At 70.5% G+C, this 115,343-nt stretch carries 99 protein-coding genes, 1 tRNA gene and 2 pseudogenes (2 of these 102 running past the window's edge); 45 read left to right on the top strand and 57 right to left on the bottom strand.

Translation table 11 applies throughout. The features are described 5' to 3' along the window. Positions 1–1,579, bottom strand: the 5' portion of a protein-coding gene (gene polA, locus C4B68_RS30255; protein WP_099506587.1) for a DNA polymerase I. Its footprint begins 1,148 nt before the window's first position; only the first 1,579 of its 2,727 coding nucleotides appear in the window; it begins with the start codon at positions 1,577–1,579; its stop codon lies off the left edge, out of view. 241 nt (positions 1,580–1,820) lie between these two features. Here polA and C4B68_RS30250 point away from each other — a divergent pair, with 241 nt between their 5' ends. The 8 genes from C4B68_RS30250 (at position 1,821) to C4B68_RS30215 (ending at position 11,769) form a co-directional block, all read left to right on the top strand. After that, positions 1,821–4,112: an FdhF/YdeP family oxidoreductase gene (locus tag C4B68_RS30250; protein ID WP_099506586.1), complete on the top strand. Its 2,292-nt coding sequence runs from the start codon at positions 1,821–1,823 to the stop codon at positions 4,110–4,112. A 78-nt stretch (positions 4,113–4,190) separates the two neighbouring features. Beyond that, positions 4,191–4,652, top strand: coding sequence for a PaaI family thioesterase (locus C4B68_RS30245; RefSeq protein ID WP_099506585.1), 462 nt, complete (start codon positions 4,191–4,193; stop codon positions 4,650–4,652). Between the two features lie 166 nt (positions 4,653–4,818). Beyond that, positions 4,819–5,481 carry a hypothetical protein gene (locus C4B68_RS30240; protein WP_099506584.1) on the top strand — a complete coding sequence of 221 codons (663 nt, stop codon included), beginning with the start codon at positions 4,819–4,821 and terminating at the stop codon, positions 5,479–5,481. Positions 5,482–5,879: 398 nt separating this feature from the next. After that, positions 5,880–7,100: a branched-chain amino acid ABC transporter substrate-binding protein gene (locus C4B68_RS30235; RefSeq protein WP_180289404.1), complete on the top strand. Its 1,221-nt coding sequence runs from the start codon at positions 5,880–5,882 to the stop codon at positions 7,098–7,100. A gap of 301 nt (positions 7,101–7,401) precedes the next feature. Further along, on the top strand, positions 7,402–8,334 hold the full coding sequence (locus tag C4B68_RS30230) for a branched-chain amino acid ABC transporter permease (RefSeq protein WP_099506582.1): 933 nt from the start codon (positions 7,402–7,404) through the stop codon (positions 8,332–8,334). 5 nt (positions 8,335–8,339) lie between these two features. Continuing rightward, complete coding sequence (locus C4B68_RS30225; RefSeq protein WP_099506592.1) at positions 8,340–10,109, top strand: branched-chain amino acid ABC transporter permease; 1,770 nt, start codon at positions 8,340–8,342, stop codon at positions 10,107–10,109. 5 nt (positions 10,110–10,114) lie between these two features. Next, complete coding sequence (locus C4B68_RS30220) at positions 10,115–11,056, top strand: ABC transporter ATP-binding protein (protein WP_240634527.1); 942 nt, start codon at positions 10,115–10,117, stop codon at positions 11,054–11,056. After that, a complete protein-coding gene (locus C4B68_RS30215; RefSeq protein WP_099506580.1) occupies positions 11,053–11,769 on the top strand; it encodes an ABC transporter ATP-binding protein in 717 nt (238 codons plus the stop codon). The genes C4B68_RS30220 and C4B68_RS30215 overlap by 4 nt, the downstream gene beginning before the upstream one ends. Positions 11,770–11,858: 89 nt before the next feature. On the opposite strand, the gene C4B68_RS30210 is transcribed toward C4B68_RS30215, so the two are convergent. Further along, the gene (locus C4B68_RS30210) at positions 11,859–12,515 is read right to left on the bottom strand and encodes an ANTAR domain-containing response regulator (RefSeq protein WP_099506579.1); all 657 of its coding nucleotides are present in this window, start codon (positions 12,513–12,515) and stop codon (positions 11,859–11,861) included. A 103-nt stretch (positions 12,516–12,618) separates the two neighbouring features. On the opposite strand from C4B68_RS30210, the gene C4B68_RS30205 reads away from it, so the two are divergent. Both C4B68_RS30205 and C4B68_RS30200 read left to right on the top strand, forming a co-directional pair. After that, positions 12,619–12,704, top strand: a tRNA-Leu gene (locus tag C4B68_RS30205). 87 nt (positions 12,705–12,791) lie between these two features. Next, positions 12,792–13,172, top strand: a pseudogene (locus C4B68_RS30200) (helix-turn-helix domain-containing protein); the annotation flags it as partial. A 10-nt stretch (positions 13,173–13,182) separates the two neighbouring features. On the opposite strand, the gene pyk reads toward C4B68_RS30200, so the two are convergent. The 4 genes from pyk to C4B68_RS30180 all read right to left on the bottom strand — a co-directional run bounded on the left by pyk (position 13,183) and on the right by C4B68_RS30180 (position 18,400). Then, positions 13,183–14,619, bottom strand: a complete 1,437-nt coding sequence (gene pyk / locus C4B68_RS30195) for a pyruvate kinase (RefSeq protein WP_099506578.1) — start codon at positions 14,617–14,619, stop codon at positions 13,183–13,185. A gap of 128 nt (positions 14,620–14,747) precedes the next feature. Next, a complete protein-coding gene (locus tag C4B68_RS30190; protein ID WP_099506577.1) occupies positions 14,748–15,497 on the bottom strand; it encodes an SIMPL domain-containing protein in 750 nt (249 codons plus the stop codon). A gap of 75 nt (positions 15,498–15,572) precedes the next feature. Continuing rightward, positions 15,573–17,003 (bottom strand): lysine N(6)-hydroxylase/L-ornithine N(5)-oxygenase family protein, encoded by a 1,431-nt coding sequence (locus tag C4B68_RS30185; RefSeq protein ID WP_099506576.1) that lies wholly within the window; start codon positions 17,001–17,003, stop codon positions 15,573–15,575. Then, the gene (locus C4B68_RS30180; protein ID WP_099506575.1) at positions 17,000–18,400 is read right to left on the bottom strand and encodes a pyridoxal phosphate-dependent decarboxylase family protein; all 1,401 of its coding nucleotides are present in this window, start codon (positions 18,398–18,400) and stop codon (positions 17,000–17,002) included. Before C4B68_RS30180 ends, C4B68_RS30185 begins: the two co-directional genes overlap by 4 nt. A gap of 239 nt (positions 18,401–18,639) precedes the next feature. On the opposite strand from C4B68_RS30180, the gene C4B68_RS30175 reads away from it, so the two are divergent. Beyond that, positions 18,640–19,860, top strand: a complete 1,221-nt coding sequence (locus C4B68_RS30175; RefSeq protein ID WP_104880071.1) for an IS110 family RNA-guided transposase — start codon at positions 18,640–18,642, stop codon at positions 19,858–19,860. 272 nt (positions 19,861–20,132) lie between these two features. On the opposite strand, the gene pepN is transcribed toward C4B68_RS30175, so the two are convergent. The 3 genes from pepN to C4B68_RS30160 form a co-directional block, all read right to left on the bottom strand. After that, positions 20,133–22,625 carry an aminopeptidase N gene (gene pepN, locus C4B68_RS30170; protein ID WP_099501126.1) on the bottom strand — a complete coding sequence of 831 codons (2,493 nt, stop codon included), beginning with the start codon at positions 22,623–22,625 and terminating at the stop codon, positions 20,133–20,135. 149 nt (positions 22,626–22,774) lie between these two features. Then, on the bottom strand, positions 22,775–23,119 hold the full coding sequence (locus C4B68_RS30165; RefSeq protein WP_099501124.1) for a chorismate mutase: 345 nt from the start codon (positions 23,117–23,119) through the stop codon (positions 22,775–22,777). 192 nt (positions 23,120–23,311) lie between these two features. Beyond that, a complete protein-coding gene (locus C4B68_RS30160; protein WP_240634526.1) occupies positions 23,312–24,064 on the bottom strand; it encodes a S1 family peptidase in 753 nt (250 codons plus the stop codon). A gap of 284 nt (positions 24,065–24,348) precedes the next feature. Here C4B68_RS30160 and C4B68_RS30155 point away from each other — a divergent pair, with 284 nt between their 5' ends. Further along, positions 24,349–25,245 (top strand): hypothetical protein, encoded by an 897-nt coding sequence (locus tag C4B68_RS30155; protein WP_099501120.1) that lies wholly within the window; start codon positions 24,349–24,351, stop codon positions 25,243–25,245. A 134-nt stretch (positions 25,246–25,379) separates the two neighbouring features. On the opposite strand, the gene C4B68_RS30150 is transcribed toward C4B68_RS30155, so the two are convergent. Both C4B68_RS30150 and C4B68_RS30145 read right to left on the bottom strand, forming a co-directional pair. Continuing rightward, on the bottom strand, positions 25,380–26,297 hold the full coding sequence (locus tag C4B68_RS30150; RefSeq protein ID WP_099501119.1) for an SDR family oxidoreductase: 918 nt from the start codon (positions 26,295–26,297) through the stop codon (positions 25,380–25,382). A gap of 19 nt (positions 26,298–26,316) precedes the next feature. Next, positions 26,317–27,099 carry an SDR family oxidoreductase gene (locus C4B68_RS30145; RefSeq protein WP_099501117.1) on the bottom strand — a complete coding sequence of 261 codons (783 nt, stop codon included), beginning with the start codon at positions 27,097–27,099 and terminating at the stop codon, positions 26,317–26,319. Positions 27,100–27,182: 83 nt separating this feature from the next. On the opposite strand from C4B68_RS30145, the gene C4B68_RS30140 reads away from it, so the two are divergent. The 5 genes from C4B68_RS30140 to C4B68_RS30120 all read left to right on the top strand — a co-directional run bounded on the left by C4B68_RS30140 (position 27,183) and on the right by C4B68_RS30120 (position 31,450). Then, entirely contained in the window at positions 27,183–28,010 is an 828-nt protein-coding gene (locus tag C4B68_RS30140; RefSeq protein WP_099501115.1) for an enoyl-CoA hydratase family protein, read from the top strand. Next, positions 28,007–28,873: a CoA transferase subunit A gene (locus tag C4B68_RS30135; RefSeq protein ID WP_099501114.1), complete on the top strand. Its 867-nt coding sequence runs from the start codon at positions 28,007–28,009 to the stop codon at positions 28,871–28,873. Before C4B68_RS30140 ends, C4B68_RS30135 begins: the two co-directional genes overlap by 4 nt. A 143-nt stretch (positions 28,874–29,016) precedes the next feature. Further along, a complete protein-coding gene (locus tag C4B68_RS30130) occupies positions 29,017–29,739 on the top strand; it encodes a CoA-transferase subunit beta (protein ID WP_240634757.1) in 723 nt (240 codons plus the stop codon). Beyond that, positions 29,739–30,812: an NAD(P)H-dependent flavin oxidoreductase gene (locus C4B68_RS30125; RefSeq protein WP_099501111.1), complete on the top strand. Its 1,074-nt coding sequence runs from the start codon at positions 29,739–29,741 to the stop codon at positions 30,810–30,812. Before C4B68_RS30130 ends, C4B68_RS30125 begins: the two co-directional genes overlap by 1 nt. Beyond that, the gene (locus C4B68_RS30120) at positions 30,809–31,450 is read left to right on the top strand and encodes an SIMPL domain-containing protein (RefSeq protein WP_099501109.1); all 642 of its coding nucleotides are present in this window, start codon (positions 30,809–30,811) and stop codon (positions 31,448–31,450) included. The genes C4B68_RS30125 and C4B68_RS30120 overlap by 4 nt, the downstream gene beginning before the upstream one ends. Before the next feature lie 70 nt (positions 31,451–31,520). Here the strand turns inward: C4B68_RS30120 and C4B68_RS30115 are convergent, their stop codons facing one another. The 3 genes from C4B68_RS30115 to C4B68_RS30105 all read right to left on the bottom strand — a co-directional run bounded on the left by C4B68_RS30115 (position 31,521) and on the right by C4B68_RS30105 (position 34,261). After that, entirely contained in the window at positions 31,521–32,678 is a 1,158-nt protein-coding gene (locus C4B68_RS30115) for an acetyl-CoA C-acetyltransferase (RefSeq protein ID WP_099501107.1), read from the bottom strand. 35 nt (positions 32,679–32,713) lie between these two features. Next, the gene (locus C4B68_RS30110) at positions 32,714–33,325 is read right to left on the bottom strand and encodes a TetR/AcrR family transcriptional regulator (RefSeq protein WP_099501106.1); all 612 of its coding nucleotides are present in this window, start codon (positions 33,323–33,325) and stop codon (positions 32,714–32,716) included. Between the two features lie 144 nt (positions 33,326–33,469). Further along, positions 33,470–34,261, bottom strand: coding sequence for an SDR family oxidoreductase (locus tag C4B68_RS30105; RefSeq protein ID WP_099501104.1), 792 nt, complete (start codon positions 34,259–34,261; stop codon positions 33,470–33,472). A gap of 72 nt (positions 34,262–34,333) precedes the next feature. On the opposite strand from C4B68_RS30105, the gene C4B68_RS30100 reads away from it, so the two are divergent. The 7 genes from C4B68_RS30100 to C4B68_RS30070 all read left to right on the top strand — a co-directional run bounded on the left by C4B68_RS30100 (position 34,334) and on the right by C4B68_RS30070 (position 44,619). Then, positions 34,334–35,479, top strand: a complete 1,146-nt coding sequence (locus C4B68_RS30100) for an acyl-CoA dehydrogenase family protein (protein ID WP_099501103.1) — start codon at positions 34,334–34,336, stop codon at positions 35,477–35,479. Then, positions 35,479–36,477 (top strand): acyl-CoA dehydrogenase family protein, encoded by a 999-nt coding sequence (locus tag C4B68_RS30095; protein WP_099501101.1) that lies wholly within the window; start codon positions 35,479–35,481, stop codon positions 36,475–36,477. The genes C4B68_RS30100 and C4B68_RS30095 overlap by 1 nt, the downstream gene beginning before the upstream one ends. A gap of 277 nt (positions 36,478–36,754) precedes the next feature. Next, entirely contained in the window at positions 36,755–37,675 is a 921-nt protein-coding gene (locus tag C4B68_RS30090) for a rhomboid family intramembrane serine protease (protein WP_099501099.1), read from the top strand. Between the two features lie 20 nt (positions 37,676–37,695). Continuing rightward, positions 37,696–38,547 (top strand): chitosanase, encoded by an 852-nt coding sequence (locus C4B68_RS30085; RefSeq protein WP_099501098.1) that lies wholly within the window; start codon positions 37,696–37,698, stop codon positions 38,545–38,547. Positions 38,548–38,626: 79 nt separating this feature from the next. Then, positions 38,627–43,837, top strand: a complete 5,211-nt coding sequence (locus C4B68_RS30080; RefSeq protein WP_167459193.1) for an HD domain-containing protein — start codon at positions 38,627–38,629, stop codon at positions 43,835–43,837. Beyond that, positions 43,834–44,163, top strand: a complete 330-nt coding sequence (locus C4B68_RS30075) for a hypothetical protein (RefSeq protein ID WP_099501095.1) — start codon at positions 43,834–43,836, stop codon at positions 44,161–44,163. The genes C4B68_RS30080 and C4B68_RS30075 overlap by 4 nt, the downstream gene beginning before the upstream one ends. Positions 44,164–44,172: 9 nt before the next feature. Further along, the gene (locus C4B68_RS30070) at positions 44,173–44,619 is read left to right on the top strand and encodes a hypothetical protein (protein WP_099501093.1); all 447 of its coding nucleotides are present in this window, start codon (positions 44,173–44,175) and stop codon (positions 44,617–44,619) included. Between the two features lie 102 nt (positions 44,620–44,721). Here C4B68_RS30070 and C4B68_RS30065 read toward each other — a convergent pair whose 3' ends face one another. From C4B68_RS30065 to C4B68_RS30055, 3 genes are all read right to left on the bottom strand, one after another. Then, positions 44,722–46,182: a glutamate synthase subunit beta gene (locus C4B68_RS30065; protein WP_099501092.1), complete on the bottom strand. Its 1,461-nt coding sequence runs from the start codon at positions 46,180–46,182 to the stop codon at positions 44,722–44,724. Then, positions 46,175–50,773, bottom strand: a complete 4,599-nt coding sequence (gene gltB, locus C4B68_RS30060; protein WP_180289224.1) for a glutamate synthase large subunit — start codon at positions 50,771–50,773, stop codon at positions 46,175–46,177. Before gltB ends, C4B68_RS30065 begins: the two co-directional genes overlap by 8 nt. Positions 50,774–51,140: 367 nt before the next feature. Next, positions 51,141–51,872, bottom strand: coding sequence for a VIT1/CCC1 transporter family protein (locus C4B68_RS30055; RefSeq protein ID WP_099501089.1), 732 nt, complete (start codon positions 51,870–51,872; stop codon positions 51,141–51,143). A gap of 474 nt (positions 51,873–52,346) precedes the next feature. Here C4B68_RS30055 and C4B68_RS30045 point away from each other — a divergent pair, with 474 nt between their 5' ends. From C4B68_RS30045 to C4B68_RS30015, 7 genes are all read left to right on the top strand, one after another. Beyond that, positions 52,347–53,555, top strand: coding sequence for an ADP-ribosylglycohydrolase family protein (locus tag C4B68_RS30045; RefSeq protein ID WP_240634525.1), 1,209 nt, complete (start codon positions 52,347–52,349; stop codon positions 53,553–53,555). 491 nt (positions 53,556–54,046) lie between these two features. Beyond that, on the top strand, positions 54,047–55,294 hold the full coding sequence (locus C4B68_RS30040; RefSeq protein WP_373682211.1) for an ADP-ribosylglycohydrolase family protein: 1,248 nt from the start codon (positions 54,047–54,049) through the stop codon (positions 55,292–55,294). 7 nt (positions 55,295–55,301) lie between these two features. Beyond that, positions 55,302–56,462, top strand: a complete 1,161-nt coding sequence (locus C4B68_RS30035) for an ADP-ribosylglycohydrolase family protein (protein WP_099501088.1) — start codon at positions 55,302–55,304, stop codon at positions 56,460–56,462. Then, positions 56,459–57,928: an ADP-ribosylglycohydrolase family protein gene (locus C4B68_RS30030; RefSeq protein WP_099501086.1), complete on the top strand. Its 1,470-nt coding sequence runs from the start codon at positions 56,459–56,461 to the stop codon at positions 57,926–57,928. The genes C4B68_RS30035 and C4B68_RS30030 overlap by 4 nt, the downstream gene beginning before the upstream one ends. Further along, complete coding sequence (rbsK, locus tag C4B68_RS30025; protein ID WP_099501084.1) at positions 57,925–58,818, top strand: ribokinase; 894 nt, start codon at positions 57,925–57,927, stop codon at positions 58,816–58,818. Before C4B68_RS30030 ends, rbsK begins: the two co-directional genes overlap by 4 nt. Beyond that, positions 58,815–60,017, top strand: coding sequence for a CaiB/BaiF CoA transferase family protein (locus tag C4B68_RS30020; RefSeq protein ID WP_099501198.1), 1,203 nt, complete (start codon positions 58,815–58,817; stop codon positions 60,015–60,017). Before rbsK ends, C4B68_RS30020 begins: the two co-directional genes overlap by 4 nt. Next, positions 60,014–60,850 (top strand): HpcH/HpaI aldolase/citrate lyase family protein, encoded by an 837-nt coding sequence (locus C4B68_RS30015; RefSeq protein WP_099501082.1) that lies wholly within the window; start codon positions 60,014–60,016, stop codon positions 60,848–60,850. The genes C4B68_RS30020 and C4B68_RS30015 overlap by 4 nt, the downstream gene beginning before the upstream one ends. Positions 60,851–61,084: 234 nt before the next feature. On the opposite strand, the gene lgt is transcribed toward C4B68_RS30015, so the two are convergent. The 11 genes from lgt to hisI form a co-directional block, all read right to left on the bottom strand. Then, positions 61,085–62,050 carry a prolipoprotein diacylglyceryl transferase gene (gene lgt / locus C4B68_RS30010; RefSeq protein WP_099501080.1) on the bottom strand — a complete coding sequence of 322 codons (966 nt, stop codon included), beginning with the start codon at positions 62,048–62,050 and terminating at the stop codon, positions 61,085–61,087. Positions 62,051–62,168: 118 nt separating this feature from the next. Further along, a complete protein-coding gene (locus tag C4B68_RS30005) occupies positions 62,169–62,945 on the bottom strand; it encodes a DsbA family protein (protein WP_099501078.1) in 777 nt (258 codons plus the stop codon). A gap of 152 nt (positions 62,946–63,097) precedes the next feature. Beyond that, complete coding sequence (gene trpA, locus C4B68_RS30000; protein WP_099501077.1) at positions 63,098–63,913, bottom strand: tryptophan synthase subunit alpha; 816 nt, start codon at positions 63,911–63,913, stop codon at positions 63,098–63,100. Further along, positions 63,910–65,220 (bottom strand): tryptophan synthase subunit beta, encoded by a 1,311-nt coding sequence (trpB, locus tag C4B68_RS29995; RefSeq protein ID WP_099501076.1) that lies wholly within the window; start codon positions 65,218–65,220, stop codon positions 63,910–63,912. Before trpB ends, trpA begins: the two co-directional genes overlap by 4 nt. A gap of 370 nt (positions 65,221–65,590) precedes the next feature. Next, positions 65,591–65,824 carry a tryptophan biosynthesis modulator TrpM gene (gene trpM / locus C4B68_RS44860; RefSeq protein ID WP_373682207.1) on the bottom strand — a complete coding sequence of 78 codons (234 nt, stop codon included), beginning with the start codon at positions 65,822–65,824 and terminating at the stop codon, positions 65,591–65,593. A gap of 286 nt (positions 65,825–66,110) precedes the next feature. Then, positions 66,111–66,920, bottom strand: a complete 810-nt coding sequence (gene trpC, locus C4B68_RS29985) for an indole-3-glycerol phosphate synthase TrpC (RefSeq protein ID WP_099501074.1) — start codon at positions 66,918–66,920, stop codon at positions 66,111–66,113. A 164-nt stretch (positions 66,921–67,084) separates the two neighbouring features. Then, on the bottom strand, positions 67,085–67,552 hold the full coding sequence (locus C4B68_RS29980) for a DUF2752 domain-containing protein (protein ID WP_099501073.1): 468 nt from the start codon (positions 67,550–67,552) through the stop codon (positions 67,085–67,087). Between the two features lie 101 nt (positions 67,553–67,653). After that, positions 67,654–67,893 carry an HGxxPAAW family protein gene (locus tag C4B68_RS29975; RefSeq protein WP_099501072.1) on the bottom strand — a complete coding sequence of 80 codons (240 nt, stop codon included), beginning with the start codon at positions 67,891–67,893 and terminating at the stop codon, positions 67,654–67,656. 161 nt (positions 67,894–68,054) lie between these two features. Beyond that, complete coding sequence (locus tag C4B68_RS29970; protein WP_099501071.1) at positions 68,055–68,708, bottom strand: TIGR02234 family membrane protein; 654 nt, start codon at positions 68,706–68,708, stop codon at positions 68,055–68,057. A 113-nt stretch (positions 68,709–68,821) separates the two neighbouring features. Next, positions 68,822–70,300 (bottom strand): anthranilate synthase component I, encoded by a 1,479-nt coding sequence (locus C4B68_RS29965; RefSeq protein WP_099501070.1) that lies wholly within the window; start codon positions 70,298–70,300, stop codon positions 68,822–68,824. 11 nt (positions 70,301–70,311) lie between these two features. Next, the gene (gene hisI / locus C4B68_RS29960) at positions 70,312–70,755 is read right to left on the bottom strand and encodes a phosphoribosyl-AMP cyclohydrolase (RefSeq protein WP_240634524.1); all 444 of its coding nucleotides are present in this window, start codon (positions 70,753–70,755) and stop codon (positions 70,312–70,314) included. A gap of 150 nt (positions 70,756–70,905) precedes the next feature. Between hisI and C4B68_RS29955 the strand changes: the two genes are divergently transcribed. Together C4B68_RS29955 and C4B68_RS44460 are read left to right on the top strand one after the other, a co-directional pair. Continuing rightward, complete coding sequence (locus C4B68_RS29955; protein WP_099501068.1) at positions 70,906–71,541, top strand: TIGR03085 family metal-binding protein; 636 nt, start codon at positions 70,906–70,908, stop codon at positions 71,539–71,541. Positions 71,542–71,551: 10 nt separating this feature from the next. Continuing rightward, a pseudogene (locus tag C4B68_RS44460) lies at positions 71,552–71,731 on the top strand (VOC family protein); the annotation flags it as partial. Between the two features lie 12 nt (positions 71,732–71,743). Here the strand turns inward: C4B68_RS44460 and hisF are convergent. From hisF to hisD, 8 genes are read right to left on the bottom strand one after another with little or no spacing between them, the layout of a single operon-like run. Then, positions 71,744–72,499 carry an imidazole glycerol phosphate synthase subunit HisF gene (gene hisF / locus C4B68_RS29945; protein WP_099501067.1) on the bottom strand — a complete coding sequence of 252 codons (756 nt, stop codon included), beginning with the start codon at positions 72,497–72,499 and terminating at the stop codon, positions 71,744–71,746. Then, positions 72,496–72,909: a RidA family protein gene (locus C4B68_RS29940; RefSeq protein ID WP_099501065.1), complete on the bottom strand. Its 414-nt coding sequence runs from the start codon at positions 72,907–72,909 to the stop codon at positions 72,496–72,498. The genes hisF and C4B68_RS29940 overlap by 4 nt, the downstream gene beginning before the upstream one ends. After that, positions 72,906–73,631: a bifunctional 1-(5-phosphoribosyl)-5-((5-phosphoribosylamino)methylideneamino)imidazole-4-carboxamide isomerase/phosphoribosylanthranilate isomerase PriA gene (gene priA, locus C4B68_RS29935; RefSeq protein ID WP_099501063.1), complete on the bottom strand. Its 726-nt coding sequence runs from the start codon at positions 73,629–73,631 to the stop codon at positions 72,906–72,908. Before priA ends, C4B68_RS29940 begins: the two co-directional genes overlap by 4 nt. Next, positions 73,628–74,275 carry an imidazole glycerol phosphate synthase subunit HisH gene (hisH, locus tag C4B68_RS29930; protein ID WP_099501195.1) on the bottom strand — a complete coding sequence of 216 codons (648 nt, stop codon included), beginning with the start codon at positions 74,273–74,275 and terminating at the stop codon, positions 73,628–73,630. Before hisH ends, priA begins: the two co-directional genes overlap by 4 nt. Further along, positions 74,266–74,430: a hypothetical protein gene (locus C4B68_RS42150; RefSeq protein WP_167459192.1), complete on the bottom strand. Its 165-nt coding sequence runs from the start codon at positions 74,428–74,430 to the stop codon at positions 74,266–74,268. The genes hisH and C4B68_RS42150 overlap by 10 nt, the downstream gene beginning before the upstream one ends. Further along, entirely contained in the window at positions 74,427–75,020 is a 594-nt protein-coding gene (hisB, locus tag C4B68_RS29925) for an imidazoleglycerol-phosphate dehydratase HisB (protein ID WP_030318918.1), read from the bottom strand. Before hisB ends, C4B68_RS42150 begins: the two co-directional genes overlap by 4 nt. After that, positions 75,017–76,123 (bottom strand): histidinol-phosphate transaminase, encoded by a 1,107-nt coding sequence (locus C4B68_RS29920; protein WP_099501061.1) that lies wholly within the window; start codon positions 76,121–76,123, stop codon positions 75,017–75,019. The genes hisB and C4B68_RS29920 overlap by 4 nt, the downstream gene beginning before the upstream one ends. Further along, a complete protein-coding gene (gene hisD / locus C4B68_RS29915; protein WP_099501059.1) occupies positions 76,120–77,472 on the bottom strand; it encodes a histidinol dehydrogenase in 1,353 nt (450 codons plus the stop codon). Before hisD ends, C4B68_RS29920 begins: the two co-directional genes overlap by 4 nt. Positions 77,473–77,646: 174 nt before the next feature. On the opposite strand from hisD, the gene C4B68_RS29910 reads away from it, so the two are divergent. From C4B68_RS29910 to ybaK, 4 genes are all read left to right on the top strand, one after another. Further along, positions 77,647–79,227, top strand: a complete 1,581-nt coding sequence (locus C4B68_RS29910) for an oxidoreductase (protein WP_099501058.1) — start codon at positions 77,647–77,649, stop codon at positions 79,225–79,227. A 134-nt stretch (positions 79,228–79,361) separates the two neighbouring features. Next, the gene (locus tag C4B68_RS29905; protein WP_099501193.1) at positions 79,362–80,456 is read left to right on the top strand and encodes a hypothetical protein; all 1,095 of its coding nucleotides are present in this window, start codon (positions 79,362–79,364) and stop codon (positions 80,454–80,456) included. A gap of 11 nt (positions 80,457–80,467) precedes the next feature. Continuing rightward, positions 80,468–81,208 carry an LON peptidase substrate-binding domain-containing protein gene (locus C4B68_RS29900; protein WP_099501192.1) on the top strand — a complete coding sequence of 247 codons (741 nt, stop codon included), beginning with the start codon at positions 80,468–80,470 and terminating at the stop codon, positions 81,206–81,208. Positions 81,209–81,285: 77 nt separating this feature from the next. Then, positions 81,286–81,786 (top strand): Cys-tRNA(Pro) deacylase, encoded by a 501-nt coding sequence (gene ybaK, locus C4B68_RS29895; RefSeq protein WP_099501056.1) that lies wholly within the window; start codon positions 81,286–81,288, stop codon positions 81,784–81,786. A gap of 238 nt (positions 81,787–82,024) precedes the next feature. On the opposite strand, the gene C4B68_RS29890 is transcribed toward ybaK, so the two are convergent. The 4 genes from C4B68_RS29890 to C4B68_RS29870 all read right to left on the bottom strand — a co-directional run bounded on the left by C4B68_RS29890 (position 82,025) and on the right by C4B68_RS29870 (position 86,346). Next, positions 82,025–82,714 carry an AAA family ATPase gene (locus C4B68_RS29890; RefSeq protein WP_099501054.1) on the bottom strand — a complete coding sequence of 230 codons (690 nt, stop codon included), beginning with the start codon at positions 82,712–82,714 and terminating at the stop codon, positions 82,025–82,027. A 34-nt stretch (positions 82,715–82,748) separates the two neighbouring features. Beyond that, positions 82,749–83,570, bottom strand: a complete 822-nt coding sequence (locus tag C4B68_RS29885) for an ABC transporter permease (RefSeq protein ID WP_099501052.1) — start codon at positions 83,568–83,570, stop codon at positions 82,749–82,751. A 304-nt stretch (positions 83,571–83,874) separates the two neighbouring features. After that, positions 83,875–84,846: an ABC transporter ATP-binding protein gene (locus C4B68_RS29875; RefSeq protein ID WP_099501051.1), complete on the bottom strand. Its 972-nt coding sequence runs from the start codon at positions 84,844–84,846 to the stop codon at positions 83,875–83,877. Between the two features lie 282 nt (positions 84,847–85,128). Further along, entirely contained in the window at positions 85,129–86,346 is a 1,218-nt protein-coding gene (locus C4B68_RS29870) for an NYN domain-containing protein (protein WP_099501190.1), read from the bottom strand. 238 nt (positions 86,347–86,584) lie between these two features. Here C4B68_RS29870 and C4B68_RS29865 point away from each other — a divergent pair, with 238 nt between their 5' ends. After that, positions 86,585–86,764, top strand: coding sequence for a hypothetical protein (locus C4B68_RS29865; RefSeq protein WP_099501049.1), 180 nt, complete (start codon positions 86,585–86,587; stop codon positions 86,762–86,764). A 216-nt stretch (positions 86,765–86,980) separates the two neighbouring features. Here the strand turns inward: C4B68_RS29865 and dnaE are convergent, their stop codons facing one another. Beyond that, positions 86,981–90,520, bottom strand: coding sequence for a DNA polymerase III subunit alpha (gene dnaE, locus C4B68_RS29860; RefSeq protein ID WP_099501047.1), 3,540 nt, complete (start codon positions 90,518–90,520; stop codon positions 86,981–86,983). A 367-nt stretch (positions 90,521–90,887) separates the two neighbouring features. Between dnaE and C4B68_RS29850 the strand changes: the two genes are divergently transcribed. From C4B68_RS29850 to C4B68_RS29835, 4 genes are all read left to right on the top strand, one after another. After that, the gene (locus tag C4B68_RS29850; protein ID WP_099501046.1) at positions 90,888–92,216 is read left to right on the top strand and encodes a DUF2252 domain-containing protein; all 1,329 of its coding nucleotides are present in this window, start codon (positions 90,888–90,890) and stop codon (positions 92,214–92,216) included. Positions 92,217–92,319: 103 nt separating this feature from the next. Then, positions 92,320–93,006, top strand: coding sequence for a hypothetical protein (locus C4B68_RS29845; RefSeq protein WP_099501044.1), 687 nt, complete (start codon positions 92,320–92,322; stop codon positions 93,004–93,006). A gap of 140 nt (positions 93,007–93,146) precedes the next feature. Further along, positions 93,147–93,989 carry a thioredoxin domain-containing protein gene (locus tag C4B68_RS29840; RefSeq protein WP_099501042.1) on the top strand — a complete coding sequence of 281 codons (843 nt, stop codon included), beginning with the start codon at positions 93,147–93,149 and terminating at the stop codon, positions 93,987–93,989. A gap of 162 nt (positions 93,990–94,151) precedes the next feature. Further along, positions 94,152–95,822, top strand: a complete 1,671-nt coding sequence (locus tag C4B68_RS29835; protein WP_099501040.1) for an alkaline phosphatase D family protein — start codon at positions 94,152–94,154, stop codon at positions 95,820–95,822. 79 nt (positions 95,823–95,901) lie between these two features. Here C4B68_RS29835 and C4B68_RS29830 read toward each other — a convergent pair whose 3' ends face one another. Next, a complete protein-coding gene (locus C4B68_RS29830; protein ID WP_099501188.1) occupies positions 95,902–96,477 on the bottom strand; it encodes a dienelactone hydrolase family protein in 576 nt (191 codons plus the stop codon). A gap of 98 nt (positions 96,478–96,575) precedes the next feature. On the opposite strand from C4B68_RS29830, the gene C4B68_RS29825 reads away from it, so the two are divergent. Continuing rightward, positions 96,576–97,733 (top strand): mechanosensitive ion channel family protein, encoded by a 1,158-nt coding sequence (locus C4B68_RS29825; protein WP_099501039.1) that lies wholly within the window; start codon positions 96,576–96,578, stop codon positions 97,731–97,733. 116 nt (positions 97,734–97,849) lie between these two features. On the opposite strand, the gene C4B68_RS29820 is transcribed toward C4B68_RS29825, so the two are convergent. From C4B68_RS29820 to C4B68_RS44855, 6 genes are all read right to left on the bottom strand, one after another. Next, positions 97,850–98,590, bottom strand: coding sequence for an SDR family NAD(P)-dependent oxidoreductase (locus tag C4B68_RS29820; protein ID WP_099501038.1), 741 nt, complete (start codon positions 98,588–98,590; stop codon positions 97,850–97,852). 83 nt (positions 98,591–98,673) lie between these two features. Beyond that, positions 98,674–100,260, bottom strand: coding sequence for a Na+/H+ antiporter (locus C4B68_RS29815; RefSeq protein ID WP_099501037.1), 1,587 nt, complete (start codon positions 100,258–100,260; stop codon positions 98,674–98,676). 116 nt (positions 100,261–100,376) lie between these two features. After that, on the bottom strand, positions 100,377–100,868 hold the full coding sequence (locus C4B68_RS29810) for a GNAT family N-acetyltransferase (protein WP_373682210.1): 492 nt from the start codon (positions 100,866–100,868) through the stop codon (positions 100,377–100,379). A gap of 14 nt (positions 100,869–100,882) precedes the next feature. Then, positions 100,883–101,827: an RluA family pseudouridine synthase gene (locus tag C4B68_RS29805; protein WP_099501035.1), complete on the bottom strand. Its 945-nt coding sequence runs from the start codon at positions 101,825–101,827 to the stop codon at positions 100,883–100,885. An 87-nt stretch (positions 101,828–101,914) separates the two neighbouring features. Then, on the bottom strand, positions 101,915–102,607 hold the full coding sequence (gene lspA, locus C4B68_RS29800) for a signal peptidase II (RefSeq protein WP_099501033.1): 693 nt from the start codon (positions 102,605–102,607) through the stop codon (positions 101,915–101,917). 92 nt (positions 102,608–102,699) lie between these two features. After that, positions 102,700–103,305, bottom strand: a complete 606-nt coding sequence (locus tag C4B68_RS44855; RefSeq protein ID WP_373682206.1) for a TraR/DksA family transcriptional regulator — start codon at positions 103,303–103,305, stop codon at positions 102,700–102,702. Here C4B68_RS44855 and C4B68_RS44850 point away from each other — a divergent pair. Continuing rightward, positions 103,298–103,948 (top strand): hypothetical protein, encoded by a 651-nt coding sequence (locus tag C4B68_RS44850; RefSeq protein ID WP_373682205.1) that lies wholly within the window; start codon positions 103,298–103,300, stop codon positions 103,946–103,948. The two genes, C4B68_RS44855 and C4B68_RS44850, sit on opposite strands and share 8 nt — an antisense overlap. 470 nt (positions 103,949–104,418) lie before the next feature. Continuing rightward, the gene (gene ileS / locus C4B68_RS29790) at positions 104,419–107,556 is read left to right on the top strand and encodes an isoleucine--tRNA ligase (protein WP_099501030.1); all 3,138 of its coding nucleotides are present in this window, start codon (positions 104,419–104,421) and stop codon (positions 107,554–107,556) included. A gap of 301 nt (positions 107,557–107,857) precedes the next feature. Here the strand turns inward: ileS and C4B68_RS29785 are convergent, their stop codons facing one another. The 9 genes from C4B68_RS29785 to ftsW form a co-directional block, all read right to left on the bottom strand. Further along, complete coding sequence (locus C4B68_RS29785; RefSeq protein WP_167459191.1) at positions 107,858–109,033, bottom strand: DivIVA domain-containing protein; 1,176 nt, start codon at positions 109,031–109,033, stop codon at positions 107,858–107,860. A gap of 55 nt (positions 109,034–109,088) precedes the next feature. Beyond that, entirely contained in the window at positions 109,089–109,373 is a 285-nt protein-coding gene (locus tag C4B68_RS29780; protein WP_028803186.1) for a YggT family protein, read from the bottom strand. Between the two features lie 51 nt (positions 109,374–109,424). Next, positions 109,425–110,066: a cell division protein SepF gene (locus tag C4B68_RS29775; RefSeq protein WP_099501182.1), complete on the bottom strand. Its 642-nt coding sequence runs from the start codon at positions 110,064–110,066 to the stop codon at positions 109,425–109,427. 129 nt (positions 110,067–110,195) lie between these two features. Beyond that, the gene (locus C4B68_RS29770) at positions 110,196–110,915 is read right to left on the bottom strand and encodes a YggS family pyridoxal phosphate-dependent enzyme (RefSeq protein WP_099501028.1); all 720 of its coding nucleotides are present in this window, start codon (positions 110,913–110,915) and stop codon (positions 110,196–110,198) included. 6 nt (positions 110,916–110,921) lie between these two features. Continuing rightward, positions 110,922–111,650, bottom strand: coding sequence for a peptidoglycan editing factor PgeF (gene pgeF, locus C4B68_RS29765; protein ID WP_099501026.1), 729 nt, complete (start codon positions 111,648–111,650; stop codon positions 110,922–110,924). Then, positions 111,647–112,843 carry a cell division protein FtsZ gene (gene ftsZ / locus C4B68_RS29760; RefSeq protein WP_099501024.1) on the bottom strand — a complete coding sequence of 399 codons (1,197 nt, stop codon included), beginning with the start codon at positions 112,841–112,843 and terminating at the stop codon, positions 111,647–111,649. The genes pgeF and ftsZ overlap by 4 nt, the downstream gene beginning before the upstream one ends. Before the next feature lie 276 nt (positions 112,844–113,119). After that, positions 113,120–113,905 (bottom strand): cell division protein FtsQ/DivIB, encoded by a 786-nt coding sequence (locus tag C4B68_RS29755; protein WP_099501022.1) that lies wholly within the window; start codon positions 113,903–113,905, stop codon positions 113,120–113,122. Between the two features lie 179 nt (positions 113,906–114,084). Further along, the gene (murG, locus tag C4B68_RS29750; protein WP_099501020.1) at positions 114,085–115,176 is read right to left on the bottom strand and encodes an undecaprenyldiphospho-muramoylpentapeptide beta-N-acetylglucosaminyltransferase; all 1,092 of its coding nucleotides are present in this window, start codon (positions 115,174–115,176) and stop codon (positions 114,085–114,087) included. A gap of 6 nt (positions 115,177–115,182) precedes the next feature. Continuing rightward, a protein-coding gene (ftsW, locus tag C4B68_RS29745) for a putative lipid II flippase FtsW (protein WP_099501018.1) crosses the window boundary here: on the bottom strand, positions 115,183–115,343 show its 3' end. The gene runs 1,204 nt beyond the window's last position; the window shows 161 of its 1,365 coding nt (coding positions 1,205–1,365); its start codon lies beyond the right edge, outside the window; the stop codon is at positions 115,183–115,185.

Raw genomic sequence — 115,343 nt, 5'->3', positions numbered from 1 at the left:
CCGCCGCGATGCCGTGCCGCTCCATGCGGGCCAGCAGAGCGGACGTGGGCAGCTCCATGTCGCGCAGCAGATCGGCCGCGCCGACCTCCTGGAGCTTTTCGCCGAACGCCTCGCCCAGGTCGAGGACCGTACGGGCCTGCGTCATCAGCGCCTCGGCCTCGGCCTGGTCGTCCGTGCCGAAGGCGAGCTGGCCGTCGGCCGCGGCGGCCGGCCCCAGCTCCCGGCCGAGGTACTCCAGGGACAGCGCGTCCAGCGCGAACGAGCGACGCCCCGGCTTGACCAGGTAGGCGGCGAGCGCGGTGTCCATGGACACGCCCTCGATGGACCAGCCGTGCTCGGCGAAGACCCGCATCGCGCCCTTGGCGTTGTGCATGACCTTGGGCTTCTCGGGGTCGGCCAGCCACGCCGCGAACGCGTTCTCATCGGCCTCGTCCAGCTGCGACGGGTCGAACCAGGCGGCCGCTCCGCCCGCGGCGGCGAGCGCGACCTCGGCCACCGCGCCCGCCCCGAGCGCCCACGCGTCGACCGTGGCCACGCCGAGGACCTCCTTGCCGTGCTCGGCGAGCCACGGCTTCAGCTCGCCCGCGCCCAGCACCGAGGCGTCGAGCTCCACACCCTCGGCGACCGGCTGCGCCTCCTCGGCCTCCTCGGCCCCCGGATCGACGGCGAGGAGCCGCTCACGCAGCGACGGGTTGCGGATCTCCAGGGTGTCCAGGACCATCGCCACGGACTTGCGGTCGTACGCGGCGCGCTCCAGGTCGGCGACCGTCCTGGGCAGCTCGACGTCCGTGACCATCTCCGTGAGACGGCGGTTGAGCTTCACCGACTCCAGGTGGTCGCGCAGGTTCTGCCCGGCCTTGCCCTTGACCTCGTCGGCGCGCTCGACCAGCTCCGCGAACGAACCGAACTGGTTGATCCACTTCGTGGCCGTCTTCTCACCGACACCGGGGATGCCCGGCAGGTTGTCGGACGGGTCGCCGCGCAGCGCCGCGAAGTCGGGGTACTGCGCCGGCGTCAGCCCGTACTTCTCGAAGACCTTCTCCGGGGTGAAGCGCGTCAGCTCCGAGACGCCCTTCGTGGGATACAGCACCGTCGTGTGCTCGGACACCAGCTGGAAGGAGTCACGGTCGCCGGTGACGATCAGCACCTCGAAGCCCTCGGCCTCGGCCTGCGTGGCGAGCGTCGCGATGATGTCGTCGGCCTCGAAGCCGTCGACCGCGAACCGCTGGGCGTGCATCGCGTCGAGGAGCTCGCCGATCAGCTCGACCTGCCCCTTGAACTCGTCCGGGGTCTTCGACCTGTTCGCCTTGTACTCGGTGAACTCCTCCGAGCGCCACGTCTTGCGCGAGACGTCGAACGCCACCGCGAAGTGCGTGGGCGCCTCGTCGCGCAGCGTGTTCGCCAGCATCGACGCGAAACCATAGATCGCGTTCGTCGGCTGGCCGGTCGCGGTCGTGAAATTCTCCGCGGGCAGCGCGAAGAACGCGCGGTACGCCAGCGAGTGCCCGTCCATGAGCATGAGGCGCGGACGGCCCGTACCTGCGGTCTTCTCGGTCTTCTTCGATGCTGTTTCTGCCACGCCCCCGATCCTGCCACGGCCCACTGACATCGAGAGCCCTCCGGCCCAGCACAAGCCCTCCCGTCCGCCCACCCCAAGCCCCGCACAAGCCCTCCCGTCCGCCCCAACGGTCGCCGGCAGGAGCCCTCCGGCCCGCCACCGGCGTTGTCAGCACCGCGTGCAAGGATCGAAGACGTACGAGCGGACACACAGCGCGTACGAGCAGACACACAACGACGTGGGCACGTGAAGGGGTTCAGCGATGGCCAGCAAGCCGCCGAAAAGCGATCCGGTTCAGGACGCGCCGCACGTCGCCGAGCCGAAGCGCGCCGCCGCCGGACTGCCCGCCATCGCCCACACCCTGCGCGTCGCACAGCGGCAGATGGGAGTGCGCCGCACCGCGCTGACCCTGCTGCGTGTCAACCAGAAGGACGGCTTCGACTGCCCGGGCTGCGCCTGGCCCGAGCCGGATCACCGGCACCCGGCGGAGTTCTGTGAGAACGGCGCGAAGGCGGTCTCCGAGGAGGCCACCCTGCGCCGGGTCACCCCGGACTTCTTCGCCGCACACCCCGTGAGCGACCTCGCCACCCGCAGCGGCTACTGGCTCGGCCAGCAGGGCCGCATCACCCACCCCATGTATCTGGCGGAGGGCGCCGGCCACTACGAGCCGGTCACCTGGGAGCGCGCCTTCGACATCGTCGCCGAGGAGCTCGCCGCACTCGGCTCCCCCGACGAGGCCCTCTTCTACACCTCGGGCCGCACCAGCAACGAGGCCGCCTTCCTCTACCAGCTGTTCGCCCGCGAGCTCGGCACGAACAACCTGCCCGACTGCTCGAACATGTGCCACGAGTCGTCCGGCTCCGCCCTCTCCGAGACCATCGGCATCGGCAAGGGCAGCGTCCTCCTCGACGACCTCTACCAAGCCGACCTGATCATCGTGGCCGGACAGAATCCCGGCACCAACCACCCGCGGATGCTCTCCGCCCTGGAGAAGGCCAAGGCCAACGGCGCGAAGATCATCACGGTCAACCCGCTGCCCGAAGCGGGCATGGAGCGCTTCAAGAACCCGCAGACCCCCCGGGGCGTGCTCAAGGGCGCCGCCCTCACCGACCTGTTCCTGCAGATCCGCCTCGGCGGCGACCAGGCCCTCTTCCGCCTCCTCAACAAGCTGATCCTTCAGACGGAGGGCGCGGTCGACGAGGAGTTCATCCGCGCGCACACCCACGGATACGAGGAGTTCGCGGCCGCTGCCCGCACCGCCGACTGGGACGAGACCCTCACCGCGACCGGCCTCACCCGCGAGAAGATCGACGAGGCCCTGCGGATGATCCTCGCCTCGCAGCGCACCATCGTGTGCTGGGCGATGGGCCTCACCCAGCACAAGCACGCCGTGCCGACCATCCGCGAAGTCGTCAACTTCCTTCTGCTGCGCGGCAACATCGGCCGCCCCGGCGCCGGCGTATGCCCGGTGCGCGGTCACTCGAACGTGCAAGGCGACCGCACGATGGGCATCTTCGAACGGCCCGCCCCCGCCTTCCTGGACGCCCTGGAGCAGGAGTTCGGCTTCGCCCCGCCCCGCAAGCACGGCTACGACGTCGTACGGGCCATCCGCGCCCTGCGCGACGGCGAGGCGAAGGTCTTCTTCGCGATGGGCGGCAACTTCGTGTCCGCCTCCCCCGACACCGAGGTCACCGAGGCGGCCATGCGCCGCGCCCGCCTCACCGTGCACGTGTCGACGAAACTGAACCGCTCGCACACGATCACGGGCGCGCGTGCCCTGATCCTGCCCACCCTCGGCCGCACCGAGCGCGACCTGCAGGGCAGCGGCCTGCAGTTCGTGACCGTCGAGGACTCCATGGGCATGGTGCACGCCTCACGCGGCCGCCTGGAGCCCGCGAGCACCCACCTGCTGTCCGAGCCCGCCATCGTCTGCCGCCTCGCCCGCCGCGTCCTCGGCGAGGGGTCCCGCACGCCCTGGGAGGAGTTCGAGAAGGACTACGCGACCATCCGCGACCGCATCGCGCGCGTGATCCCCGGCTTCGACGACTTCAACGCGCGCGTGACCGGTTCCGCCGGCCGCCCCGGAGGCTTCACGCTCCCGCACGCCCCGCGCGACGAGCGCCGCTTCCCCACGGCCACCGGCAAAGCCAACTTCACGGCCGCACCGGTCGAGTACCCGCAGCTCCCCGAGGGCCGCCTGCTGCTGCAGACCCTGCGCTCCCACGACCAGTACAACACCACCATCTACGGCCTGGACGACCGCTACCGCGGCATCAAGAACGGCCGCCGCGTCGTCCTCGTGCACCCCGACAACGCGCACCAGCTGAACCTCGCGGACGGCTCGTACGTCGACCTGGTCAGCGAATGGCAGGACGGCACCGAGCGGCGCGCGCCCGGCTTCCGCGTCGTGCACTACCCGACCGCCCGGGACTGCGCCGCCGCCTACTACCCGGAGACCAACGTCCTCGTCCCCCTGGACGCGACCGCCGACACCAGCAACACCCCCACCAGCAAGTCCGTCGTCGTACGTCTGGAACAATCCGCGACCGACTGAGCGTTTGCTCAGTCAGAGAGATCCACACCACGAAGTGATCGACGACCAGACGATCCACGACGAACGGAGTCGGGCCCCATGGGCGAGCAGCACACCGTGAAGTTTCCGCAAGAGGTCATCGACGAGTACGCGGCCCTCGGCGTCGACCTGCCCGCCCTGTTCTCCGCGGGCCACCTCGGCACCCGTATGGGCGTCCAGATCATGGAGGCCTCCGCGGACCGCGTCGTCGCCACCATGCCCGTCGAGGGCAACACCCAGCCCTACGGTCTCCTCCACGGAGGCGCCTCCGCCGTCCTCGCCGAGACCATCGGCTCCGTCGGCGCGATGCTCCACGGCGGCAGCACCAAGATCGCCGTCGGCGTCGACCTGAACTGCACCCATCACCGCGGAGTCCGCTCCGGCCTCGTCACCGGCGTCGCCACCCCCGTACACCGCGGCCGCACCTCAGCGACGTACGAGATCGTCATCACCGACGAGAACGACAAGCGCGTCTGCAGCGCTCGCCTCACCTGCGTCCTCAAGGACGCACCCGCGAGCTGACACCCCGCGACCTGACACCCCACGACCCGAAACCGCGAGCTGACACCCCACGACCTGACACCCGCAACGCACGTCACACCCCTCGGCCGCCGGCCCCACACGGCGGCCAACTCCCCAGCCCCCACCCCCCATTGGCAAAGCCCCACCCCCCGGCATAGCGTGAAGCATGACCGGCATCGGGCCCGTCGAGCCGTACCACCCCGATGACACCGACGGCCCCCACCAGAACGCACCGACCGACCTGCTGTGGTCGAAATCCTCACCCGCCACCGCCCGTTGGGCCGCCCTCCCTCGCTCCCGCCGCCGCATCGCCCAGGCCCTGATCGTCGCCGCGGCCGCCACCGCCGCCTTCTTCGCGCTTCGCCCCGCACCGGCGACCCAGGCCACCCCGAACCCCTACCCCTGGCCCGCCGGCGTCACCACCCTCCACTACCAGGGCCGAGCACCCACCCCCCTGACCTACCGATTCACGGTCGACGTCGCCCGCGGCAGCCCCGTCACCATCCACCAAATCGGCGCAGGACTCCCCACGCTGCGCGCCACCACCACACCCCCGCTGCCACTGACAGTGAAGACCGGATCGCCCCGCCTCATCACCGTCAGCATCTCCGTATACAAGTGCGCCGACCTGCCGCCCGCCCTCGAACTCCCCCACCTCGACCTGCTGTTCAGCAACAAGAACTCACAGCAACAGCAAAGCTTCGTCTTCGGCGGCACCTACCCGCACCACCTGTGGACCGACCTGCGCGCCCACTGCTTCCCCCACCAGGGCTCTCCCGCACCCACCTCCCCCGCCCGGGACCCCTGGCGCGACCTCACACGAAGGTAACAGTCCGTTACCTCTGGCGTAATAAAGCAATGTTCACGCCACGGCACCCCCGCGCCGCAACCGGCACAACGCCCCGCCCCCACCGCCGTCATGGCCGAAAACCCCTCCACCCCATGAACCGGAACAGGGCGTTCTCACGATGCGAACACGCAGTCACCCCAGGACGGTCTTCCGAAATCCTCCGCTCCTCAAGCCCGCGCAACGCCAGGACACCCACCGCATAACAAGAGCGTCACAGCCTTCCCCGCGCTCCTCCCCACTCCCCTTACCTGCGCTTATAGTCACGGCCAGTCACCGCGCCGCCGGGCGCGTCTGCTGCACTGCCTGTTTCACCCAGTACGGCCCGGCGAGACACACGGCCCTCACCATGAGGGACCGCGCCAGGGAGAGGATTCAACGTGCGACACCGTTCTTTGGTCATACTCACCTCCGTGCTCACCACGGGAGCACTCACGCTGACCGCCTGCGGATCGCGCGATGAGGGCGGGGACAGCGAGAGCAGCAAGAAGACCGAAATCATCATCGGCGTCGACGCGCCGCTGACCGGTCAGAACTCCGCCACGGGCCTCGGCATCCAGGGCGGCGTCCAGATCGCCGTCGACGACGCCAACAAGAACAACACCGTCCCCGGCGTGACCTTCAAGGTCCTCGCTCTCGACGACAAGGCCATCCCGGCCAGCGGCCAGCAGAACGCCACCCAGCTCGTCCAGAACGAGAAGGTCCTCGGCGTCGTCGGCCCGCTCAACTCCGGCGTCGCCACCCAGATGCAGCAGGTCTTCGCCACCGCCAACCTGGTCGAGATCTCGCCGTCCAACACGGCGCCCGAGCTCACCCAGGGCAAGAACTGGCAGACATCGAAGACGCGCCCCTTCAAGACGTACTTCCGCACCGCCACCACCGACGCCCTCCAGGGCGGCTTCGCGGCCGACTACGCCTACAACACGCTCAAGAAGCGCAAGGTCTTCGTCGTCGACGACAAGCAGACCTACGGCGCCGGCCTCGCCAAGCTCTTCAAGGCCGGCTTCACCAAGGCCGGCGGCAAGGTCGCCGGCGAAGACCACGTCAACACCGGCGACACCGACTTCTCCGCCCTCGTCACCAAGATCAAGAACTCCAAGGCCGACCTCGTCTACTACGGCGGCCAGTACGACGAGTCCGAGAAGCTCACCAAGCAGCTCAAGGACGGCGGAGCCAAGATCCCGCTCTTCGGCGGTGACGGCATGTTCACCCCGACCTACATCGAGACCGCCGGCAAGACCTCCGAAGGCGACCTCGTCACCTCCGTCGGCCAGCCCGTCGACTCCCTGCCCTCCGCCGCCGACTTCATCAAGAAGTACAAGGCCTCCGGCCTCAAGGGCGACTACGGCACCTACGGCGGCTACTCCTACGACGCCGCCACCGCCATCATCAAGGCCATCGGCAACGTCGTGAAGGACGGCAAGGTCCCCGACGACGCCCGCGCCCAGATCGTCGCCGAAGTCCAGAACACCAAGTTCGACGGCATCGCAGGACCCGTCTCCTTCGACGAATACGGCGACACCACCAACAAGCAGCTCACCGTCTACCAGGTCGTCAAGGGCGAGTGGAAGGCCGTCAAGAGCGGCACGTTCAACGGCTAAGCCCTTCACGCCGCGGGGCCTGTCCGGCGGATCAGGCCGACTCCAGGCCACGGTGCCTGACAGGCACAGGTGAGCGGGGTCTGGTGCGTGCAGCTGCAAGGCGGAGGAGGGAGTCGACGCGGAGCGTCGGCGACCAACGACAACGCCGCAGATGTGCGTGCCAGACCCCGCGGCCCCGGTCTGATCCGCTGGACAGGCCCCCAGCACCACCCCAGGGCCGCGCGGCCAAGACCACACGTCACCGCGCGGCCCGCTTCATACGCCCTGCTCAACACTCTCCCCACCACATGGAGGCCATGCGGTGAACACCCTGCCGCAGCAGCTGGCCAACGGGCTGTTCCTCGGCTCGATGTACGGGCTGATCGCCATCGGCTACACGATGGTGTACGGCATCGTCCAGCTCATCAACTTCGCCCACGGCGAGATCTTCATGACCGGCGGCTTCGGCGCACTCACGGTCTACTTCTACGTCCTGCCCGACGGCACATCCATGTGGATAGCCCTCCCAGCGATGCTCATAGGCGGCGGACTCGTCGCCGTCCTCATCGCCGTCGGGGCCGAACGCTTCGCCTACCGACCACTACGCGGAGCACCACGCCTCGCCCCCCTCATCACCGCCATCGGTCTCTCCCTCGCACTCCAGCAGATCGTCTTCAACGCGTACCCGGACGCCAAGACCGACCGCAACTTCCCGCAACTGGACTTCGGCCCCTGGCACCTCGGCTCCATCAGCATCAGCAGCGGCTCCGTCTTCGTCATCATCGCCGCCCCCCTCTGCATGGCAGCCCTCGCCCTCTTCGTCAGCTTCTCCCGCACCGGCCGCGCCATGCAGGCCACCGCACAGGACCCGGACACCGCCCAGCTCATGGGCATCGACACCAACCGCATCATCGTGATCGCCTTCGCGATCGGCGGCCTCTTCGCCGCCATCGCCGCCGTCGCCTACGGCCTGCGCTACGGACAGATCAAATACGACATGGGCTTCCAGATGGGCCTCAAAGCCTTCACCGCAGCCGTACTCGGCGGTATCGGCAACATCTACGGCGCCATGATCGGCGGCCTCGTCCTCGGCCTCGCCGAAACCATGGCCACCAGCTACATCGACGGCATCCCCGGCATGCAGCAGCTCGGCGGCGGCGGCTGGGCCTCCGTCTGGGCCTTCGTCCTCCTCATCCTCGTACTGCTGTTCAGACCACAAGGCCTGGTCGGCGAACGCGTCGCGGACAGGGCGTGAGCACCATGGCAACCACCGAAACCACCAACGCCCGCGGCCTCATCGCACTCCCGCAGACCGCCGCCCGCGCCCTCATCGCCATCGGCGCCATCGCCACCATCGCCAGCACCTTCATGGCCTGGACCTACTCGTCCGACTTCCCCGGGGACCTCACCTACTACGGCTCCCCGGCCGGACTCCAGACCCTCGACCTCGTCGCCGGCGCCCTCACCCTTCTCTACGCCCTCACCCTCTTCAACATCCGCGGCCTCGGCTGGCTCAACCCCGCAGGCGCCACCCAGCCCGTCGTCCTCGCCGCCGCCTCCGCGTTCGCCGTCAGCTGGTTCAGCGCCATCGCCATCGCCGTCGACCTCAAGGGCCTCATCGCCCTCGACCCCGGCGCCTACATCGCCGCCGTCGGCTCGCTGACCGCCCTCATCGGCGCCCTCGCACTCCCCAAGCCCGGCGACACCTTCAAGGACTACGTCACCAAGCCGGACACCATCCCCCCGGCCGCCAAACTCCCCGCCTGGGGCGAACGCCTCGTCATCACCGCCGCCACCGCCACCGCCCTCATCGTCTTCACCTACGGCATCGGCGTCGACCCCGAAGCAAGCGAAACGTTCCTCGGCTACCTCCTCCTCGTCGTCTTCGGCGCCTGGGCCCTGCTCACCGCCGGACTCTTCGACCGCTTCGCCCAACTCAACGCCCGCCACAAGGGATTCGCCACCTCCATGGCATTCCTCGCCGCGGCCATCTTCCCCTTCGTCGAAAACGACGAACACAACGCCAACCTCGGCGTCAACATCCTCGTCGTCGCCACCGTCGCCCTCGGCCTCAACATCGTCGTCGGCCTCACCGGACTCCTCGACCTCGGATACGTCGCCTTCCTCGGCGTCGGCGCCTACGCCGCAGCCCTCGTCTCCGGCTCCGAGTTCTCCCGCTTCTCCGGCGTCCAATTCCCCTTCTGGGCCGCCATGCTCACCGGCATGGCCGCATCGCTCGTCTTCGGCGTCCTCATCGGCGCCCCAACCCTGCGACTGCGCGGCGACTACCTCGCCATCGTCACCCTCGGCTTCGGAGAAATCTTCCGCATCGCCGTCAACAACATGGACGGCTCCTCCGGGCCCAACATCACCAACGGCCCCAACGGCATCTCCATGATCCCCGACCTCAACATCTTCGGGTTCAACTTCGGAAGCAGCCACGACGTCGGCGGCGGAATCACCCTCGGCCGATTCGCGAACTACTTCCTCCTGATGCTGCTCATCACCGCGCTCGTCGTGATCGTCTTCAACCGCGCCGCCGACTCCCGCATCGGCCGCTCCTGGATCGCCATCCGCGAAGACGAAACCGCCGCCACCGCCATGGGCATCAACGGCTTCCGCGTCAAACTCATCGCCTTCGCGCTGGGTGCCTCACTGGCAGGCCTCGCCGGAACCGTCAGCGCCCACGTCGGCTACAGCGTCAACCCGGCCCCGTACCAGTTCGCCGGCTCCGTGCCCCCGAACTCCGCCTTCCTGCTCGCCGCCGTCGTCCTCGGCGGCATGGGCACCGTCAACGGACCCATCCTCGGCGCCACCCTGCTCTACCTCCTCCCCGAGAAGCTCAGCTTCCTCAAGGAGTACCAGCTCCTCGCCTTCGGCATCGCACTCGTCATCCTCATGCGCTTCCGCCCCGAAGGCATCATCGCCAACCGCCGCCGCCAACTCGAATTCCACGAGACCGGCCAACTCGACATCCCCGAACAAGGCCTGCCCGACACCACCGTCGGCGTCACCAAGGCAGGGGCGTGACCCACATGACCACCACCACGGCCACCACCCCCGTCCTCGAAGCCACCGGCGTCACCATGCGCTTCGGCGGCCTCACCGCCGTACGCAGCGTCGACCTCACCGTCAACACCGGGGAGATCGTCGGCCTCATCGGCCCCAACGGCGCGGGCAAGACCACCTTCTTCAACTGCCTCACCGGCCTGTACATCCCCACCGAGGGCAAGGTCGCCTACAAAGGCACCGTCCTGCCGCCCAAACCACACCTGGTCACCAGCGCAGGCATCGCCCGCACCTTCCAGAACATCCGCCTCTTCTCCAACATGACCGTCCTCGAAAACGTGCTCGTCGGCCGCCACACCCGCACCAAGGAAGGCCTCTGGTCCGCCCTCCTTCGCGGCCCCGGCTTCCGCAAAGCCGAAGCGGCCTCCCGCGAACGCGCCATGGAACTGCTGGAGTTCATCGGCCTCGACCACAAGGCCGACCACCTCTCCCGCAACCTCCCCTACGGCGAACAGCGCAAGCTCGAAATCGCCCGCGCCATGGCCAGCGAACCGGGACTGCTCCTGCTCGACGAGCCCACCGCCGGCATGAACCCCCAAGAAACACGGGCAACCGAAGAGTTGGTCTTCGCCATCCGCGACAGGGGCATCGCCGTCCTCGTCATCGAGCACGACATGCGCTTCATCTTCAACCTCTCGGACCGCGTCGCCTGCCTCGTCCAGGGCGAAAAGCTCGTCGAGGGAACGTCGGAAGTCGTCCAGGGCGACGAACGCGTCATCGCCGCGTACCTCGGCGAACCGTTCGAAGGCGCCCCCGGCGCCGAGGAAGTCGCCGAAGTCGAAGCCGCGGAGGCGGCAGAGGCAGCGGCGACGGACGCCGCAGAGGCCTCGGACGCCGCCGAGTCCTCCGACGCGTCCGACGCCGACGACGCGCAGAGCAGCACCCGCAAGGAAGGAAACGCCCAGTGACCGCACTGCTGGAGGTCGAAGACCTCAAGGTCGCCTACGGCAAGATCGAAGCCGTCAAGGGCATCTCCTTCACCGTCGAAGCAGGCCAGATCGTCACCCTCATCGGCACCAACGGCGCCGGCAAGACGACCACCCTGCGCACCCTGTCCGGACTCCTCAAGCCCAACAGCGGCCGCATCCTCTTCGACGGACAACCACTCAGCGGCGTCCCCGCCCACAAAATCGTCGCCCTCGGCCTCGCCCACTCCCCCGAGGGACGCCACATCTTCCCCCGGCTCACCATCGCCGAAAACCTCCAACTCGGAGCCTTCCTGCGCACCGACAAGGCAGGCATCGAGAAGGACATCCAGCGCGCCTACGACCTCTTCCCCATCCTGGGCGAACGCCGTAAGCAAGCCGCCGGAACCCTCTCCGGCGGCGAACAGCAGATGCTGGCCATGGGCCGCGCCCTCATGTCCCAGCCCAAGCTGCTCATGCTCGACGAACCCTCCATGGGCCTCTCGCCGATCATGATGCAGAAGATCATGTCCACCATCACCGAGCTCAAAGCCTCCGGCACGACCATCCTCCTCGTCGAGCAGAACGCCCAAGCCGCGCTCTCCCTCGCCGACCAAGGACACGTCATGGAGGTCGGCAACATCGTCCTCTCCGGCACCGGACAGGACCTCCTGCACGACGAATCCGTACGGAAGGCCTACCTCGGCGAGGACTAGGCCCCCGTGGCCGAACGGCCGCACGGTCACACGAAGAGGCCCGCACCCCTCGCCGGGGTGCGGGCCTCTCGCCGATCTTGGGGCCGGGACTAGCCCTTCGAGGACTTCTTCTCCTGAGCGTCCTGAATGACCGCCTCAGCAACCTGCTGCATCGACATACGACGGTCCATCGACGTCTTCTGAATCCACCGGAAGGCAGCCGGCTCAGTCAGCCCGTACTCCGTCTGAAGCACCGACTTCGCACGGTCCACCAGCTTCCGCGTCTCCAACCGCTGCGAGAGATCCGCGATCTCCTTCTCCAGCGCCTTCAGCTCCGTGAACCGCGACACCGCCATCTCGATCGCCGGTACGACGTCACTCTTGCTGAACGGCTTCACCAGGTACGCCATCGCACCCGCGTCACGCGCACGCTCCACCAGGTCGCGCTGCGAGAACGCGGTCAGCATGAGCACCGGAGCGATGGACTCCTCGGCGATCTTCTCCGCCGCCGAGATCCCATCCAGCTTCGGCATCTTCACGTCAAGGATCACGAGGTCCGGCTTGTGCTCCCGGGCCAGCTCGACGGCCTCCTCACCGTCACCCGCCTCACCGACGACGGAGTAGCCCTCCTCCTCCAGCATCTCTTTGAGGTCGAGACGAATCAGCGCCTCGTCCTCAGCGATGACAACACGGGTCGTCAGCGGAGGCACGTGCGCCTTGTCGTCGTCGGGCGCGTCTACGGGCTGGGGCGACTCGGGGGCGGTCACGGGGGCTCCTCATTACGGGCCGGGCATGTACTGCTGCTCCAGAGCCTACCTAGCTGCAGCGAGCTGCGGTGACCCGGTATGCTTCCGAGCAGCTACACGACCAGCCCGGTTGGTGGAACAGGCGAGACACGCGGCGCTCAAACCGCCGTGCCCTTTTTGGGCGTGTGGGTTCGAATCCCACACCGGGCACCTTTGAACCAGAAGCGGATGTCCACGTTCTCGTGAACATCCGCTTTTTGCTGCACACGGTCACGATCAGTGACACAGAGTGGCCGCATGATCTTTCACGGAACTGAGGTTCGACAGCAGGCGCTCACGCTGCTGCGCGGCGGCGCGAGGAACGCGGATATGGCGCGGACGTTCAACGTCCCGCTCGGCACGGTCGGCTACTGGAAGCACATGGACCGAGCGAAACGTGGCGAGTGCCCAGGAAAGCACGACCCGAAGTGTCCCCAGTGTGACGGACGAGAGCTGGACGAGCCCGCATACAGCTACCTGCTCGGCCTGTATTTAGGGGATGGCCACATCAGCCGCTACTCCGAGCACCGCGTGCCCAACCTCATGATCACCTGCGCCGAATCGTGGCCTGGCCTCATGGACGACTGTGAGCAAGCGATGCGCGCGGTCTTCCCCGACAACTCCGTCTGCCGCGTCCGCTGGCCCCGGCCTACATAGGGCTGTCGTCCTCCCCGATGTGGTGCACGCGTACGAGGTTCGTCGAGCCGGAGACTCCGGGCGGTGAGCCCGCCGTGATCACCACGATGTCGCCCTTCTGGCAGCGGCCGTACTTGAGGAGGAGTTCGTCGACCTGCTGGACCATGGCGTCGGTGGAGTCGACGTGGGGGCCGAGGAAGGTTTCGACGCCCCAGGTCAGGTTCAGCTGGGAGCGGGTTTCCGGGGTCGGGGTGAAGGCCAGGAGCGGGATCGGGGAGCGGTAGCGGGACAGGCGGCGGACGGTGTCGCCCGACTGGGTGAAGGCGACGAGGAATTTGGCGCCCAGGAAGTCGCCCATCTCGGCCGCTGCGCGGGCTACGGCGCCGCCCTGGGTGCGGGGCTTGTTGCGTTCGGTCAGGGGCGGGAGGCCGTTGGTGAGGATGTCTTCCTCGGCCGCTTCGACGATGCGGGCCATGGTCTTGACCGTCTCGACGGGGTACTTGCCTACGCTGGTCTCGCCCGACAGCATCACGGCGTCCGTGCCGTCGATCACCGCGTTCGCGACGTCCGATGCCTCCGCGCGGGTGGGGCGGGAGTTGTCGATCATCGAGTCGAGCATTTGGGTGGCGACGATGACGGGCTTGGCGTTGCGTTTGGCGAGTTTGATGGCGCGCTTTTGGACGATGGGGACTTGTTCCAGTGGCATTTCTACGCCGAGGTCGCCGCGGGCGACCATGATGCCGTCGAAGGCGGCGACGATGTCGTCGATGTTGTCGACGGCTTGGGGTTTTTCGACTTTGGCGATGACGGGGAGGCGGCGGCCTTCTTCGTCCATGATGCGGTGGACGTCGGCGATGTCGCGTCCGTTTCGGACGAAGGAGAGTGCGATGACGTCGAAGCCCATGCGCAGGGCCCAGCGGAGGTCTGCTTCGTCTTTGTCGGAGAGTGCGGGGACGGAGACGGCGACTCCGGGGAGGTTGAGTCCTTTGTGGTCGGAGACCATGCCGCCTTCGATGACGACGGTGTGGACGCGGGGGCCGTCGACGTCGGTGACTTCGAGGCAGACTTTGCCGTCGTCGACGAGGATGCGTTCGCCTTTGGTGACGTCGGCTGCGAGGCCTGCGTGGGTGGTTCCGCAGGTGTGGCGGTCGCCTTCGGCGCCTTCTTCGACGGTGATGGTGAAGGTGTCTCCGCGTTCAAGGAGTACGGGGCCTTCGGTGAAGCGGCCGAGTCGGATCTTCGGGCCTTGAAGGTCGGCGAGGATGCCGACGCTGTGGCCGGTCTCGTCGGAGGCCTTGCGTACGCGCTGGTAGCGCTCCTCGTGTTCGGCGTAGGTGCCGTGGCTGAGGTTGAAGCGGGCTACGTCCATTCCGGCTTCGACCAGGGCGTTGATCTGGTCGTACGAGTCGGTGGCGGGGCCCAGTGTGCAGACGATCTTTGCTCGGCGCATGGTTTGAGCCTAGGCCTTACCGGCGGGTAGAGAATTGGTCGTGCATGTCTACTCAACAACCTTTGCGTGAAGGGTTATTGACAAGTGTTGAATTGTGCGTATGGCTGCTCTGATGAGCGTGGAATTATCTACAGCCGGGGTGGTGCCATGGTGAATCGGGCGTTGACTTGGGCGTAGACGTGTTGGCGTTGGGGTTCGAGGTCGAGGGGTGCGGCTTCGTCGGGGGCGGCTTCGGCGTAGGCCATGGAGCGCATGGCGCGGCCGGTGGCGGCGGGGTAGGGCTGGGGGTTTTCGGCGCCGATGTCGGCGAGTTCGACGAGGGCTGTGAGGGTGGTGCCGAGGGCTTCGGCGTATTCGCGGGCGCGTTGGACGGCTTCGTGGACGGCTTGTTGGCGGGCTTGGCGGTGGGAGGGTGAGTCGGGGCGGAGTGCCCACCAGGGGCCGTCGACTCGGGTGAGTTCCATGTCGGCGAGTCGTGTGGTGAGTTCGCCGAGTGCGGTGAAGTCGGTGAGTTCGGCGGTGATGTGGACGCGGCCGTGGTAGGCGCGGATGCGTTCGCCGTGGCCGTGTTTGGTGAGTTCGGGGCTGATGGAGAAGGCGCCGGTTTCGACGTGTTCGACGGCGTCGCCGTAGGTTTTCACCAGGTCCAGGGCGGCTGCGTTGCGGCGGGTGAGGTCGGTGAGGGCGTCTCGTCTGTTGGTTCCGCGGGCGGTGACGGTGATGCCGATGCGGGCGATTTCGGGGTCGACTTCGAGGTGGGCTTCGCCGCAGACGGCGATGCGGGGTGCTTCAGGGGTGCCGTACGGGACGGCGGGGTGGGGTCCCTCGGCGCTTGAGTGGGCGCTCGTACCGGCGGTGGTATCTGAGGTGGAGGCCATACGTTCCACTCTGTCACCGGGAGCGCCGGTTGGGGTGCCCGCGGGGCAGCCGTCGGCGGGGTTCGGAGGGGTTCTTTACCGTTCCTCGATGAGGGGTGTGAGGGTGTGGGCGGTGTGGCGTGCGGGTGGGATGGGTGGGTGGGGTTCGAGTCCGAAGGTGGTGAAGGCGGTTCGGTGTGGGAGGGGGTAGGGGTCTTTGCCGGTGAGGGCGTTGAGGATGGTGGCGCTGCGCCAGGCGGCGAGGCCGAGGTCGGGGGCGCCGACGCCGTGGGTGTGGAGTTCGGCGTTCTGTACGTAGACGTTGCAGCCGGTGCCGGTGACGGTGGGGTCGAGGATCATGCGGAACTGGTCGTCGATGCGTGGGCGGTCGCTGCTGTCGCGGCGTAGGTGGGGGTCGAGTCCGGCGAGGATGCGGTCGAGGGGGCGTTCGCGGTAGCCGGTGGCGAGGATGACGGCGTCGGTGGTGAGGCGGGTGCGGGCGCCTTGTTGGGTGTGTTCGAGGTGGAGTTCGACTTTGGTGGTGGCGACGCGTCCGGCGGTGCGGACGGTGACGGCGGGGGTGAGGACGGCGTCGGGCCAGCCGCCGTGGAGGGTGCGGCGGTAGAGCTCGTCGTGGATGGCGGCGATGGTGTCGGCGTCGATGCCTTTGTGGAGTTGCCATTGGGCGGCGACGAGGCGGTCGCGGACGGGTTCGGTGAGGGCGTGGAAGTAGTGGGTGTAGTCGGGGGTGAAGTGTTCGAGGCCGAGTTTGGAGTACTCCATGGGGGCGAACGCTTCGGTGCGGGCGAGCCAGTGGATTTTTTCGTGTCCGGTGGGGCGGTTGCGCAGGAGGTCGAGGAAGACTTCGGCGCCTGATTGTCCGGCGCCGATGACGGTGATGTGGTCGGCGGTGAGGAGTTGTTCGCGGTGCTGGAGGTAGTCGGCGGCGTGGATGACGGGCACGCCGGGGGCTTCGACGAGGGGTTTGAGGGGTTCGGGGATGTTGGGTTCGGTGCCGACGCCGAGGACGATGTTGCGGGTGTAGGTGCGGCTGAGGGCTTCGGCTTGGCCTTCGGTGTCGAGTTGGGTGAAGTCGACTTCGAACAGGGTGCGTTCGGGGTTCCAGCGGGCGGCGTCGACTTGGTGGGCGAAGTGGAGTCCGGGGAGGTTGTCGGCGACCCAGCGGCAGTAGGCGTCGTATTCGGCGCGTTGGATGTGGAAGCGCTCGGCGAAGTAGAAGGGGAAGAGGCGTTCGCGGGCTTTGAGGTAGTTGAGGAAGGACCAGGGGTTGGCGGGGTCGGCGAGGGTGACCAGGTCGGCGAGGAAGGGGACTTGGAGGGTGGCGCCGTCGATGAGGAGGCCGGGGTGCCAGTCGAAGCCGGGGCGTTGTTCGTAGAAGACGGTGTCGAGTTCGGTGAGGGGGTGGGCGAGGGCGGCGAGGGAGAGGTTGAAGGGGCCGATGCCGATGCCCACCAGGTCGCGGGGTGCTTCGGCGGCGGGGCGTGGGGGGTGGGGCGTCGGGATCATGCGGGTGTGTGTCCTTCCACCAGTTTCAGGAGGGTGGCGAGGTCGCCGGGGCGGGTGTGGGGGTTGAGGAGGGTGGCTTTGAGCCAGAGGCGGCCGTCGAGTGTGGCGCGGCCGAGGACGGCGCGGCCTTGGTTGAGGAGGGTGCGGCGTACGGCGGCGACGGTGTCGTCGGTGGCCCCGGCGGGCCGGAAGAGGACGGTGCTGATGGCGGGCCGGTCGTAGAGCTCGAAGCGGGGGTGGCCGGCTATGAGGTCGGCCAGTTCCTGGGCGTGGTCGCAGACTTGGTCGACGAGTGCGCCGATGCCTTGTCTGCCGAGGGTTTTGAGGGTGGCGGCGATTTTGAGGATGTCGGGGCGCCGGGTGGTGCGCAGGGAGCGGCCGAGGAGGTCGGGGAGGCCTGCTTCGGTGTCGTCGTCGGCGTTGAGGTAGTCGGCGTGGTGGTGGATTACGGCGAGGTTGTTTGTGTCGCGTACGGCGAGGAGTCCGGCGGCGATGGGCTGCCAGCCGAGTTTGTGCAGGTCGAGGGTGACGGTGTGGGCGCGGTCGAGTCCGTGGAGTCGGTCGCGGTGGCGGTCGCTGAAGAGGAGGCCTCCGCCGTAGGCGGCGTCGATGTGGAGGCGGGCGCCGTGGGCTTCGCAGAGGTCGGCGATGTCGGGGAGTGGGTCGATGAGTCCGGCGTCGGTGGTGCCTGCGGTGGCGGCTACGAGGAGGGATCCGCGCGGGCCGTGCCCGCGGCGGAGCCGCTGGTCGGCACAGCGGGTGAGGGCTTCGTCGAGGGCGGCGGGGTCCAGGGTGCCGGCGGGGGCGGGGACGACGACGGGGTCGGGGAGGCCGAGCAGCCAGGTGGCGCGGTGCAGGGAGTGGTGGGCGCTCGCGCCGCAGACGAGTTGTGGGCTGCTGTGGGCTTCTCGGGCGAGGAGGAGGGCGAGGAGGTTGGATTCGGTGCCGCCGGTGGTGATCAGGGCGTCGCCTTGGTCACCATCGGCGTATACCTCGCGGGCGAGGGCGCGGGTGACGAGTGTTTCCAGTTCGGAGGCGGCGGGGGCTTGGTCCCAGGAGTCGAGGGAGGGGTTGAGGGCGGAGGCGGCGAGGTCGGCGGCGGTGGCGACGGCGAGGGGTGGGCAGTGCAAGTGGGCGGCGCACAGGGGGTCGGCTGGGTCGGCGGAGCCTTCGGCGAGGGTGCGTACGACGAGTCGTAGGGCGTTCTCGTCTCCGTGCGGGGGCAGTACGTCGCCGATGGCGTCCTGTACCTGCCGGGCCACGGTTTCGGGTCCGCCGGCGGGGAGGGGTCCGTGGCGTGCCGCGGTGCCTTCGCGGAGGGCGTCGAGGACGGTGTCGAGCAGGGGCCGCAGTGCGTCGGGGCCTTCGGGGCCTGAGGCGAGGGGCGGCGTGCTCATTAGAGGACCATCCCTTCTGCAGCCCTCACGAGTAGGGTTGTGACCTCTCGGTCCCGGTGGGTGCATGGCCAAGTGTGCGAGCCGTTCGACGCCCAGCATGAGTTCCGCCAGCCCTGCCGGGCCGAGGCCGTCTGATCGGCTTCAGGGACACGCCCCGCTGAGGGCCGATTAATGAGCTCCCGGCAGACGACCTCACCACCGGGCAGGTGCTCCTCGAACCGCCTTGGAGTACGACGCACGTGTTCATCGGATGGGACTGGGCGACTGAGACCCATGACGTGACGGTCATGGACGCCACCGGCAAGCGCATCGATCGGTGGGAACTCGCCCATACCGAAGAAGGGTTCACCAAGACCCTGGCCCGGCTGCGCAAGCACGGAGCCCCGGCGGATCTGCCCGTGGCCATCAAGACCAGCCGCGGCCTGGCCGTCGACAGACTGCTCGCCGCCGGCCACCCCGTCGTGCCGGTCCACCCCAACGCCTTCAACGCGATGCGGGCACGCTGGGGTGCCTCCAAGGCCAAGACGGACGCCGGCGACAGCATGAAACTCGCCGACTACCTGCGCACCGACGGGCATCTCCTGCCCCGGCTGGAGCCCACTGAGCAGGCTACCTTGGACCTGCAGGCACTCACCCGGCAGCGGGCCGACCACATCGAAGCCAAGGTCGCCGCTGTCAACCAGCTCGCCTCGCTGCTGGACGAGCACTGGCCCGGCGGCAAGGCCGTCTTCGCCGACCTCGACAGCGACATCGCCATGGCTTTCCTGGAGCGTTACCCCACCCCCACCAAAGCGGCCAAGCTCACCGCTGGACGCCTCGAAGCGTGGTGCAAACGCCGCGGCTACTCCGGCAAGAAGCCCGGCAGTGTCCTCATCGAACGCCTGCGCTCGGCCCCGAAGGCCGCGTCCCGCCTGAGCGATGCCGTCGCCGAACAACTCGTCCGCGTCCAAATCCAGCTCGTGCAGGGCATACGCGCGACCATCCGCACGCTGGACAAGGCCATCACCGAGGCCACCGGGACGCATCCCTACGCGCCATTGTTCGCCACCATGCCGCGCATCGGCAAGGTCAGCCTCGGCCAGGTCATCGGGGAGATCGGCCCGATCCTGGAACGCGCCCAGAGCTGCGAACAGCTCATCGCCGAGGCCGGCGTCGTCCCCGTCACCCGCGCCTCGGGCAAGTCCCGCACGGTCGCCTTCCGCTTCGCGACCAACCGCAGGGCCCGCGTCGCGCTGACCACCTTCGTCGACAACAGCCGCCACGGCAGCGCTTGGGCCGCCAAGATCTACAACGACGCCAGAGCCCGCAAGAAGCGACACCCCCACGCCATCCGCATCCTGGCCCGTGCCTGGCTGCGCGTGATGTGGGCCTGCTGGCGCGACGGAACCTGCTACGACCCCGCCATCCACCAAGCCAACGACAAGATCAACGCACCCGCCGACGAGCCTCTGGCGGCATAGAGGTTGACTCAGGAAACTCATGAGTGGTCCTCCGGTGGGCGCGCGGCAGGTGGTTCAAGCCTGTACGCGTTTCGGGTCGGCGCACCCGTGGGGGACAACGATCCGACCCGAAAGGGGTACTGCTGTACGGAGGGAATGTGGGTTTTTCGCCCTCTCCGCCCCGTCCGCCCCGTCCGCCCCCAAGGAAAATCAGCCCCTCCGGCGTTTGAGGAGCGGGGTCTGGGGCGGAGCCCCAGGTACGGGACGGGTAGGGGCGGAGGGGGCGAAAAAACCTAGGCCTCCCGGACCCGCAGGGCGCGGCCCAGGTCGTCGAGCTGGTCGGCGAGTTTGCGGCGGAGGGCGGGGATGGGCTCGGCGTCGCGGAGGCAGGTCTCGCCGAGGTCGAGGGTTGAGGGGGCGACGGCGTACGCGGGGAAGGCCCAGCGTCCGGCGGCTTCGGCGATGGCGGGCCCGCGCCGGGCGGCGACGGCCACGGCGTCTGCCCAGTAGCGCTCGACGTACTCCCGTACGAGGTCGGCCTGTTCGGGCTGCCAGAAGCCTTGGGCGGTGGCGGTGAAGAGGTAGTTGGAGAGGTCGTCGCTCTCGAACATGTCGTGCCAGGCGCGGCGCTTGGCGTCCGGGTCGGGCAGGGCGGCGCGGCAGCGGGCGGCGCCTTCCTGGCCGGTGGCGCTGGGGTCCTGGACGAGTTCGGCGTCGATGACGGCGTCGTCGACGGCGCCGAGGACGGCGAGGCGGCCGAGGATGCGCCAGCGCAGTTCGGGGTCGAGTTCGGGGCCGCCGGGGACGGTGCCTTCGGAGAACCAGGCGCTGATGGTGTCGGGGTGGGCGGCGACGTCGATGTAGTGGCGTACGGCGGTGAGGCGCAGGCCGGGGTGGGAGCCGTCCTCGGTGCGGCGGATGAGGTCGCGGCACAGGTCGGTGAGGGTGGCGAGGGCGGTGGGCCGGTCTTCGGGGGCGAGGTAGCGGTCGGCGATGTGGGCGGTGGCGAAGGACAGGACGCCTTGGACGAGGGCGAGGTCGGTTTCGCGTGGGAGGTGGGTGCGGGCGGCGTGGATGTAGGTCATGGCGGGGAGTTCGCCGTCGCGTACGGCGTCGCGCAGGGCGTTCCAGATGACGGCGCGGGTGAGCGGGTCGGGCAGGCCGGAGAGTGCCGCGCGGACGGTTTCGAAGGATGCGGGGTCGAAGCGGACCTTGGCGTAGGTGAGGTCGCCGTCGTTGAGGAGGAGCAGGGCGGGGCGGCGGCCGGGGCCGAGGTCGATGGGGTCGGCGTGCGGTACGTCGAGTTCGAGGCGGTCGCGCAGGACGAGGTGGCCGTCGTCGCCGGGGACGGTGTCGTAGGTGCCGACGGCGATGCGGTGCGGGCGGCTGCCGTCGCGTTCGACGGTGAGGTGCCCGTGGCCGTCGGTCTCGGCGATGGTGGGCTTGAGGGTGTCGACGCCGGTGGTGCGCAGCCAGGCGTCGGCCCAGGCGTGGACGTCGCGTTCGGTGGCTGCGGCGAGGGAGTCGATGAAGTCGGCGAGGGTGGCGTTGGCGAACTTGTGGCGGGCGAAGTGGGTGTTGATGCCGGTGAGGAAGTCTTTTTCGCCGAGCCAGGTGACGAGTTGGCGCAGGGCGGAGGCGCCCTTGGCGTAGGAGATGCCGTCGAAGTTGAGCATGGCGGACGCGGTGTCGGGGACGGCGTCCGGGTCGGGGGCGACGGGGTGGGTGGAGGGGCGCTGGTCGGCGTCGTAGCCCCAGGATTTGCGGGCGACGCCGAAGTCGGTCCAGGTGTCGGTGAAGCGGGTGGCTTCGGTGAGGGTCTGGTAGCCCATGTATTCGGCGAAGGACTCGTTGAGCCAGATGTCGTCCCACCAGCGCAGGGTGACGAGGTCGCCGAACCACATGTGGGCCATTTCGTGGGCGATGACCATGGCGCGGGTCTGCCGCTCGGTGTCGGTGACGGCGGAGCGGTAGATGAATTCGTCGCGGAAGGTGACGAGTCCGGGGTTTTCCATGGCGCCGGCGTTGAATTCGGGGACGAACGCCTGGTCGTAGGAGTCGAAGGGGTAGGGCTCGTCGAACTTCTCGTGGTAGCGGTCGAAGCAGGCGCGGGTGACGTCGAGGATTTCGTCGGCGTCGGCTTCCATGTGGGGGGCCAGGGAGCGGCGGCAGTGGATGCCGAAGGGCAGGCCGCGGTGTTCGGTGCGTACGGAGTGCCAGGGGCCGGCGGCGATGGCGACGAGGTAGGTCGAGATCAGCGGGGTGGGGGCGGCCTTCCAGCGGCCTTCGCCGAGGTGTTCGGTGATGCCGTTGGCGAGGACGGTCCAGCCGTCGGGGGCGGTGACGGTCAGGTCGAAGACGGCCTTCAGGTCGGGCTGGTCGAAGGCGGTGAAGACGCGCTGGACGTCTTCCATGAAGAGCTGGGTGTAGAGGTAGGTCTCGCCGTCGGTGGGGTCGGTGAAGCGGTGCATGCCCTCGCCGGTGCGGGAGTAGCGCATGGCGGCGTCGACGCGCAGTTCGTGTTCGCCCGCGGTCAGGTCGCGCAGGGGCAGGCGGTTCTCGGTGAGGGTTGCGGGGTCGAGGGGTTGTCCGTCGAGGGTGACGGAGCGCAGGTCGGCGGGCTTCAGCTCGACGAAGGTGTCCGCGTCGGTGCGGGCGGTGAACCGGATGACGGTGCGGGAGTCGAAGGTCTCGTCCCCGCGGGTCAGGTCGAGTTCGATCCCGTAGTGGTGGACGTCGAGGAGCTTGGCACGGGTCTGCGCTTCGTCGCGCGTCAGTACGGACATGGGGACATGCTGCCTGATGCCGCTGACAGGGCACAGGGGTGGTCCCCTGTGCGGCCTTTGTCCTGACGGGGTCCTGTCGTGATGCCCTCGGGGAGTTCGTTCCTGCGCGGGGCGTGGGCGCGTGGGCGCGTGGGCGCGTGGGCGCGGTGTCACTCCCCCGGGTCGGCCGTGCCGCTGCCCGCGTCGTCGGCGATGCGCTCGTGGTGGCGGATGACCTCGGCGATGATGAAATTGAGGAGTTTTTCCGCGAAGGCCGGGTCCAGTTTGGCGTTCTCGGCGAGGCAGCGCAGCCGGGCGATCTGGTGGGCCTCGCGGGACGGGTCGGCGGGCGGGAGCTGGTGGGCGGCCTTGAGGTGGCCGACCTGCTGGGTGCATTTGAAGCGCTCGGCGAGCATGTGGACGACGGCGGCGTCGATGTTGTCGATGCTGTCGCGCAGCCGGGCGAGTTCGGCGCTGACGGCGGGGTCGACTTCCTGGGGCTTGCTGGTGGTCATGACATCCAACCCTACGTGGCGTGCGGGGGCTTCTACGGGGCGTGCGGGGGCTTCTACGGGGCGTGCCGGTGCGCGATTTCGGGCGGATTGTCAGTGGCCGACGCGGCGGGCGGGGGCGGGTGGGGTGCCCGCGACCGTGGTCACGGGCACCCGCTCCGTTGTCGTCCTGCGTGTCGTGCGGTGATGGTGGCGCTACAGGCCGGACGCCGCCTGGGCTATGTCGGCCGCGAAGGTCGAGACCTCGGTGTACACGCCGGGGTATCCGGGCCGGGCGCAGCCCTCGCCCCAGCTGACGATCCCGACCTGGATGTAGGCGCCGGTGTCGTCCTTGCGGAACATGGGGCCGCCGGAGTCGCCCTGGCAGGTGTCGACGCCGCCCTGCGGGAATCCGGCGCAGATCTCCTCGCCGGGGACGAGGTCGCCGCCGTAGGACTGCTGGCAGCCGGCGTCGCTGACGAAGGGCACGGTGGCCTTGAGGAGGTAGCGCTGCTGGGGGCCGCCCTCACGTGCGGCTCCCCAGCCGGCGACGGTGAAGTTTCCGTTGTTGTACGCGGTGGTGGTGGCGATCTTCAGGGTGGGCTGGTTGACCGGGGCGGCGAGCTTGATCAGTGCCCAGTCCTTGCCCGTGCCGTTGTAGCCGGGTGCTTGGAGGACCTTCGTCGACCTGACCTTGATCGCGCTGCTGCTCTGCAGGTCGACGACGCCGGCGGTGGCGGTGATGGAGGTGTTGTTGCCGGAGCCGTTCACGCAGTGGGCGGCGGTCAGGACGATGTCCGGGGCGTACAGGGCGCCGCCGCAGCCCATGGACAGCCGCACCATGAACGGGAACTCGCCCTGTGCGGCCCGGGTCCCGCCGACGACGGGCGCGGGCGCGGCCTGCGCGGACAGCGGCTGGAGAGATACCGCGGCGAGTGCGACCGCGCCGACGGCGAGCGCCCTCCTCACGGCTCGCGTGATCCTGGCGGTTCGTGTGCCTCTTCTGCCGCTGAGCTTTTTGGGAGACTTCAACGCGCTTCCTTTCGTGGGGGGTTGAACGCGAGGCGAAGGGCGCGAAGACATGGTCTGGCATGCCCCTGCCAAGCTGGAGCGGATTATGGGGAGTGCCGCACACCCGGGGCAAGGGCCGCATTCCGGCCAGACGCGGCTCCGCGTGCCCGCGCACCCCCCGCCGCCGGGCGGAACCCCGCTTAGAGTGGAAAACAGTTCTGGCGTCTTCAGGGGGTACGGACGTGGCGAACGGCGGACCCGTCGAGCACGGCTACCCGCATCTGGACACGGTGCGGGCGTCGATCACCGCGCTCTACAAGCGGCTCTCGTACGACACCATCCACACCTTCGCGACCAGCGTGATGCCCGCCGATGTGGCCTTCGCCGACGCCGACGACCTGTACCTGGGCTCGCAGCGCGTGGCCCGCGAGATGGTGCGGCACTACCGGCTGCCGGACGCCCGGTTGATCGTCAGTTTCCGCGAGATGACGCACGCGGCGAACGTCGAACTCGCCGCGGGCCCCGAGTACTTCATCGAACTCAACGACCGCTTCCGCACCCATCGCAGGGACATCGGCGCCGCCCTGGCCCACGAGGTGATGCACGTGTATCTGCACCGCCTCGACCTCTCCTTCCCGGGCACCCGCGACAACGAGATCCTCACCGACACCGCGGCGGCCTACCTCGGCGCGGGCTGGCTGCTCCTGGACGCCTACCGCGAGGACGGGGCCTCCTCGCAGAAGCTGGGCTATCTGACCCCCGAGGAGTTCGGCTACGTCCTCGCCAAGCGGGCGCTCGTCTTCGGTGAGGACCCCTCGGTCTGGTTCACCAGCCCGCAGGCGTACACCGCGTACACCAAGGGCATGGCGCAGGCGCGCCGCGACGAGCAGCAGCCTCCGCTGACCGCGGCGGGCTGGGCGGGGCGCCGCCGCTACGCGAAGGACCGCCGCTATGCCCAGGACCATCACGGTCCCGGCCAGCACCCCGGTGTCCCGTACACCTTCACCCCGGACGGCCGGGGGCCTCTGCGCGTGTCCTTTCCCTGCCCGACCTGTCACCAGCGGATCAGGGTGCCGGTACGGGGCCGGGTACGGGCACGCTGCACGCTGTGCCGGACGGTGCTGGAGTGCGACACGTGAGAGCTGTTTTCGCCCCCTCCGCCCCTACCCGTCCCGTACCTGGGGGCTCCGCCCCCAGACCCCCCGTATCGCGCTTCGCGCTCGTCCTCAAGCGCCGGACGGGCTGAAAAGCTCAAGCGCCGGACGGGCTGAAACTACTCCCCCGCCCCATACACCGGCCCCGGATCCTCCGCGTCCGCCAGCAGCTTCAATGTCGTCTCGCCCGCCTCCGACGGCGTCCACCGGGCGCCCTTGTCCGCGCTCGGGCCCGGTCGCCAGCCCTCCATGACGGTGATCCGGCCGCCCTCGGTGGCGAAGACGCGCCCGGTGACGCCCGTGCTCGCGGGCGAGCCGAGCCAGACCACCAGGGGAGAGACGTTCTCGGGTGCCATGGTGTCGAAGCCGGTGCCGGGTGCCGCCATGGTGTCGGCGAAGATGCGCTCGGTCATCCGGGTACGGGCCGCGGGAGCGACCGCGTTGACCTGGACGCCGTACCGGCCCAGCTCGGCCGCCGCGACCAGGGTCAGAGCGATGATCCCGGCCTTCGCGGCGCTGTAGTTGCCCTGCCCGACCGAGCCCAACAGGCCCGCTCCGCTGCTGGTGTTGACGACCCGGGCCGAGGGTGTGCGGCCTGCCTTCGCCTCCGCGCGCCAGTGTGCCGCCGCGTGCTTGAGCGGCAAGAAGTGACCCTTCAGATGGACGCGCGTCACCGCGTCCCAGTCGTCCTCGTCGAGGCTGACCAGCATCCGGTCGCGCAGGAACCCGGCGTTGTTGACGAGGGTGTCGAGGCGGCCGTACGTCTCCAGGGCGGCGCGTATGAGCGACGCGGCGCCCTCGGCCGTCGCGATGTCCCCGCCGTGGGCCACGGCTTCGCCGCCCGCCGCGCGGATCTCGTCGACGACCTGCCGGGCGGGGCTGTCCGGTCCCGGCGTGCCGTCGAGGCCGACGCCGAGGTCGTTGACGACGACGCTCGCGCCCTCGACGGCGTACGCGAGCGCGTGCGCCCTGCCGAGTCCGCGGCCCGCGCCCGTGACGATCACGACACGCCCCTGGCACAGCAACGGTGCGCTCATCTCACCTCTCTCCTTGTTGTCACTTCTGCTTGTTGGCGGTTGCGGCGTCGAGGAAGGCGGGCCGCTCCCCGCCCCCGTGGACGAGCAGCGAGGCCCCGCTGATGTACGCGGCGGCATCCGAGGCGAGGAAGACGGCGGCCTCGCCGATGTCGGACGGCTGGGCGAGGCGGCCCAGCGGGACGGTGCGCGCGACGGCGGCGATGCCGTCCTCGTCGCCGTAGTGGAGGTGCGCCAGTTCGGTGCGGACCATGCCGACGACGAGGGTGTTGACCCGGATGTCGGGGGCCCATTCGACGGCCATCGAACGGGCCAGGTTCTCCAGGCCCGCCTTGGCCGCCCCGTAGGCCGCCGAGCCGGGCGACGGCCGCGTCCCGCTGACACTGCCGATCATCACGATCGAGCCCTGGGCCCGCTTGAGGTGCTCGTACGCGGCGATCGACGCGGTGAGCGGCGCGGTGAGGTTGAGTTCGATCACGCGCGCGTGGCGTACGGCGTCCGCCTGTGCCAGCGAGCGGTAGGGCGTGCCGCCGGCGTTGTTGACCAGGACGTCGACGCGGGCCAGCCCGTCGAAGAACGAGCCGACGGCCGTCGGGTCCCGCAGGTCGAGCGCCGCGAACCCGATGCCGGCCTGCGGCTTCTCGGGAGGCCTGCGCGCGCAGACCACGACCTGGGCGCCCGCCCGCGCGAATGCCCACGCGATCCCGGCGCCGACCCCTCGGGTGCCGCCTGTGACGACGACGGTCCTTCCTCCGAGATCCGCGTTCCTGCTGCCTCCGAAATCCGTGGTGTCCGCGTTGTCCACAGGGCCTCCCGCGCGGATGCGTTCGCTGCTAGCTTCGAGACATCGCCTAACAAACGTTTGGTGGAAAGGTAGCTGATGCGCCCATGGGTGTCTCCACCTCGTCCCCGGAAAAGGGGATTTCGGTCGTCACAGTCGACTTCCCGCCGGTGAACGCGCTGCCGGTGCGGGGCTGGTTCGACCTCGCCGACGCCGTCCGCGCGGCGGGCCGCGACCCGGAGATCCGCTGCGTCGTGCTGAGGGCCGAGGGGCGCGGTTTCAACGCGGGCGTCGACATCAAGGAGATGCGGCGCGATACGGAGATGGGGCGCGACGCGGAGGGTCATCGCGCCCTCATAGGCGCAAACCGCGGCTGCTTCGAGGCCTTCGCCGCGGTGTACGAGTGCGAGGTGCCCGTCGTCGCGGCGGTGCAGGGCTTCTGCCTGGGCGGCGGGATCGGGCTCGTGGGGAACGCGGACGCGATCGTGGCGAGCGAGGACGCGGCCTTCGGGCTGCCCGAACTGGACCGCGGCGCGCTCGGCGCGGCCACGCATCTGGCCCGGCTGGTCCCTCAGCACCTGATGCGCGCCCTGTACTACACCTCGCGCACCGCCACGGCCGCCGAGCTGCACGCGCACGGCTCGGTGTGGAAGGTCGTACCCCGAGAGCAACTTCTCGTCGAGGCCCTCGGGTTGGCGCACGAGATAGCCGCCAAGGACGGCGTCCTGATCCGGCTGGCCAAGGCCGCGATCAACGGCATCGACCCCGTCGACGTGCGCCGCAGCTACCGCTTCGAGCAGGGCTTCACCTTCGAGGCGAACCTGAGCGGCGTCGCCGGCCGCGTACGCGACACCTTCGGGGCACCCGGACGCGCCGCCTCCGGCGCACCCGGAAACGACACGTCCGGCACCCCCGGAAAGGAGCAGCGCCCGTGACCGACAAGACCATGACCGCCGAGGACGTCGTCGCGCGCCTGCGCAGCGGCATGACGATCGGTATCGGCGGGTGGGGCTCGCGCCGCAAGCCGATGGCGCTGGTGAGAGCACTGCTCCGCACCGGGATCACCGATCTCACGGTGGTCTCGTACGGCGGCCCGGACGTGGGTCTGCTCGCCGCCGCCGGACGGATACGGAAGCTCGTCACCGCCTTCGTCACGCTGGATTCCATCCCGCTCGAACCGCACTACCGCGCGGCGCGCGAGAGCGGCGCCTTCGAGCTGATGGAGGTCGACGAGGCGATGTTCATGTGGGGGTTGCACGCCGCCGCGAACCGGCTGCCCTTCCTGCCGGTGCGGGCGGGCATCGGCTCGGACGTGATGCGGGTCAATCCGGCCCTGCGGACGGTCACTTCGCCGTACGCCGACGAGGCCTCGGGGATACGGGAAGAGTTCGTCGCCATGCCCGCTCTGCGTCTGGACGCGGCCCTGGTGCACATGAACCGCGCGGACCGTGCCGGCAACGGCCAGTATCTGGGCCCGGACCCGTACTTCGACGACCTGTTCTGCGAGGCGGCCGACGCGGCGTATGTCTCCTGCGAGCGCGTCGTCGACACGGCGGAGCTGACCAAGGAGGCCGCGCCGCAGACGCTGCTGCTCAAGCGGTCGAGCGTGACGGCCGTCGTCGAGGCACCGAACGGCGCGCACTTCACCTCGTGCGTCCCCGACCACGGGCGCGACGAGGCCTTCCAGAAGCTGTACGCCACCACGCCGTACGCCGAGTTCGCCGACCGCTTCCTCGACGGCGGCGAACACGCCTACCAGAGCGCCGTCCAGGCCTGGCGGAAGGAGCAGCGCCAGTGAGTGTCCGCCGTACGTCGTCTCCCGCCCCCACCCACCCGTCGTCTCCCGCCCCCACCCACCCGTCGTCTCCCGCCCCCACCCACCCGTCGTCTCCCGCGCCCACCCGCGCGCCTTCTTCCCCGCCCACCCGGCCTGAGTACTGCGTGATCGCCTGCGCCGAGGCCTGGCGGGACAACGGCGAGGTGCTCGCCAGCCCCATGGGCCCGATCCCGTCCATCGGCGCGCGCCTCGCCAAGCGCACCTTCTCGCCCGACCTGCTGTTGACGGACGGCGAGGCGATGCTCGTCGGCCTCGACGGCACACCGGAGGGCTGGCTGCCGTACCGGCAGCATCTGACGATGGTCACCGGCGGGCGTCGGCACGTGATGATGGGCGCGAGCCAGCTCGACCGCTTCGGCAACCAGAACATCTCCTGCATAGGCGACTGGGCCAGGCCCGACCGCCAGCTCCTGGGCGTGCGCGGCGCTCCGGTCAACACCCTGAACAACCAGACCAGTTACTGGGTCCCGAGGCATTCGCCGCGCGTGTTCGTCGAGCGGGTCGACATGGTGTGCGGGGTGGGGTACGACCGTGCCGCCGCCGCGGGGCCGAGCGCCACGCGCTTCCACCGCATCCCGCGCGTGGTGACCGACCTCGCAGTCCTCGACTTCGCCACGCCCGACCACTCGATGCGCCTCGCCTCGCTGCACCCGGGCGTCACGGTCGATCAGGTGCGACAGGCCACGGGCTTCGAACTGACCGTCCCCGACGAGGTGCCGTACACACGTGAACCAACGGATGAGGAGCTGAAGTTGATCCGTGAGGTCATCGACCCGAAGGGCACGCGGGATCGCGAGGTCCCCGCGGCAGACGCGGCCCGGCGCTGATGGAGACCGCGCTGACCAGGCTCGTCGGTGTCCGCCATCCCATCGTGCAGACCGGCATGGGCTGGGTGGCGGGCCCGCGCCTGGTCTCCGCCACGGCGAACGCGGGCGCGCTGGGCATCCTGGCCTCCGCGACGATGACGCTCGACCGGCTGCGGGACGCCGTACGGGAGGTCAAGTCCCGTACGGACGAGCCGTTCGGCGTGAATCTGCGCGCGGATGCCGGGGACGCGGGCGACCGGGTGCGGATCATCATCGACGAGGGCGTGCGCGTCGCGTCGTTCGCCCTCGCCCCCTCGCGCGAGCTGATCGCCGAGTTGAAGGAGGCGGGCGTGGTCGTCGTCCCGTCCGTCGGGGCGCGCCGGCACGCGGAGAAGGTGGCAGCCTGGGGGGCCGACGCGGTGATCGTGCAGGGCGGCGAGGGCGGCGGGCACACCGGCGAGGTGGCGACTACCGTGCTGTTGCCGCAGGTGGTGGACGCGGTGGACATTCCGGTGGTGGCGGCGGGCGGTTTCTGCGACGGGCGGGGGCTGGTGGCGGCGCTGGCGTACGGGGCGGCGGGCATCGCCATGGGCACACGCTTCCTGCTCACCTCCGACTCCACCGTCCCCGACGCGGTGAAGGCGAGGTACCTGGCGGCGACGGTCAGGGACGTCACGGTCACGACGGCCGTCGACGGACTTCCGCACCGCATGCTCCGTACGGAGCTGGTCGGTTCCCTCGAGAAGTCCGGCCGTACGAGGGCCCTTGTCCAGGCCGTGCGCCGGGCCGCCGGTTTCAGGAAGATATCCGGCCTCTCCTGGCCGCAGATGGTTCGGGAGGGGCTCGCCATGAAGCGTGGGAGGCATGGCAGGCACCTTTCCTGGAGCCAGGTGCTGCTCGCGGCCAATACGCCGATGCTTCTCAAGTCCTCGATGGTGGACGGGCGGACGGATGTGGGGGTGATGGCGTCGGGGCAGGTCGTTGGGGTGATCGGGGATCTGCCGTCATGCCAGGAGCTGATCGACCGCGTGATGGCCGAGGCCGGGGAAACCCTCAAGTCCCTTGCCGTCCCGGATGATTCAATGCCCGGATGAGTCAATCCATCAGAGAGCCGTGGGGCCTCAGCGTGTTCGGTGCGGGAAGCGTGCGGGCGGAACCCCAGCTGGTGCGTGTGAAGCTGGCGGTGGACGTGCTGCAACCGTCGCCCGACAAGGCGTTCCAGGAGGCGGGCACGGCGGTGTCCCGACTGCGCGAGACACTGCGCCGGCACGGGATACCGGACGCGTCGGTCTCCGGATCCAAGCTCTCGCTCAACTCCGAGTACGACGGCTACGGAACGGGCCGGAAGTTCCTCGGCTACCGCTGTCAGGCGTCGTACGTCATCGAGACCGGGACGATCGATGACCTGCAGCAGCTCATCGTCGACGCGGTCGACGCGGGCGCCAACCGTGTCGACGACGTCGTCTTCGACGTGCGCGACAAGCCCGCGATGCGCGACGAGGCCCGGCGCAAGGCGGTGGCCGCGGCCCGCCGCAAGGCGGAGGTCTACGCGGAGGCGGCGGGCGTCTCGCTGGGCACGGTGCTCCATGTGCAGGACGTGGACGCCGAGTCGTGGGAGTTCCGCGGTCACCGGGGGCACGGCGGCGGTGGCGGCAGCTCCGAGGGTGATCTGGCACCAGGCATGGTGGAGGTCCACGCCGGCGTGATGCTGGGCTTCTCGCTCAGCCGCTGACCCGCACATCGTCAGGGGCGAACGCCCGCGACACCCTCGGGTAACGCGGGCGTTCGCCCCTGACGGCTCCTCAGAGCCTCTCGATGATCGTCACGTTCGCCTGGCCGCCGCCCTCGCACATGGTCTGGAGGCCGAACCGGCCGCCCGTGCGCTCCAGTTCGTGGAGGAGGGTGGTCATGAGCTTCACGCCGGTGGCGCCGAGCGGATGGCCCAGCGCGATGGCGCCGCCGTTGACGTTGACCTTCGAGGGATCGGCGCCGGTTTCCTTGAGCCAGGCGAGGACGACCGGGGCGAAGGCCTCGTTGATCTCGACGAGGTCGATGTCGTCGAGGGACATGCCGGTCTTCTTCAGGGCGTACGCGGTGGCCGGAATGGGCGCGGACAGCATGCGGATGGGGTCCTCGCCGCGCACGGAGAGGTGGTGGACGCGGGCGCGCGGGGTCAGCCCGTGCTCCCGTACCGCCCGCTCGGAGGCGAGCAGCATCGCGGCGGCGCCGTCGGAGACCTGGGAGGAGCAGGCGGCGGTGATGGTGCCGCCCTCGACGACCGGTTTCAGGCCCGCCATTTTCTCCAGCGAGGTGTCGCGGCGCGGACCCTCGTCGACCGTGACCTCCCCGTACGCGACCGTCTCGCGCATGAAGCGGCCCTCGTTGATGGCGCGGATCGCCCGCTGGTGGGAGCGGAGCGCGAACTCCTCCTGGTCGCGGCGGCTGATGCCCCACTTGGCGGCGATCAGCTCGGCGCCGTGGAACTGGCTGACGGGCCGGTCGCCGTAGCGCGCCCGCCAGCCCTCGCTGCCCGCGAAGGGGCCGACCGTCAGCCCCAGCGGCTCCGTCGCCCGGCGGGAGGCGAAGGCGATGGGTATCTGGGACATGTTCTGGACGCCGCCGGCGACCACCAGGTCCTGTGTGCCGGACAGGACGCCCTGGGCGGCGAAGTGCACGGCCTGCTGGGAGGACCCGCACTGCCGGTCGATGGTGACGCCCGGCACCTCCTCGGGCATCCCGGCCGCCAGCCAGCTGGTGCGGGCGATGTCCCCGGCCTGCGGTCCCACCGTGTCCAGGCAGCCGAAGACCACGTCCTCGACGGCGGCCGGGTCCACACCGGACCGCTCGACCAGGGCCTTCAGGACATGCGCTCCCAGGTCGGCCGGGTGGACACCGCTCAGGCCTCCCCCGCGCCGTCCGACGGGTGTGCGGACCGCTTCGATGATGTAGGCCTCGGCCATGTCAACTCCCCAGTGCATCCCGTGAGTTACGTGGGTTACGTACGTACGGCGATCCCGTCGAGCACCATCGTCAGGTACTGGCGGGCGATCTCCTCCGGGCTGTGCTGCCCGCCCGGGCGGTACCAGGACGCGGCGACCCACACGGTGTCGCGCACGAACCGGTAGGTGAGCCGGATGTCGAGGTCGGGCCGGAAGACCTCGGCGCCGACACCGCGCTCCAGCGTGCTCAGCCACGCCTTCTCGAAGTTGCGCTGCGACTCGGCGAGGAACGCGAAGCGCTGCTGGGCCGCGAGGTGTCTGGACTCCTTCTGGTAGATGGCGACGGCGGCACGGTGCCGGTCGATCTCCCGGAAGGACTCGGTGACCAGGGCCTCCAGGGTCTCCCGGGGCCCGAGTTCGGCGTCCAGGACAGCGTCGTATCCATTCCACAGCTCGTCGAGGAAGGTCCGCAGGATCTCCTCCAGCATCGATTCCTTGGAGTCGAAGTGGTAGTAGAGACTGCCCGCGAGCATCCCGGCCTCGTCCGCGATCTTGCGTACGGTGGTGGCGTTGTAGCCCTGCTCGGCGAAGACCTCGGCGGCGGTGTCGAGCAGTTCACGGCGCCGCTCCGGCGAGGCGGTCACCTGGGGCTTCTTCTTGGTAGGCACGGGTCCATTGTGGTCCTCCCGCCCTCAGGGCCAGGCATGGCGGCGACCACTGTCTCGCGCCTGCGCATGCCGGCTGCCCGCCTGCGCATGCCGGCTGCCCGCCTGCACATGCCAGCTGCTCGCCTGCACCTGTCGGCTGCTCCCCTACGCACGCTGGCTGCTGACGGAGACGACTTCTCCGGTCATGTACGAGGAGTAGCCGGAGGCCAGGAACACGATCACGTTGGCCACCTCCCAGGGCTCGGCGTACCGCCCGAAGGCCTCACGCGCGGTCAGCTCCTCGAGGAGCTCGGGCGTGGTCACCTTCACGAGGTGCGGGTGCATGGCGAGGCTCGGCGACACGGCGTTGACGCGCACCCCGTACGCGGCGGCCTCGACGGCCGCGCACCGGGTGAGCGCCATGACCCCGGCCTTGGCCGCGGCGTAGTGCGCCTGCCCGGTCTGAGCGCGCCAGCCGACGACGGAGGCGTTGTTGACGAGGACGCCTCCGCCGCCCTTGTCCTTCAGGAGCCGCAGGGCCGCCCGCGTACACCGGAAGGTGCCGTTCAGCGTGACGTCGATGACCTTCGTCCACTGCTCGTCGGTCATGTCGACGAGCGGTGAAGTGCCGCCCAGGCCCGCGTTGTTGACGACTATGTCCAGGCCGCCGTGCAGCTGGGCCGCTGTGTCGAAGAGGGCCTGGACCTGGTCCTCGTCCGTGACCTCGCAGGGGAGTGAGGTGACGCGGCTGGTGCCGAACTCCTCGGCGAGTGCCCGCTCGGTCTCCTTGAGTCTGCGCGCGTGGGCGTCGCTGATCAGCACGCGCGCGCCCTCTTCCAGGAACCTGCGTGCCGTGGCGCCGCCGATGCCCGCGCCCGCCGCCGCGGTGATCACGGCGGTGCGGTCCTTCAGCAGCCCGTGCCCGGGTACGTACGCCGGGCTCTCGACGTCGCTCATGACCTGACGCTAACCTACCAAACACTTGTTAGGGAAGGTTGTCGCCGCAGGTCGCCCCGGAAGGTGCCGCCGATGGATCTCGCCCACTCCCCCGCCGACGAGGCGTTCCGTGCCGAGGCGCGGGCCTGGCTCGACGCCCATGTCCCGCGCGTTGCCCTCCCCTCGCTGGAGACCGAGGAGGGCTTCGCCGCCCACCGCGCGTGGGAGGCCGAACTGGCCGCGGACCGCTGGTCGGTGGTGTCCTGGCCGGCGGCGTACGGCGGGCGGGACGCGGACATCGTCCGGTGGCTGGTCTTCGAGGAGGAGTACTACGCGGCGGGCGCGCCCGGACGGGTCAGCCAGAACGGCATCAGCCTGCTCGCGCCGACGCTCTTCGAGCACGGGACGCTGGAGCAACGCGCGCGCGTGCTGCCGTCGATGGCCTCGGGCGAGGTCATCTGGGCGCAGGCGTGGTCCGAGCCGGAGGCGGGTTCCGACCTGGCCTCGCTGACGTCCCGCGCGGTGCGTACGGACGGCGGCTGGCTGCTCAGCGGGCAGAAGACCTGGTCGTCGCGGGCCGCGTTCGCCGACCGCGCGTTCGGCCTGTTCCGCAGCGAGCCGGACACCCCGAAACCCCATCAGGGCCTGACCTACCTGATGTTCGACCTGCGCGCGCCGGGCGTGACGGTCCGCCCGATCGGGCGCCTGGACGGCAAACCGGCCTTCGCGGAGCTGTTCCTGGACGACGTGTTCGTCCAGGACGAGGATGTGATCGGCGAGCCGAGCCGGGGCTGGCGGGTCGCCATGTCGACGGCGGGCAACGAACGAGGGCTGACGCTGCGCTCACCGGGCCGGTTCCTGGCCTCTGCCGACCGGCTGGTGGACCTGTGGCGCAGCCGCGCGGACCCTGCGGACACGGCCCTGCGCGACCGGGTCGCCGACGCGGTGATCGGCGCCCGCGCCTACCAGCTGTTCACCTACGCCAACGCCTCCCGCTTCCTCGACGGCGAGAGCATCGGCGCGGAGGCCAGCCTGAACAAGGTCTTCTGGTCCGAGTACGACATCGCGCTGCACGAGACGGCGCTCGACCTCCTCGGCCCGGAGGGCGAATTGGCGGACACCGACTGGTCCGAGGGGTACGTCTTCTCCCTCGCCGGTCCCCTCTACGCGGGCACCAACGAGATCCAGCGCGACATCATCGCCGAGCGCCTGCTCGGCCTCCCGAAGGGCCGCCGCTGATGCGCTTCCTCCTCGACACCGAGCAGCGCGCCTTCGCCGCCTCCCTGGACGCGATGCTGACCTCGGCGGACACCCCGTCCGTCGTACGGGCCTGGGCCACCGGCGATCACGCCCCCGGCCGCGCCCTGTGGTCCCGCCTCGCCGGCGCGGGCGTCTTCGCGCTGGCGGTGCCCGGGGCGTACGACGGGGTGGGCCCCCTGCCCGTCGAACTGGCCGTCGCCTTCGTGGAACTGGGCCGCCATGGCGTACCGGGCCCCCTGGTGGAGACGGTGGCGGCCGCCGCGCTGCTCTCCGGCCTCGACGAGTCGGGGCCGGCCAAGCGGCTCCTGCCTTCCCTCGCGTCCGGTGAGACGATGGCGACGGTGGCCCTGCCGGGCGGGGGGACGTACGTGCTGGACGGGGACGTGGCGGACGTCCATCTGACGGTGCGAGCCGCGACGTCCGCGACGGCCGGCCTGCACCTGACACCTACACCGGTCGGTGCCTCCTCCGCCCCGCGTGCCTCCCTCGACCCCGCGCGGCGGCTGGTTCTCCCCCATTCCGGCGGTGAACTCCTTGCCGCCGGCCCTCACGTGGCCCGTGCCGCCGCCCACGCGCTCATCTGGGCACGCCTCGCCACCGCCGCCCAAGCCCTCGGTGTCGGGCTCGCCCTTCTCGACCGGACCGTCGGCTACGTGAAGCAGCGCCGGCAGTTCGGGGTGCCCGTCGGCTCGTTCCAGGCCGTCAAGCATCGGCTCGCCGACGCGCTGATCGGCCTGGAGTTCGCTCGACCGCTGCTCTTCGGGGCCGCTCTGTCCATGGCCCCCGCCCATGTCGCCGCCGCCAAGGTCGCGGCCTGCGAGGCGGCGTACGTCGCCGCGCGTACCGCGCTCCAGTTGCACGGGGCGGTCGGCTACACCGACGAGTACGACCTGTCCCTGTGGCTGACCAAGGCGCGCGCCCTGCGGGCGGCGTGGGGGACCCCGGCCGCGTGCCGGGCGGAGGTCCTGTGCGGGTGAGGTTCTTTCGCCCCCTCCGCCCCTACCCGTCCCGTACTGGGGGCTGCCGCCCCCAGACCCCCGCTGTCGCGCTTCGCGCTCGTCCACAAGCGCCGGACGGGCTGGAAATCTGGGGCGGCGCCCCGCACACGCGAGGGTTGCGGGAACGCCGAGGTTACGTCACCACAGGCCCTGCCGTCCCACCCGTACACCCGCGTTCGCTATTTTGTTCGCCGCCGCCCCCCGGCAGTCATCGCACGTCAGTCACATCACTCACGTACCTCCCGAGGAGCCGGCCGTGGAGCCCGAGTCCGCCGTCACCACCTGCTATCGCCATCCCAAGGTGGAGTCCCATGTGCGCTGCACCCGGTGCGACCGCTACATCTGCCCGAACTGCATGCGCGAGGCGGCCGTCGGCCACCAGTGCCCGGACTGCGTGAAGGAGGGCGCCCGGTCGATACGCCAGGCGCGCACGGCCTTCGGCGGCAAGATCACGACGGCACCCGTGGTGACGTACGTCCTCATCGGTCTCAACGTCCTCGCCTACCTCGGCGAGTTGGTCCGCCCGGCGATCGTGGACCGGTTCGAGATGCTGGGCGCCGGCCTCGCGGGGCCGGACGGCGGGCACTATCTGTGGCAGGACGTCTACCCGTCCGGCTTCCACCCGGAGGGCGTCGTCGACGGCGAGTGGTACCGGATGCTGACCGGCGCCTTCCTCCATCTGCCGCCCACCGAGGGCACGTTCGGGATCCTGCACATCGTGATGAACATGGTGTCGCTGTGGAACATCGGCCGGGCCGTGGAGGCCCAGCTCGGCCGGGCCCGCTACCTCACCCTGTATCTCCTCTCGGCGCTCGGCGGCTCGGTCCTCGTCCTGCTGATCGCCCCGGACACCCCCACCGTCGGCGCGTCCGGCGCGATCTTCGGCCTCGGCGCCGCGTACTACGTGATGGCCCGCCGGCTGGGCGCGGACATGCGGAACGTCAACCGTTTCCTCGCGGGTCTGCTGCTGTGGCTGGTGATCTCGGCGGCGGTCACCTCATGGCAGGGCCACCTCGGCGGTCTGCTGGCCGGCGGTGTCGTGACGGTCGCGTACGCGTACGCACCCCGCGACCGCCGTCGCACGCTGGTCCAGGGGGCGGTATGCGCGGGCCTCTTCGTACTCCTCATGGTCCTCGCGGTGCTGAAGGTCGCGGCACTGAGGAACGGGGCGGCGTAGCCGGTCCCTACGCTGGGCCCATGAAGCGTGGTCGTCTCCTGCTGCTGTCGGCCGTCCCCCTGGTCGCGACGGCGGTCTTCTTCATCACCCCCGGGTCCTCGGAGGACCCGGGCCCGGCCGACGAGCGTCCACGGACGGGCCAGGACGCGGAGCGCCGGGACGGCGAGGGCCTCGCCGCCCCGGAGAAGAAGGAGCTGGCCCAGCAGATCGTGGCGAGCGCGGAGAACTCGACGCTGAACTGGCGCAGCGCGTACGCCTACATCGAGGACATCGGCGACGGCCAGGGATACACGGCGGGCATCATCGGCTTCTGCACCGGCACCCACGACCTGCTCACCGTGGTCGAGGCGTACACGGAGGACCACCCGGACAACGGGCTCGCCCGCTACCTGCCCGCCCTGCGCGAGGTCGACGGCACGGACTCCCATGAGGGTCTCGACCCGGGCTTCCCCACCGCGTGGCGCAAGGAGGCCTCGGTGCCGGCCTTCCGCAGGGCCCAGGACGCCGAGCGGGACCGCGTCTACTTCGACCCCGCGGTCCGCCGCGCCGGACTCGACGGCCTCGGCACGCTGGGCCAGTTCATCTACTACGACGCCATGGTCATGCACGGACCTGGCACAAGTGCGGACGGCTTCTACGGCCTGCGCACCCACGCCATGGCCCAGGCCGACACCCCCGCCGAGGGCGGCTCCGAGAAGGCCTACCTCGACATCTTCCTCGACGTCCGCCGAGAAGCCATGAAGTCCAAGGACGCCCACCGCGACACCACCCGCATCGACACGGCCCAGCGGCGGTTCCTGTACGACGGGAACCTGAACCTGGACACGCCGCTGGTGTGGAGCGTGTACGGGGAGACGTACAAGGTGCCGTAGGCCAGCACCAACTCCCCTTTGTCACCGGCTCTTTGCTGTCATGATGTGGGTCCGGTTCAGCTCGGAGGGGACGGTGCCGATGACGGGGGACAAGGCGGCCGGCGGCAGAAGGCGCGCACTGCTGATCGGCGTGCGGGAGACGCCGTATCTCGCGGAGCATCCCGAACTGGCCGTCCGCTACGGCAGCCTCGACTTCGTCGACCGCGACCTGTCGCTGGTCCGCACCGCCCTGGAGGAGTCGGACTACGAGGTCGAGGTCAAGTCCGACGACACCGGTCGCGGGCCCGTCATCGGGACCGTGTCGCGGTTCCTCGCCTCCTGCGAGCCGGGCGACACGGCTCTCCTGTACTTCTCCGGGCACGGCGAGACGGTGAACAACCGGGACCACCTGGTCCTCGCCGACAGCCAGGCCGACTGGCCGTCCGCGGACGGAAGTCCGGCCCTGGACACCAACACGCTGCTCAGGGCCGATCCGAGCGAACTGCTGCGTCGTCTCCCGCAGGGCGTCACCGCGGTCGTCTGTCTCGACATCTGCCGGACCAGCGGCCCGCAACGGCACGAGCGGGACGAGGCCGGTGGATGGCTCTCCGACCACGAGGCGTACTGGCTCTACAGCTGCGGTGCCGGCCAGCGCTCCTACGCGGACCCGGTGGCCGGAAGCTGGTTCGCGCAGGCCTTCGCCGAGGCGCTGTCCCGGGTGACTCCGCCGACCACCTTCCACGAGGTCGCCCGGTACACGGCCACGGAACTGATCCGCATCGCGGACGAGTACGCGCACGTCGAGCCGCCCACCGTCGCCAAGCAGCTCCCCTGGCCGTCCGGCGATGCCGAACACCGCGACCCGGTGGTGTGCGAGGGGTCGGAGCAGACCCTGGAGTGGACCCGGATCGTCCGGGAGTCGGAGCTGTGGCGGCACACGTCCGGCCAGGCTGCCGTGCACGAGCGGGTCAAGGAACGCCTGGTGGAGCTGGTGCGCTGGGTCGTGGAGAGCAGCGAGGGCACCGCCGCCCACCGGGACGACCCCTGGTCCGATCCGCGCTACCCGGCCCGGGTGGAGGAGCGGCTCTCCGCGCTGGTGGCCCGGGCGGAGCTGCAGCACGACGAGTCGCTCTCCCCCGCCGAGACCGCCTGTCTGCTGGCCGCCGCTGTGGTGCAGGAGGGCGTCGTGACCATCGCCCTGGACGAACTGCGCCGACTGCTGCCCGGCCGTCTCGATCCCGGCCCGCGTGGCGGGGACAGGCGGGCCGACGACCACAATGGGCTGGTCCGCGAGGCCGCTCGTGACGTCTGCCGCGCTCATCCGCAGGTGCTGCGGGCCACGGAGACCCTCCGCCGCCGCAACCTGAAGGAGGCCACCGCCGCCGCGGACCACTGGCTGCGGCACCGCTTCATCGCCGACTGGGACCGGCTGTGGGAGTGGGAGCCGCCCGGCGGCTATCCGGCGGTCGACGAGCTGATCGACCTCGTCGTGAAGGCGATCGAGGCGGCGGCCGACAGTCCCGCCGCGGGACCGCGCAGCGACGAGGAGCGACGGGAGGTCGACCGGCAGGTCCGTCAGGTTCTCGGTCACCTCACGGTCAAGCCGGACCGCGGCCCGCGGATCAGCGACACGGCCCACGGCGAGGAATGGATCGACACCAAGCCGGTGCGCGGCAATCAGTGGCGTGGGCACCAGATCGCCCGTCTGCTGTGGACGGCGGGTCTGCTCGCCGCCGATCCTCGCAGACTCTCCAGCGTGCTGGTCGACCACCTCGGCGCGCACGAACCCATCGTGGCCAGGCAGATCGGCGCGGCGCTCGGCGGATTCGACTACGAGATCACGGAGGGACCCTCCGCCGACTCCTACGGACTCGCCGTGCGCTTCAACTGCCCGCACCCCGCACTGCACGCGGCGCTCGAGGAGCTGACGCTCGCGGCCGATGCCACGGTGCGTGCGTTCGGCGCGGATGCCAGGGCCCAGCCGCTGCTGCGGGGTCTGCCCAGCCGGGTCACGGCCGATGAGCTAAGGCCCCTGCCCGGCCGGTACAAGGAGCCGCTGGAGCGCTTCCGCCTCGCCGAGGACGAGATCCGTCCGCTCCTCATGGGCACCCAACTGTACGGCGACCGGATGCTGGCGGTCCGCGAGCTGTATCAGAACGCCCTGGACGCCTGCCGCTACCGGGACGTGCGCCGCCGGTACGGCCGACTCCGCACCACCTGGGACGGCACGATCACCCTGACCCAGGGCTGGCACGAGGGGCGGCCGTACATCGAGTGCCTCGACAACGGCTCCGGCATGACCCGCGCCAAGCTCACCTCGATGTTCGCGCGCGCAGGCAAGCGCTACGAGCAGGACCCCGAGTTCGTCCAGGAACGGCGCAACTGGCGCCGCGAGGGCATCAGCGTGCCGGCCATGAACTCTCGTTTCGGGATCGGGGTGTTCAGCTACTTCATGCTCGCCGACGAGGTCGTCGTGTGGACCCGAGCGGTGGACCGGTTCGGCCGGGTGAGCGCGGAGCCCGCGCTGCGGGCCGACATCCAGTCGGGTTCCGGGATGCTGCAGATCGGTGGCTCGCACGACGCCGAGGTGCCCGAGGACGGCGGCACCAGGGTCCGGCTGTATCTGGCCGAGTCGCGGGAGGGCGAGAAGCATCCGTCGCTGGTGGAGACGCTACGGGAACTGTTGTGGGTGACGGAGCACCGGGTGACGGCCGCGGAGCTCAGCGAGGCCGGGGAGTTGGCCGGGGAACTCGCGTGGCCGCCGGGGCGGCTGGAGGGGCGGGACGGCTGGCGGGGCGACCCCCTGCCAGTCGGCGTGGACGGCGACCTGTGGCTGGTCCAGGGGCCGGGGCAACTCCTCCTGGACGGCGTGCGCATGCCCGAAGCCCCGACTGTGTTCGGGCGCGTGATCAATCTGCGGGAGCGGCACAGTCCCGCGCCCAGCGTGGACCGTAACAAACTTCTGTCGTACGACGAGGAGTTGGTCACTCAAGAGTTCCTGGACGGGGTGGCGGAGGCCGTCGCCGACTGCACGGAGGTGTCCCTCCCGTGGCTGTGGCAGCTCACCCGAGCGGCTCCCTCGGTGGCCGTGGCCGTACTGGATGCTCTGCCCCCTCAGGTCACCGCGACGCTGGAGTCGACCACGGGCAGGCGCTTGGGCGTGGGGCAGGTGCGGCTGGACCAGGCCGGATGCCTTCCCTATGACAGCGCTTGGCTGAACGGTTACTGGGCACCGCCGGAGCTCGACGAGAAGCGGCCGGAAGAGAGCAAGCTGTTCCACGACTGGCAGGCCACCCGGCTGGGCCTGCGCCAGGCCAAGGACCGCTTCGCTCCCGAGAGTTATCCCCGGCCCATCGGTCTCGACTCGTTGATCTTCATGAAGGGCACCCCGAATGCGTTGGCCACCGTGCTTCAGGCCGCCGCCTATGCGCAGACCTCGGTCCGTGGGGCTCTGCGCGCACTGCGCCGCTACGCGGTCACCGGGCTTGCGGTCCCGTCGGTCGAAGACCTGGAGTCCTTGAACGAGCTGACGGTCTCCCAGGCCGAAGCAGACCTGTACTCCGCCTACACCAGCCTCAGCGACCATGTCCGGGCGCTGCAGGACACCGCGCCGCACCGGTTCCTCATGCGTGACCACGAACTGCGCAGGAGGCGGCCGGCGGCCGAGCACGCACCCCTCCTCGTCATATCCGCCCTGCACGGACTCGCCCTGGGCGAGGTCACCGAACTGCTCGACAGCCTGCACCGATTGGATCCCTCCCTGCCGGTCCCTCCGCCGCTCGATCCCGGACTTGCCGAGAAGTGCCTGACCATGTCCGAGGTGATGGCGCTCGCCGTCAAGGGCACCTCTTTCCGAACCCCCTGGTCCGACGAAGTGCAGTGGCTGGCGGGCACCGTGGGCCAAGCCGATCTGCTCAGCAGGACCGCGCGGCCGTTCACACCTGACCGGCTGGCACGACTCATCGAGTCGCTGCACGCGTTCGGTCTCAGCCTCGACAGCCCACCCACAGAAGCGGCGTGCCGCCTCGGCGCACTGCCCCCTGATCAGCAACTGTTGCTCGCCGAGGACCTGGACCGTTCAGCACCGTGGAACGAGGGGGATGTCCCTCTCTATCACCTGCTGAGAGCCTCACACCTCCTCAAGGTGCCCCTGGGTGCGGTGGCCGAGCGCATCAATGCGGGCACGGAGATCACAGGTGCACGGGCTCCCGCCATTCCCGAGCAGGCCGCCGACTGGCAGGTGCCGGAGTGGGTCGCCGACACGGTACAGGACCTCACGGTGGGGTCGACGGGCGTTCCCCTGCGGCCGTGGCAGCTGACCGGCGGGTTCATCAGTCAGGGAGGCGAGATCGGCGACCTCCGGGAGAGCCTCACCATGCTCGACCACTGCCGTCTGATCGACTGGGGCGAGGCCGGCATCGAGTCGCTGGAGCGTCAGGCCACAAGCCCGCCACACCGGCTGCTCATCCCGGACCCCGACAGTTCCAGGTTGTCCACCAGCCCATACCTCAGCTTCAGCGGCGACCTCGACGAGGAAGGCGCCTCGGCCGCCTATCTCGCGGCCCTCGCGGCCGACGAGGGAAGGGACCTCGGGTCGGTCGCCGACGAACTGAAGGAGCTCGCCACGCCCCTTCCGCTGCAGATCGCACACATTCCCCCCGTGGCCCGCGCCCTGCGTCCGACCGCGGAGGACATCCGGACGCTCTGTGTGGACACCTCGGTGCTCACCATCGTGCGGTTCCGCTCCGAGCTCACGATCGGTGACGTGCTCGCCCACGCCGCGCGCTGCCACATCCCGCTGGCCGAGTCCGTCGCCCGCCTCGCCGGTTTCACCGCGCTGGGTGCGCCACGGCTCCCTGGCGATTTCACCGGCCCCGACGCCGACCGGCTCGCCGCTTTCGAGCCGGACCGTTTCGACCACGCCGCCTTCGACCGTGGCCTGCTCGGACCGGGCGCGCTCGGCCCCCTCGAACTCGTTCTGGTGGCAGGCCGTTTCGGCTGGCCGCTCGGCCGGACGTACGAGCGCTACGCGCCGTTCCGCTGCCTCGGGCTGAGCGTCACCGTGCGGGAGCCGGACGCCGAGGAGACGAAGCTGCAACCCCACTGGGAGGACGTCATCCTGCTCACCGCGCAGCTGACCGGTCGCGCGCCCGTGCTGTCCGGAGAGGTGACGGAGGACCACATCGCCCTCTGCGCCGAGGAGACGGGGCTCGACGAGGACAAGGTCCGCGAGCGGCTCGGCCGCTACGCCGCCCTCTTCGATCTCACCGTTTCCGGAACGAACGACGAGAGGAAGGACGAGCCCTCATGAGCCCCGTCACGGAGTACCGGCGCGAGCGCCATTCCGGCATCGTCACCTTCACCTGGGCGGCCGTGGACAACGAGGGCGACAGGGAACTCGTCGCCAGCGGGGACTGCCCGGTGTGCCACTGCCCGATGAAGCGCTCCTTCGGCCCCGTCCAGCCCCTGATATCCAAGGGCGGCTTCCTCGGCCGCCGTCAGGACCCCGGGCCCGAGCCCTGGACGACCTCCTGCCGGTGCGAGAGCTACCACCAGCCACGGCCGGCGAACGCACGGGGCTGTGGGGCCCTGCTGACGCTCGCGCCGCCGCCGGCCGGCCTGACCGGCGGGAGCTGACCGAACGACATGACCTTCACCGACGAGCAGTTGCGCGAGGCGGAAGCCAGAGCGGACGCCCTGGGCGACCCGCACCAGCAGTTGCGGCTCGCACTCCAGCAGGCGGAGGGCTACCGCACGTACCTCTCCTCACTGACCGGGTTGCTGACCGCCGTCTTCGTCCTCAAGGGGCAGGAAAACCTGAGCAAGCTCCCGCACGGACCGCGCTGGGCGGTGATCTCCTTGCTCATTCTGGGCTTCCTCGCCCTGATCTCCGCATCCTGGTGCAGCGTCCTCGCCGTGCACGGCCGACCGGGCGAGCAGGTCTACGCGGAACCCACGCGGCTGCTGCGCTACGAGAAGCAGCGAACCCGGCGGATCTGGCGCCTGGTCGAGGCCGCCCGCTGGCTCGCCCTCCTCGGCGTGCTGGCCGTGGCCGCCGCCGTCATCGTCACCTGGGTTGCCCCCGGCAAGTAGCGCACGTGCGACAGCGCCTGCCCAGTCGTCCGGTCGGGGACTGGCGGGCAGGCGCCGTCTGTGTTCCGTACGCCGTTGTACGGGACGTCTCTTGAGGTGTGCTCAGACCATCAGCGAGCGGTCCGTCGGGCGGATCGGGGCCGGCAGGTCGCTCGCGCCGGTCAGGAAGCGGTCGACTCCGCGGGCGGCCGAGCGGCCCTCCGCGATGGCCCAGACGATGAGCGACTGGCCGCGGCCGGCGTCACCCGCAACGTACACGCCGGGGACGTTCGTCGCGAAGTCGGCGTCGCGGGCGATGTTGCCGCGGGCGTCGAGCTCCAGGCCGAACTGGGAGACGAGGCCGTTCTCGACGTCCGTCCCCGTGAAGCCCATGGCCAGCGTGACCAGCTGGGCGGGGATCTTGCGCTCCGTGCCCGGCTTCTGGTTCAGCTTGCCGTCGGTGAACTCGACCTCGACGAGGTGCAGCCACTGGACGTTGCCGTCCTCGTCGCCCTCGAAGTGGGTGGTCGACACGGAGTAGACCCGCTCGCCCCCCTCCTCGTGCGCGGAGGTGACCTTGTACAGCATCGGGAACGTCGGCCAGGGCTGGCCCGGGTTCCGCTCCTCGCCCGGGCGCGGCATGATCTCCAGCTGCGTCACGGAGGCCGCGCCCTGGCGGTGGGCGGTGCCCACGCAGTCCGCGCCCGTGTCGCCGCCGCCGATCACCACGACGTGCTTGCCCTCGGCGGTGATGGGGGGCGCCACGAAGTCGCCCTCCTGCACCTTGTTGGACAGCGGCAGGTACTCCATCGCCTGGTAGATGCCGGCCAGCTCGCGGCCGGGGACCGGCAGGTCGCGGGCGGTGGTCGCGCCCGCGGCGACGACCACGGCGTCGTACCGCTTGCGCAGGTTGGCCGCGTCGATGTCGCGGCCGACCTCCACGCCCGTACGGAACTTGGTGCCCTCCGCGCGCATCTGCTCGATACGGCGGTTGATGTGCCGCTTCTCCATCTTGAACTCGGGGATGCCGTAGCGGAGCAGGCCGCCGACGCGGTCGGCGCGCTCGTATACGGCGACGGTGTGGCCCGCCCGCGTGAGCTGCTGGGCGGCGGCCAGGCCCGCCGGACCCGAGCCGATGACCGCGACCGTCTTGCCGGAGAGGCGCTCCGGGGCCTGGGGCGCGACATCGCCGCTGTCCCAGGCCTTGTCGATGATCGCGACCTCGACGTTCTTGATGGTCACGGCGGACTGGTTGATGCCGAGCACACACGCCGACTCACACGGAGCGGGGCACAGGCGGCCCGTGAACTCCGGGAAGTTGTTCGTGGCGTGCAGGCGCTCGGAGGCGGCCTGCCAGTCCTCGCGGTAGGCGTAGTCGTTCCACTCGGGGATCAGGTTCCCCAGCGGACAGCCGTTGTGGCAGAACGGGATGCCACAGTCCATACAGCGGCTGGCCTGCTTGGAGATGATCGGGAGGAGCGAGCCCGGAACGTAGACCTCGTTCCAGTCCTTGACGCGCTCGCCCACCGGGCGGGACGTGGCGACCTCACGGCCGTGGTGGAGAAAGCCCTTGGGGTCAGCCATTGGTCGCCGCCTCCATCATCTTCTCGGTGATCTCGGACTCGGGGAGTCCGGCTCGCTCGGCGGCGTCCTTGGCGGCGAGCACTGCCTTGTACGTGCAGGGGATGATCTTGCTGAAGCGGTCCACGGACACGGACCACTCGGCGAGGAGCTTCTCGGCGACCGTGGAACCGGTCTCCTCGGCGTGCCGGCGCACCACGTCGTGCAGCCACTGCTTGTCGGTGTCGTCGAGCTCCTCGACGGCGCTGACGTTGCCGGCGTTCACGTTGTCACGGTTCAGGTCGATGACGTACGCGATGCCGCCGGACATACCGGCCGCGAAGTTGCGGCCCGTCTCGCCGAGGACCACCGCGTGACCGCCGGTCATGTACTCGCAGCCGTGGTCGCCCACGCCCTCGGAGACGACCGTCGCACCGGAGTTGCGGACACAGAAACGTTCCCCTGTCCTGCCACGCAGGAACAGTTCGCCGCCCGTCGCGCCGTACGCGATGGTGTTGCCCGCGATCGTCGAGTACTCGGCGAGGTGGTCGGCGCCCCGGTCGGGACGGACGATCACCCGGCCGCCGGAGAGGCCCTTGCCGACGTAGTCGTTGGCGTCGCCCTCCAGGCGCAGCGTGACACCGCGCGGGAGGAAGGCGCCGAAGGACTGGCCGGCGGAACCCGTGAAGGTGATGTCGATGGTGTCGTCGGGCAGACCCGCGCCGCCGAACTTCTTCGTCACCTCGTGGCCGAGCATGGTGCCGACCGTGCGGTTGATGTTGCGGATCGCGACCTGGGCGCGGACCGGCTGGGCGTCGGTCGCGGAGTCCGCGGCCAGCGCGTCGGCGGCGAGCTTGATCAGCTCGTTGTCGAGCGCCTTCTCCAGGCCGTGGTCCTGCCCGACGGCCTGGTGGCGTACGGCGCCCTCGGGCAGCTCGGGCACGTGGAAGAGCGGGGACAGGTCCAGGCCCTGCGCCTTCCAGTGGTCGACGGCCCGGTGCACGTCGAGGTTCTCGGCGTGGCCGACGGCCTCCTCGATCGAGCGGAAGCCCAGCTCGGCGAGGATCTCGCGGACCTCTTCGGCGATGAACCGGAAGAAGTTCACGACGTGCTCGGCCTTGCCGGCGAACCGGTCGCGCAGCACCGGGTTCTGCGTGGCGATACCGACCGGGCAGGTGTCCAGGTGGCAGACACGCATCATGATGCAGCCGGAGACGACGAGCGGCGCGGTCGCGAAGCCGAACTCCTCGGCGCCGAGCAGCGCGGCGATGACGACGTCACGGCCGGTCTTGAGCTGGCCGTCGGTCTGGACGACGATGCGGTCGCGCAGGCCGTTGAGCAGCAGGGTCTGCTGGGTCTCGGCGAGGCCCAGCTCCCAGGGGCCGCCCGCGTGCTTCAGCGACGTCAGCGGGGAGGCACCCGTACCACCGTCGTGACCCGAGATGAGTACGACGTCCGCGTGCGCCTTGGACACACCCGCGGCCACCGTGCCGACCCCGACCTCGGAGACCAGCTTCACGTGAATCCGCGCCTGCGGGTTCGCGTTCTTGAGGTCGTGGATCAGCTGAGCCAGGTCCTCGATGGAGTAGATGTCGTGGTGCGGCGGCGGGGAGATGAGGCCCACGCCCGGGGTGCTGTGCCGGGTCTTGGCGACCCAGGGGTACACCTTGTGGCCGGGCAGCTGGCCGCCCTCGCCGGGCTTGGCGCCCTGCGCCATCTTGATCTGGATGTCGTCGGCGTTGACGAGGTATTCGCTGGTCACACCGAAGCGGCCGGAGGCGACCTGCTTGATCGACGAACGGCGCGCCGGGTCGTACAGACGCTCAGGGTCCTCGCCGCCCTCACCGGTGTTGGACTTGCCGCCCATCTGGTTCATGGCGATGGCGAGGGTCTCGTGCGCCTCCTTGGAGATGGAACCGTACGACATGGCGCCGGTGGAGAACCGCTTGACGATCTCGGAGACGGGCTCGACCTCGTCGATGGAGATCGGCTCGCGGTCGGACGTGAAGCCGAACAGGCCGCGCAGCGTCATGAGGCGCTCGGACTGCTCGTTCACCCGGTCCGTGTACTTCTTGAAGATGTCGTAGCGGCCGGTGCGCGTCGAGTGCTGGAGGCGGAAGACCGTCTCCGGGTCGAACAGGTGCGGCTCGCCCTCGCGGCGCCACTGGTACTCGCCGCCGATCTCCAGCGCGCGGTGCGCGGGCGCGATGCCGGAGGCCGGGTAGGCCTTGGCGTGCCGGGCGGCGACCTCCTGGGCGATGACGTCGAGACCGGCGCCGCCGATCTTCGTCGCCGTGCCGTTGAAGTACTTCTCGACGAAGGCCTCGTCGAGACCGACGGCCTCGAAGACCTGGGCGCCGCGGTAGGAGGCGACGGTCGAGATGCCCATCTTGGACATGACCTTGAGGACGCCCTTGCCGAGCGCGTAGATCAGGTTGCGGATGGCCTGCTCGGGCTCGATGCCCTGCAGGAAGGTGCCCGCGCGGACCAGGTCCTCGACGGACTCCATCGCCAGGTACGGGTTGACCGCCGCGGCGCCGAAGCCGATGAGGAGGGCCACGTGGTGGACCTCGCGGACGTCGCCCGCCTCGACCAGCAGGCCCACCTGGGTGCGCTGCTTGGTGCGGATGAGGTGGTGGTGGACGGCCGAGGTGAGCAGCAGCGACGGGATCGGCGCGTGCTCGGCGTCCGAGTGGCGGTCCGACAGGACGATCAGGCGGGCGCCGTTGCCGATGGCGGCGTCGGCCTCGGCGCAGATCTCCTCGATGCGCGCGGCGAGGGAGTCGCCGCCGCCGGAGACCCGGTACAGGCCGGACAGCGTCGCGGCCTTCATGCCGGGCATGTCGCCGTCGGCGTTGATGTGGATGAGCTTGGCCAGCTCGTCGTTGTCGATCACCGGGAAGGGCAGGGTGACCGAACGGCACGAAGCGGCCGTCGGCTCGAGGAGGTTGCCCTGCGGGCCGAGGGACGAGCGCAGCGAGGTGACGAGCTCCTCGCGGATGGCGTCCAGCGGCGGGTTGGTGACCTGCGCGAACAGCTGGGTGAAGTAGTCGAAGAGCAGCCGCGGGCGCGAGGACAGCGCGGCGATCGGCGAGTCCGTACCCATCGAGCCGATCGGCTCGGCGGCGGCCTTGGCCATGGGCGCGAGGATGACGCGTAGCTCTTCCTCGGTGTAGCCGAAGGTCTGCTGGCGACGGGTGACCGAGGCGTGGGTGTGCACGATGTGCTCGCGCTCGGGCAGGTCGGAGAGCTCGATCTCGCCGGCCTCCAGCCACTCCGGGTAGGGCTGCTCGGCGGCGAGGGACGCCTTGATCTCGTCGTCCTCGATGATGCGGTGCTCGGCGGTGTCGACGAGGAACATCTTGCCGGGCTGCAGGCGGCCCTTGCGGACGACCTTCGCGGGGTCGATGTCGAGGACGCCGACCTCGGAGCCGAGGACGACGAGGCCCTCGTCGGTGACCCAGTAGCGGCCGGGGCGCAGGCCGTTGCGGTCGAGGACCGCGCCGACCTGGGTGCCGTCGGTGAAGGTGACACAGGCGGGGCCGTCCCAGGGCTCCATCATCGTGGCGTGGAACTGGTAGAAGGCGCGCCGGGCCGGGTCCATGGAGTCGTGGTTCTCCCACGCCTCCGGGATCATCATCAGCACGGAGTGCGGCAGCGAACGGCCGCCCAGGTGCAGGAGTTCGAGGACCTCGTCGAAGGAGGCGGAGTCGGAGGCGCCCGGCGTACAGACCGGGAACATGCGCTCGAGGTCCTTGTCCGAGGAGCCGAACAGGTCGGAGACCAGCTGCGACTCACGTGCCCGCATCCAGTTGCGGTTGCCCTTGACCGTGTTGATCTCGCCGTTGTGCGCGACGAAGCGGTACGGGTGGGCGAGCGGCCAGCTCGGGAAGGTGTTCGTGGAGAACCGGGAGTGCACGAGCGCGATCGCGGAGGCGAAGCGGCGGTCGGACAGGTCCGGGAAGAAGGGCTCCAGCTGACCGGTGGTCAGCATGCCCTTGTAGACGATGGTGCGCGCGGAGAGCGACGGGAAGTAGACGCCGGCCTCGCGCTCGGCGCGCTTGCGCAGCACGAACGCCTTGCGGTCGAGCGCGATGCCCTCGCTGACGCCGTCGGCCACGAAGATCTGGCGGAAGACGGGCATCGTGGAGCGGGCGGTGGCGCCGAGCAGCTCGGGGGCGACCGGGACTTCGCGCCAGCCGAGGACGGTGAGGTCCTCGTCGGCAGCGATCGTCTCGATGTGTGAGACGGCGTCCGCGGTGCCGTCCCCCGGCAGGAAGGCGATACCGACGGCGTACGCACCGGCCTGCGGCAGGTCGAATGCGGCCACCTCGCGGAAGAAGGCGTCCGGGACCTGGGACAGGATGCCCGCGCCATCACCCGAGTCGGGCTCGGAGCCGGTCGCACCGCGGTGCTCCAGGTTGCGCAGAACGGTGAGCGCCTGCTCGACCAGCGCGTGGCTCGCCTCGCCGGTGAGGGTGGCCACGAAACCGACGCCGCAGGCGTCGTGCTCGTTACGGGGGTCGTACATACCCTGCGCAGCAGGGCGAGCATCCATGAAGGACCAGTTCTGGCCGTTCGTGGAGTGCTGGGACGGCTGGCGCGGTGTACGCATCGGCTCTCCCGTCGTCGTCAAGTGGCATATGCGAGTGCCGAGGGACGACGTTGGCCCTCTGCTGGAGTGCAAAATTTCGTGCAGGTTACATGATGGGACCGTTCTCGGAAACCGGATACGGCGTTCCAGCATGCGGACACCGCAGGTGTCGCAGCGGGGGTACGCGCACGGCGGTGGAGTTAGGGGACCGAAGCGGACAGATCGGTGACCGTCGGCCCGGATCGCGGCAGGCTTCGTCGTCCGTCGCGAGGTGGTGCGGAGCAGGCGTCATTGCCAGCGGCGCTTACGGCTCATGCCCGGTGGTTAAGGAATCGAAACCGCCGAGTAACAGCTACTTATGCAGTCCCTTGCATAGGTGCTCAGCGCATCATCCTACGGCCGTACCGAACAAGCTGCCCAGGACGTACGTCACACCCGCCGCGGCACCCCCGAGAGCGAGCTGTCGCAGCCCGCTGAACCACCAGGACCGCGCGGTCACCTTGGCCACGATCGCGCCGCACCCGAAGAGCCCCAGGAGCGCGAGCACCACCGCGGGCCACAGTGTGGTCGCGCCAAGGAGATACGGCAGCACGGGGAGCAGGGCGCCGAGCGCGAAGGAGCCGAAGCTGGAGACGGCGGCGACGGTCGGGGAGGGCAGGTCTCCCGGGTCTATGCCGAGCTCTTCGCGCGCATGGATCTCCAGGGCCTGCTCGGGGTCGCGCGAGAGCTGCTCGGCGACCGCGCTCGCCAGCTCGGGGTCGACACCGCGGGCTTCGTAGAGCGCGGCGAGCTCGCGCTCCTCGTCGCCCGGGTGCTTGCGCAACTCCCTCCTTTCCACCTCGAGTTCCGCCTCGACGAGTTCGCGCTGCGAGGCGACGGAGGTGTACTCACCCGCCGCCATGGAGAAGGCGCCGGCGGCGAGACCGGCGAGCCCGGCGATGACGATGGTCTGGTGCGACACGGATCCACCCGCGACACCGGTCATGAGGGCGAGGTTGGACACGAGCCCGTCCATCGCCCCGAACACCGCCGGGCGCAGCCAACCGCCGTTCACATCCCGGTGGGTGTGGTTGTCGCGGTGCGCCACGTGCAGTGCCGCTTCGGTCTCGATGATGGCCATACCTGTCCCCCAGGGCACTTGGTTGGACTGCTTCCACTTTTCGACAACCACAAAAGTACGCCGATCATTTCCCGCCCGCCAGCAAGGAAAGGCTGCGCTAACCTGCGCTTTTACCGGGTATCGCTCATTCGAGATGATCAACGCACAGATGTCGACCGGGTGATACGAGGGCCGCTGAGGCTCTTGTCAACCGCCAATGTGGGAGGGATCCGCAAAGGGTTCCGCGCGCCTAGGTCCTGTCGTCAAACTCCCGTCGTTCGCCCGGAGGGCGGGCCCGCGGCGTCAGGTGCGTACTCTCGGCGTGCCGGGCCCCGGCCCTCGTACTGGATGTACATGGGCCTGGGCCCGGTGCGGCGAGTGGGGGCACCTCCCACGCCCTTAAGGCAGTGGGGGATGGCGTCGCGGGGCAGACGAGAGTTTGACGACAGGGCCTAGGTCCGGGCACTGACAGGGGCCCTGAGAGGAGAGGCACGTATGGCTTCCATCGCCTGCATTCCCTCGGTCCCGGCGCCCGGGGACGCCGCCGGTCTCCGCGAACGGGCGCGCGGCGCGCTGCTCGGACTCGCCGTCGGGGACGCGCTGGGCGCGCCCGCCGAGAACATGAAGCCGTCGGAGATCCGTGCGAAGTGGGGCCGGATCACGGGGTTCGTCGTCGAGCATCCGGCCGGGACGGACGACACCGAGTACGCGATCTTCTCCGGGCTGCTGCTGGCCCGGCACGGCTCGGCGCTCACCGTGGCGCATGTCGAATCCGCCTGGCACCAGTGGATCGCGGACCGGGACGAGGGCTCGTTCCGGGGCGCGGGCTTCAGCGAGCGCGGCACGCTGGAGAACCTCCGCCGCGGCCTGGCGGCCCCGATCTCGGCGCAGCACCGACACGCCTGGAGCGACGGCCTGGCCATGCGCGCGGCCCCCTTCGGCGTGTTCGCCGCCGGCCGCCCCGCCGAAGCCGCCCGGCTCGTGGCGATCGACGGCTCGGTGAGCCACGACGGGGAGGGCATCTACGGCGGCCAGGCGGTGGCGGCGGGGGTCGCGGCGGCGATGGCGGGCGCCCCCACCATCGCGGTGGTCGCCTCCGCGCTCGCGGTGATCCCGGACGACTCCTGGACGGCCCGCTCACTGCGCCGGGCGGTCGCGGTGGCCCACCGGGGCGAGCGGGCGGTCCGCTCGGCGGTCGTCATCGGCGGCTACCCCTGGACGGACCTCGCCCCGGAGGCCGTCGCCCTCGCCTTCGGCGCGTACGCGGCCGCCGACGGCGACTTCACCGAGTCCGTCCTCACCGCCGTGAACATGGGCCGCGACGCGGACACGACCGCCGCGGTCGCGGGCGCCCTCGCCGGAGCGACACACGGCGCCTCCTCGATCCCGCCCACCTGGTCAGCGGCCATCGGCCCGGCACGCGGCAGCTGCCTGCCCTCGATGGAGGGCCACCACGTACTGGACGTGGCGGAACTGCTGACCCCGGGCGACGACGGCAAGTGGGCGGCCGGCGGACTCGCACGAGATGCCCACCCGGGTGGGGGCGCGGGCGGTCTCGTACGAGATCCGGCGGGCAAGTGGGCGCCCCCGACCCCGGACACGCCCGCACTGCCCTACGCCCCGCTTCCCGCCCCGGATACGAACGCCCTCCCCTACGCGGACGCCTACGTGTACTCCGCCGACGACGAGGAGGTCCGCCCGTGAGGCCCGGCTTGGCCGGGGAGGAACCCGCCGAGGGGGCCGGCGCGGGGGTGGCGTCTACGGCGGAGCCGGACGCGGGGGCGACCTCCACGACGGAGCCCGACACGGAGATGACCTCCACGACGGAGCCCGACACGGGGACGACCTCCACAACAGAGCCGGACGCGGGGGCGACCTCCACGACGGGACCCGGCACGGAGATGACCTCCACGACGGAGCCCGACACGGGGACGACCTCCACAACAGAGCCGGACGCGGGGGCGACCTCCACGACGGGACCCGGCACGGAGATGACCTCCACGACGGAGCCCGACACGGGGACGACCTCCACAACAGAGCCGGACGCGGGGGCGACCTCCACGACGGGACCCGGCACGGCGACGCCGTCCACGGCGGAGCCCGACACGGGGGCGACCGGCGCCGCTGCGCCCGGCTCGGAGGAACCCGGCACGGCGGAGCCCACCGTGGAGGACCTCCTCAGGAAGATGCCCGGGATGGAGGAACGCCTCGCGAGGGCGCTCGGCACGGCGGCACCCTGCCCAGCGGAGCCCGACATCGCCGCGCCCCCCACCCCCGCGACCCCGAGCGCGGCGTCGCTCCCGGAGGTGGCGGCGCCCGCGCGGGCGCGCGCCCGGCGTATCGAGGGGCTGCTTCTCGGGCTCGCCGCGGGTGACGCCGCCGGGTGGCCTGCCGCGAGGCATCGGGCCGCGCGTATGCCTGAGTGGACGCGGCGGCTGACGCGGGAGCTGGACACGTTCGCGGAGCAGAACGCGACGACGACGTTGCCGGTGCCGATCGCGTTGAATCAGCCGCCGGAACCGCTCAAGCTGGGGCCGTCGGACGACGCGGAGTGGGCGGCGTTCGCGGCCGAGGCCGTGCTGCGGGCCGGCGAGAGCGCCGCCCTCGGGGACCTGAGCCGGGACCGGCGGATGCGGGCGTCCATCGACCTGTCGTGGAACGCCATCGCCAGCGAGGTCGCCGCGGCGGCCGAACTCGCCCCCGAGGTCGAGTCCGCGCTCCTCCCGCTGCGCGCCCGCATCTCCGTACGGGCAGGGCTCGGCAACCTCGCCACCGGCCTGCGCCCACCCGCCACCGGCCACGACAACCCGCACTACTTCGACGACGCGGCCTGCGTACGGGCCTGCGTACTCGCCGTGGCCCACCCGGGCGACCCCCGGCCGGCCGCGGAACTCGCCGAGTTCGACGCCCGCTACACCCAGGACGGCGATGGCGTGCACGGCGCCCGCGCCATGGCCGCCGCCGTGGCGCTCGCCCTCGCCGGGGCCGACGTCGACGCCTGCGCGGACGCCGCGCTCGCCGAACTCCCCGAGTCGACCGAGATCGGCCGCAACGCCCGGCACGCGCTGAGGCTAGCCCGCGACAGCGGGAGCACCTTCGCCCTCGTCCCGCTCCTCGAGCATCAGATCGTCGACCACGTCTACAGCTACGGCATCGCGGCAGCGGAAACCGTCCCGGTCGCCCTCGCCCTCGCCACCGCCGCCCGCGGCCGGATCGCCGAGGCGGTGCCCGCCGCCGCGTGTCTGTCCCGGGTCGCCGACTCGGCCCCGGCCCTCGCGGGCGCGCTCACCGGCGCCCTCGGCGGCGGCGACGCCATCCCCGCAGCCTGGCGCGACGCCTGCCGCACCCTCTCCGGCTGCGCGCTGCCCCGTCTGACCGGGACGGACCTCATCGGACTCGCCGATCTGCTGGAAGCTACAGACCTGGCCGCCCCAGAGGGATGATTCGGGCATGACGCCCAAAGGAGAAGGAACAGGAACCCTCGACGAACGGATCACCGGAGCCCTCGTCGGAGCCGCCGTCGGTGACGCGCTCGGCGGCCCCGTCGAGGGGTACTCCCCCGAGCAGATCACCGAACGCCACGGCGGCCGCGTCCACGGCATCGTCGGCCCCTGGAACGGCGCGGAATGGCGTACCGCCCGTCCCATCGCCCCGTACCACAAGGGCGACGGGCACGTCACCGACGACACCTTGATGACCCATGCGCTGGTACGGGTGTATGCCACCGTCCGCGACCACCTCGACGCGTACGCCGTCGCCGAGCACCTGGTCCCCGACCTCATGGGCACCCCCCGCTGGATCCCCGAGCTGGAGGCCGAGGCCCTCCCCCTCCAGCGGATCTTCCTCGCGGAGAAGTGGCTGGTGGCCCGCCTCCACTACGGCCACGTGGACCCCCGCGAGGCGGGCGTCGGCAACATCGTCAACTGCGGTGCCGCGATGTACATGGCCCCGGTCGGCCTGGTCAACGCGGCGAACCCGGCGGGCGCGTACGCCGAGGCGCTCGACATCGCGGGCGCCCACCAGTCGTCGTACGGGCGTGAGGCAGCGGGAGTCTTCGCGGCGGCGGTGGCGGCGGCCTGCGCCCCCGGGGCGACCCCGGACTCCGTCGTGGCCGCCTGCCTGGCCGCGGCGAAGGACGGCACGCGCTCGGCCATCCAGGCGGTCTGCGAAGTCGCCGCCCGCCACACGGACTTCGAGTCGGCGCTGACCCCGCTCCGGAAGGCGGTGGCCCCCTACGACACGGTCGGCCCCGACTACCGCTCCCCGTCCCTCGGCGCCCGCCGCCCCTCCCGCCTCCACTCCACCGAGGAACTGCCCGTCGCCCTGGGCATGCTGGTGGTCTCCGGCGGCGACTACCGCCACGCGGTCACCGGCTCGGTGAACTACGGCCGCGACTGCGACTCCATCGCCACGATGTCCGGCGCCCTCGCCGGCGCCCTCGGCTCCGAGGTCCCCCACGACTGGGCGAAAACGGTGGCGGAGTCGAGCCGCCTCGACCTGGCCGCCCCGGCGAGGACGCTCACCGAGGTGACCCGCGAGATCTTCGAACGGGACGTACGCCGCCGCCGGGCCCACGAGTCGGCGTACGCCGTCCTGACGGGAACACGATGACCTGCGCCGACAGACCGACGACTCCGGGGCTCCGACTGACCTGGGTCCAACCGGAAGACCTCGTCGGCCACGAACTCCACCAGGCCGCCCAGGACGGCCGCGAACCCGGCGCCATCGCCTCCCGCTGGCGCGCGGCAGGCGGCCAGGAGGCCCCCCTCCGCGCGGGAGCGTCCCCGACCCCGGCATCCCCGTACCTCCGGGTCCTGGCGGAAGACCTCCTCGACGAACTGGCAGACCTGCCCAGCAGTTTGGCGGACCAGGAACCAACGGACCTGGCAAGAATCAGGGCCCACTGCCCGAACTGGCCGTCCGTCGTAGCTGTGGGCATGCGTGCCACTAGGGGCGGCGCCCATCCCAACGAGAGCGGCACCCCGTCGGCGCCGGGCTGCGCACCCACCCGCACCCCAGCCCCCACCCAGCCCCGCCTGGAAGCAGCCTGGCTGGGCCGAGCCGTAGGGTGCCTCCTCGGCAAACCGGTGGAAAAACTCCCCCTGGAAGGGATCCGAGCGCTCGCCCGAGCCGCGGGCAACTGGCCCCTCCACACCTGGTTCACGGCACGCGGCGTCCCCGACGCGATCAAGACCACGTACCCGTGGAACAATCGCTCCGCCCCAACCTCCCTCGCTGAGAACATCGACGGCATGCCGGAGGACGACGACCTCAACTACCCCCTCCTGAACATCCTGTTGCTCCAGCGCCACGGCAGGAACTTCACCACCACGGACGTAGCCGGCCTCTGGCTGGACGAACTCCCCGCGGGCCGCACCTTCACCGCGGAGCGCATCGCCTACCGCAACCTCCTCACCGGCATCGAACCCCCACGCACGGCCCGCCACCGCAACCCGTTCCGCGAGTGGATCGGCGCCCTGATCCGCGCGGACGTACACGGCTGGACGAACCCCGGCGACCCGGCCGCCGCCGCGGCGCAAGCCCACCGCGACGCTACCCTCACCCACACGGGTAACGGCGTCTACGCGGCGATGTTCACGGCGGCCACCATCGCCACCGCGGCCACCGGAACGAGTGACGTCCACGCGTGCCTGCGCACCGGGCTCACCGTCGTCCCGCCCGCCTCCCGGCTGGCCCAGGCGGTCCGCCACGCCGTGCACCTCGCCCGTACGACGGACGACTTCGACACGGTCGTCGACGAACTGCACACCACCCACCGCGCCTACCACTGGGTCCACGCCATCCCCAACACCGCCCTGATCGCCGCAGCCCTCACCCACGCGGACGGCGACTTCACCGGCTCCATCTGCCGTGCGGTGTCGGGCGGCCTCGACACCGACTCGAACGGCGCGACGGCGGGGAGCATCGCGGGACTGCTCGCGGGCGGCCCCGCCGCCCTTCCCGACCGCTGGACCAGCCCCCTCAAGAACCGGCTGGCCACCTCGATCGCCGACTTCAACGGCATCGGCTTCGACACCCTCGCCCACCTCACGCATCGGGAGACCCGTCGACCATGACCCACATCGCCGTACTCGGCAGCACGAACATGGACCTCGTCGCGTACGTCGCCAAGGCCCCGCAGCGCGGAGAGACCGTGACGGGACGGGAGTTCCGTACGATCCCCGGCGGCAAGGGCGCCAACCAGGCGGTGGCCGCGGCCCACGCGGGCGCCGACGTCTCGCTGATCGGCGCGGTGGGCGCGGACGCCTTCGGCACCCAGCTCCGCTCCACGCTGGAGCACTCGGGCGTGGACACCGGCCATCTGCGCACCATCGAGGGCCCGTCCGGCACCGCGCACATTGTCGTGGACGACGAGGGCGGCAACGCGATCGTCGTCATCCCCGGCGCGAACGGCACGGTCACCGCCCTCGCCCCCGGCGACGAGGGCCTCATCGCCGCCGCCGACGCGCTGCTGCTCCAGCTCGAAATCCCGCTGGACGCCGTCATCGCGGGCGCCGAGGCCGCACGCAGGCACGGTGTCCGTACGATCCTGACCCCGTCACCCGCGCAAGCTCTTCCACCCCAACTCCTCACATCCGTAGACCTGTTGGTGCCCAACGAGCACGAGGCCGCCGCGCTCACCGGTGTCACCGACCCCCGCGAGGCGGCCGCCGCCCTGCTCGACCAGGTCCAGGAAGTCGTCGTCACCCTGGGCGCCGCCGGCTGCCTGTACGCGGCCCGGGGCGCCGCACCGCTGGCCGTGCCCGCGCCCCGGGTGACCGCCGTGGACTCGACCGGCGCGGGCGACACCTTCGTCGGCACCCTCGCGGTGGCGCTCGGCGAGGGCCGGGAGATGCCGGAGGCGCTCGCGTGGGCATCGGCGGCGGCGGCGCTGTCGGTGCAGCGGCCCGGGGCGTCGTCCTCGATGCCGTACCGCTCCGAGATCGACGCCGAGGCCGGCTCATGAACGTGCACACGGAGAGCGGCCCCCTCACCGGCCTGCGCGTCCTCGACCTCGCCACCCTCTTCGCCGGGCCGCTCGCCGCCACGATGCTCGGCGACTTCGGCGCGGAGGTCATCAAGGTCGAGCATCCGGCCAAGCCGGACCCGTCCCGGGGCCACGGCCCGTCGAAGGACGGCGTCGGCCTGTGGTGGAAACTGCTGGGCCGCAACAAGCGCACGATCACCCTCGACCTGTCGAAGCCCGGCGGCCACGACACCCTGCTCCGCCTCGCCGCCACCGCCGACGTGATCATCGAGAACTTCCGTCCCGGCACGCTGGAGAAGTGGGACCTGGGCTGGGCGGAACTGTCGGCCGCGAACCCGCGTCTCGTCCTCGCCCGCGTCACCGGCTTCGGCCAGTTCGGCCCGTACGCGCACCGCCCCGGCTTCGGCACACTCGCGGAGGCGATGAGCGGCTTCGCCGCGATCACCGGCGAACCGGACGCCCCGCCGACCCTGCCGCCCTTCGGCCTGGCCGACTCGATCGCGGGCCTGGCGACGGCGTACGCCGTGATGACCGCGCTGACGGCACGCGACCGCACCGGCGAGGGCCAGGTGGTCGACATGGCGATCATCGAACCGATCCTGACCGTGCTCGGTCCCCAGCCCATCTGGTACGACCAGTTGGGCCACGTCCAGCCCCGTACCGGCAACCGCTCCGCGAACAACGCGCCCCGCAACACCTATCGCACGGCGGACGGTTCCTGGGTCGCGGTCTCCACCTCGGCGCAGTCGATCGCGGAACGGGTGATGCGGCTGGTAGGACGCCCGGACGTAATCGCCGAGCCGTGGTTCGCCACGGGCGCGGACCGGGCACGCCACACCGACATCCTGGACGAGGCGGTCGGCTCCTGGGTCGCCCGCCACACCCGCGCCGAGGTCCTGGAAGCCTTCGAGAAGGCGGAGGCGGCGGTGGCCCCCATCCAGGACGTACGCGATGTCATGGCCGACCCGCAGTACGACGCCCTGGACTCGATCACCACGATCGACGACCCCGAGCTGGGCCCCCTGCGCATGCAGAACGTCCTCTTCCGGCTCTCCGCCACCCCCGGCGCGATCCACTGGGCGGGCCGCCCGCACGGCGCGGACACGGACGCGGTACTCACCGAACTCGGCCTGACGGGGCCCGAGATCGACGCGCTGCGAGCGGAGGGCGCGCTATGACCGCGGAATTCCCCCTCACGTGGCTGTACGTCCCCGGGGACCACCCCGACGTCGTGCTCAAGGCCCTCGCATCCGGGGCCGACGTCGTCCTCATCGACCTGGAGGACGCGGTCGCCCCGGACCGCAAGGAGTACGCCCGCGCGGCCACGGCGGACCTCCTCTCCGAGCCGCCGCCCGTCCCGGTCCACGTCCGCGTGAACCCCCTCGACAGCCCCCTGGCGGAGGCCGACCTCAAGACCCTCTCCCCGCTCCGCGGCCTGTCCGGTATCCGCCTGCCCAAGGTGACCTCGCCCGACGAGGTCGTCCGGGTCGCGGAGGGCGTCACCCCCGCGGAGGGGGGCGCGATCCCGCTGTTCGCCCTTCTGGAGTCGGCCCTCGGCGTGGAACATGCCTTCGCCATCGCCTCCGCTCACCGGGCGCTGCGCGGTATCTCGCTCGGCGAGGCGGATCTGCGGGCGGACCTGGGCGTACGGGAGGACGCGGGCCTGGACTGGTGCCGCGCCCGCGTGATCGTGGCCGCCCGCGCGGCAGGACTGCCGCCGCCGGCCCAGTCGGTCTACCCGGACATCCGCGACGTCGAGGGCCTCGCCGCGTCCTGCGCCCACGGCCGCACCCTGGGCTTCCTCGGCCGCGCGGCTATCCACCCCCGCCAGCTCCCCATCATCGAGCGGGCCTACCTCCCCACCCCCGCGGAGATCGAGTCTGCCGAGGCCGTCATCAAGGCCGCCGCCGGCGCACCCGGCGCCCAGGCCCTCCCCGACGGCCGCTTCATCGACGCGGCAGTGGTCACGGGCGCCCACCGCACCCTCGCGCTGGCCCGCCGCCTGGGCTGAGCCGTCCCCTGGGGCTCCAGACCCGAGCGGGTTGCGAAGGGTTCGGCACCGCCGACCGCGTTCGTGGGAGAAAAGGTGCCCGTTCTCCCGGCGGGCACCTCTTCTCCGCCCAGACGGCGCTCAGCCACGACGGTCGTCTTCGGCGGTGCCGAGCCCACCCGAACCCTGCTCGGGTACGTCGATGGGGGCGCCGCATCGCAAGTCGCGGCGCCCCCATCGACGTACCGGAAGAACTCAGCTCTTCTTGGCCGACTCGGCCTCGTCCTCCACTGCCGACTCCGCGGGCTCGGCGTCAGCCGGCTTGCCGAGGTCGACCGAGTCACCGTCGGCCTCATCCGCAGCCTCGCTGGAACCGGCCTCACTGTCACCATCGCCGGAGGCGACCGCTCCCGGTTCCACGATCTCCTCGCGCCCCGGACGGCTGCGCGCGGACAGGACGATGTAGATCACGGCGAGGAGGAAGACCGCCATCGCGGTCCAGACGTTGAGGCGCAGGCCCAGGATGTGGTGGGCGTCGTCGACGCGCAGGTACTCGATCCAGGCGCGGCCCACACAGTACGCGGCGACGTACAGCGCGAACGCACGGCCGTGGCCGAGCTTGAAGCGGCGGTCCGCCCAGATGACGAGGACGGCGACGCCGATGCACCACAGGGACTCGTACAGGAACGTCGGGTGGTAGTACCCCGGCACCCGTCCGTCCGTGGCGGAGGTGATGTGCAGCGCCCAGGGGACGTCCGTCTCCTTGCCGTACAGCTCCTGGTTGAACCAGTTGCCCCAGCGTCCGATCGCCTGCGCGAAGGCGATGCCGGGCGCGACGGCGTCGGCGTACGCGGGAAGCGGGATGCCACGGCGGCGGCATCCGATCCACGCGCCCAGCGCGCCAAACGCGATGGCGCCCCAGATGCCGAGGCCGCCCTCCCAGATCTTGAAGGCGTCCACCCAGTCACGGCCCTCGCTGAAGTACAGCTGGTAGTCCGTGATCACGTGGTAGAGCCGGCCGCCGACGAGGCCGAAGGGGACGGCCCAGACGGCGATGTCGGCCACCGTGCCGGCCCGCCCTCCCCGGGCGATCCAGCGCTTGTTGCCGAGCCAGACGGCTACGAAGACGCCGATGATGATGCAGAACGCGTAGCCGCGCAGCGGAATGGGGCCGAGGTACAGCACACCGCGCGAGGGGCTGGGAATGTAGGCAAGTTCCATGGCAAGGTCGACGCTACCGTGCCGGACGCCGCCGACGGCATGTGGCCCGGCAACGGGTCCATAACGTGCGGTGCCCCCGGCGTGCCGACGGCCGGGGGCACCGATGCCCGCGAAGGGCTCAGCCCTTGTTCTCCGCCTCCACCAACTGCTTCAGCTTGGCGGGGGTCATCGTCTGGTCCGCGTAGATGTTCTTGCCGCCGAACAGCACGGTCGGCGTGGAATTGACGCCGCTGCTCTGGCGGGCGGCGTTCGACTTCACGACCCAGCTGTCATGCGTGCCGTCGTTGACGCACTTCTGGAACGCCGGGGTGTCCAGCCCTTCGACCTTGCCGGCCAGCTCGATGAGCTTGCTGTTGTCGGCGAAGGCGTCGTCGGCCTCCTGGGGCTGGTTCTCGTACAGCACGTCGTGGTATGCGGTGAACTTCCCGGCGTCCTGGGCGCAGGCGGCGGCGTTGGCCGCGCGGAGGGAGCCGCTGCCGCCGGCGATCTCGTCGATGAGGGTGACGAGGCGGTACTCCACCTTCAGTTGGCCCGCGTCGACCAGTTCCTGGATCGTCGAGCGGTACTTCGCCTCGTAGGACTGGCAGGCCGGGCAGCGGAAGTCCTCCCACACCGTGAGGGTCGACTTGGCGCCGTCCTTGCCGACGGGGATCGCGAGAGCGCCCTTGCCGGTCGCGCCCGAGGGCGACACGACCGGGCCCGCTGTGTCGCCCTTCTTTTCCTTGCTGGCGTTGGCGGCCAGCACGCCGATCACCGCGGCCAGGGCGAGGACGCAGACGACCGACGCCCCCACGATCAGCGCCCGTCGGCGCTTCTCCGCGGCCTTCTGCTTCTCTCGCTCGACCGCAAGCCGCTCGCGGGCGGTGCGCTTTCCGTCACGGTTCTTCTCGCTCACATCCGGCAGAACGAACCGGGGAGGCGCAGCGCGCCTCCCCGGTCCCAGGTCCACCCCTTCGAGTGAGCGGATTCCGCGTTACGTGGCTGTACGGACTCCGCGTCGCAGGCGTAGGTGCCTGGACGGACTCCGCGTCACGGGCATCACGGGCGTTACGCCGTCCCGCGCACGCCCTTCGCCAGGTCGGCCGCGAGGGCGCGTACGGCGTCCAGGCCCGCCTGCTCGTCGGGCGCGTCCAGCATCCGCTTCACGAAGGCCGAGCCGACGATCACGCCGTCGGCGAAGCCGGCCACCTCGGCGGCCTGGGCGGCGTTGGAGACGCCGAGGCCGACGCAGACGGGCAGCTCGGTGGTGGCCTTGGTGCGCCGCACCAGGTCCTGGGCCTGGGCACCCACCGACTCCCGCGTGCCGGTGACGCCCATCAGCGAGGCCGCGTACACGAAGCCGCTGCCCGCCGCGGTGATCTCGGCGAGCCGGGCGTCCTTGCTGCTGGGCGCGACGACGAAGACGGTCGCGAGGCCGTGCTTGTCGGCGTGCTCCCGCCACAGCGCCGACTCCTGGACGGGCAGGTCGGGCAGGATGCAGCCCGCGCCGCCCGCCTCGGCGAGTTCGGCCGTGAAGCGCTCGACGCCGTAGCGGTCGATGGGGTTCCAGTACGTCATCACGAGGACGGGCTTGCCGGTGGCCTGGTAAGCCTCCCGCACCGTCCGCATCACGTCCGCGATCTTGACGCCGCCGCGCAGGGCGATGTCGTCGGCGGTCTGGATGACGGGGCCGTCGAGGACGGGGTCGCTGTGCGGCAGCCCGACCTCGACGATGTCCGCGCCGCCGTCGAAGACGGCCTTGACGGCGGCGATGCCCCCGTCGACGGTCGGGAACCCGGCCGGCAGGTAGGCGATGAGGGCGGACCGCCCCTCCTCCTTCGCCCCGGCGAGGGTGTCGCTCAACAGCTGGATGTTGCCGCTCACTTGGCGTCCCCCTGGATCTCGGCGTTCTCGCTGCCGGCGTCCGCCTCGACGACGGCGTCGACATCGGCACCCGTGTCGGCGTCGGTGTCGTAGAGGCCGAAGTAACGGGCGGCCGTGTCCATGTCCTTGTCGCCGCGGCCCGACAGGTTGACGACGATCAGCCCGTCCTTGCCCAGCTCCTTGCCGACCTCCAGGGCACCGGCCAGCGCGTGCGCGCTCTCGATCGCCGGAATGACGCCCTCGGTGCGCGACAGCAGGAGCAGGGCCTGCATGGCCGCGTCGTCGGTGACCGCGCGGTACTCGGCGCGCCCGCTGTCCTTGAGGAAGGAGTGCTCGGGCCCGATGCCCGGGTAGTCGAGCCCCGCCGAGATGGAGTAAGGCTCGGTGATCTGCCCCTCGTCGTCCTGGAGGACATACGACCGCGACCCGTGCAGGATGCCGGGTTCACCGGCGGTCAGGGTCGCGGCGTGCTCCCCGCTCTCGACGCCGTGCCCGGCGGGCTCGCAGCCGATGAGGCGTACGTCGCTGTCGGGGATGAAGGCGTGGAAGAGGCCGATGGCGTTCGAACCGCCGCCGACGCAGGCGATGGCGGCGTCGGGAAGCCGGCCGGCGCGCTCGAGGATCTGCCGCCGCGCCTCGACCCCGATCACCCGGTGGAAGTCACGCACCATGGCGGGGAAGGGGTGGGGCCCCGCGACGGTCCCGAACAGATAGTGGGTGTGATCGACGTTGGCGACCCAGTCCCGGAAGGCCTCGTTGATGGCGTCCTTGAGGGTACGGGAGCCGGACTTCACGGCGATGACCTCGGCGCCGAGCATGCGCATGCGGGCGACGTTGAGGGCTTGGCGCTGCGTGTCGATCTCGCCCATGTAGATGGTGCATTCGAGCCCGAAGAGCGCACAGGCGGTGGCCGTGGCGACGCCGTGCTGACCGGCGCCGGTCTCGGCGATCACCCGCTTCTTGCCCATCCTCTTGGTGAGGAGGGCCTGACCGAGCACGTTGTTGATCTTGTGGGAGCCGGTGTGGTTGAGGTCTTCCCGCTTGAGGAAGACGCGGGCGCCACCGGCGTGTTCGGCGAACCGGGGTACCTCGGCGAGTGAGCTAGGCCGCCCGGTGTAGTTGACGAGCAGGTCGTCGAGCTCACGGGCGAACTCGGGATCCGCCTTCGCCTTGTCGTACTCGACGGCGACCTCGTCCACGGCGGCGACCAGCGCCTCCGGGATGAACTTGCCGCCGAACGCGCCGAAGTATCCCTCGGCGCTGGGAACTTGACCCTCCGGGTCGGGAATGAAGAACTCGCTGGGCATGCGGTTACCTCGCAGGGGCGACAGCCCCGGTTACAGGTCGGACTGGGGTCACGTTAACCACGTACGCACGCGAAACGCCTCCGGCGCGGGGCCGTACTCGCCCCACTGCGGGCTCTCCCGGCCACTGGGGTGGGTTCTCCCTACCTGGGTCGGGGTCCCCCTGCCCGGGTCGGGTTCTCCCACGCCCGCGTTGGGTTCTCCCCAGCCGGGCTGGGTTCTCCCCGCCGCGACGGCGAGAAGCCGAGCGGCGCAGATCGGCGGTGCCGGACCGGCCGGGACCACCCGCCAGGGAACCGGGCGTGCCCGGGTGGTTGTCCCCGCCGCGACGGCGAGAAGCCGAGTGGCGCCGACCGGCGGTGCCGGGCCCGGCTCAGCCCACCCGCAGGGTGAGCCGGGCCGGAGAAGAGAGAGCGAGCGCGCGTACGCGCTCGGGCCATCGCATGCCGTTCACCTGTCCCGGCTCATCCCCGATGACGTACCGAACCCGGCGCCCGTGCACACGCCGCGCGGGCGCGCGGCACCCCCGCGGACGGCAGCCGCGAGCGAGGCGGGCGTAGGGGTCCCGGGCCGCCGAGGCGACCTGGAGCGGCACGGCGGACCGCACGCGGGGGCGCCCGGCGTATGTGTCCCCGCGGCTGAGCGGCTCCGGGGAAGTGCGGGTGCGTTCCCGCGTCGTTCGGTGCGTGCTCTCCGCGTGCCGGACGAAGGCCCTCGTAGCGGAGCTACTTGGGCCTTCGTCCGGTGCGGCGAGAGTGAGTGCCGGGCGGCGTGGGGGCGTGCCTGAACTTCCCCGGGGTCGTTTAGGGCCCGGCGCACCCGACGGCTCACCGTCGGGGCACAGGACCGGACGGAGAGCGGTGGAGGCGTGAGCCGGAGCGGGCACTGGCGGGTCAGTCCCGTCCGTGGCGCAGCGCGGGGTGCGCCCCGGCCGCCACGAGGTCGGAAACCGCCGTCTTCGGGTCGCGGCCGGTGACGAGCGACTCGCCCACCAGGACCGCGTCGGCGCCGGCGTTGGCGTAGGCGATGAGGTCGTGCGGCCCGCGGACACCGGACTCGGCGACCTTGACGATGCTGTCGGGGATCTCCGGGGCGACCCGCTCGAAGGTCGTGCGGTCGACCTTGAGTGTCTTCAGGTCGCGCGCGTTCACGCCGATCACCTTCGCGCCGGCCTCCACCGCGCGCTCGACCTCGTCCTCGTTGTGCACCTCGACGAGGGGCGTGAGCCCGATGGACTCGGCGCGCTCGATGAGGGACTCGAGGGCGGGCTGGTCCAGGGCGGCCACGATCAGCAGCGCGAGGTCGGCGCCGTACGCGCGGGCCTCCCACAGCTGGTACGACGTCACGATGAAGTCCTTGCGCAGGACCGGGATGTCCACGCGGGCGCGGACGGCCTCCAGGTCCGCGAGCGAGCCGCCGAAGCGGCGCTGTTCGGTGAGGACGGAGATGACGGCCGCGCCACCCGCCTCGTAGTCCGCGGCGAGCGCGGCCGGGTCGGCGATCGCGGCGAGCGCGCCCTTGGACGGGCTGGAGCGCTTGACCTCGCAGATGACCTTGACGCCCTCACCGCGCAGGGCGGCCACGCCGTCCTTGGCGGCACGAGCCTTCGCCGCGCGCTCCTTGAGCTCGTCGAGGCTGACGCGCGCCTGCCGTTCCGCGAGGTCGGCACGGACTCCGTCGATGATCTCGTCGAGCACACTCACGCGAGCGGCCCCCTTCCCTGCGGTGGACGTCGAAGCGGTCGAGCATCTGACCCGGGTTCATCGCCTCGGACGGTAAGACGCCTCACTGCGATGGTATCCGGAGGAAGGCGTAGGCCTCGCATCCGGTTGACGCCAGTCCCACTACCTGGACATTCGCCATTTGATCAAGGATGCAACCAGCCACCGAAGGGCAAGTTCCGGACAACGGTGAAGACCACCACGAACGCGCCCACGCTCCACAGGTGGACCGGCCCGAGATCCAGGCGCAGGGGCCGTCCGCGCACCGAACGGACTGCCCAGACGGTCCACACCACCGCGAAGACCAGGTATCCCGCGACAGCGAGGGCGTTGTCGGTGAGCGCCGCCGCGAAGTCCCCGTGCACGAAGGCGTGCGCGCTGCGCAGGCCGCCGCAGCCGGGGCAGTACACGCCTGCGAAGCGCAGCAGCGGGCAGACGGGGTAGTGCCCGGGCTGGTTTGGGTCCACGGCACCGACGTACGCGAAGGCGCCGACGACGGCCGCGAGCACCCCACCGGGGACGACGAGCCGCCGCAGCGCACCACCGGCACCGGACGCGCCGCGCGCGCTCGCGGCCCGCGCCGCCCTCTGGGTTTCGGCGTTCACCCCACGCATTCTGCCCCTCCCCCGGATCCCACGCCCGCCGCGAACGCGTGAGAGGCGGCCCCGGCGGGTGTGCCGGGACCGCCTCTCACGTAGCCCTGCGAAGCGAGTGGTCAGCTCTGGGCGCCCGCGGTCTCGCGGACCTGCTGCGTGCCCGTGGCCTTCGGCTGTCCCAGGCCCGCCGCCCGCATGGCCCAGCCGACGACACCGCCGAGAACGACGACGATCATGCCGGCCCAGAAGCCCAGCGGGTTGGCCATCACCATGAAGGCACCCGCAACGCAGAAACCGATGAACGCGATGATGACACCGGTCCAGGCGGCCGTGGTGTGACCGTGGTTGCTGCCCGCCATGACTTGCTCCTCGTTTGCTCTATGCGTGTGTGAGCCGGACGCTCACCGTCCATTGTCCCGCACAAGCGGGTGCGCCGTGAGCGGGGGGTCACCGCTCGCGCGTCGGTTCCGCCGTCCCACGACGAAAGTCCCGGGGCCGAGACCCCGGTGAGCGACAGGGCTCAGGTCCCCGCGGTATCCGGCCCCGTCGGGTCCTCGCCGCGGTCGAGCGCCTTCCAGAGGTCCTCGGGGCGGTCCGGATCGACCGGCTTGACCTTGCGCGGCCGGGGCGTCCCGTCGCGTTCGTAGCGGCCCGACATGGCGGGCCACAGCCGGCCGTAGCGCAGCGCGAGCAGGCCCGCGAGGAGGATCAACGCCCCGCCGGCGGCCGCGATGTACGGCCAGACGGTGTGGCTGAGCGCTTCGGCGGTGGCGGCGGTGTTGCCGGAGGCCGCCGCGGCCTTCTCGTCGAGCGCGGAGCTGTCGCCGGCGCCCAGCACGGCCGCGACGACCGTGCCCACGCCGGAGAGGGCGAGCAGCGCGGAGACCAGGAGGCGGCCTGAGCGGCCTACGGCGAAGACGGCGACGAGCGCGGCGAGGCCCACTATGGCGAGCGCCGCGGGCACGCCCGTGACGTCGCTGCCCGTGGCGGTCAGCGGGAAGTCTCCACCGGCCACCGTGGCGGTGCCCTCCGACCAGCTCTGCCGGGTGGACAGCAGGGCCACGGCCGCGCCGAGCGCACCGCAGAGCAGGGCGACGGCGAGGCTGCGGCGGCCGGACCGGGCGGGTCCGGCGGCTTGGGATCGCGGGTGAGGTACAGCAGTCACATCCTCCACTATCGCTTGAACCCCGGGCGAACCGTCACCCGGGGTTCACGTGAGCCTCGTCCTATGGCCCGAAGTCGGTACGGTCCATGGCCCGGCTGCCCGGCGTCCTGCTCCCTGCCGTCCTACCGCCCAAGCCGGTTCGCCGTGTGCACTGCGCGCAGGACCGCCGCCGCCTTGTTGCGGCACTCGTGGTCCTCGGCGAGCGGGTCCGAGTCGGCGACGATGCCCGCGCCCGCCTGGACGTACGCCGTGCCGTCGCGCAGCAGCGCGGTGCGGATGGCGATGGCGGTGTCGGAGTCACCGGCGAAGTCGAGGTAGCCGACGCAGCCGCCGTACAACCCCCTTCTGGACGGCTCCAGTTCGTCGATGATCTGCATCGCGCGCGGCTTGGGGGCACCGGAGAGGGTGCCGGCCGGGAAGCAGGCGGTGAGCACGTCGAAGGCCGTACGTCCTTGCGCGACGCGCCCGGTCACCGTCGAGACGATGTGCATCACGTGCGAGTACCGCTCGATGGACATGAAGTCGACGACCTCGACGGAGCCGGGCTCGCAGACCCGGCCGAGGTCGTTGCGTCCCAGGTCGACGAGCATCAGGTGCTCGGCGCGCTCCTTGGGGTCGGCGATCAGCTCGTCGGCGAGGGCCTGGTCCTCCTGGACGGTGGCGCCGCGCGGCCGGGTACCGGCGATGGGGTGCACCATCGCCTGGCCGTCCTCGACCTTGACCAGGGCCTCCGGGGAGGAGCCGACGACGTCGAAGCCGTCGAAGCGGAAGAGGTACATGTACGGCGAGGGATTAGTCGCCCTGAGCACGCGGTAGACGTCCAACGCACTTGCGGTGCACGGCGTTTCGAAGCGCTGGGAGGGGACGACCTGGAAGGCCTCGCCCGCCCGGATGCGCTCCTTGACGTCCTCGACGGCGGCCTGGAAGTCGGGGCCGCCCCAGAGCGCGGTGTACTCGGGGAGTTCGGAGGGCGGGAGCGCTGCCGGGGGCTGCGAGACGGCGCGTGAGAGGTCGGCCTCCATGGCGTCGAGGCGGGCGACGGCATCCGCGTAGGCCTCGTCGACGCCCGTGTCGAGGTCGTTGTGGTTGATCGCGTTGGCGATCAGCTGGACCGAGCCTTCCCAGTGGTCCATGACCGCGAGGTCGCTGGTGAGCAGCATGGTCAGCTCGGGCAGCTTGAGGTCGTCGCGCTCGCCGGGTCCGATCTTCTCCAGGCGGCGCACGATGTCGTAGCCGAGATAGCCGACCATGCCGCCGGTGAACGGGGGCAGGCCCTCGCCGTGGGGCGTGTGCAGCGCCTCTAGGGTGGCGCGCAGGGCCGCGAGCGGGTCCCCGTCGACGGGGACGCCGACGGGCGGGGTGCCGAGCCAGTGCGCCTGGCCGTCCCGCTCGGTGAGGGTCGCGGCGGAGCGGACGCCCACGAAGGAGTAGCGGGACCACGAGCGGCCGTTCTCCGCGGATTCCAGGAGGAAGGTGCCGGGACGCTCGGCGGCGAGCTTGCGGTAGAGCGCGACCGGCGTGTCGCCGTCCGCGAGAAGCTTGCGGCTGACGGGGATCACGCGGCGATCGGTGGCGAGCTTGCGGAACGTCTCGAGGTCCATGGCGGCTGACCTTACTGATCCCGTGCCGGTACGCCCGCATCGGCGTCCTTGAGCTGTACGTCGGCATTGATGAGCTGTACGTCGGCGTCCTTGAGCAGCACGTCGGCGTCGAAACAGGTGCGGGCCCCGGTGTGGCAGGCGGCGCCCACCTGGTCGACCCTCACGAGGATCGTGTCGGCGTCGCAGTCCAGGGCCACGGACTTCACGTGCTGGACGTGGCCGGAGGTGTCGCCCTTGACCCAGTACTCCTGGCGGCTGCGCGACCAGTAGGTGCAGCGGCCCGTGGTGAGCGTGCGATGCAGCGCCTCGTCGTCCATCCAGCCGAGCATGAGCACCTCGCCGGTGTCGTACTGCTGGGCGATGGCGGGGACGAGCCCGTCGGCGCTGCGCTTGAGACGCGCGGCGATCTCGGGGTCCAGGCTGCTGGGCCTGCTGGGCGAAGGCGTGCTGGTCATGGGTGCCATTGTGCCCCGCCGCGCCGGCTGCCCCGCGGTTGTCCACAGGCCGGAACGCGCAGGCCCCTGCTGGGTGAGGCCGTTTTCCACAGGCCCGACCCCGCCGTTCTCCACTGGGCGGACCGATCGGGCGGTCGTAGGCTGTGGGACATGTCGACCCATGCGAAGCGTGAACGACTCCTCCTCGCCGACCTGTTGGAAGCCGTGGGACCGGACGCCCCGACCCTGTGCGAGGGCTGGAACACCCGGGATCTCGCCGCGCACGTGGTGGTCCGCGAGCGCCGCGCCGACGCCGCGGGCGGAATCCTGATCAAGCAGCTCGCACCACGCCTGGAGAGGGTGATGGCGGAGTTCACGCAGAAGCCGTACGAGGAGCTGATCCAGCTGATCCGTACGGGTCCGCCCCGCTTCTCGCCCTTCGCGCTGAAGCAGATCGACGAAGCGTCGAACACGGTCGAGTTCTACGTTCACACCGAGGACGTACGGCGCGCTCAGCCCGACTGGACGCCGCGCGAACTGGACCCGGTCTTCCAGGACGCCCTGTGGTCCCTGCTGGAGCGCACGGCCCGGCTGACCGGCCGCAGCGCCCCGACCGGTCTCGTCCTGCGCCGCCCGGACGGCCAGACGGTGGTCGCGCACAAGGGCACGCCGGTCGTGACGGTGACCGGCGAGCCCTCGGAGCTGCTGATGTTCGTGAACGGGCGGCAGAACGTGGCCGATGTCCAGCTGGATGGCGACAAGGACGCCGTCGCCACGCTGCACGAGACGAAGCAGCTGGGACTCTGAGAGGCTTCCCATGATCAGGGTGGCGATGACCGGTGTGTACGTCGACGACGTGGCGAGGGCGCACGCCTTCTACACGAACATCCTCGGCTTCGAGACCCGCACCCACATGGACCTGGGCGGCGGCACACTGTTCGTCACGGTGGGCGCGCCCGACGGGGCCCAGCAGTCCTCTCGGGCGGCCGGGGCTTACACGCCTGAACCCTCAGCGAACGGGATGCCCCGCCCCCCGCAACGTCTCCTTCACCTCACCGATCCGCAGATCCCCGAAGTGGAAGACGGACGCGGCGAGCACCGCGTCGGCGCCGGCGGCGACGGCCGGCGGGAAGTCGGCGAGCCGCCCCGCGCCGCCGCTCGCGATGAGCGGCACGGTCACGTGCTTGCGTACGGCCTCGATCATCTCGATGTCGTACCCGTCCTTCGTGCCGTCCGCGTCCATCGAGTTGAGCAAGATCTCGCCCGCGCCCAGCTCGGCGGCCCGGTGCGCCCACTCGACGGCGTCGATGCCGGTGCCCTTGCGGCCGCCGTGGGTGGTGACCTCGAAGCTCCCGGTCGGAGTCCGCCGCGCGTCCACCGACAGGACCAGCACCTGCCGACCGAACCGCTCCGCGATCTCACGGATGAGGTCGGGCCGGGCGATCGCGGCCGTGTTGACGCCGACCTTGTCCGCGCCCGCCCGCAGCAGCTTGTCCACGTCCTCGGCGGTGCGGACACCGCCGCCCACCGTCAGCGGGATGAAGACCTGCTCGGCCGTACGGCGCACCACGTCGTACGTGGTCTCGCGGTCGCCGGAGGACGCGGTGATGTCCAGGAACGTCAGCTCGTCGGCGCCCTCGGCGTCGTACACCTTGGCCATCTCGACGGGGTCGCCCGCGTCGCGCAGGTTCTGGAAGTTGACACCCTTGACGACCCGGCCGTTGTCCACGTCCAGGCAGGGGATGACTCGTACGGCAAGGGTCATGCTGACGAAGCTCCGTATTCTCCGCCGGGGCGGCTCGCCTCCACCTCGACCTCGACGACCAGACGCGGGTCCACGAAGCCGGAGACGATGATCATGGATGAGACGGGACGCACGGAGTCGAACAGCTCCTTGTGGGCGCGGCCGACCTCCTCCACGTCCCGGGCGTGGGTGATGTACATGCGCGTACGGACGACGTCGTCGCGGCCGAGGCCGATCTGCTCCAGCGCCGCGAGCGCGACGTTGAAGGAGTTGACCGCCTGCTCGTACGGGTCGCCGCCGACGATCGCTCCGTCGACCACTGAGTTGCAGCCGGCCACCAGCACCAGGCCGTTCGGCAGCTCCACCGCGCGGGAGTAGCCGAAGGCATCCTCCCAGGGCGCGCCCGTCGTGACGCGTCGTACGTCGCTCACTGGGCCACCGCCTCCAGGGCCTCTTCGAGGGTGAACGCCTTCGCGTACAGGGCCTTCCCGACGATGGAGCCCTCGACACCGAGGGGCACCAGCTCGGCGATGGCGCGCAGGTCGTCGAGCGACGACACGCCGCCGGAGGCGACGACCGGCCGGTCCGTCGCCGCGCACACGTTGCGCAGCAGCTCCAGGTTCGGGCCCTGGAGCGTGCCGTCCTTGGCGATGTCGGTGACGACGTACCGCGCGCAGCCCTCCTTGTTGAGGCGCTCCAGCGTCTCGTAGAGGTCGCCGCCGTCGCGGGTCCAGCCGCGGCCGCGCAGGGTCGTACCGCGTACGTCGAGACCGACCGCGATCTTGTCGCCGAACTCGGCGATGACCTTGGCGACCCACTCCGGGGTCTCCAGCGCGGCGGTTCCCAGATTCACCCGGGTGCAGCCGGTGGCGAGGGCGGCCGCCAGCGACGCGTCGTCCCGGATGCCGCCGGACAGCTCCACCTTGATGTCCATCGCCCGGGTGACCTCGGAGATCAGCGCCCTGTTGTCGCCGGTGCCGAACGCGGCGTCCAGGTCGACGAGGTGCAGCCACTCGGCGCCCGCGCTCTGCCAGGCAAGAGCGGCCTCCAGGGGAGACCCGTACGAGGTCTCCGAACCGGACTCGCCGTGCACGAGGCGGACGGCCTGGCCGTCGCGGACGTCGACGGCGGGGAGGAGTTCGAGCTTGCTCACAGTGTTCCGATCCAGTTGGTGAGGAGCTGGGCTCCGGCGTCGCCGGACTTCTCGGGGTGGAACTGGGTGGCCGACAGGGGACCGTTCTCAACGGCCGCCACGAAGGGCTTGCCGTACGTCGACCAGGTCACCAGCGGCGCCTGCATCGTGGGGTTCGTCGCTTCGAGGGTCCAGTCGTGGACCCCGTACGAGTGAACGAAGTAGAAGCGCGCGTCGGCGTCGACCCCGGCGAAGAGCTCCGACGCGGGCGGCGCGTCGACCGTGTTCCAGCCCATGTGGGGCACGATGTCCGCCTGGAGCGGCTCGACCGAGCCGGGCCACTCGTCGAGGCCCTTGGTCTCCACGCCGTGCTCGATGCCCCGCGCGAAGAGGATCTGCATGCCGACGCAGATGCCCATGACCGGGCGGCCACCGGCGAGACGGCGGTCGATGATCCAGTCGCCGCGTGCTTCCTTGAGGCCGTGCATGCAGGCGGCGAAGGCGCCGACGCCCGGCACCAGCAGCCCGTCCGCGTTCATGGCCTTGTCGAAGTCACGCGTGATCTCGACGTCCGCGCCCGCGCGCGCGAGGGCGCGCTCGGCGGACCGCACATTGCCGAAGCCGTAGTCGAAGACGACCACGTTCGTAGAGGTACTCAATTCCAGACCTCCAGCCTCACGATGCCCGCGACGAGACACATCGCGGCGCCGATGGAGAGCAGCACGATGAGCCCCTTCGGCATCTTCTGCTTGACGAAGGAGTAGACGCCGCCGAGGAGGAAGAGTCCGACGACGATCAGGATGCTCGACAGGCCTGTCACAGCGCGCCCTTCGTGGAGGGGAGGATTCCGGCAGCGCGCGGGTCGCGCTCGGAGGCGTAGCGCAGCGCGCGGGCCAGCGCCTTGAACTGGCACTCCACGATGTGGTGCGCGTTGCGCCCGTAGGGCACGTGCACGTGCAATGCGATCTGGGCCTGGGCGACGAAGGACTCCAGGATGTGCCGGGTCATCGTCGTGTCGTACTCGCCGATCATCGGCGCCATCTTCTCGGGCTCGGTGTGCACGAGGTACGGGCGGCCGGACAGGTCGACGGTCACCTGGGCGAGCGACTCGTCCAGCGGGACCGTGCAGTTGCCGAATCGATAAATCCCCACCTTGTCGCCGAGCGCCTGCTTGAAGGCGGCGCCCAGCGCGAGGGCGGTGTCCTCGATGGTGTGGTGCGAGTCGATGTGCAGGTCGCCCTCGGTCTTCACGGTCAGGTCGAACAGACCGTGCCGGCCGAGCTGGTCCAGCATGTGGTCGTAGAAGCCGACGCCTGTCGACACATCGACCTTGCCGGACCCGTCGAGATCGATCTCGACGAGGACCGACGTCTCCTTCGTCACTCGTTCCACGCGTCCTACGCGGTTCATGCGCTCTGCTCCTTCTTCAGTTCACGTACCGCGTCGAGGAACGCGTCGTTTTCGGCAGGGGTTCCGGCGCTCACCCGCAGCCACCCCGGTACGCCGTTGTCGCGGACCAGGACACCCCGGTCGAGGATCTTCTGCCAGGCCGTGTGCGCGTCGGCGAAGCGCCCGAACTGCACGAAGTTGGCGTCCGACTCGGTCACTTCGCAGCCGATCGCCCGCAGTTCGGCGACCAGGCGGTCCCGCTCCGCCTTCAGCTGCTCGACGTACTTCAGCAGCGTGTCGGTGTGCTCCAGGGCCGCCAGCGCGGTCGCCTGCGCGACGGCCGACAGGTGGTACGGCAGCCGGACGAGCTGGACGGCGTCCACGACGGCGGGATGGGCGGCAAGATAGCCGAGCCGCAGACCCGCCGCGCCGAACGCCTTCGACATCGTCCGCGAGACGACGAGATTCGGCCGGCCTTCGATCAGGGGCAGCAGCGAGTCGCCGTGGCTGAACTCGATGTACGCCTCGTCCACGATCACCATCGACGGCTTCGCCGCCTGCGCGGCCTCGTACAGCGCGAGAACCGTCTCGCGCGGGACCGCGTTGCCCGTGGGGTTGTTGGGGGTGGTGATGAAGACGACGTCGGGGCGGTTCTCGGCGATCGCCTTCGCGGCGGCGGCCAGGTCGATCGTGAAGTCCTCGTTGCGGGGACCCGAGATCCATCCCGTGCCGGTGCCGCGCGCGATGAGCGCGTGCATCGAGTACGACGGCTCGAAACCGATGGCCGCACGGCCCGGTCCGCCGAAGGTCTGCAGCAGCTGCTGGATGATCTCGTTCGAACCGTTGGCGGCCCAGACGTTCTCGATGCCGACCTGGTGCTTGCCGGTCCTCGTCAGGTACTTGGCCAGCTCGGTGCGCAGCTCCACCGCGTCCCGGTCGGGGTAGCGGTTGAGGTCGCGGGCGGCCTCGCGCACCCGCTCGGCGATCCGCTCGACGAGCGGCTCCGGCAGCGAGTACGGGTTCTCGTTGGTGTTCAGCCGTACGGGGACATCGAGTTGGGGCGCGCCATAGGGGGTCTTGCCGCGCAGCTCGTCCCGTACGGGGAGATCGTCGATGCCAGTCACTTGCCTTCAGGAACCTTCCACCCGCTGTGCCCGATTCGTTCGCCTCCGGCAAAACGAGCCTTGATTGCCGCACCGTGGGCCGGCAGGTCCTCCGCCTCCGCCAGCGTCACCACGTGATGCGCCACGTCGGCGAGGGCATCGCGCGTGTAGTCCACGATGTGGATGCCGCGCAGGAAGGACTGTACGGACAGGCCCGAGGAGTGGCAGGCGCAGCCGCCGGTGGGCAGGACATGGTTGGACCCGGCCGCGTAGTCGCCCAGCGAGACCGGCGCCCAGGGGCCGATGAAGATCGCGCCGGCGTTGCGGACCCGGTCGGCCACCGCGGCGGCGTCGGCCGTCTGGATCTCCAGGTGCTCGGCGCCGTACGCGTCGACCACCCGCAGGCCCTCGTCGACGCCGTCGACGAGGACGATCGCGGACTGCTTGCCCTTGAGGGCCGGGACGATCCGGTCGTCGATGTGCTTGGTCGCGGCGACCTGCGGCTCCAGCTCCTTCTCCACCGCGTCCGCCAGCTCGGCGGAGTCGGTGACCAGCACCGCCGCCGCCAGCGGATCGTGCTCGGCCTGGCTGATCAGGTCGGAGGCGACGTACACCGGGTCGGCGGTGGAGTCGGCGAGGATCGCGATCTCGGTCGGGCCGGCCTCGGCGTCGATGCCGATCTTGCCGGTGAAGTAACGCTTGGCGGCGGCGACCCAGATGTTGCCGGGGCCGGTGACCATGTTGGCGGGCGGGCAGGACTCGGTGCCGTACGCGAACATCGCCACGGCCGTCGCGCCGCCGGCGGCGTACACCTCGCCGACGCCGAGCAGGGCGCACGCGGCGAGGATCGTCGGGTGCGGCAGGCCGTTGAAATCGGCCTGCGCCGGTGAGGCGAGCGCGATCGACTCGACGCCTGCCTCCTGCGCGGGCACGACGTTCATGACCACGGACGACGGGTAGACCGAGCGGCCACCCGGCGCGTACAGGCCGACGCGCTCGACCGGCACCCACTTCTCGGTGACCGAGCCGCCGGGCACGACCTGGGTGGTGTGCGTCGTACGGCGCTGCTCGCGGTGGACCAGACGGGCGCGGCGGATGGACTCCTCCAGGGCCGCGCGCACGGCCGGGTCGAGCTGCTCCAGGGCGTCCTTGAGCGCCCGGGCCGGCACACGGACGGAATCCAGCCGTACCCCATCGAACTTCTCCGCGTAGTCGATCAGCGCCGCGTCTCCCCGATGATGAACCGCCTCGCAGATCGGACGCACCTTCTCCAGGGCGGCCTGAACGTCGAAGTCGGCTCGGGGCAGCAGGTCGCGCAGGGCCGGGCCCTCGGGGAGGGCGTCGCCGCGCAGATCGATTCGGGAGATCACGGTCCCAATTCTCTCAGACGGCGACAACGCGCTGGACGCCTGTATCAATGGCTGATACAAGCCACCTTCGGTTCCGCGGAAGATCCGCTTCACCGATAGCGTTCGCGCAGTCACTGAGCGGGCATGGGACGGATGTACGAAACCCGCGAGTAGCTGGGGAGGAAGGAAAGTGCCGTGACCGAGGGTGCCGGCATCCGCGATGGGGACCTGCCGGACGAACTGACCGCCGCCGAAGCCGGGATGTGGCAGGCCTTCCGCAACGGCAGCGTGTACGACCTGCGCAGCGGGGACGCGACCGTCGACGATCCGCACGGCGGCCATCCCTGGGGCCCGGAGCGCAGCGTCCGGGCACGGATCGTGGCGTGGCTGCTGCTCGACGGCCCTCCCCCGCTCCCGGGCCGCGTCCCTTCCCTGAAACTGACCGGCGTGCAGATCACCGACGTCCTCGATCTCGCGGGCGGCACGGTGGAGCCGTACGTCGAGATGAAGGGGTGCCGGTTCGAGAAGGAGATCCTGCTGCCGGAGGCCCGGTTCGCGACCGTACGCCTGGTGGACTGCTCGGTGCCGCGTCTGGAGGCGGCCCGGCTGCACACCGAGGGCGATCTGCATCTGCCGCGCTGCCGCTTCCACAACGGGGTACGGCTGACCGACGCGCGCATCGGCACGGATCTGCTGCTCAACCAGGCCGTGGTCTACCGCGACCGGCGCGGGCGCTCGATCACCGGCGACGGCATGACCGTCGGGCAGGACCTCCAGGCGGAGATGCTGGAGTCGCACGGCGAGCTGAGCCTGCGCGGCGCCACCGTCGGCGTGTCGCTCAGCCTGCGCGGCAGCAAGCTGAGCAACCCGTACACGCGGCTCGCCCTGAACGCGCCCCAGCTGACCGTCAACCGGACGCTGTACATGACCCCCGCGGCCGTCGGCAATCCCCTGCTGACCAGCGGCACCACCCCGGCGCGCGGCACGCTGGTGCAGCGGTTCGAGTGCCAGGGCGGAATCCGCCTGGACGACGGGCGATTCGGGGACGCCGTCGACTTCGAGCGGGCCCGGTTCGCCTTCGACGACGACCAGGAGCTGTCGCTGCGCCGGGTCCAGACGCCCGAGCTGCGCTTCCTCGGGGAGCGGCCCGAGCGCGGCAAGGTCGTGCTGTCGGGCGCGAAGGTCGTCAACCTGGTGGACAGGGCGTCGAGTTGGCCGGGGCCCGGCAGCCTGCACATGGGCGGCTTCGGTTACGAGAACCTCGTACCGCAGGGCGCGTTCCCGCTGACCCGGCGCCTGGAGTGGGTGGCGGCGGCGACGCCCGAGTACAACCCGGAGCCGTACGAGCGCCTCGCCACCGTGCTGCGCAACTCCGGCGAGGACGAGGACGCGCGCGAGGTGCTGCTCGCCAAGCAGCGCCGCCGCCGCGAGACCCTGCCGCTCGCTGCCAAACTCTGGGGATACGCGCAGGACTGGACGGTCGCCTACGGGTACCGGCCCGGGCGGGCCGCCCTGTGGATGGCGGTGCTGTGGGCGGCGACGTCGGTGGCGTTCTCGCATGCCAGCCATCCGCCGATCAAGAGCGGCGAGCATCCGCCGTGGAACGCCTCGCTGTTCGCCCTGGACCTGCTGCTGCCGGTCATCGACCTCGGCCAGGTCGGCTTCTGGCAACTGCGCGGCGGCTGGCAGTGGCTGGCCGCGATGGTGATCCTCGTCGGCTGGATCCTGGCGACGACGGTGGCGGCGGGGGCCACGCGGATGCTGCGGCGCGGCTGACGTACGAACAGTAGAACAGCAGTCACCTTTTGCCATGCCTTGACTGTTGGCCGTACAACCAAGAGATGGTTACAAAAGCGTCACACTTCACCCCCTGGCACAGCTCCGACCTGCAGCTTTCAATGGTCTTCACCATGGCTCTGCTGCGCGCGTTCCTCCGTACGGCACGGATGGAACGGACCACTTCGCGTCTCGCCGCCGGACTGCCCGCCGACGACGAGATACTGCTCGACGCCCCGGACGAACGCCTCGGCCCCGCGCTCGTCGCGGCGGGCCGCGGCGAGTACGGCCCCGCCGCCGAGCTGCTCGCCACCACGCGCGAGGCCGCCGAGTGGGAGAGCCGCGACCGGTACGCGACAGGCCTCGCGACCTTCGCGCGCTCCCGCGACGAGTGGCTCCGGAAGTGGCAGGCCGCCAGCCCGCACGACCCGGACGTGCTGCTCGTCAGGGCCGAGCTCGCGGTGCGCCGCGCCTGGGAGTCGCCCGCCCGCGTCGAACTGCTGCGCCAGATCGGCCCGCTGATCACCGCCGCCGCCGAGGGCGATCCCCGCGATCCGGTGCCCTGGCGGATCGCGCTCGACCACGCCCGCGGCACGAACGTCGGGCACGCCGAGTTCGAGAAGCTGTGGGGCGAGGCCGTACGACGCTCTCCGCACCACTACGGCTGCCATGTGGCCGCCCTGCAGTATCTGTCGGCCGCGTGCTGCGATCTGCCGGCCGCGTGCTGTGCTTCCTGCGAGGACACCCCTCAGACCAGTCGGCGCTCCCACCGCGAGTGCTTCGACTTCGCCGAGCGGGCCGCCCAGGACGCTCTGCCGGGCTCCCTGGTGCAGGTGCTGCCGGTGCGCGCGGCCTTCGCGTACCTGACCGAGGGCGGCGGGGCGGCGGTGCCGCGCGAGCGCCTCGACGCGGCGGCCGACCTGGCGATCGCCGTCTCCGCGACGTACCGCGCCGTCGACCCGTGGCCCGCGGAGGTCCGCAATCTCCTCGCGTACGTCCTGATCAGGCTGGAACGCTGGACGGAAGCCCTGGAACAGCTCCGCCTGATCGGCCCGTACGCGACCTCGTTCCCCTGGGACCGGGGGTCGGACGACCCGCTCGGCCGGTTCCTGGAGCTGCGCGACCGCGTCCGTCTGGCGGCCGCTTCGGGCCTCCCGCCGCGTCCGCCAGGTCCCGATCCGCGCCCGGAGAGCGGGCGCGACGGACGCGCCCACTCCGCCGGCCATTAGGCTTGCCCGTCGTGACCACCGTCCGGCTCCCGCTCTTCCCCCTGAACTCGGTGCTCTTCCCGGGGCTCGTGCTTCCTCTGAACGTGTTCGAGGAGCGCTATCGCGCCATGATGCGCGATCTGCTCAAGACCCCCGAGGACGAACCGCGCCGGTTCGCCGTCGTCGCCATCCGCGACGGCTACGAGGTCGCGCCCTCCTTGCCCGGCCTGCCGGACCAGACCGCCGTGCCCGAGCGCGGGCCCGCCGCCGGGTTCGGCGACGATCCGGCGAAGGCCTTCCACGAGGTGGGCTGCATCGCGGACGCGGCGACCATCCGGGAGCGCGCCGACGGCAGCTTCGAGGTGCTGGCCACCGGAACCACGCGCGTACGGCTCCTTTCGGTGGACGCCTCCGGGGCGTTCCTCACGGCCGAGCTGGAGGAACTGCCGGAGGAGCCCGGCGAGGAGGCGGGCGCGCTCGCCGAGGGGGTCCTGCGGGCCTTCCGCCAGTACCAGAAGCGCCTGGCGGGCGCGTCGGAGCGCTCACTGTCGACCGGCGCCGATCTGCCGGACGAGCCCGCGGTGGTCTCCTACCTGGTGGCGGCCGCCGTGATGCTGGACATCCCGGCGAGGCAGCTGCTGCTCCAGGCCCCGGACACGGCGTCGCGCCTGCGCGCCGAGCTGAAACTGCTGCGCGCCGAGACCGCGATCATCCGTAATCTGCCGTCGTTGCCGGCGTCGGACCTGACGCGCGGCCCGACGAGCCTCAACTGAACGACGAGTCTCAAACGATGAGTCTCGAAGGACGAGTCCCGAACGACGAGTCTCAACTGACGTATTCGAGAAGGCCGATGGCGAAGAAGCCGAAGAAGCAGCAGCCCGGGGGCACCCCGGCCACGGTGGCGCTGACGGAGGCGGGCGTCCCGTACACGGTGCACTCCTACGAGCACGACCCGTCCCACCCCTCCTACGGCGAGGAGGCCGCCGAGGCGATGGGCGTCTCGCCGGACCGGGTCTTCAAGACCCTGGTGGCGGACGTGGACGGCTCGCTCGTCGTCGCGGTGGTCCCGGTGGCCGGCTCCCTGGACCTGAAGGCCCTGGCCACGGCGGTGGGCGGGAAGCGCGCGGCGATGGCGGATCCGGCGGCGGCCGAGCGCACCACGGGCTACGTCCGCGGCGGCATCTCGCCCCTGGGCCAGCGCAAGAAGCTGCGCACGGTGCTGGACTCGTCCGCCGGCCGGCACACCACGGTCTGCGTGTCGGCGGGCCGCCGGGGTCTTGAGGTCGAGCTCGCCCCCGACGACCTCGCGAAGCTCACGGAAGCGGTGCTGGCGCCCGTCGCCCGTGCGTGACCCCTCGACGTGTGTCCCGTCCTCGGCTAAGCACGAGGGACATGTCGAAGAAAACCCGCAAACGCAAGTGGCGCATCCGAAAGGGCCGCGCAAACCACGGCCGCCGCCCGGCATGACCCCGCACGCCGGAGGGGCTGGGAATCAGCCCCTCCGGCGTTTGAGGAGCGGGGGGTTTGGGGGCGGAGCCCCCAAGTGATGGGAATGGGTAGGAGGGGCGGCGGGGGCGAAAAACGCCTGCCTAGGCGACCGGAGCCGGCGGCCCGCCGCCGTACGAGCTCTGCTCGTACGGGTCGGGATCCCGGGGCCCGAAGAGCGCCGTGAGCCCGAGGTGCACCACCAGACCCGCGAGCGACCAGGCCAGCAACGCCCCCTTCGCCCCGAGCTTGAGCGGCGCGGAGAACGTCACCCCCTTGCCCACGGCCTTGGCGTGCGCGACCACGTCCTGCGTGGGCCCGAGCCACATCCCGACCCGCCACGCGAGCAACGACCCCAGAAGCCCGCCCACCGCGAGCGCGACCACCAGCGGCACACCCCCACGCCGCCGCACCAGGAACACGACCAGCGCACTCACCGCACCGAACGCCAACGCCAGCAGAGTGAACGTCCCATCGACCCCGATGGCCTGCTCCCCCTCGGTGTCCTTCAGATACACCGCGCTGTCGTCCGCGACCAACGGCACATGCGGCGCCAGCCGCCACCACAACACCCCGAGCAGCGCCCCCGCGAGCGCCATCACCACCGTGATCACGGCGGCCTCCCGCACTTCGGTCTTCATCCCGGGGCCGTCCTGTCCATACGAGACGTCATACGCGGCGTACGCGGCCTGATACGGGGCGGGAGCCCCCGGCCCGGAAACGGGCGAAGCCTGCCAGGCACGGTTCGAGGACTGTTCATGCGGCGGCGGAGGCGGAGTCAACGGAGCGGTCACCCTGACATCGTGCCAGGCCCAGCTGTCAGCCGCGTCACCGGACGGCTGCCCGACGGTACGCCCAGGTCGCGAGGGCCAGCGAGGCCACCCCGACACCGGCGCAGACGGCCAGGTCACCGAGGACAGCGGTCCAGTCGGGGTGCGCCCCGAAGGTGCGGGCGAAGGCCTCGACGCCATAGGTCGAGGGCAGCAGATCACGGCCGTACTGCACGAAGGTGGGCAGCCGGTCCGCCGGCAGCACCCCGAGCAGCAGCGCGGCCGACATCCCCAACTGCCCGAGCAGCGTGGCGAGTTCGGGCCGTGGCGCGAGCAGCCCGAGTGCGGCGCCGAGCCCGGCGAGCGCGGCACCCGCGAGCGGGATGACCGCGGCGAGCACCCACAGGTGGGCCAGCGGCAGCCCGAAGAGCACGGAGCCGAACACGGCGGTGGCGATCGTCCCGGGCACCGTGAAGGACGCGTACGCGCCGGCGGCGCCGAGCACCACGGCGGCCGGCGGCACGGGCAGCGTCGCGTAGTGGTCGAGCCCGCCGCTGGCACGCAGCTGCCCGAAGTACTGCGCGAGGAGGTTGAGGGCGACGAAGGCCACCACGAGGACCGACGACCCGGCCACCACGGCCCGGGCCTCGCCTCCGTCGTCCACCACGCCCCGCATCAGGATCATGATCCCGATGGACTGGAAGGTGGCCACGAACAGCAGCGGGATCCGCGCGACGCGGGCCCGGGAGAGCTGCGCGCGGTACACGGCGCCGAGCGACGGCCACAGCCGCGCGCGCGGCCCCAGCTCCGCGGCGTCACCGGCGTCCTCGGCCACGGGCAGCGCACTGCCCGGCAGAACTCCAGCGGGTACGACACTCACGTCGAGCTGCTCCCCTTCACTCCGGCAGCCGTCCTGTTCTTCACTCCGGCAGCCATCTCGTTCCCGAAGCCTGCGGCCACCCGCGGGTTCCGTACACCCACGGCCACCCGCGCGTTCCGTACACCCACAGCCACCCGCGCGTTCCGTACACCCACGGCCACCCGCGCGTTCCGTACACCCACAGCCACCCGCGAGTTCCGTACACCCACAGCCACCCGCGAGTTCCGTACACCCACAGCCGCCCTCGGGTTCCGAACGCACACCGGCTCTCGCCGCCTACGTACGGATTCCGCGTCCCAGTTACTCACGCCTTCACCAGCCCCTGCGTATCGCCCCCGAGCGCGAGGTACACGTCCTCCAGGCTCGGTGTGGTCAGTGTGAAGTCGTCGAGGGCGGCGAAGGCGGCGCCACCAGTGACCGTGGCGACGGCCGCACGGGCCTCCTCGGGGGCGAGCCGCAGGGTCCAGCTGCGGCCCGACTCGACGGCGCGGGCGCGCAGCGCGGCGACCTCGGGGACGTGGAGCGGAGCGCTCGCGCGCCAGACGAGTTCGACCCGCACCTCGCCCGCGACCCGCTCCTTCAGCCCGGCCGGGGTGTCGCAGGCGATGACGCGGCCCCGGTCGAGGACGGCGACCCGGTCGAGGACGGTCTCGGCCTCGATCACGTTGTGGGTGACCAGCAGCACGGTCGTGCCGCGCTCGGCCCGGCGCCGGTCGATCGCGGACCAGACGGCGCGGCGGGCGACAGGGTCCATGCCGGTGGTCGGCTCGTCGAGGACGAGCAGCGGCCGCTCCCCCACGAGGGCGGCGGCGAGGCACGCGAGCCGCCGCTGCCCGCCGGACAGCTTGTTCAGGGGGCGGGCGGCGAGGTGGGTGAGGCCCAGTTCGTCGAGGACGGCGTCCCGCTCGGCCCGGGCCTCGCGGAGGTTGAGCCCGCGCAGCCGCGCGGTCGTCTCGGCGGCGAGCGACACGGTCAGCTCGTCGAGGGCGGTGGACTCCTGCCCGAGGTACGCGAGGATGCGCGCCGCCCGCTCCGGGTGGCGCACGATGTCGTGCCCGAGGATCTCCACGCTGCCGCTGTCGGGGCGCATGAGCCCGGTCAACTGCCGTACGAGGGTCGACTTGCCCGCGCCGTTCGGCCCGAGCAGCCCGAAGATCTCACCGCGCCGGATGTCCAGCCGTACACCGTCGGTGGCCCGCACCTCGGGCGTTCCGGGGGCGCCCCGGCGTCCGCGTACCGCCGGATAGGTCTTGCTCAGACCGCGCACCGCGCACACGACATCGCCTCTGTGTCCGTTCCGGACTGTCTGTGCGGTGCGCGTACTCACGAGGGACGAGCCTACGGGGTCCGATGCCCCGTTATGCGCCCGGGGCCTCGGCTCCACGCCGCGCGAGGCCCCGGCCCCACGCCGCGCGGGCCCCCCGGGGACCCCGCCTCACGGCTCACCCGGTGCGCCCGGGGGCCCCCGCCTCACCGCTCAGCCGATGCGCCCGGGGACCTCGTCCCACCGCTCACCCGATGCGCCCGGGGACCTCGTCCCACCGCTCGGCGGGTGCGCTCACTCCCCCGCCGGCACGTGTTCCGCCGCCGTGCGCACGTCGATCTCGCGCCAGAAGCCCGCCCGGATCGCGTACCGGTCGTGCTCGTCGATCTGGTCGTCCTTGTGGGCGAGCAGGCCGAAGCGGGCCGCGTAGCGCAGGAGCTCGCCGTCGACCCGGTGCGGGATGCGCGGGTACATCGTGGACAGCTTCTGCAGGTGGCTCGGGTCGGTGAGCCGCTCCATCCAGCGGCGCGCGAAGACCTGCCCCACCTCGTACGGATCGCCGCCGACCGTGGTGATGTCCTCCTCGCGGTCCGCCCACCGCTGCTCGGCGGTGGTGAGCTGGGCGAGGGTGGGCAGCAAGGCGGCCTCCGCGGACTCCGTGGGGCCCCCGGGCCGCTCGATCCAGCCCTTGTCGGAGGACCAGCGCAGCGTGGCGCTCGCGGGGTGCTGGGCGGGCTGCGTGCCGGGGCCGCGCAGCGCCGCCAGGTCCTTCGGCGTGGGAACGCCCTTGGGCGCGGGCACCCGCTCCTCGGTGCCGTTCTGCGACTCGGCCGCCGTGGCGTGTTCGGCCTCCTGCCCGGGCCGCTCGGCGGCCGAGGCGAGCGCCGAGTCCGGCAGCGGCGCGGAGAGGATCGCGGCGATCTCGGGGCGCGGCGCGGGCGGCGGCGCGCAGATCCCGCCGAGATCCTTGGCGCGCACGGCCTGGGTGATCCAGGCCCGGTCGAGCACGCGCCGCTCGTCGGCCTCGGCGACGAGGTCCTCGGACTGGTTGTAGTCACCGTCCGCGGCCTGTACGGCCCACAGGTGTACGGCGACCCCGTGCTCCTTGGCTGCCATCATGCCCGGCAGCAGATCCCCGTCGCCGGTCACCAGGACCACGTCGGAGCAGGCGCGGTTACGGGCCAGCTCGGTCAGCTCGGCGTGCATGGCGGCGTCCACGCCCTTCTGGGCCCAGCGTCCGTCGCTGCGGGTCAGCGCGCCCAGGCGCACCGTCACGCGCGGCATCACGCGCAGCCTGCGGTGCTCCGGTTGCGGTACGCGGTCGGGTGCGCCGTCGAACCAGTAGATGCGCAACAGGGGCCGCTCCGTGTCGGACTCGGCGCGCTCGCGCAGGCCCTGGATGAGGGCGGCGTGGTCGACGGTGATCCGGGACCGCGAGGGCTCCCCGGCGAGGAGACTGGCAGCAGCCCCGAGCAGATACCCGGCGTCCACCAGGACGATGCAGCGGTCCACGCGATCCACCCTCTTTCCGGGAGGTTTGCTTCGGGCTTCCTTCGAGTCTGCCCGACCGTGCGGAGGTTAACGGCCGGAACTCGATCTTCGGCGTGGCGGATCGAAGGATCGTGCCCCGGCAGGGACGCTCCGACAGGGCTCATTACACACGGTAATTCTCTGAAATGCGCTGCTTGTCAGCCTATGTGAATCTGGTCGCGGCCCTGGCCCCTAGACCCCCTTCAGGAGGCAGATCACCATGGCCAAAAACAAGAACCGCAAGCAGGGCGGCCAGCAGGACCGCTCCTCGCAGGCCGAGCGTGCGCAGGAGCAGGCGCAGCGGTCCTCGGCGGAAGCAACGCAGTCGCCGATGACGCACGCCCAGGGCAGCCCCGCCGATGTTGCCCGTAAGCAGCAGAAGCGCTTCGGCCACAACTGAGGCCGTCGCGCGGGCCGTTGAAGCCCTATAGGGCATTTGAGGCCCGACAGGGCTCGTGAGGCCCAGGCACACACCGAGGGGCGCATCCAATGACGGATGCGCCCCTCGCGTACGTCTGTTGACGTGCGTACGGCCGTGTCGACGTGTGCGCGGCCGACGGTGTGAAGCCGACGGGTATGAAGCCGACGGGTGCGGTGCGCGGCCGACGGGTGTGTGTCAGCCCGCCAGGCAGGACGGGCCCAGCAGCACCTTCAGGTCGCCGAAGAGCGCCGGATCCGGCTTCACGCGGTGCCGGTCGAGCCGGAGCACCGTGGTCTTGCGCGGGCCCTGGAGCCTGATGCGGACCTCGCTCTCGCCCTTGTGGTGGCCGAGGATCTCGCCGAGGCGGCTGACCATGGGCGGGGTGACCTTGACCGCCGGGATGGTGAGGATCACGGGCGCGTTGGTGCCCGCGTTCGACAGGTCCGGGACCTGCATCTCCATCGCCACGAGCCGCGGCACGTCCTCGCGCTTGTCGAGGCGTCCCTTGACGAACACGACCGCGTCCTCGACGAGTTGGGTCGACACCAGCTGGTAGGTCGCCGGGAAGAACATGCACTCGATGGAGCCCGCGAGGTCCTCCACCGTGGCGATGGCCCAGGCGTTGCCCTGCTTGGTCATCTTGCGCTGCAGGCCCGAGATGATGCCGCCGACGGTCACCACGGCGCCGTCCGAGAAGTCACCGCCGGTCAACTGCCCGATACCGGCGTCCGCCTTGTCGGACAGCACGTTCTCCAGGCCGAAGAGCGGGTGGTCGGAGACGTACAGGCCGAGCATCTCCCGCTCCTGGGCGAGCAGATACGTCTTGTCCCACTCGTCGGCGGTGAACTCGACGTCGAGCCCGAAGCCCGGCTCGTCGCTGTCCTCGTCCATCCCGCCGAAGAGGTCGAACTGCCCCTCGGCCTCCTTGCGCTTGACCGCCACCACGTTGTCGATCATCGGCTCGTACTGCGCGGTGAGGCCCTTGCGGGTGTGCCCCAGGGTGTCGAACGCGCCCGCCTTGATGAGCGATTCGGTGGTGCGCTTGTTGCAGGCGGTGGCCTCGACCTTGTCCAGGTAGTCGGGGAAGGAGGCGTACTTCCCCTTCGCCTTGCGGGAGCGGATGATCGACTCGACCACGTTCGTGCCGACGTTGCGCACGGCCTCCAGGCCGAAGAGGATCACGTCGTCGCCCTGGGCGGCGAAGTTGTGCACCGACTCGTTGACGTTCGGCGGGAGCACCCTGATGCCCATGCGGCGGCATTCGTTGAGGTAGACCGCCGACTTGTCCTTGTCGTCCTTGACCGAGGTCAGCAGCGCCGCCATGTACTCGGCCGGGTAGTTCGCCTTCAGGTACGCGGTCCAGTAGGTGACCAGGCCGTACGCGGAGGAGTGCGCCTTGTTGAACGCGTATCCGGCGAAGGGGACCAGTACGTCCCACAGGGCCTGGATCGCCGCGTCGCTGAAGCCGTTCTTCTTGGCGCCCTCCTGGAAGATGGTGAAGTTCTTCGCCAGTTCCTCGGGCTTCTTCTTGCCCATCACGCGACGCAGGATGTCGGCCTCGCCGAGCGAGTAGCCGGCGATGATCTGGGCGGCCTTCTGCACCTGCTCCTGGTAGACGATGAGGCCGTAGGTGAGGCCGAGCGTCTCCTTCAGGGGCTCTTCGAGCTCCGGGTGGATCGGGGTGATCTCCTGGCGGCCGTTCTTGCGCTCCGCGTAGTTGATGTGCGAGTTCATGCCCATCGGGCCCGGCCGGTACAGGGCCGAGACGGCGGAAATGTCCTCGAAGTTGTCGGGCTGCATCTGGCGCAGCAGCGAACGCATCGGGCCGCCGTCGAACTGGAACACGCCGAGCGTGTCACCGCGGCAGAGCATCTCGTACGTCTTGGGGTCGTCGAGCGGGACGTCGAGGAGCTCCAGCTTGATGCCCTTGTTGGCCTCCACCATCTTGACGGCGTCGTCCATGATGGTCAGGTTGCGCAGGCCCAGGAAGTCCATCTTCAGCAGGCCGAGCGACTCGCACTGCGGGTAGTCCCACTGTGTGATGGTGACGCCGTCGGTGTGGCGGACCCAGATCGGGGCGTGGTCGACGATGGGCTCGCTGGACATGATCACGCCGGCCGCGTGCACGCCCATCTGCCGGACCAGGCCCTCCACGCCCTTGGCGGTGTCGATGACCTTCTTCACGTCCGGCTCGTTCTCGTACATCCCCCGGATCTCGCCCGCCTCGCTGTAGCGCGGGTGCGAGGAGTTGGTGATGCCGTCGAGGTCGATGCCCTTGCCGAGGACGTCGGCGGGCATGGCCTTGGTGAGGCGGTCGCCCATCGCGTACGGGTAGCCCAGCACGCGCGCGGAGTCCTTGATCGCGTTCTTTGCCTTGATCTTGCCGTAGGTGCCGATCATGGCGACCTTGTCGGCGCCGTATTTCTCGGTCACGTACCTGATCACTTCGACGCGCCTGCGCTCGTCGAAGTCGATGTCGACGTCGGGCATGGAGACACGCTCGGGGTTGAGGAACCGCTCGAAGATCAGTCCGTGCTCGATCGGGTCGAGGTCGGTGATGCCCATGGCGTACGCGACGATCGAGCCGGCGGCGGAGCCTCGGCCGGGGCCGACCGCGATGCCGTTCTTCTTGGCCCACATGATGAAGTCGGCGACGACGAGGAAGTAGCCCGGGAACCCCATCTGGATGATGACGTCCATCTCGTAGTCCGCCTGCTTCTGGCGGTCCTCGGGGACACCTCCGGGGTAGCGGCGCGCCATGCCGCGCCGGACCTCCTCCTTGAACCAGGTGACCTCGGTGTAGCCATCCTCCGGGATGTCGAACTTGGGCATCAGGTCGCGCTTCTCGAACATCCCCGTGGTGTCGATCTGCTCGGCGACCAGGAGGGTGTTGGCGCAGCCCTCCTGCCAGGCGTCCGAGGAGTCGATGGCGTACATCTCGTCCGTGGACTTCAGGTAGTAGCCGGTGCCGTCGAACTTGAAGCGGTCCGGGTCGGAGAGGTTCTTGCCGGTCTGGATGCAGAGCAGGGCGTCGTGCGCGGTCGCCTCGTGCGCGTACGTGTAGTGCGAGTCGTTCGTCACCAGGGGCGGGATGCCGAGCTTCTTGCCGATCTCCAGGAGGCCGTCGCGGACCCGGCGCTCGATCTCGATGCCGTGGTCCATCAGCTCCAGGAAGTACCGGTCCTTGCCGAAGATGTCCTGGTATTCGGCGGCCGACTTCAGGGCCTCGTCGAACTGGCCGAGGCGCAGGCGCGTCTGGAGCTCGCCGGAGGGGCAGCCGGTGGAGGCGATGAGCCCCTCGGACCACTGGGAGATGGTCTCCTTGTCCATGCGGGGCCACTTCTGCAGCCAGCCCTCGGCGTACGCGTCCGAGGAGAGCCGGAAGAGGTTGTGCAGGCCCGTCTTGTTCGCCGCCCAGATCGTCTTGTGCGTATAACCACCCGAACCGGACACGTCGTCGCGCTTCTGGTGCGGCTGGCCCCACTGGATCTTGCGCTTGTTGCGCCGGGACTCCGGGGCGACGTACGCCTCGATGCCGATGATCGGAGTGACGCCCGCCTTCTGGGCCGAGTGGAAGAAGTCGTACGCCCCGTGGAGGTTGCCGTGGTCGCTCATGGCGATGTGTGTCATGCCCATCTCATTGCAGGCATTGAACATGTCCTTGAGCCGCGCGGCACCGTCCAGCAGCGAGTACTGGGTGTGGACGTGCAGGTGCGTGAACGGCGGCTTTGACACGGCTTCGGCCTCCAAATAGTTACTGCGGCGCGATGGGGGTCCCCCCAGGCGTTCAGCTCTGGGGGAGCCTCGATGAGGGGCGGTGGTCGGGTGACGGGTGGGCAATCGTCGACAGGCTGCGGACAGTCTGGGGGGACAGCGTCGAAGTCTATGACGCGGGACTGACACTCCGCGGAGGATCACACGTACCGTCGTGCGGGTACTCGGATCCCGGGCATACCGTCGCCGACGGGATCCGGGCACTCCGGCGTACCGTCGTCCGTTGGAAGTCAACGGACCCGTCCGTCGACCTGGGCGGACGGTCTGACCAGGGATGGCGCGCCCGTCCCATCCGTCCCGCACCACCTGCACCAGGAGGCACCCAGCGATGTCGGTCCCGCAGCTCAGCGCCGAGCAACGCGGCGAGCAGATCCTCGCCGTCTTCGACACCGCCTTCGGCGAGCTCCTGGCCGCCGACCCGGCAGCGTTCCGCGTGAAGTTCCGCAAGATGGCGGCCTCCGCGTTCGCGTTCTACCGGGGCGCGGCGGGCCTCTTCTACCACGACCTCGACCAGGAGAGGCGGGGCGGACCGTACCTGGACGAGCGGACCTCCCGGGTCTGGATCCACGGCGACCTGCACGCCGAGAACTTCGGCACGTACATGGACTCCCAGGGCCGCCTGATCTTCAACGTGAACGACTTCGACGAGGCGTACGTCGGGCCCTTCACCTGGGACCTCAAGCGCTTCGCGGCCTCCGTGGCGCTCATCGGGTACGCGAAGGCGCTCAGCGACGAGCAGATCACCGAGCTGGTCACGGTGTACGCGGCCGCCTACCGCGAGCGGATCCACGCCCTCGCCGCCGGCGCCAAGAGCGACGAGGTGCCGCCCTTCACGCTGGAGACCGCCGAGGGCCCGCTCCTGGACGCCCTGCGTGACGCCCGCTCCCTGACGCGTTTCGGGCTGCTCGACTCGATGACCGAGATCCGTGACTTCGAGCGCCGCTTCGCGCCCGGCGGCGGCTCCATCGAGCTGGACGCCGCCACCCGCTACAAGGTGCTCGCGGCCTTCGACGGCTATCTGGAGACGCTGCCGGAGTCGTCGCTGGCCCGCCCGGACTCGTACCGCGTGAAGGACGTCGTGGGCCGCCGCGGCATCGGCATCGGCTCAGCCGGCCTGCCGTCGTACAACATCCTTCTGGAGGGCAACAGCGACGCCCTGGAGAACGATGTCGTGATCTACATCAAGCAGGCCCAGACCCCGGCCGTCTCCCGGCACATCACGGACGCCGCGATCCGCGAGTACTTCGAGCACGAGGGCCACCGCACGGTGATCTCGCAGCGCGCCCTCCAGGCGCACGCCGACCCGTGGCTGGGCTGGACCGAACTGGACGCCGCGGGTCAGCTGGTCGCCGAGGTGTCGCCGTACGCGGTGGACCTGGACTGGGGAGACATCGACGACCCCGAGGAGATCGCCTCGGTCGTCGCGGACCTCGGCCGGGCCACGGCCACGATGCACGCGGCGGCGGACGACGAGAGCGGCCACTCGGAGCTGGTGCCGTTCTCCACGGAGCGGGCCATCGACGCGGCCATCGCCGCCGACGAGGACGGCTTCGCGAACCTCCTGGTGGACTTCGCGCACAGCTACGGCGCACGCGCGCGTGCCGACCACCAGATCTTCGTGGACCTGTTCCGCAACGGCCGGATCCCCGGTCTGTAAGCCCTGGCAGACCGGCCTCCAGACCGCTCTCACAACGCTCCCGTAACGCATGGGAACCCTTTAGGGGGCCCTTACGGGAGCGCGTGGGAGACTCTCCACCGCTATGGACATATCCGGGACCCAGCTCAGAGCCGTGCGCGCGGCACTGTTCACGGCTGTCGTCGTGACGCTCTCCACCGCGTCGCACGTGCTGCTGTCCCGGGTCCCGCTGCCCCTGACCACCGTGGCCGCGATCGCCGCCGCCGTCTTCGTCATCGCGTACGCGCTGGCCGGCCGCGAGCGCGGCTTCGGGCGGATCGCGGCCCTGCTGATCCCGCTGGAGCTGGCCGCCGACACCGTGTTCACCGCGGGCCAGCACGTCTGTTACGGCAAGGCGGGCGGCCCGGTCGCGGGCCCGCTGCGCTCGGTCGGCTTCGACCTCCTGTGCGGCAACGGCAGTGTGGGCACGCCGCTGGCCCGGGTGACCGGGAGCGGCGGCGACCGCGCGGGCGCCCTGCTCGCGCACGCCGACCCGGCCGCCGCCTGGCTGCTGCTCGGCGCGCATGTCGGCGTCGGGCTCCTCGCGGCAGCCTGGCTGCGCCGCGGCGAGCGGGCCCTGGACCAGCTGCTGCGCGCGGTGGCCGCGGCGACCTTCCGGCCGCTGCTGATCGCGGTCGCCTCGGTGACCGTACGGCTCGCTCCGGTCCGCCGGCTGCCGCGCACCGCGCGCCGGACGGCCTCCGCCCGTACGCGCCTGTTCGTGCACGCCCTGGGACGGCGTGGACCGCCCCGCTCGGTCGCTCTCGCCTGAGAACAGCACCTGTTCGCCGGAGAACGGCACCTGTTCCCCGAGAACGGTTCTGTACGCCCGAGATCGGCACCTGAGCAACAGCAGTCCCCCATACGTATCCCGCGTACGGCATGTGCGCGTCCCCCATGGAGATCACCACAATGAGCAAGCGGAACAGCCAGGCGGCGAAGACGGCGGCGCGCGAGAGGCTGCGCCTCGAACGCGAGCGCCAGGCCAAGCGCGACAAGGTCAAGCGGCAGGCCATCGTGGCCGGTTCGCTCGTCGGCGTCCTCGCGATAGCCGGTGGCATCGGTTACGCCGTCGTGCAGAGCAACAAGCCCACCCACTGGGAGTCCGCCAAGGACGCCAAGGTCGTCGCGCCGGCCAACACCACGGGCACGAACGGCACCACCGTCGTGGTCGGCAAGAGCACCGCGAAGAAGACCCTGAAGCTGTACGAGGACCCGCGCTGCCCGATCTGCGCGCAGTTCGAGCAGACCGTCGGCCCGACCCTGAAGAAGGACTTCGACGCCGGCAAGTACAAGATCCAGTTCGTCGGCGGCACGTTCCTGGACGGCGACTCCCTCGGCGAGGGCAACGTCGGCTCGCGGGGCGAGGGCTCCAAGAACGCGATGAGCGCCCTGGGCGCCGCACTGAACGTGAGCCCGGAAGCCTTCCTGGAGTACAAGACCGCGCTCTACTCGGCCAAGTTCCACCCCGAGGAGTCGGACGACAAGTTCAAGAGCGACGACTACCTGATCGAGGTGGCGGACAGCGTCGACGCGCTGAAGAACAACGCGAAGTTCCAGAAGGCCGTCAAGGACGGCACGTACGACGCGTGGGCGCTGGCGATGTCGAAGACGTTCGACACGAACAAGGACGAGGTGGCCGGAACCCCGAGCCTCGTCATGGACGGCAAGAAGCTCACCGGCTCCGACGGTCAGAACGCGCCCATGACGGTTGCCGAGTTCACCACGGCGATCGAGGCGGCCCTCAAGGCCTGACCGGTGCGGCGGACGCGCTGAGCGGACGCGCTGGGCGGTCGCGCTGAACCGACACGCCGAGCGGCGCTGTGCCGACGCGCTAGCCGACCAGGAGTGAAAGAGCGGGCGAACTTTGTCAGTTCGCCCGCTCTTGGCGTGTACACGTCGGTAGCCTGACCGCTCGTGACCAGTCGTTTCCGATCATCCGACTCCTCGGGCGCCGTCAACTCCCGCGCCCCGCGCCGCCGTACGGTCGTCAAGGCCGCGGCCGCCACCGCCGTCCTCGCCGCCCCGCTCGCGGCCGCCCTGCCCGCTCGGGCCGCCGACGAGGCACCGGCCTTCCTGCACAGTGTCGCCTCCGGCGATCCGCTGCCCGACGGCATCCTGCTGTGGACCCGGGTGACGCCCACCTCCGAGGCGATACCCGGCTCCGGGCTCGGCCCGGACACCGAGGTGAGCTGGACCGTCGCCAAGGACAAGGCGTTCAACACGGTTGTCGCCAAGGGTTCCACCACCGCGTCGGCCGCCTCCGACCACACCGTCAAGGCGGACATCCGCGGCCTCCAGCCCGCCACCGACTACTGGTTCCGCTTCTCCGCCGGCGGGACCGACTCGCCCGTCGCACGCACCCGCACGGCGCCCGCCGCCGACGCGGCCGTCGCGGGCCTCCGCTTCGGCGTGGTCTCCTGCGCCAACTGGGAGGCCGGCTACTTCTCGTCGTACCGCCATCTCGCGGCCCGCGGCGACCTGGACGCCTGGCTGCACCTCGGTGACTACATCTACGAGTACGGGAGCGGCGAGTACGGGACGCGCGGCACGGTCGTACGGCCGCACGCGCCCGCCCACGAGATCCTCACGCTCGCCGACTACCGCACCCGGCACGGGCGTTACAAGACCGACCCTGACCTGCAGAAGCTGCACGCCACCGCCCCGGTCGTCGCGATCTGGGACGACCACGAGATCGCCAACGACACATGGTCGGGTGGCGCCGAGAACCACACCGAGGGAACCGAGGGCGCCTGGGCCGCACGCCAGGCGGCCGCCAAGCAGGCGTACTTCGAGTGGATGCCGGTCCGTCCGGCGATCGCCGGCACCACCTACCGCCGGCTGCGCTTCGGCAAGCTCGCCGACCTCTCCCTCCTCGACCTGCGCTCCTTCCGCTCGCAGCAGGTCACCGTCGGCAACGGCGAGGTCGACGACCCGGACCGTACGCTCACCGGCCGCGCCCAGCTCGACTGGCTGAAGGCGGGCCTCGCGTCGTCCGACACCACCTGGCGGCTGGTCGGCAACTCGGTGATGGTCTCACCGTTCGCCATCGGCTCGCTCTCCGCCGACCTGCTGAAGCCGCTCGCGAAGCTGCTCGGTCTGCCGCAGGAGGGCCTGGCCCTCAACACCGACCAGTGGGACGGCTACACGGACGACCGCCGGGAGCTGCTCGCGCACCTGCGCTCGAACGCCATCCGCAACACGGTCTTCCTCACCGGCGACATCCACATGGCGTGGGCCAACGACGTGCCGGTGGACGCCGGGACCTACCCGCTGTCCGCGTCGGCCGCCACGGAGTTCGTCGTCACGTCGGTCACCTCCGACAACCTCGACGACCTCGTCAAGGTCCCCGAGGGCACCGTCACCGCGGTCGCCTCGCCGGTCATCCGCGCCGCCAACCGGCACGTCCACTGGGTCGACACGGACCGCCACGGCTACGGCGTCCTGGACATCACCGCCGACCGCGCGCAGATGGACTACTACGTCGTGTCCAGCCGCACGAAGGCCGACGCGACCTCGTCCTGGAGCCGTTCGTACCGCACCCGCAGCGGCACGCAGAAGATGGAGCGGACGTACGACCCGGTGTGACCCGACCGACCTGACCGACCCAGTCCGACCCGGCGGCTTGACGCCGTCCGGCGCGGCCTGACGGCCTGACGCCGCCGGCTCAGTCCGCGAGCTGGTCGAGGAAGCCGAGCGCCACCTTCCACGTGGCCTCGGCCGCCTCGGCGTCGTAGTCGGGCAGGTCGGGGTCGGTGTACACGTGACCGGCGCCGGGGTACCGGTAGATCTCCACGTCGGCCCCGGCTCTCTGCATCTGGAGGTACCAGGCGCTCAGCCAGTCGTCCGTCTCGAACGCGTCGGGCTCCGCGACATGCAGCTGGACGGGCAGTTCGTCCACCGACGCGTTCTGGGCGATGTCCGACGTGCCGTGCAGGAGCAGCAGCCCGCGGGCCTTCTCGTCGCCGAGCGCCAGGGTCTGCGCGATGGAGGCACCGAGGGAGAATCCCGCGAACACCAGGCCTCGGTCGGAGTAGGGCGCGGCGGCCAGGACCGCGCGTCTGAGCAGCTCCTCCTTGCCGATCTCATCCTTGAATGCCATGCCCTCCTCCACGGTGTCGAAGGTGCGCCCCTCGAAGAGGTCGGGCGTCCACACCTCGTGTCCCGCGGCGCGCAGCCGGTCCGCCGCGGCACGCACCGCGGGCCTGAGCCCGTAGGCCGAGTGAAAGAGCATGATGTTCATGAGCCCCATGGTGCCAGCAGGGACCGACAACGCCGGGCCGCGACGCCGTGCCGGGACCGCATGTTCATGACCGCCTCGCGCCGGATACGGTCGGAGGCATGGAGAACGTGCTGCGCCCGCTGCTCGTCATCGGTGGCTCGGTCGTGCTCACGCTGCTCATCGGGTGGGCCGTGGACCACCTGCTGCGCCGTGCCGACGACCGGCACCACGAAGTCACCACGCTCTGGGGCCTGCTCCGCCGCGGCCGCATCCCCTTCCAACTCGTGCTGTTCGCGGCCCTGTTGAGAGGCTCGTACGACCAGGCGAAGCTGCTCGTGGACCACCGGGTCGGCGTCGGCCGGGCCCTGACGCTGATTCTCATCGGCTCAGCCGCGTGGCTGGTGGTGCGTATCGCGACGGCGGTCGTCGAGACCTCGTACAACCGTTACGCGACCGCCCACCGCGATCAGGCACGGGTACGTCGGGTGCGCACGCAGGTGACGCTGATCCAGCGCGTGGTGTCCGCGATCGTCGCCGTGGTGGCGATCGCGTCGATGCTGCTCACCTTCCCCGCGATGCGCGCCGCCGGTGCCTCCCTGCTGGCCTCGGCCGGCATCCTCGGCATCGTCGCCGGTGTGGCCGCGCAGTCCACGCTCGCCAACCTTTTCGCCGGGCTGCAGATCGCGTTCGGCGACATGGTGCGCCTCGACGACACCGTCGTGGTGGACGGCGAGTGGGGGACGGTCGAGGAGATCACGCTGACGTTCCTGACGGTGCGGACGTGGGACGAACGCCGGATCACGATGCCCGTCTCGTACTTCACGTCCAAACCCTTCGAGAACTGGTCGCGCGGCAGCGCCCAGATGACCGGCATCGTCTTCTTGCACGTCGATCACTCCGCGCCCGTGGAGGCGATGCGCGAGAAACTGCGCGACATCCTGCGCGCCTGCCCGGCCTGGGACGGCCGCGACTACGGCCTGGCGGTCACGGACTCGACGCCCAATACCATGCAGGTACGCGCCCTGGTCACCGCGAAGGACGCGGACGACATATGGACGGTACGGGTCACGGTGCGCGAGCAGATGATCCGCTGGCTGACCGAGGAGCACCCCTACGCGCTCCCCCGGGTCAACACGGCGGAAGCGGTGCTGCCGGCGGACCGGGCATCGGGTGCGGGCCGCGGCGAGCAGGACGGGGCGGACGGCGCCGCGGCCACCCGCTCCTCTCACGGCCACTCCGCGCAGGAGCCACCCCACGTAGGGCCGGGCCGCGGTTGAGAGCCACGGGCCACCGCTCAGGAGGCGCCCCCGGCCGCTCAGGACCCAGCTCATGACCGCTCAGGCACAGCCTCTCGGCCACGCTCGGCGCGCCCCTCAACCCCCCAGCGTGCGACTCAATGCCCGCGTTCCGCGCCCCCGTTGACCTGAATCACCTGCGCGGTGATATGCCCGGCCCCCGGGGAGGCCAGCCAGTGCAGCGTCGCGGCGATGTCCCCCGGCGTACCGGCCCGCCCCGTCGACGTCTCCGCGATGAGCCGCTCCCGCCGCGCCGGCTCCATCTCCCCGCCGAAGAACCCGGTGTCCTCGACATACCCGGGCGCCACCACGTTCACGGTGATGCCGCGCGGCCCCAACTCCCGGGCCAGTTCGAAGGCGTACGGGTGCAACGCGGCCTTGGACGCGGCGTACGCACCGCTGCCCGATCCCCGGTAGGCGGCGATGGAGCTCAGGAACAGCACCCGTCCGCCGGGCGAGGCGAGCCGGTCCCGCAGGGCCTCGGTGAGCAGGGCCGCGGTCAGCGTGTTAAGCCGGAAGTTGACGGTCCAGTTGTGCGCGACGGCTTCGAGCGGGTCCTCGGTCTCGGCCTTCGGCTCCAGATTCCCGGCGCCCCCGGCACTGTGCACCAGCACGTCCACGGTCCCGAACTCGTCCCCCACGAACTCGGCGACGCCGCGCACGCCGCGCGGATCACTCAGATCGGCGGCGTAGGCCAACGCCCCCGGCACCCCGGCCTTCTCCAGCACCTCGGCCCGCCGCCCGAGCAGCAGGACCCGATCCCCGTCGGCCGCGAAGGCGTGTGCCGCCGCGAGCCCGATCCCCGTACCACCACCACTGATGACTACATTGCGCGCCATGATGCGATCTTAGGAAGCGCGGGCGCGAACGGCGAGAACCCCCGCGGGCAGATTCAGCTCAGGCTGCGCACATCCGGGCAGGTTCAGCGCAGGCTGCGCACATCAAGGTGCCGCAGCACCCGGTCCACGATCTCCGGATCCGCCCCCGGTTCCCGCCGCGCGGACAGCACCTCGTGCCGCGCCGCGCTCATCATCTCCCCCTGGATGCGCAGCATCCGCTTCATCCGCCGGGCCCGCTGCGCGTACGCCTCGCGACGCTCCTCGTCCGCCATGTCAGGGCTGATCCGCACCCCGATGTCGAAGGCCCGCCGGAGCAGCTGCTCGGACACCTCCTCCGGCAGGTCCTCCACCTGCTCGATCTCCCGCAGCCGCCGCTTCGCCGCCTTCGTGGCGCGGATCGCCAGTTCCTTCTCGAAGGCCTTCTCGATGCTGATGTCGGCCCGCACCCCGAGCTTCTTGACCAACCACGGCAGCGTGAGCCCCTGGAGCAGGAGCGTCGCCATGATCACTCCGAACGCGATGAACACGATCTCGTCCCGGTCGGGGAACGGCGACCCGTCGTCCATCGTCAGCGGGATCGCCAGCGCGAGGGCCACCGAGGCCACGCCGCGCATCCCCGCCCACCACATCACGACGGTCTCACGCCACGAGACCGGGAACTCCTCGTCGTAGTCCCGTGTCTCGTGGAGCCGCTTTGTCAGCCAGCTCGCCGGAATCAGCCACGCGAGCCGTACGACCACGACGACGGCCACGATCGTGCCGGCCCAGCCGAGCATCTCGCCCCAGCGCCCGGACGCCGTCCTGATGGCGTTGTGCAGCTCGAGCCCGATGAGCCCGAACGCGACCCCGGTGACGAGCGTCTCCACCACTTCCCAGAAGGTCGCCTTGGAGAGCCGGGCCAGGACGGCGTCGGCGTCGGTGGCGTACTCCGCCAGGAACAGCGCGGTGGTGAGCACGGCGAGCACCCCGGACCCGTGCAGCTCCTCGGCCAGGACGTACGAGGCGTACGGCACGAGCAGCGTCATCCCGACCTGCAGCGTGGCGTCGCCGAGCAGGTCCATCAGCTTGCCGGCGGCCCAGCCGAGCGCCAGCCCGACGGCGACCGCGACGACGGCGGACAGCACGAGGTCGAGCCCGGCGCCCCAGGGCGAGAAGGTGCCGCTGACGGCGGCGGCGATCGCGACGTGGTAGATCACGATGGCCGTCACGTCGTTGAAGAGCCCCTCCCCCTCCAGGATCGACACCATGCGGCGCGGCAGACTGAGCTGTCCCGCCACGGCCGTCGCCGCGACCGGGTCGGGCGGCGCCACGAGCGCGCCGAGCGCCACGGCGGCGGCGAGCGGCAGTCCCGGCACGATCGCCTGGGCGGCCGCGGCGACGGCGAAGGTGGTGACGAACACCAGCGCCACGGCGAGGAAGAAGATCGGCCGTTTGTTGGCGGCGAACTGTCTCCACGACGTGCGCCGCGCCGCGGCGTACAGCAGGGGCGGCAGCAGCGAGGGGAGGATCAGCTCCGGGGGAATGTCCACGTCCGGGACGAACTCCAGCAGCGCCAGCACGATCCCGAGGAGCGTCATCAGCACCGGCGCGGGCAGCCCGAACCGCTCGCCCACCGGGACGGTCACGACGGCCCCGAGCAGCAGCATGAACAGCAGGGCCAACTGATCCACGGTCAGCGCTCCGGCGAGGTCGAGGCGATCAAGGACGGCCAGACGCCCAGCCTGCCACGCGCGGAGGGGAAGACCCCGCCGCGGACACCCCGCTTACGGGCAGCGTCGCATCGCGCTCACAGGGAGCGCCGCATCGCCCGGTGCGGAATCCCGGCATCCGGGAACTCCGCCCCGTACGCCACGTACCCGAGCCGCTCGTAGAACCCCAGCGCCTGCGTCTGCGCGTGCAGGTCCACGGCGGCCAGTCCACGCGCGCGTGCCGCGTCCTCGATGGCGCGTACGAGCGCGGCGCCGACGCCGAGCCCGCGCGCCTCGCGCGTCACGGCGAGCCGCCCGAGCGAGCCGACCGTCAGGTCGCCGTCGGTCTTCGCGGCCGCCGCCTCGCCGGACAGGAGCCGTCCGGTGCCCAGCGGCACCCCGTCCTCGCGGACGGCCAGCACATGCAGGGCACCGGCGTCATAGGCGTCGTACTCGATGTCCTCGGGTACGCCCTGTTCGCCGACGAAGACCTCCTTGCGCACCGCGAAGCACGCCTCGCGGTCGGCGACGTCCTCGGCCACCCGCAGCACGTACGAACGGCTCGGCACCTCGTCGGAGCCGTCCCGCATCCCGTACGAGCCGCTCACGCGTAGCTCTCCTCACGCACCTTGTCGAGCGCGTTCTGCAGGTCCTCGGGGTAGTCGCACGCGAATTCCACCCACTGCCCGTCCCCGGGGTGCTCGAAGCCGAGCCGTACGGCGTGCAGCCACTGGCGGGTCAGGCGGAGCCGCTTGGCGAGCGTCGGGTCGGCGCCGTACGTCAGGTCGCCGACGCACGGGTGGCGGTGGGCGGCCATGTGCACGCGGATCTGGTGGGTGCGGCCGGTCTCCAGCTTCACGTCGAGCAGCGAAGCGGCACGGAAGGCCTCGATCAGGTCGTAGTGCGTGACCGACGGCTTGCCGTCCGCCGTGACCGCCCACTTGTAGTCGTGGTTCGGGTGCCTGCCGATGGGCGCGTCGATGGTGCCGCTGGTCGGGTCGGGGTGGCCCTGCACGAGCGTGTGGTAGCGCTTGTCGACCGTGCGCTCCTTGAACTGGCGCTTCAGCGACGTGTACGCGTACTCCGACTTGGCCACGACCATCAGGCCCGATGTGCCGACGTCGAGGCGGTGCACGATGCCCTGGCGCTCCGAGGCGCCCGAGGTCGAGATGCGGTACCCGGCGGCCGCGAGACCGCCGATCACGGTCGGGCCCGACCAGCCGGGGCTGGGGTGCGCGGCGACGCCGACCGGCTTGACGATCACGACCACGTCATCGTCGTCGTGCACGATCTCCATGCCCTCGACGGGCTCGGCGACGATCTGGACGGGCGCGGGGGCCTGAGGCATCTCGACTTCGAGCCAGGCGCCGCCGTGCACCCGCTCGGACTTGCCGGCCACCGAGCCGTCGACCGTGACCTTCCCCGCCGCGGCGAGCTCGGCGGCCTTCGTGCGGGAGAAGCCGAACATGCGGGAGATGGCGGCGTCGACGCGCTCGCCCTCCAGACCGTCGGGCACGGGCAGGGTTCGGATCTCGGGAATCGTGCTCACCCGTCGAGTATGCCGGACGGGTCCGACACCCCCCGACCACGGCCCGAACATCAGTGCCCGTGAGGGCCCCGCCTCGGCCCCGCGAGCTCAGTCCTTGTGGACCGTGCCGTCCGGGTCGAGCCCGCGGAAGGACAGCAGCACGATCAGGATGCCGCCGCAGACGATCGCCGAGTCGGCCAGGTTGAAGACCGCGAAGTGCTTGGGCGCGATGAAGTCGACGACCGCGCCCCGGAAGACGCCGGGCGAGCGGAAGATCCGGTCGGTCAGGTTGCCGAGCGCGCCGCCCAGCAGCATGCCCAGCGCGATCGCCCAGGGCAGGCTGTAGAGCTTGCGGGCGAGCCGGGCGATGACCACGATCACGGCCGCGGCGATCACCGTGAAGATGACCGTGAAGGCCTCACCGAAACCGAAGGCAGCGCCCGCGTTGCGGATCGCCTCGAACTTCAGCCAGTCCCCGATGATCTCGATCGAGTCGTGGTGCTCCAGCTTGGCGACCACGATCATCTTGCTGATCAGGTCCAGGGCGTACGCCAGCGCGGCGACCGTGAACAGCACGGCGACCCGGCGCTTGCCCTTCGGCCGCTCGTCGGTGGCTCGCGTCCCGTCACCGCCGGAGTCCGCGCCGGAATCGGCACGGGAATCGCCGCCGGACCGTTCGGCCGGGGCCGACTCGTCGGATCCGGACAGGTCGCCCGACGCCGCCTTGTCGGACTGCTCCGGCCCGGCCCCCGCCACTCCTGGGATGTCCGGCGTACCGATGATGCGCTCCGCCTCTGTCACGTGAGTGAGTCCCTCGACCTAGGTTCCTGACTGAGGACGAGAGTACGGCACGCCCCCCGGGCCCCACGTGCTCAGGAGCCCCCCCGCGCCGTTCAGTAGCGGCGTTCCTGCTTCTGCTTGCACTCGACGCACAGGGTGGCGCGCGGGAAGGCCTGCATGCGCGCCTTGCCGATGGGGTTGCCGCAGTTCTCGCAGAGCCCGTACGAGCCCGCGTCGAGCTTCTCCAGGGCGCGCTCGGTCTGGACGAGCATCTCGCGCGCGTTGGCCGCGAGGGCCAGCTCGTGCTCCCTCGTGATGTTCTTCGCGCCGGTGTCCGCCTGGTCGTCCCCCGCGCCGTCGCCGGATTCGCGCATCAGGCCCACCAGCGCCTCCTCGGACGACGAGAGCTCGGTGCGCAGCCGCAGCGCCTCCGACTGCAGCTCCGCGCGTGCCTCCGCGACCTCTTCCGACGTCCAGGGGTCCTCACCGGGGCGGACCGCGAGCTCGCCGGGCTCCACCGCGCCGACCCGGGCCTTGGGGACCGGGGTGGGCTTCTTTGCTGCCGCGGCCGGGCCAGGAGTCTTCTTCGCAACCACCGTCGTGGCTCCCGTCGTCTTCGCGGCCTGGGCCGCGCCCTCGGCCGCGGAAGCGACCGCCTTCTTGGCCGTACTGGTGCCCTTCTCGGCCGCGGCCTTCTTCCCGACGGCCTTCTTGGCCACCACCTTCTTCGGCGCTGCTTCCTTGGCGACGGTCTTCTTCGCGGTGGCCCTCTTGGTGGCGTTCTTGGTGGCCGTCTTCGTAGCCGCCGCCTTCGTAGAGGCCGTTTTCGTGGCAGCCGTCTTCGCAGCCACCGTCTTCTTGGTGGCAGCCGTCTTCGCAGCCACCGTCTTCTTGGTGACCGCCGTCTTCGAAGTGGCCGCCTTGGCCGTCACAGCTTCCACAGGGGCCGCCTTCGTGGTCGCCGCCTTAGTAGGGGCCGTTTTCTTGGTCGCCTTCTTCGTAGCGGCCGTCTTCTTGGTGGCCGCCGCCTTGGTAGCCGCTTTCGTGGCCGCCTTCGTTGCCGTCTTGGAATCCGCTGTCGTGGCCGTCTTCGTCGCCGTCCTGGAAGTCGTCTTCACCGGCTTGGCCGCGCCGGTCGTGGGCGCCCCGTGCGTGCTCTTCTTCCCGCCCACGTCCTTGGCCGCCGGGCCGGTGGTTCTACCGGACGCCGAGTGCTGTACGGCGGTCTTCTTCGCCACCATGGCCGCGGCCCCTTCACATATTGTGACCTTGCTCGCGAATCGTGCTGGGACGATAAATCGACTTCCGGCTCGCGGCAACGGGGCACGCCAACGATTCGCCCGCCCCGCCGGTCCCGCGTGACAAGCCTGCATGCGTTGTGCCCAGCTACCCGCCAGGTAATCCGCCGCGCCCCGCCTCCCAGGATCCGGACACCCGCGCCTGGCCATTCGGGTCACCGCGCAGGCCACCCGGGCACCCCGGAAAACCGGTCGGCCGCTGTCCCCGCGGCGCCGTACACTGGGCGGAGCGAGAAGCGTGGATGGGGACGAGTAGCGGCGTACGCAGCCAAGAGCGACCCGGGGACGGTGGAAGCCCGGGGGTGAGCGCGACGCGAAGATCACCCCGGAGCCGCCGGAAGAAAACCCGGGCCCAGCAGCCCGGACCAGTAGACCCGGCATCGCGACCTCAATGAGGGGGCTCACTGGTGCACACCGGGCATCGGGGGGCCAAGGAGGGTGGTACCGCGGGAGCGCGCCGCAGACGGCGTCCGTAGCAAGAAGGCTCTCGTCCCTCCGACGGAAGGCAGTAAGTCCGCCGGAGGAAGCTCGCCGATGAAACCGCCGCAGTACCGCCAGGTGCCCGCCCAGGTCGACCTGCCCGCCCTCGAGCATGCCGTGCTCGACTTCTGGCGCGAGCAGAAGATCTTCGCCAAGAGCCTTGAGCAGTCCGAGGGGCGCCCCGAGTGGGTGTTCTACGAGGGCCCGCCCACGGCCAACGGCATGCCGGGCGCCCATCACATCGAGGCCCGCGTCTTCAAGGACGTCTTCCCCCGCTTCCGCACCATGCGCGGCTACCACGTGGGCCGCAAGGCCGGCTGGGACTGCCACGGCCTCCCGGTGGAGCTGGAGGTCGAGAAGGAGCTCGGCTTCAGCGGCAAGCAGGACATCGAGGCGTACGGCATCGCCGAGTTCAACGCCAAGTGCCGCGAGTCCGTGCTCCGTCACACCGACGCCTTCGCCGAGCTGACGACCCGCATGGGGTACTGGACCGACCTCGACGATCCCTACCGCACCATGGACCCCGAGTACATCGAGTCGGTCTGGTGGTCGCTCAAGGAGATCTTCGACAAGGGTCTGCTGGTCCAGGCCTACCGCGTCGCCCCATGGTGCCCCCGCTGCGGCACCGGCCTGTCGGACCACGAGCTGGCGCAGGGCTACGAGACGGTCGTCGACCCGTCCGTGTACATCCGTTTCCCGCTCACCTCCGGTCCGCTCGCCGGCGAGGCCTCGCTCCTCGTGTGGACGACGACCCCCTGGACCCTGGTCTCCAACACGGCGGTCGCGGCGCACCCCGAGGTCACCTACGTCGTCGCGACCAACGGCGAGGAAAAGCTCGTCGTCGCCGAGCCGCTCGTCGAGAAGGCACTCGGCGAGGGCTGGGAGACCACGGGCCAGACCTTCACCGGCGCCGAGATGGAGCGCTGGTCGTATCAGCGTCCGTTCGAGTTGGTCGAGTTCCCGGAGCCGGCCCACTACGTGGTGAACGCCGAGTACGTCACGACCGACGACGGTACGGGCCTGGTCCACCAGTCCCCCGCCTTCGGTGAGGACGACCTCCGGGTCTGCCGCGCATACGGCCTGCCGGTCGTGAACCCGGTCCGCCCGGACGGCACCTTCGATGAGGACGTCCCGCTGGTCGGCGGCATCTTCTTCAAGAAGGCCGACGAAAAGCTCACGGAGGACCTCGGCAATCGCGGCCTGCTCTTCAAGCACGTCCCGTACGAGCACAGCTACCCGCACTGCTGGCGCTGCCACACCGCGCTTCTCTACTACGCGCAGCCGTCCTGGTACATCCGCACCACGGCCGTCAAGGACCGGCTGCTCGAGGAGAACGAGCAGACCAACTGGTTCCCGGAGACGGTCAAGCACGGCCGGTTCGGCGACTGGCTGAACAACAACATCGACTGGGCGCTGTCCCGCAACCGCTACTGGGGCACCCCGCTGCCCATCTGGCGCTGCGAGGACGACCACCTCACCGTCGTCGGCTCCCGCGCGGAGCTCACCGAGCTGACCGGCACCGACCAGTCCCAGCTGGACCCGCACCGCCCGTTCATCGACGAGGTCAGCTTCCCGTGCCCCGAGTGCGGCAAGACGGCCACACGCGTGCCGGAGGTCATCGACGCCTGGTACGACTCGGGTTCGATGCCGTTCGCGCAGTGGGGCTACCCGCACAAGAACAAGGAGCTGTTCGAGAACCGCTACCCGGCGCAGTTCATCTCCGAGGCGATCGACCAGACCCGCGGCTGGTTCTACACCCTGATGGCCGTCGGCACGCTCGTCTTCGACAAGTCGTCGTACGAGAACGTCGTCTGCCTCGGCCACATCCTCGCCGAGGACGGCCGCAAGATGTCCAAGCACCTGGGCAACACCCTGCAGCCGATCCCGCTGATGGACCAGCACGGCGCGGACGCGGTCCGCTGGTTCATGGCGGCCGGCGGCTCCCCCTGGGCGGCGCGCCGCGTAGGCCACGGCACGATCCAGGAGGTCGTCCGCAAGACGCTCCTCACCTACTGGAACACGGTCGCCTTCCAGGCCCTGTACGCCCGCACGTCGAACTGGGCGCCGAGCGAGGCCGACCCGGCCCCGGCGGAGCGCCCCGTTCTCGACCGCTGGCTCCTGTCCGAACTGCACGCGCTCGTGGACCAGGTGACCCAGTCCCTGGATGCGTACGACACCCAGCGCGCCGGAAAGCTGCTCTCGGCGTTCGTCGACGACCTGTCGAACTGGTACGTACGCCGCTCGCGTCGCCGCTTCTGGCAGGGCGACAAGGCCGCGCTGCGCACGCTGCACGAGGTCGTGGAGACGGTCACGCGCCTGATGGCCCCGCTGACCCCGTTCATCACCGAGCGGGTCTGGCAGGACCTGGTGGTGCCGGTGACGCCGGGCGCCCCCGAGTCCGTCCACCTGTCGTCGTGGCCGGAGGCGGACCTGTCCGCCATCGACCCGGAGCTGTCGAGGCAGATGGTGCTCGTCCGCCGTCTCGTGGAGCTCGGCCGTGCCACGCGCGCGGAGTCGGGCGTCAAGACGCGCCAGCCGCTGGGCCGCGCGCTGGTGGCGGCGACGGGCTTCGAGACCCTGAACCCCGAGCTGCACGCGCAGATCACCGAAGAGTTGAACGTGAACTCGCTCGCGTCCCTCTCCGAGGTCGGCGGTTCGCTGGTCGACACCATGGCCAAGGCGAACTTCCGCGCGCTCGGCAAGCGCTTCGGCAAGGGCGTCCAGGCGGTCGCGAAGGCCATCGCCGAGACGGACGCGGCCGCGCTGTCGCTGGCCCTGCGCGAGGGCACGGCGTCGGTCGAGGTCGACGGCGAGACCGTGACGCTGGCCCCCGACGAGGTGATCATCACGGAGACCCCGCGCGAGGGCTGGTCGGTGGCGTCCGACTCGGGCGCGACGGTCGCGCTGGACCTGGAGATCACGGAGGAGCTGCGCCGGGCGGGCCTCGCCCGTGACGCGATCCGCCTGATCCAGGAGGCCCGCAAGAACAGCGGCCTCGACGTGGCCGACCGCATCGCGCTGCGCTGGACCTCCACGGATCCGGCGGTCATCGCGGCCCTGTCCGAACACTCCGACCTCATCGCCGACGAGGTCCTCGCCACGGACTTCGCCCAGGGCGAGCCGGACGACACCTACGGCACCCCGTTCACGGACGAGCCCCTGTCCCTGACGTTCCGCCTCCGGAAGGCGTAGCGCCAGGAATCAGCCCCTCCGGCGTTTGAGGAGCGGGGTCCGGGGCGCTGCATCCATCAGCGGCTCCGCCGCGGGCCCAGGTACGGGACGGGAAGGGGCGGAGGGGGCGAAAACCCACCCACCCCCGACCGCCGCAGACGCACCGAAGGCCCGGGGCCGCCAGAGAAATCTGGTGGTCCCGGGCCTTCGGCGTTGCGTACCCACGTACAAGTGCCCCAACGACCGCACAAAAGGGCGGAGCCCCCGGAATCCGGGGGCTCCGCCCTGAACGCTGCCGACGCCTAAGGCGTACTGGAGGCCGTCAGTTGTCGTCCTCGTCGATGAGGAACCCACGCATCGGCGAGGGAGCCTGCTGCATCGGCGACGGCCCCTGCGGCCGCACCGGAGCCATCGGCTGGGTCATCGCAGGCGACATCTGCTGCTGCCCGCCGTAGGAGGGACCGGCCGGCGCCGGCCCACCACCCATGCCCTGGTTCCCGCCGTACGACGGCGCACTCGCGCCGGCCGGAGCCATCGAGGGCGCGGAAGGCGACGGCAGGGACGCCGTGGCCGGGGTACGCGGCGGGGCGAGCGAGTCGTCCGCCTGCGTTTCCAGCTGGCGCAGCTGCGACTCCAGGTAGGACTTCAGGCGCGTGCGGTACTCGCGCTCGAAGCCGCGCAGGTCCTCGACCTTGCGCTCCAGCGTGGCGCGAGCGGACTCCAGGGAGCCCATCGCGACGCGGTGCTTCTCCTGCGCGTCCCGCTCCAGCGCGTCGGCCTTGGCACGGGCGTCGCGCTCCAGACCCTCGGCGCGGCTGCGGGCCTCGCCGACGATCTTGTTGGCCTCGGAACGGGCCTCGGCGATCGCCTGGTCGGCGGTCTGCTGGGCCAGCGAGAGGACACGCGCGGCGCTGTCGCCACCGGGACCCTGACCGGGCTGCGGCATCTGCGGGCCGTGGCCGCCCATGGGACCACCCATGGGACCGCCCATCGGGCCACCCATCTGCTGCTGCATCTGCGGCTGCATCTGGCCGGGACCCTGCCCCATCGGGCCCTGACCCATCGGCCCCTGACCCATCGGCCCCTGACCCATCGGGCCCTGACCCTGCGGACCGCCCTGACCGCTGGGGCCGGCGGGCAGCTGCGGCGCACCGCTCGGCAGCTGGGGCGGACCACCCATGGGGCCACCCATCTGCTGCTGCGGCGGGCCCGATATGCCGGCGGGCACAGGAGCGCCCGGACCGCGCATGCCCTGCGGCGGGCCCTGCTGCTGGTCCTGCGGCTCGGGCGGCTTGCGCATGCCCTGCTGCTGGTTCTGGGCGGCCGCGCGCGTGGCCGCGGCCAGCTTGGCGCGCAGGTCCTCGTTCTCGCGCAGCAGGCGGGTCAGCTCGGCTTCGACCTCATCGAGGAAGGCATCGACCTCGTCCTCGTCATAGCCTTCTCGGAGGCGGACGGTCGTGAACTGCTTGTTCCGCACGTCCTCGGGGGTCAACGGCATCTCTTCACCTCAACGTAGTCGTCGGCATTCGGCAAGAACGTAGTTGACATCGCGCTCACAGCCGGCTCACGACGGAGATCAGGATGTAGACGATGATCATCAGCACGAAGAAGGACAGGTCGAGCGCCACGCCCCCGAGACGCAGCGGTGGAATGAACCGCCGCAGAAGCTTGAGCGGTGGATCCGTGACAGTGTAGGTGGCCTCGAGAACGACCACCATCGCCTTGCCGGGTTGCCATGAGCGGGCGAACTGGAAGACGTAGTCCATGACCAACCGGAAGATCAGCACGATGAGGAAACACATCAGCGCGATGTAGAGAACCTGCCCGACCACGCTCATGATCCGTGCTTCCCTCTCCCCTGTTTCCTACTTGGTTTCCGGTCCTGCGTCTCAGCTCTGGTTGAAGAACCCGCCCTCTGCGATGCGGGCCTTGTCCTCCGCCGTGACATCGACGTTAGCAGGCGACAACAGGAACACCTTCTGCGTCACCCGCTCGATACTGCCATGGAGACCGAAGACCAAACCGGCAGCAAAGTCGACAAGTCGCTTCGCGTCCGTGTCATCCATCTCGGTCAGATTCATGATCACCGGCGTGCCCTCGCGGAAGTGTTCCCCGATGGTACGGGCCTCGTTGTAGGTCCGGGGGTGCAGCGTGGTGATCCGGTACGGCTCTCGTTCAGACACGACCTTGGGCATGATCACCGGGGCGTTCTTCTCCAGGCTTTGACGTTCTTGTGTGATGGATGCCACGGGGGCGATCCGCGCCGGACGCCCCGAATCAGCGGCGAGCGAAGCGGAATGCGACACCGGGTCGCGCGGCGCCGGAGGCTGCACCACTCGTACCGAATCGTCCCGTTGCGGCTTATGTGACTGGTGTGACTGGTGCGGCGGCTCGTGCCGCCGGCGGTCCCGCTCGGGCTCCGGGTCAAGCTCGGGCTCGAAGTCGTCGTCGGGGTCGAATCCCCTGCCGTCGTACCCATCGTCCTCCACGAGGCCGAGGTAGACCGCCATCTTGCGCATCGCGCCGGCCATGCTCTGAGTCCTCCGCTCTGTGGTGGATCGGCTGACGACTTGCCAAGTGCCCGCGATCCACGAGGTCGTTATGCCCGCCTGTGGCGGTAATGACCATATTTTCTGCTGTGGTCCGACTTCTTGGCGACGTTACCCGAGCCTGGGTCGGACTCCGAGTACCGCAGTACCGACGCGTACATGTGTCGCTCCGGCGGCCACGGCCTGTTCGAGGTCCGAGCTCATCCCTGCCGAGACCATGTTCGCAGCCGGATGGGCGCGGCGCAGGACAGTCGACAAATCCATCAGCCGCTCGAACGCCGCCTGTTGGCGCCCGGCGTACGGTCCGGTGAGCGGCGCGACGGTCATCAGCCCGTCGAGCCGCAGACCCGGAGCGTGCGCGATCAGGTCGCCCAACTCTTCGATTCCGCCGGGCCCAACGCCACCCCGCTCCCCTCGCCCGCTCTCCTCCGCGTCCAGCGCGACCTGGATGAGACAGCCGACTTCGCGCTCCGCCCGCACCGCCTCCTTCGACAGAGCTGTGACGAGCTTGGAGCGATCGACGGACTGCACAAAATCCGCGTAACCGACCACGGAACGCACCTTGTTGGTCTGCAACTGACCGACAAAATGCCACGAGAGAGGCAGATCCGAACATGCCGCGGCCTTGGGGGCGGCGTCCTGGTCCCGGTTCTCGGCGACATGACGCGCACCGAGTTCCGAAAGGATCCGCACATCGCTCGCGGGATAGGTCTTGGTGACCACGATCAGGGTCACTTCTTCGCGCTTGCGCCCGGCGGCCACGCACGCCGCCGTGATGCGCTCTTCCACTTTCGCCAGATTTTCGGCGAGTTGAGTCTTACGGTCCGTCATGCCCCATCAGTCCAGCCAGACATAACCCGCGAGCCGCCCGGTTGTGCGGTCGCGGCGGTACGAGAAGTGGTCCTCCGACTCGAGCGTGCACACCGGCGACTGCACCCGGTCGCGCACCCCGAGCCGTTCCAACTGCGCGTGCACTCCGGCGCTCACATCGACCGACGGTGTGCCCCAACTCGTCTCGGCGTACGCCGCCGGCTCGACGGCGGACACCTCGGCGCGCATCGCCTCGGGCACCTCGTAGCACGCGCCGCAGACGGCGGGTCCGGTGCGGGCGACGATCCGGGACGGCTCGGCGCCGAGCGACTTCATGGCGTCGATGGCGGCGGGAACGATTCCGGCGACCATGCCCGGCCGTCCCGCGTGGGCCGCGGCGACCACCCCGGCGACCGGGTCCGCCAGCAGGACGGGCACGCAGTCGGCGGTGAGTACAGCGAGGGCGAGTCCCCGGGTCGCGGTCACCAGACCGTCGACGGGCGGGGTGATCCGGGTGGTCCACGGCCCGTCGACCTCGGCGACGTCATTGCCGTGCACCTGGTTCATCCACACGACGCGATCGGCTTCGAGTCCCAGGGACTTGGCGGCCAGCGCCCGGTTGGTCAGGACGGACTCGGCCGCGTCGCCGACCGCTCCGCCGAGATTGAGCTCCTCGTACGGAGCGGCGCTCACCCCGCCCCACCGGTCGGTGAAGGCGAAGTGCGCGCCGCTCACGGTGTCGCGCTGTCCTATCACTTCAGGAAGTCCGGCACGTCCAGCTCCTCGGCCGCGCTGTCCGAGTACGAGCGCGACGGCGGGACCGGCGGGGAGACCGGCAGTTCGTTCACCGGCTCCGGGGCGGCGGGCTCCGGCGCCTCCTTCGGCGTGACGCTGCCGAGCGAACCGAAGGACGGGCGGCTCTCGGAGGGACGTACCGGCGCCGGCTCCTCGCGCTGCTTGGCCGAGGCCGAGCCGAGGATGTTGTCCCGCTTGGACGGCGGCTGGCCGCCGTCGAAACCGGCCGCGATCACGGTGACCCGCACCTCGTCGCCGAGGGCGTCGTCGATGACCGCGCCGAAGATGATGTTGGCCTCGGGGTGGGCGGCCTCGCTCACCAGCTGGGCGGCCTCGTTGATCTCGAACAGACCGAGGTCCGAGCCGCCGGAGATGGAGAGCAGCACACCACGGGCGCCGTCGATGGAGGCTTCGAGGAGCGGCGAGGAGATCGCCATCTCGGCCGCGGCCACCGCGCGGTCGTCGCCGCGGGCGGAGCCGATGCCCATGAGCGCCGAACCAGCCTCGGACATCACGGACTTGACGTCGGCGAAGTCGAGGTTGATCAGACCGGGCGTGGTGATGAGGTCGGTGATGCCCTGGACACCGGAGAGCAGAACCTGGTCGGCCGACTTGAAGGCGTCGAGGACCGAGACCTGGCGGTCCGAGATGGACAGCAGCCGGTCGTTCGGGATGACGATGAGGGTGTCGACCTCTTCGCGCAGCTCGGCGATGCCGTCCTCGGCCTGGTTGGCGCGGCGCCGCCCCTCGAAGGTGAACGGGCGCGTGACCACGCCGATGGTGAGGGCGCCGAGAGACCGGGCGATGTTGGCCACGACGGGCGCGCCGCCGGTGCCGGTGCCGCCGCCTTCGCCCGCCGTCACGAAGACCATGTCGGCCCCCTTGAGGACTTCCTCGATCTCCTCGCGGTGGTCCTCGGCGGCCTTGCGGCCGACGGCCGGGTTGGCTCCGGCGCCGAGTCCGCGCGTAAGTTCGCGGCCGACGTCGAGCTTGACGTCGGCGTCGCTCATCAACAGCGCCTGCGCGTCGGTGTTGATGGCGATGAACTCGACACCCTTGAGACCGACCTCGATCATCCGGTTGATGGCATTGACACCACCGCCGCCGACACCGATGACTTTGATGACTGCGAGGTAGTTCTGCGGTGCTGCCACGTCGAAGGCCTCTCGCCTCGAGTTACGTGTCGCCGCCTCGCACGCTCGCGATCCGACGACTGATGCCGAATTGGGACGGTCCGAACGCCGACCCGAACCCTAACGCTGAAGTTTAGGGTTACCAGTGTGCCTGTTCCTTGGACTCTTCCGAACAGGACACTAAGTCGACAAGTGGCGCACGTTCAACGAACACGCCGAACCTCCCGTTTTTCTTTTCACCCTATGTGATCAGGCGTAGCAGTGCCCAACCAGGGTGCTGGCCTGCGCAGATGTGCGTCAACTCCCCGATGACGCAGGGGCGGTGGGGACGCTCACGTCGAAGTGCCGGGCCTTGGGGGCGGCTTTCATGAGTGCGGTGAGTGTCCTGGCCTTCGCGCGGCCCTTCTCTCCGCTGCCCCAGTCGACGGTGCGGCCGCCCTTCAACTCCAGCGAGATGGAGTCGAAGGAACGGACCTTGAGGGTACGAGTGTCACGGGCGACGGCGGCCGGAATGTCACGGGCGACGCGCACCGCCTCGCGCACCAGCCGGTCGGTGCCGAAGCGGCGCGACCCCGCCGACGGGGACACGGACAATTCCAGTGTGGGCACGCCCTTCGGAGCAACGGAAACCGTCGCGAATCGCACGCCATTGGCGTCCACTTCGATGAACTTTGCGCCTTTTTCAACCATCAGGACCGGAGTGCGTTCGGTCACTTTCAGACCGATTCCGTGCGGCCAGGAACGGACGACATCAACCGAGTCAATTCGGGGCAATTTCCCGCGCAGTCGTTCCGCAATGGCGCCGGTGTCGACGGAAATCAGCGGGGATCCGACCGGAACATCGGCCGCTTCTCGCACCTGCTCGGCCGTCAGCACCCGCATCCCGGAGGCCGATACGCGTTCCGCGCGCAGCCATGGCGAGCCGTAGAGGACCCAGACCGAAGCCGCCCCCGCCAACACTCCCGCGATCAAAAGGATGATGAGCGTACGAGGGCGCCGCAGCCACCCCAGACGGGGCGGCCGGGGCGGGTCGGACTCCGGCTTCTGCCGTTCGCCGCGCTCGGCGGTGGTAGCTCCGGCCACGCGCACTCCTTTTCCATGGCTCGGTTCGCCTCCGGGGCGCCTGAGCCGGTGTCGAGAGCCCGACCGTGCTCAGCCCTTCGGGCCTCCGCGCTCCCCCACTCTCGACTTCGCTCGAGCGGGAGGGACCCCATGACCTCTCGACACCGGCGCACCCCTTCGGCTCACTCGCCGGTGCGTTACTAGTGGTGACGCGAGGCGATCGCCTCGTACACCATGCCGACGAGCAGGTCGTCGGCGTCCCGGCGGCCGAACTCACTGGCGGCCCGGGACATCTCGTACAGCCGGTGCGGATCGGCGAGCACGGGCAGCACGTTCTGCTGCACCCACTGGGGTGTGAGTTCCGCGTCGTCGACCAGCAGTCCGCCGCCGGCCTTGACCACCGGCTGGGCGTTGAGCCGCTGTTCGCCGTTGCCGATGGGCAGCGGGACGTACGCGGCGGGCAGCCCGACGGCGGAGAGTTCGGCGACGGTCATCGCGCCCGCGCGGCAGAGCATCATGTCGGCCGCGGCATACGCGAGGTCCATCCGGTCCACGTACGGCACCGGGATGTACGGGGGCATACCCGGCATCTGGTGCACCTGCGGCAGTTCGTTCTTCGGGCCGACCGCGTGCAGGATCTGGATGCCCGCCTGCTGGAGGTACGGAGCCGCCTGCTGGACCACCTCGTTGAGGCGCCGGGCACCCTGCGAGCCGCCCGACACGAGCAGCGTCGGCAGCGCGGGGTCGAGCCCGAACGCGGCGCGCGCCTCGGGGCGTACGGCGGCCCGGTCGAGGGTGGCGATGGAGCGGCGCAGCGGGATGCCGATGTAGCGGGCGTCACGGAGCTTGCTGTCGGGCGTCGAGACGGCGACCCGGGCCGCGTACCGCGAACCGATCTTGTTGGCCAGGCCCGGGCGGGCGTTGGCCTCGTGGATGACGATCGGCACGCCCAGGCGCTTGGCCGCGAGGTAGCCGGGCAGGGCGACATAGCCGCCGAAGCCGACGACCGCGTCCGCCTTGGTGCGCTCCAGGACCTGCTCGGCCGCCTTGATCGTGCCGCGCAGCCGCCCGGGGACGGTGATCAGCTCGGGCGTGGGCTTGCGCGGCAGCGGGACGGCAGGGATCAGCGCGAGTTCGTAGCCGCGCTCGGGTACGAGTCGGGTCTCAAGTCCGCGTTCCGTGCCCAGGGCCGTGATCCCCACGGTCGGGTCCTGCCTGCGCAGGGCGTCCGCGAGGGCGAGCGCGGGCTCGATGTGGCCGGCGGTCCCCCCGCCGGCGAGTACGACATGCACCGAAATTCACCGCTCTCCGGACGAACGCGCCGCGGCGCGTCGTCGCATCGTGTTCCATCTCCGAGGCCCCGCGGCCCCCATGGAGCCTCTCACCGCAGCCCGCTTTCTACCAAAGCGAGGTTGCCGCATCGCAAGGGCCGCCCGCGCAGCGGGCTCGTCACGCGCGA

It is taken from the genome of Streptomyces dengpaensis (assembly GCF_002946835.1).
Classification (GTDB): Bacteria; Actinomycetota; Actinomycetes; order Streptomycetales; family Streptomycetaceae; genus Streptomyces; species Streptomyces dengpaensis.
This window is presented reverse-complemented; position numbering and strand designations above follow the sequence as displayed.

Coding starts and splice junctions, on each gene's coding strand:
- C4B68_RS30095 (WP_099501101.1), top strand. CDS start 35,479: ATGCGCTTCCTCCTCGACACCGAGCAGCGCGCCTTCGCCGCCTCCCTG.
- C4B68_RS29775 (WP_099501182.1), bottom strand. CDS start 110,066: ATGGCCGGCGCGATGCGCAAGATGGCGGTCTACCTCGGCCTCGTGGAG.
- gltB (WP_180289224.1), bottom strand. CDS start 50,773: ATGCGTACACCGCGCCAGCCGTCCCAGCACTCCACGAACGGCCAGAAC.
- C4B68_RS30065 (WP_099501092.1), bottom strand. CDS start 46,182: ATGGCTGACCCCAAGGGCTTTCTCCACCACGGCCGTGAGGTCGCCACG.
- pyk (WP_099506578.1), bottom strand. CDS start 14,619: ATGCGCCGAGCAAAGATCGTCTGCACACTGGGCCCCGCCACCGACTCG.
- ileS (WP_099501030.1), top strand. CDS start 104,419: ATGAAACCGCCGCAGTACCGCCAGGTGCCCGCCCAGGTCGACCTGCCC.
- C4B68_RS29975 (WP_099501072.1), bottom strand. CDS start 67,893: ATGGCGGGCAGCAACCACGGTCACACCACGGCCGCCTGGACCGGTGTC.
- C4B68_RS29825 (WP_099501039.1), top strand. CDS start 96,576: ATGGAGAACGTGCTGCGCCCGCTGCTCGTCATCGGTGGCTCGGTCGTG.
- C4B68_RS30070 (WP_099501093.1), top strand. CDS start 44,173: ATGACCTTCACCGACGAGCAGTTGCGCGAGGCGGAAGCCAGAGCGGAC.
- C4B68_RS29830 (WP_099501188.1), bottom strand. CDS start 96,477: ATGAACATCATGCTCTTTCACTCGGCCTACGGGCTCAGGCCCGCGGTG.
- C4B68_RS30035 (WP_099501088.1), top strand. CDS start 55,302: ATGACGCCCAAAGGAGAAGGAACAGGAACCCTCGACGAACGGATCACC.
- C4B68_RS29820 (WP_099501038.1), bottom strand. CDS start 98,590: ATGGCGCGCAATGTAGTCATCAGTGGTGGTGGTACGGGGATCGGGCTC.
- C4B68_RS29780 (WP_028803186.1), bottom strand. CDS start 109,373: ATGAGCGTGGTCGGGCAGGTTCTCTACATCGCGCTGATGTGTTTCCTC.
- hisI (WP_240634524.1), bottom strand. CDS start 70,755: ATGACCAGCACGCCTTCGCCCAGCAGGCCCAGCAGCCTGGACCCCGAG.
- C4B68_RS30190 (WP_099506577.1), bottom strand. CDS start 15,497: ATGGCCTCCACCTCAGATACCACCGCCGGTACGAGCGCCCACTCAAGC.
- C4B68_RS29770 (WP_099501028.1), bottom strand. CDS start 110,915: ATGACGGACCGTAAGACTCAACTCGCCGAAAATCTGGCGAAAGTGGAA.
- C4B68_RS30085 (WP_099501098.1), top strand. CDS start 37,696: ATGAAGCGTGGTCGTCTCCTGCTGCTGTCGGCCGTCCCCCTGGTCGCG.
- C4B68_RS29965 (WP_099501070.1), bottom strand. CDS start 70,300: ATGGACCTCGAGACGTTCCGCAAGCTCGCCACCGATCGCCGCGTGATC.
- C4B68_RS29840 (WP_099501042.1), top strand. CDS start 93,147: ATGAGCAAGCGGAACAGCCAGGCGGCGAAGACGGCGGCGCGCGAGAGG.
- C4B68_RS30030 (WP_099501086.1), top strand. CDS start 56,459: ATGACCTGCGCCGACAGACCGACGACTCCGGGGCTCCGACTGACCTGG.
- rbsK (WP_099501084.1), top strand. CDS start 57,925: ATGACCCACATCGCCGTACTCGGCAGCACGAACATGGACCTCGTCGCG.
- C4B68_RS30115 (WP_099501107.1), bottom strand. CDS start 32,678: ATGGCCGAGGCCTACATCATCGAAGCGGTCCGCACACCCGTCGGACGG.
- C4B68_RS30015 (WP_099501082.1), top strand. CDS start 60,014: ATGACCGCGGAATTCCCCCTCACGTGGCTGTACGTCCCCGGGGACCAC.
- C4B68_RS29905 (WP_099501193.1), top strand. CDS start 79,362: ATGGCTCTGCTGCGCGCGTTCCTCCGTACGGCACGGATGGAACGGACC.
- C4B68_RS30055 (WP_099501089.1), bottom strand. CDS start 51,872: ATGGCCATCATCGAGACCGAAGCGGCACTGCACGTGGCGCACCGCGAC.
- C4B68_RS29865 (WP_099501049.1), top strand. CDS start 86,585: ATGGCCAAAAACAAGAACCGCAAGCAGGGCGGCCAGCAGGACCGCTCC.
- C4B68_RS30120 (WP_099501109.1), top strand. CDS start 30,809: ATGAGTCAATCCATCAGAGAGCCGTGGGGCCTCAGCGTGTTCGGTGCG.
- pepN (WP_099501126.1), bottom strand. CDS start 22,625: ATGTCCGTACTGACGCGCGACGAAGCGCAGACCCGTGCCAAGCTCCTC.
- ybaK (WP_099501056.1), top strand. CDS start 81,286: ATGGCGAAGAAGCCGAAGAAGCAGCAGCCCGGGGGCACCCCGGCCACG.
- C4B68_RS30240 (WP_099506584.1), top strand. CDS start 4,819: ATGACCGGCATCGGGCCCGTCGAGCCGTACCACCCCGATGACACCGAC.
- C4B68_RS30150 (WP_099501119.1), bottom strand. CDS start 26,297: ATGAGCGCACCGTTGCTGTGCCAGGGGCGTGTCGTGATCGTCACGGGC.
- C4B68_RS30105 (WP_099501104.1), bottom strand. CDS start 34,261: ATGAGCGACGTCGAGAGCCCGGCGTACGTACCCGGGCACGGGCTGCTG.
- lgt (WP_099501080.1), bottom strand. CDS start 62,050: ATGGAACTTGCCTACATTCCCAGCCCCTCGCGCGGTGTGCTGTACCTC.
- C4B68_RS29845 (WP_099501044.1), top strand. CDS start 92,320: ATGGACATATCCGGGACCCAGCTCAGAGCCGTGCGCGCGGCACTGTTC.
- C4B68_RS30185 (WP_099506576.1), bottom strand. CDS start 17,003: ATGATCCCGACGCCCCACCCCCCACGCCCCGCCGCCGAAGCACCCCGC.
- C4B68_RS30020 (WP_099501198.1), top strand. CDS start 58,815: ATGAACGTGCACACGGAGAGCGGCCCCCTCACCGGCCTGCGCGTCCTC.
- trpB (WP_099501076.1), bottom strand. CDS start 65,220: ATGCCCAGCGAGTTCTTCATTCCCGACCCGGAGGGTCAAGTTCCCAGC.
- C4B68_RS30220 (WP_240634527.1), top strand. CDS start 10,115: ATGACCACCACCACGGCCACCACCCCCGTCCTCGAAGCCACCGGCGTC.
- C4B68_RS30080 (WP_167459193.1), top strand. CDS start 38,627: ATGACGGGGGACAAGGCGGCCGGCGGCAGAAGGCGCGCACTGCTGATC.
- C4B68_RS30140 (WP_099501115.1), top strand. CDS start 27,183: ATGGGTGTCTCCACCTCGTCCCCGGAAAAGGGGATTTCGGTCGTCACA.
- C4B68_RS29785 (WP_167459191.1), bottom strand. CDS start 109,033: ATGCCGTTGACCCCCGAGGACGTGCGGAACAAGCAGTTCACGACCGTC.
- C4B68_RS29810 (WP_373682210.1), bottom strand. CDS start 100,868: ATGCGGGACGGCTCCGACGAGGTGCCGAGCCGTTCGTACGTGCTGCGG.
- C4B68_RS30245 (WP_099506585.1), top strand. CDS start 4,191: ATGGGCGAGCAGCACACCGTGAAGTTTCCGCAAGAGGTCATCGACGAG.
- C4B68_RS29955 (WP_099501068.1), top strand. CDS start 70,906: ATGTCGACCCATGCGAAGCGTGAACGACTCCTCCTCGCCGACCTGTTG.
- C4B68_RS29850 (WP_099501046.1), top strand. CDS start 90,888: ATGTCGGTCCCGCAGCTCAGCGCCGAGCAACGCGGCGAGCAGATCCTC.
- hisF (WP_099501067.1), bottom strand. CDS start 72,499: ATGACCCTTGCCGTACGAGTCATCCCCTGCCTGGACGTGGACAACGGC.
- C4B68_RS30125 (WP_099501111.1), top strand. CDS start 29,739: ATGGAGACCGCGCTGACCAGGCTCGTCGGTGTCCGCCATCCCATCGTG.
- C4B68_RS30075 (WP_099501095.1), top strand. CDS start 43,834: ATGAGCCCCGTCACGGAGTACCGGCGCGAGCGCCATTCCGGCATCGTC.
- hisB (WP_030318918.1), bottom strand. CDS start 75,020: ATGAACCGCGTAGGACGCGTGGAACGAGTGACGAAGGAGACGTCGGTC.
- C4B68_RS30040 (WP_373682211.1), top strand. CDS start 54,047: ATGGAGGAACGCCTCGCGAGGGCGCTCGGCACGGCGGCACCCTGCCCA.
- C4B68_RS30250 (WP_099506586.1), top strand. CDS start 1,821: ATGGCCAGCAAGCCGCCGAAAAGCGATCCGGTTCAGGACGCGCCGCAC.
- C4B68_RS30100 (WP_099501103.1), top strand. CDS start 34,334: ATGGATCTCGCCCACTCCCCCGCCGACGAGGCGTTCCGTGCCGAGGCG.
- C4B68_RS30180 (WP_099506575.1), bottom strand. CDS start 18,400: ATGAGCACGCCGCCCCTCGCCTCAGGCCCCGAAGGCCCCGACGCACTG.
- C4B68_RS30045 (WP_240634525.1), top strand. CDS start 52,347: ATGGCTTCCATCGCCTGCATTCCCTCGGTCCCGGCGCCCGGGGACGCC.
- C4B68_RS30225 (WP_099506592.1), top strand. CDS start 8,340: ATGGCAACCACCGAAACCACCAACGCCCGCGGCCTCATCGCACTCCCG.
- C4B68_RS29980 (WP_099501073.1), bottom strand. CDS start 67,552: ATGCGTGGGGTGAACGCCGAAACCCAGAGGGCGGCGCGGGCCGCGAGC.
- C4B68_RS30165 (WP_099501124.1), bottom strand. CDS start 23,119: ATGACCACCAGCAAGCCCCAGGAAGTCGACCCCGCCGTCAGCGCCGAA.